109 protein-coding genes, 4 tRNA genes and 1 pseudogene (2 of these 114 only partly in view) are annotated in these 111,584 nt (G+C 60.9%); 74 read left to right on the forward strand and 40 right to left on the reverse strand.

The features are described 5' to 3' along the window. From J3P79_RS07675 to J3P79_RS07685, 3 genes are all read right to left on the reverse strand, one after another. Window positions 1-310 carry the 5' portion of a Smr/MutS family protein gene (locus J3P79_RS07675; protein ID WP_045156639.1) on the reverse strand. The gene continues 248 nt to the left of window position 1, outside the view, so 310 of the gene's 558 nt are visible here — the first part of the coding sequence; it begins with the start codon at window positions 308-310; the stop codon falls past the left edge of the window. 74 nt (window positions 311-384) lie between these two features. Next, window positions 385-705 carry a hypothetical protein gene (locus J3P79_RS07680; protein WP_264430738.1) on the reverse strand — a complete coding sequence of 107 codons (321 nt, stop codon included), beginning with the start codon at window positions 703-705 and terminating at the stop codon, window positions 385-387. A 129-nt stretch (window positions 706-834) separates the two neighbouring features. Then, complete coding sequence (locus tag J3P79_RS07685) at window positions 835-1,425, reverse strand: cysteine hydrolase family protein (protein ID WP_434609430.1); 591 nt, start codon at window positions 1,423-1,425, stop codon at window positions 835-837. A gap of 253 nt (window positions 1,426-1,678) precedes the next feature. Here J3P79_RS07685 and prmB point away from each other — a divergent pair, with 253 nt between their 5' ends. Beyond that, on the forward strand, window positions 1,679-2,587 hold the full coding sequence (gene prmB, locus J3P79_RS07690; protein ID WP_434609432.1) for a 50S ribosomal protein L3 N(5)-glutamine methyltransferase: 909 nt from the start codon (window positions 1,679-1,681) through the stop codon (window positions 2,585-2,587). A gap of 81 nt (window positions 2,588-2,668) precedes the next feature. Here the strand turns inward: prmB and J3P79_RS07695 are convergent, their stop codons facing one another. Then, window positions 2,669-3,466 carry a hypothetical protein gene (locus J3P79_RS07695; RefSeq protein ID WP_434609435.1) on the reverse strand — a complete coding sequence of 266 codons (798 nt, stop codon included), beginning with the start codon at window positions 3,464-3,466 and terminating at the stop codon, window positions 2,669-2,671. A 118-nt stretch (window positions 3,467-3,584) separates the two neighbouring features. Next, window positions 3,585-4,550: an alpha/beta hydrolase gene (locus J3P79_RS07700; RefSeq protein WP_434609438.1), complete on the reverse strand. Its 966-nt coding sequence runs from the start codon at window positions 4,548-4,550 to the stop codon at window positions 3,585-3,587. A 129-nt stretch (window positions 4,551-4,679) separates the two neighbouring features. On the opposite strand from J3P79_RS07700, the gene aroC reads away from it, so the two are divergent. The 5 genes from aroC to mtnC are packed head-to-tail and all read left to right on the forward strand — an operon-like array spanning window position 4,680 to window position 8,825. Continuing rightward, entirely contained in the window at window positions 4,680-5,771 is a 1,092-nt protein-coding gene (gene aroC / locus J3P79_RS07705) for a chorismate synthase (RefSeq protein WP_434609440.1), read from the forward strand. A 34-nt stretch (window positions 5,772-5,805) separates the two neighbouring features. Continuing rightward, on the forward strand, window positions 5,806-6,951 hold the full coding sequence (locus tag J3P79_RS07710; RefSeq protein WP_039594386.1) for an MFS transporter: 1,146 nt from the start codon (window positions 5,806-5,808) through the stop codon (window positions 6,949-6,951). Beyond that, window positions 6,948-7,568: a methylthioribulose 1-phosphate dehydratase gene (locus tag J3P79_RS07715; protein ID WP_039594387.1), complete on the forward strand. Its 621-nt coding sequence runs from the start codon at window positions 6,948-6,950 to the stop codon at window positions 7,566-7,568. Before J3P79_RS07710 ends, J3P79_RS07715 begins: the two co-directional genes overlap by 4 nt. Before the next feature lie 17 nt (window positions 7,569-7,585). Continuing rightward, window positions 7,586-8,131: a 1,2-dihydroxy-3-keto-5-methylthiopentene dioxygenase gene (locus J3P79_RS07720; protein ID WP_434609443.1), complete on the forward strand. Its 546-nt coding sequence runs from the start codon at window positions 7,586-7,588 to the stop codon at window positions 8,129-8,131. 4 nt (window positions 8,132-8,135) lie between these two features. Then, window positions 8,136-8,825 carry an acireductone synthase gene (gene mtnC, locus J3P79_RS07725; protein WP_434609445.1) on the forward strand — a complete coding sequence of 230 codons (690 nt, stop codon included), beginning with the start codon at window positions 8,136-8,138 and terminating at the stop codon, window positions 8,823-8,825. A gap of 63 nt (window positions 8,826-8,888) precedes the next feature. On the opposite strand, the gene J3P79_RS07730 is transcribed toward mtnC, so the two are convergent. Further along, window positions 8,889-9,167 (reverse strand): DUF3509 domain-containing protein, encoded by a 279-nt coding sequence (locus J3P79_RS07730; RefSeq protein ID WP_186637286.1) that lies wholly within the window; start codon window positions 9,165-9,167, stop codon window positions 8,889-8,891. A gap of 358 nt (window positions 9,168-9,525) precedes the next feature. Between J3P79_RS07730 and J3P79_RS07735 the strand changes: the two genes are divergently transcribed. The 4 genes from J3P79_RS07735 to J3P79_RS07750 all read left to right on the forward strand — a co-directional run bounded on the left by J3P79_RS07735 (window position 9,526) and on the right by J3P79_RS07750 (window position 12,833). After that, entirely contained in the window at window positions 9,526-11,352 is a 1,827-nt protein-coding gene (locus J3P79_RS07735; protein WP_434609448.1) for a long-chain-acyl-CoA synthetase, read from the forward strand. Window positions 11,353-11,448: 96 nt separating this feature from the next. After that, a complete protein-coding gene (locus J3P79_RS07740; protein WP_039594391.1) occupies window positions 11,449-11,967 on the forward strand; it encodes an ankyrin repeat domain-containing protein in 519 nt (172 codons plus the stop codon). A 72-nt stretch (window positions 11,968-12,039) separates the two neighbouring features. Further along, on the forward strand, window positions 12,040-12,570 hold the full coding sequence (locus tag J3P79_RS07745) for a hypothetical protein (protein WP_434609450.1): 531 nt from the start codon (window positions 12,040-12,042) through the stop codon (window positions 12,568-12,570). Between the two features lie 71 nt (window positions 12,571-12,641). Beyond that, window positions 12,642-12,833: a PLDc N-terminal domain-containing protein gene (locus tag J3P79_RS07750; protein ID WP_039594393.1), complete on the forward strand. Its 192-nt coding sequence runs from the start codon at window positions 12,642-12,644 to the stop codon at window positions 12,831-12,833. A gap of 74 nt (window positions 12,834-12,907) precedes the next feature. Here J3P79_RS07750 and J3P79_RS07755 read toward each other — a convergent pair whose 3' ends face one another. The 9 genes from J3P79_RS07755 to gcl all read right to left on the reverse strand — a co-directional run bounded on the left by J3P79_RS07755 (window position 12,908) and on the right by gcl (window position 23,638). Continuing rightward, on the reverse strand, window positions 12,908-14,107 hold the full coding sequence (locus tag J3P79_RS07755; protein ID WP_434609452.1) for an MFS transporter: 1,200 nt from the start codon (window positions 14,105-14,107) through the stop codon (window positions 12,908-12,910). A gap of 249 nt (window positions 14,108-14,356) precedes the next feature. Then, window positions 14,357-15,355, reverse strand: coding sequence for a sulfate ABC transporter substrate-binding protein (locus tag J3P79_RS07760; RefSeq protein WP_434609454.1), 999 nt, complete (start codon window positions 15,353-15,355; stop codon window positions 14,357-14,359). Between the two features lie 92 nt (window positions 15,356-15,447). Next, the gene (locus J3P79_RS07765; protein WP_434609456.1) at window positions 15,448-16,272 is read right to left on the reverse strand and encodes an ion transporter; all 825 of its coding nucleotides are present in this window, start codon (window positions 16,270-16,272) and stop codon (window positions 15,448-15,450) included. Between the two features lie 21 nt (window positions 16,273-16,293). Continuing rightward, window positions 16,294-17,208, reverse strand: a complete 915-nt coding sequence (locus J3P79_RS07770; protein ID WP_434609458.1) for an urea transporter — start codon at window positions 17,206-17,208, stop codon at window positions 16,294-16,296. A 61-nt stretch (window positions 17,209-17,269) separates the two neighbouring features. Next, complete coding sequence (gene pyk, locus J3P79_RS07775) at window positions 17,270-18,685, reverse strand: pyruvate kinase (protein WP_434609461.1); 1,416 nt, start codon at window positions 18,683-18,685, stop codon at window positions 17,270-17,272. Further along, complete coding sequence (locus J3P79_RS07780; protein ID WP_434609463.1) at window positions 18,675-19,955, reverse strand: glycerate kinase type-2 family protein; 1,281 nt, start codon at window positions 19,953-19,955, stop codon at window positions 18,675-18,677. The genes pyk and J3P79_RS07780 overlap by 11 nt, the downstream gene beginning before the upstream one ends. Window positions 19,956-20,101: 146 nt before the next feature. After that, window positions 20,102-20,992, reverse strand: a complete 891-nt coding sequence (locus tag J3P79_RS07785; protein ID WP_434609465.1) for a 2-hydroxy-3-oxopropionate reductase — start codon at window positions 20,990-20,992, stop codon at window positions 20,102-20,104. A gap of 42 nt (window positions 20,993-21,034) precedes the next feature. Beyond that, window positions 21,035-21,817 carry a hydroxypyruvate isomerase gene (hyi, locus tag J3P79_RS07790; RefSeq protein ID WP_434609467.1) on the reverse strand — a complete coding sequence of 261 codons (783 nt, stop codon included), beginning with the start codon at window positions 21,815-21,817 and terminating at the stop codon, window positions 21,035-21,037. A 45-nt stretch (window positions 21,818-21,862) separates the two neighbouring features. Beyond that, entirely contained in the window at window positions 21,863-23,638 is a 1,776-nt protein-coding gene (gene gcl / locus J3P79_RS07795; RefSeq protein ID WP_434609468.1) for a glyoxylate carboligase, read from the reverse strand. Between the two features lie 269 nt (window positions 23,639-23,907). Here gcl and J3P79_RS07800 point away from each other — a divergent pair, with 269 nt between their 5' ends. Continuing rightward, complete coding sequence (locus J3P79_RS07800; protein WP_434609470.1) at window positions 23,908-24,348, forward strand: GlcG/HbpS family heme-binding protein; 441 nt, start codon at window positions 23,908-23,910, stop codon at window positions 24,346-24,348. Between the two features lie 96 nt (window positions 24,349-24,444). Then, entirely contained in the window at window positions 24,445-25,515 is a 1,071-nt protein-coding gene (locus J3P79_RS07805) for an alpha/beta hydrolase (RefSeq protein WP_434609472.1), read from the forward strand. 23 nt (window positions 25,516-25,538) lie between these two features. On the opposite strand, the gene J3P79_RS07810 is transcribed toward J3P79_RS07805, so the two are convergent. Next, entirely contained in the window at window positions 25,539-26,144 is a 606-nt protein-coding gene (locus tag J3P79_RS07810) for a TetR/AcrR family transcriptional regulator (RefSeq protein WP_434609473.1), read from the reverse strand. Window positions 26,145-26,275: 131 nt separating this feature from the next. Here J3P79_RS07810 and J3P79_RS07815 point away from each other — a divergent pair, with 131 nt between their 5' ends. Together J3P79_RS07815 and J3P79_RS07820 are read left to right on the forward strand one after the other, a co-directional pair. Then, the gene (locus tag J3P79_RS07815) at window positions 26,276-27,190 is read left to right on the forward strand and encodes a DUF808 domain-containing protein (protein WP_434609475.1); all 915 of its coding nucleotides are present in this window, start codon (window positions 26,276-26,278) and stop codon (window positions 27,188-27,190) included. A 130-nt stretch (window positions 27,191-27,320) separates the two neighbouring features. Then, window positions 27,321-27,698 (forward strand): DUF805 domain-containing protein, encoded by a 378-nt coding sequence (locus J3P79_RS07820; protein WP_434609477.1) that lies wholly within the window; start codon window positions 27,321-27,323, stop codon window positions 27,696-27,698. Between the two features lie 81 nt (window positions 27,699-27,779). Here J3P79_RS07820 and J3P79_RS07825 read toward each other — a convergent pair whose 3' ends face one another. Continuing rightward, window positions 27,780-28,568: an MlaA family lipoprotein gene (locus J3P79_RS07825; protein ID WP_420766941.1), complete on the reverse strand. Its 789-nt coding sequence runs from the start codon at window positions 28,566-28,568 to the stop codon at window positions 27,780-27,782. Beyond that, window positions 28,561-29,859, reverse strand: coding sequence for a serine/threonine protein kinase (locus tag J3P79_RS07830; RefSeq protein ID WP_434609478.1), 1,299 nt, complete (start codon window positions 29,857-29,859; stop codon window positions 28,561-28,563). Before J3P79_RS07830 ends, J3P79_RS07825 begins: the two co-directional genes overlap by 8 nt. 427 nt (window positions 29,860-30,286) lie before the next feature. On the opposite strand from J3P79_RS07830, the gene J3P79_RS07835 reads away from it, so the two are divergent. From J3P79_RS07835 to J3P79_RS07845, 3 genes are all read left to right on the forward strand, one after another. After that, complete coding sequence (locus tag J3P79_RS07835) at window positions 30,287-31,141, forward strand: glycine betaine ABC transporter substrate-binding protein (RefSeq protein ID WP_045156623.1); 855 nt, start codon at window positions 30,287-30,289, stop codon at window positions 31,139-31,141. A 219-nt stretch (window positions 31,142-31,360) separates the two neighbouring features. After that, a complete protein-coding gene (locus tag J3P79_RS07840) occupies window positions 31,361-31,672 on the forward strand; it encodes a DUF485 domain-containing protein (protein ID WP_030138324.1) in 312 nt (103 codons plus the stop codon). Further along, window positions 31,669-33,327, forward strand: a complete 1,659-nt coding sequence (locus J3P79_RS07845) for a cation acetate symporter (protein WP_434609480.1) — start codon at window positions 31,669-31,671, stop codon at window positions 33,325-33,327. Before J3P79_RS07840 ends, J3P79_RS07845 begins: the two co-directional genes overlap by 4 nt. Before the next feature lie 279 nt (window positions 33,328-33,606). On the opposite strand, the gene gltA is transcribed toward J3P79_RS07845, so the two are convergent. Further along, window positions 33,607-34,896 carry a citrate synthase gene (gene gltA / locus J3P79_RS07850; protein WP_003172803.1) on the reverse strand — a complete coding sequence of 430 codons (1,290 nt, stop codon included), beginning with the start codon at window positions 34,894-34,896 and terminating at the stop codon, window positions 33,607-33,609. Between the two features lie 365 nt (window positions 34,897-35,261). Here gltA and sdhC point away from each other — a divergent pair, with 365 nt between their 5' ends. The 11 genes from sdhC to J3P79_RS07905 all read left to right on the forward strand — a co-directional run bounded on the left by sdhC (window position 35,262) and on the right by J3P79_RS07905 (window position 49,210). Then, the gene (gene sdhC, locus J3P79_RS07855; protein ID WP_024780620.1) at window positions 35,262-35,636 is read left to right on the forward strand and encodes a succinate dehydrogenase, cytochrome b556 subunit; all 375 of its coding nucleotides are present in this window, start codon (window positions 35,262-35,264) and stop codon (window positions 35,634-35,636) included. Next, on the forward strand, window positions 35,630-35,998 hold the full coding sequence (gene sdhD, locus J3P79_RS07860; RefSeq protein WP_003179222.1) for a succinate dehydrogenase, hydrophobic membrane anchor protein: 369 nt from the start codon (window positions 35,630-35,632) through the stop codon (window positions 35,996-35,998). The genes sdhC and sdhD overlap by 7 nt, the downstream gene beginning before the upstream one ends. Before the next feature lie 3 nt (window positions 35,999-36,001). Continuing rightward, complete coding sequence (sdhA, locus tag J3P79_RS07865) at window positions 36,002-37,774, forward strand: succinate dehydrogenase flavoprotein subunit (RefSeq protein ID WP_434609481.1); 1,773 nt, start codon at window positions 36,002-36,004, stop codon at window positions 37,772-37,774. 11 nt (window positions 37,775-37,785) lie between these two features. Beyond that, complete coding sequence (locus J3P79_RS07870; RefSeq protein ID WP_039594133.1) at window positions 37,786-38,490, forward strand: succinate dehydrogenase iron-sulfur subunit; 705 nt, start codon at window positions 37,786-37,788, stop codon at window positions 38,488-38,490. A gap of 262 nt (window positions 38,491-38,752) precedes the next feature. Then, entirely contained in the window at window positions 38,753-41,584 is a 2,832-nt protein-coding gene (locus J3P79_RS07875) for a 2-oxoglutarate dehydrogenase E1 component (protein WP_434609483.1), read from the forward strand. Window positions 41,585-41,628: 44 nt separating this feature from the next. Further along, window positions 41,629-42,852, forward strand: a complete 1,224-nt coding sequence (gene odhB, locus J3P79_RS07880; RefSeq protein WP_434609484.1) for a 2-oxoglutarate dehydrogenase complex dihydrolipoyllysine-residue succinyltransferase — start codon at window positions 41,629-41,631, stop codon at window positions 42,850-42,852. Between the two features lie 111 nt (window positions 42,853-42,963). Continuing rightward, window positions 42,964-44,400 (forward strand): dihydrolipoyl dehydrogenase, encoded by a 1,437-nt coding sequence (lpdA, locus tag J3P79_RS07885; protein ID WP_434609485.1) that lies wholly within the window; start codon window positions 42,964-42,966, stop codon window positions 44,398-44,400. A gap of 196 nt (window positions 44,401-44,596) precedes the next feature. Next, window positions 44,597-45,763, forward strand: coding sequence for an ADP-forming succinate--CoA ligase subunit beta (gene sucC, locus J3P79_RS07890; protein ID WP_003179235.1), 1,167 nt, complete (start codon window positions 44,597-44,599; stop codon window positions 45,761-45,763). Then, window positions 45,763-46,647, forward strand: coding sequence for a succinate--CoA ligase subunit alpha (gene sucD, locus J3P79_RS07895; protein ID WP_039594137.1), 885 nt, complete (start codon window positions 45,763-45,765; stop codon window positions 46,645-46,647). Before sucC ends, sucD begins: the two co-directional genes overlap by 1 nt. A 343-nt stretch (window positions 46,648-46,990) precedes the next feature. After that, on the forward strand, window positions 46,991-48,304 hold the full coding sequence (gene brnQ, locus J3P79_RS07900; protein WP_434609486.1) for a branched-chain amino acid transport system II carrier protein: 1,314 nt from the start codon (window positions 46,991-46,993) through the stop codon (window positions 48,302-48,304). A 168-nt stretch (window positions 48,305-48,472) separates the two neighbouring features. Continuing rightward, on the forward strand, window positions 48,473-49,210 hold the full coding sequence (locus J3P79_RS07905) for a DUF599 domain-containing protein (RefSeq protein ID WP_434609487.1): 738 nt from the start codon (window positions 48,473-48,475) through the stop codon (window positions 49,208-49,210). 78 nt (window positions 49,211-49,288) lie between these two features. Here the strand turns inward: J3P79_RS07905 and J3P79_RS07910 are convergent, their stop codons facing one another. Continuing rightward, window positions 49,289-49,540, reverse strand: coding sequence for a hypothetical protein (locus J3P79_RS07910; protein ID WP_434609488.1), 252 nt, complete (start codon window positions 49,538-49,540; stop codon window positions 49,289-49,291). A 158-nt stretch (window positions 49,541-49,698) separates the two neighbouring features. Here J3P79_RS07910 and J3P79_RS07915 point away from each other — a divergent pair, with 158 nt between their 5' ends. The 4 genes from J3P79_RS07915 (at window position 49,699) to J3P79_RS07930 (ending at window position 53,423) form a co-directional block, all read left to right on the forward strand. Next, window positions 49,699-50,175 carry a PaaI family thioesterase gene (locus tag J3P79_RS07915; RefSeq protein ID WP_434609490.1) on the forward strand — a complete coding sequence of 159 codons (477 nt, stop codon included), beginning with the start codon at window positions 49,699-49,701 and terminating at the stop codon, window positions 50,173-50,175. Next, the gene (locus tag J3P79_RS07920) at window positions 50,172-50,633 is read left to right on the forward strand and encodes a PaaI family thioesterase (protein ID WP_434609491.1); all 462 of its coding nucleotides are present in this window, start codon (window positions 50,172-50,174) and stop codon (window positions 50,631-50,633) included. The genes J3P79_RS07915 and J3P79_RS07920 overlap by 4 nt, the downstream gene beginning before the upstream one ends. Before the next feature lie 87 nt (window positions 50,634-50,720). Further along, on the forward strand, window positions 50,721-52,625 hold the full coding sequence (gene htpG / locus J3P79_RS07925; RefSeq protein ID WP_434609493.1) for a molecular chaperone HtpG: 1,905 nt from the start codon (window positions 50,721-50,723) through the stop codon (window positions 52,623-52,625). A gap of 69 nt (window positions 52,626-52,694) precedes the next feature. Next, window positions 52,695-53,423, forward strand: coding sequence for a dienelactone hydrolase family protein (locus J3P79_RS07930; protein WP_434609495.1), 729 nt, complete (start codon window positions 52,695-52,697; stop codon window positions 53,421-53,423). A 55-nt stretch (window positions 53,424-53,478) separates the two neighbouring features. Here J3P79_RS07930 and J3P79_RS07935 read toward each other — a convergent pair whose 3' ends face one another. Next, window positions 53,479-54,342 (reverse strand): pirin family protein, encoded by an 864-nt coding sequence (locus tag J3P79_RS07935; RefSeq protein ID WP_434609497.1) that lies wholly within the window; start codon window positions 54,340-54,342, stop codon window positions 53,479-53,481. Window positions 54,343-54,485: 143 nt separating this feature from the next. Between J3P79_RS07935 and J3P79_RS07940 the strand changes: the two genes are divergently transcribed. Both J3P79_RS07940 and J3P79_RS07945 read left to right on the forward strand, forming a co-directional pair. Continuing rightward, window positions 54,486-55,478, forward strand: coding sequence for an amidohydrolase family protein (locus J3P79_RS07940; RefSeq protein WP_434611393.1), 993 nt, complete (start codon window positions 54,486-54,488; stop codon window positions 55,476-55,478). 93 nt (window positions 55,479-55,571) lie between these two features. Next, window positions 55,572-56,036, forward strand: coding sequence for a DUF3859 domain-containing protein (locus tag J3P79_RS07945; RefSeq protein WP_434609498.1), 465 nt, complete (start codon window positions 55,572-55,574; stop codon window positions 56,034-56,036). A gap of 126 nt (window positions 56,037-56,162) precedes the next feature. Here the strand turns inward: J3P79_RS07945 and fabB are convergent, their stop codons facing one another. From fabB to J3P79_RS07970, 5 genes are all read right to left on the reverse strand, one after another. Beyond that, a complete protein-coding gene (gene fabB / locus J3P79_RS07950) occupies window positions 56,163-57,383 on the reverse strand; it encodes a beta-ketoacyl-ACP synthase I (protein ID WP_434609500.1) in 1,221 nt (406 codons plus the stop codon). Window positions 57,384-57,394: 11 nt separating this feature from the next. After that, complete coding sequence (fabA, locus tag J3P79_RS07955) at window positions 57,395-57,910, reverse strand: 3-hydroxyacyl-[acyl-carrier-protein] dehydratase FabA (RefSeq protein ID WP_030138344.1); 516 nt, start codon at window positions 57,908-57,910, stop codon at window positions 57,395-57,397. A gap of 250 nt (window positions 57,911-58,160) precedes the next feature. Then, the gene (locus tag J3P79_RS07960) at window positions 58,161-60,062 is read right to left on the reverse strand and encodes an ATP-binding protein (protein ID WP_434609501.1); all 1,902 of its coding nucleotides are present in this window, start codon (window positions 60,060-60,062) and stop codon (window positions 58,161-58,163) included. Then, entirely contained in the window at window positions 60,059-60,991 is a 933-nt protein-coding gene (locus J3P79_RS07965) for an ABC transporter substrate-binding protein (RefSeq protein WP_434609502.1), read from the reverse strand. The genes J3P79_RS07960 and J3P79_RS07965 overlap by 4 nt, the downstream gene beginning before the upstream one ends. Next, complete coding sequence (locus tag J3P79_RS07970; RefSeq protein WP_434609504.1) at window positions 60,992-63,115, reverse strand: TonB-dependent receptor plug domain-containing protein; 2,124 nt, start codon at window positions 63,113-63,115, stop codon at window positions 60,992-60,994. A gap of 200 nt (window positions 63,116-63,315) precedes the next feature. Between J3P79_RS07970 and J3P79_RS07975 the strand changes: the two genes are divergently transcribed. The 8 genes from J3P79_RS07975 to J3P79_RS08010 all read left to right on the forward strand — a co-directional run bounded on the left by J3P79_RS07975 (window position 63,316) and on the right by J3P79_RS08010 (window position 69,501). Then, a complete protein-coding gene (locus J3P79_RS07975; RefSeq protein ID WP_434609506.1) occupies window positions 63,316-64,341 on the forward strand; it encodes an NAD(P)H-dependent glycerol-3-phosphate dehydrogenase in 1,026 nt (341 codons plus the stop codon). Between the two features lie 30 nt (window positions 64,342-64,371). Continuing rightward, a complete protein-coding gene (locus J3P79_RS07980; RefSeq protein ID WP_434609508.1) occupies window positions 64,372-64,719 on the forward strand; it encodes a DUF4389 domain-containing protein in 348 nt (115 codons plus the stop codon). Then, a complete protein-coding gene (gene sixA, locus J3P79_RS07985) occupies window positions 64,716-65,210 on the forward strand; it encodes a phosphohistidine phosphatase SixA (protein WP_434609510.1) in 495 nt (164 codons plus the stop codon). The genes J3P79_RS07980 and sixA overlap by 4 nt, the downstream gene beginning before the upstream one ends. Before the next feature lie 10 nt (window positions 65,211-65,220). Then, window positions 65,221-65,664: a hotdog fold thioesterase gene (locus J3P79_RS07990; protein WP_334597095.1), complete on the forward strand. Its 444-nt coding sequence runs from the start codon at window positions 65,221-65,223 to the stop codon at window positions 65,662-65,664. Between the two features lie 148 nt (window positions 65,665-65,812). Beyond that, entirely contained in the window at window positions 65,813-66,607 is a 795-nt protein-coding gene (locus tag J3P79_RS07995) for an alpha/beta fold hydrolase (RefSeq protein ID WP_434609513.1), read from the forward strand. Continuing rightward, a complete protein-coding gene (locus J3P79_RS08000) occupies window positions 66,604-67,455 on the forward strand; it encodes an alpha/beta hydrolase (RefSeq protein ID WP_434609515.1) in 852 nt (283 codons plus the stop codon). Before J3P79_RS07995 ends, J3P79_RS08000 begins: the two co-directional genes overlap by 4 nt. Before the next feature lie 141 nt (window positions 67,456-67,596). Then, window positions 67,597-68,403, forward strand: coding sequence for a DUF4892 domain-containing protein (locus J3P79_RS08005; RefSeq protein ID WP_434611395.1), 807 nt, complete (start codon window positions 67,597-67,599; stop codon window positions 68,401-68,403). A 60-nt stretch (window positions 68,404-68,463) separates the two neighbouring features. Further along, window positions 68,464-69,501, forward strand: a complete 1,038-nt coding sequence (locus J3P79_RS08010; RefSeq protein WP_434609517.1) for an AI-2E family transporter — start codon at window positions 68,464-68,466, stop codon at window positions 69,499-69,501. 9 nt (window positions 69,502-69,510) lie between these two features. Here the strand turns inward: J3P79_RS08010 and J3P79_RS08015 are convergent, their stop codons facing one another. Together J3P79_RS08015 and J3P79_RS08020 are read right to left on the reverse strand one after the other, a co-directional pair. Further along, window positions 69,511-70,554, reverse strand: coding sequence for a HAMP domain-containing sensor histidine kinase (locus tag J3P79_RS08015; RefSeq protein ID WP_434609518.1), 1,044 nt, complete (start codon window positions 70,552-70,554; stop codon window positions 69,511-69,513). Continuing rightward, window positions 70,554-71,312 carry a response regulator gene (locus J3P79_RS08020; protein WP_434609520.1) on the reverse strand — a complete coding sequence of 253 codons (759 nt, stop codon included), beginning with the start codon at window positions 71,310-71,312 and terminating at the stop codon, window positions 70,554-70,556. Before J3P79_RS08020 ends, J3P79_RS08015 begins: the two co-directional genes overlap by 1 nt. Window positions 71,313-71,575: 263 nt before the next feature. Between J3P79_RS08020 and pyrF the strand changes: the two genes are divergently transcribed. Then, a complete protein-coding gene (gene pyrF / locus J3P79_RS08025; protein WP_162488982.1) occupies window positions 71,576-72,274 on the forward strand; it encodes an orotidine-5'-phosphate decarboxylase in 699 nt (232 codons plus the stop codon). Window positions 72,275-72,425: 151 nt separating this feature from the next. On the opposite strand, the gene J3P79_RS08030 is transcribed toward pyrF, so the two are convergent. After that, window positions 72,426-73,430: an NADP-dependent oxidoreductase gene (locus J3P79_RS08030; protein WP_434609522.1), complete on the reverse strand. Its 1,005-nt coding sequence runs from the start codon at window positions 73,428-73,430 to the stop codon at window positions 72,426-72,428. A 223-nt stretch (window positions 73,431-73,653) separates the two neighbouring features. Between J3P79_RS08030 and J3P79_RS08035 the strand changes: the two genes are divergently transcribed. The 4 genes and pseudogenes from J3P79_RS08035 to J3P79_RS08050 all read left to right on the forward strand — a co-directional run bounded on the left by J3P79_RS08035 (window position 73,654) and on the right by J3P79_RS08050 (window position 78,094). Beyond that, window positions 73,654-74,415, forward strand: coding sequence for an SDR family oxidoreductase (locus tag J3P79_RS08035; RefSeq protein ID WP_434609524.1), 762 nt, complete (start codon window positions 73,654-73,656; stop codon window positions 74,413-74,415). Between the two features lie 205 nt (window positions 74,416-74,620). Next, window positions 74,621-76,015 (forward strand): PLP-dependent aminotransferase family protein, encoded by a 1,395-nt coding sequence (locus J3P79_RS08040; RefSeq protein ID WP_434609527.1) that lies wholly within the window; start codon window positions 74,621-74,623, stop codon window positions 76,013-76,015. A 1,023-nt stretch (window positions 76,016-77,038) separates the two neighbouring features. Next, window positions 77,039-77,185 (forward strand): annotated as a pseudogene (locus J3P79_RS08045) (HAMP domain-containing protein); the annotation flags it as partial. Between the two features lie 204 nt (window positions 77,186-77,389). After that, window positions 77,390-78,094 (forward strand): methyl-accepting chemotaxis protein, encoded by a 705-nt coding sequence (locus tag J3P79_RS08050; protein ID WP_434611397.1) that lies wholly within the window; start codon window positions 77,390-77,392, stop codon window positions 78,092-78,094. A gap of 172 nt (window positions 78,095-78,266) precedes the next feature. Here the strand turns inward: J3P79_RS08050 and J3P79_RS08055 are convergent, their stop codons facing one another. Beyond that, window positions 78,267-79,025, reverse strand: a complete 759-nt coding sequence (locus J3P79_RS08055; RefSeq protein WP_434609530.1) for a hypothetical protein — start codon at window positions 79,023-79,025, stop codon at window positions 78,267-78,269. Window positions 79,026-79,396: 371 nt separating this feature from the next. Between J3P79_RS08055 and J3P79_RS08060 the strand changes: the two genes are divergently transcribed. The 4 genes from J3P79_RS08060 to J3P79_RS08075 all read left to right on the forward strand — a co-directional run bounded on the left by J3P79_RS08060 (window position 79,397) and on the right by J3P79_RS08075 (window position 79,809). Next, window positions 79,397-79,472 (forward strand) — tRNA-Glu (locus tag J3P79_RS08060). A 2-nt stretch (window positions 79,473-79,474) separates the two neighbouring features. Further along, window positions 79,475-79,550 (forward strand) — tRNA-Gly (locus tag J3P79_RS08065). A gap of 104 nt (window positions 79,551-79,654) precedes the next feature. Beyond that, a tRNA-Glu gene (locus tag J3P79_RS08070) sits at window positions 79,655-79,730 on the forward strand. Window positions 79,731-79,733: 3 nt separating this feature from the next. Continuing rightward, window positions 79,734-79,809, forward strand: a tRNA-Gly gene (locus J3P79_RS08075). Window positions 79,810-79,865: 56 nt separating this feature from the next. On the opposite strand, the gene J3P79_RS08080 is transcribed toward J3P79_RS08075, so the two are convergent. Then, complete coding sequence (locus tag J3P79_RS08080; protein ID WP_434609533.1) at window positions 79,866-80,726, reverse strand: helix-turn-helix domain-containing protein; 861 nt, start codon at window positions 80,724-80,726, stop codon at window positions 79,866-79,868. Window positions 80,727-81,025: 299 nt separating this feature from the next. On the opposite strand from J3P79_RS08080, the gene J3P79_RS08085 reads away from it, so the two are divergent. From J3P79_RS08085 to J3P79_RS08140, 12 genes are all read left to right on the forward strand, one after another. Continuing rightward, on the forward strand, window positions 81,026-81,217 hold the full coding sequence (locus J3P79_RS08085) for a Flp family type IVb pilin (RefSeq protein WP_434609535.1): 192 nt from the start codon (window positions 81,026-81,028) through the stop codon (window positions 81,215-81,217). 134 nt (window positions 81,218-81,351) lie between these two features. Further along, entirely contained in the window at window positions 81,352-81,543 is a 192-nt protein-coding gene (locus tag J3P79_RS08090) for a Flp family type IVb pilin (RefSeq protein ID WP_039594028.1), read from the forward strand. Between the two features lie 26 nt (window positions 81,544-81,569). Then, window positions 81,570-82,100 carry an A24 family peptidase gene (locus tag J3P79_RS08095; protein ID WP_434609538.1) on the forward strand — a complete coding sequence of 177 codons (531 nt, stop codon included), beginning with the start codon at window positions 81,570-81,572 and terminating at the stop codon, window positions 82,098-82,100. Window positions 82,101-82,102: 2 nt separating this feature from the next. Continuing rightward, window positions 82,103-83,431 carry an AAA family ATPase gene (locus J3P79_RS08100; RefSeq protein WP_434609541.1) on the forward strand — a complete coding sequence of 443 codons (1,329 nt, stop codon included), beginning with the start codon at window positions 82,103-82,105 and terminating at the stop codon, window positions 83,429-83,431. Window positions 83,432-83,446: 15 nt separating this feature from the next. Beyond that, on the forward strand, window positions 83,447-84,262 hold the full coding sequence (gene cpaB / locus J3P79_RS08105; protein WP_434609542.1) for a Flp pilus assembly protein CpaB: 816 nt from the start codon (window positions 83,447-83,449) through the stop codon (window positions 84,260-84,262). A 69-nt stretch (window positions 84,263-84,331) separates the two neighbouring features. Beyond that, complete coding sequence (locus J3P79_RS08110; RefSeq protein WP_434609544.1) at window positions 84,332-85,669, forward strand: TadE/TadG family type IV pilus assembly protein; 1,338 nt, start codon at window positions 84,332-84,334, stop codon at window positions 85,667-85,669. Between the two features lie 8 nt (window positions 85,670-85,677). Beyond that, the gene (locus J3P79_RS08115) at window positions 85,678-86,157 is read left to right on the forward strand and encodes a TadE/TadG family type IV pilus assembly protein (RefSeq protein WP_434609546.1); all 480 of its coding nucleotides are present in this window, start codon (window positions 85,678-85,680) and stop codon (window positions 86,155-86,157) included. After that, window positions 86,157-86,651, forward strand: coding sequence for a TadE family protein (locus tag J3P79_RS08120; protein WP_434609547.1), 495 nt, complete (start codon window positions 86,157-86,159; stop codon window positions 86,649-86,651). Before J3P79_RS08115 ends, J3P79_RS08120 begins: the two co-directional genes overlap by 1 nt. Continuing rightward, window positions 86,645-87,865, forward strand: a complete 1,221-nt coding sequence (locus J3P79_RS08125) for an AAA family ATPase (RefSeq protein ID WP_434609549.1) — start codon at window positions 86,645-86,647, stop codon at window positions 87,863-87,865. Before J3P79_RS08120 ends, J3P79_RS08125 begins: the two co-directional genes overlap by 7 nt. A 3-nt stretch (window positions 87,866-87,868) precedes the next feature. Beyond that, a complete protein-coding gene (locus J3P79_RS08130) occupies window positions 87,869-89,311 on the forward strand; it encodes a CpaF family protein (protein WP_434609551.1) in 1,443 nt (480 codons plus the stop codon). Next, window positions 89,308-90,294, forward strand: a complete 987-nt coding sequence (locus tag J3P79_RS08135) for a type II secretion system F family protein (RefSeq protein ID WP_434609552.1) — start codon at window positions 89,308-89,310, stop codon at window positions 90,292-90,294. Before J3P79_RS08130 ends, J3P79_RS08135 begins: the two co-directional genes overlap by 4 nt. 27 nt (window positions 90,295-90,321) lie before the next feature. Beyond that, window positions 90,322-91,287, forward strand: a complete 966-nt coding sequence (locus J3P79_RS08140) for a type II secretion system F family protein (RefSeq protein WP_434609554.1) — start codon at window positions 90,322-90,324, stop codon at window positions 91,285-91,287. 430 nt (window positions 91,288-91,717) lie between these two features. Here the strand turns inward: J3P79_RS08140 and J3P79_RS08145 are convergent, their stop codons facing one another. The 5 genes from J3P79_RS08145 to J3P79_RS08165 all read right to left on the reverse strand — a co-directional run bounded on the left by J3P79_RS08145 (window position 91,718) and on the right by J3P79_RS08165 (window position 97,306). Then, window positions 91,718-91,987 (reverse strand): DUF3613 domain-containing protein, encoded by a 270-nt coding sequence (locus J3P79_RS08145; protein ID WP_434609557.1) that lies wholly within the window; start codon window positions 91,985-91,987, stop codon window positions 91,718-91,720. 22 nt (window positions 91,988-92,009) lie between these two features. Then, on the reverse strand, window positions 92,010-92,723 hold the full coding sequence (locus J3P79_RS08150; protein ID WP_434609560.1) for a tetratricopeptide repeat protein: 714 nt from the start codon (window positions 92,721-92,723) through the stop codon (window positions 92,010-92,012). 47 nt (window positions 92,724-92,770) lie between these two features. Then, on the reverse strand, window positions 92,771-93,994 hold the full coding sequence (locus tag J3P79_RS08155; RefSeq protein WP_434609563.1) for a type II and III secretion system protein family protein: 1,224 nt from the start codon (window positions 93,992-93,994) through the stop codon (window positions 92,771-92,773). A gap of 378 nt (window positions 93,995-94,372) precedes the next feature. Next, window positions 94,373-94,780 (reverse strand): PA2817 family protein, encoded by a 408-nt coding sequence (locus tag J3P79_RS08160; protein ID WP_420766902.1) that lies wholly within the window; start codon window positions 94,778-94,780, stop codon window positions 94,373-94,375. Between the two features lie 78 nt (window positions 94,781-94,858). After that, complete coding sequence (locus tag J3P79_RS08165) at window positions 94,859-97,306, reverse strand: acyl-CoA dehydrogenase (RefSeq protein ID WP_434609564.1); 2,448 nt, start codon at window positions 97,304-97,306, stop codon at window positions 94,859-94,861. A 293-nt stretch (window positions 97,307-97,599) separates the two neighbouring features. Between J3P79_RS08165 and J3P79_RS08170 the strand changes: the two genes are divergently transcribed. The 3 genes from J3P79_RS08170 to J3P79_RS08180 all read left to right on the forward strand — a co-directional run bounded on the left by J3P79_RS08170 (window position 97,600) and on the right by J3P79_RS08180 (window position 100,065). Further along, window positions 97,600-98,223: a glutathione S-transferase family protein gene (locus J3P79_RS08170; RefSeq protein ID WP_434609565.1), complete on the forward strand. Its 624-nt coding sequence runs from the start codon at window positions 97,600-97,602 to the stop codon at window positions 98,221-98,223. Window positions 98,224-98,356: 133 nt separating this feature from the next. Then, the gene (locus J3P79_RS08175) at window positions 98,357-99,289 is read left to right on the forward strand and encodes an ABC transporter ATP-binding protein (protein ID WP_434609567.1); all 933 of its coding nucleotides are present in this window, start codon (window positions 98,357-98,359) and stop codon (window positions 99,287-99,289) included. After that, window positions 99,286-100,065: an ABC transporter permease gene (locus J3P79_RS08180; protein ID WP_434609568.1), complete on the forward strand. Its 780-nt coding sequence runs from the start codon at window positions 99,286-99,288 to the stop codon at window positions 100,063-100,065. The genes J3P79_RS08175 and J3P79_RS08180 overlap by 4 nt, the downstream gene beginning before the upstream one ends. A gap of 83 nt (window positions 100,066-100,148) precedes the next feature. Here the strand turns inward: J3P79_RS08180 and J3P79_RS08185 are convergent, their stop codons facing one another. After that, the gene (locus J3P79_RS08185) at window positions 100,149-100,664 is read right to left on the reverse strand and encodes a DUF2062 domain-containing protein (RefSeq protein ID WP_039594046.1); all 516 of its coding nucleotides are present in this window, start codon (window positions 100,662-100,664) and stop codon (window positions 100,149-100,151) included. Window positions 100,665-100,809: 145 nt separating this feature from the next. Here J3P79_RS08185 and J3P79_RS08190 point away from each other — a divergent pair, with 145 nt between their 5' ends. From J3P79_RS08190 to murB, 8 genes are all read left to right on the forward strand, one after another. Further along, entirely contained in the window at window positions 100,810-103,056 is a 2,247-nt protein-coding gene (locus J3P79_RS08190; protein ID WP_434609570.1) for a DNA internalization-related competence protein ComEC/Rec2, read from the forward strand. Window positions 103,057-103,152: 96 nt separating this feature from the next. Next, a complete protein-coding gene (locus tag J3P79_RS08195) occupies window positions 103,153-103,788 on the forward strand; it encodes a MotA/TolQ/ExbB proton channel family protein (protein WP_434611399.1) in 636 nt (211 codons plus the stop codon). After that, entirely contained in the window at window positions 103,785-104,213 is a 429-nt protein-coding gene (locus tag J3P79_RS08200; RefSeq protein WP_434609571.1) for an ExbD/TolR family protein, read from the forward strand. Before J3P79_RS08195 ends, J3P79_RS08200 begins: the two co-directional genes overlap by 4 nt. Further along, window positions 104,213-105,223 carry a tetraacyldisaccharide 4'-kinase gene (gene lpxK, locus J3P79_RS08205; RefSeq protein WP_434609573.1) on the forward strand — a complete coding sequence of 337 codons (1,011 nt, stop codon included), beginning with the start codon at window positions 104,213-104,215 and terminating at the stop codon, window positions 105,221-105,223. The genes J3P79_RS08200 and lpxK overlap by 1 nt, the downstream gene beginning before the upstream one ends. Window positions 105,224-105,247: 24 nt before the next feature. Beyond that, complete coding sequence (locus tag J3P79_RS08210) at window positions 105,248-105,433, forward strand: Trm112 family protein (RefSeq protein WP_003179363.1); 186 nt, start codon at window positions 105,248-105,250, stop codon at window positions 105,431-105,433. Continuing rightward, window positions 105,430-106,194 (forward strand): 3-deoxy-manno-octulosonate cytidylyltransferase, encoded by a 765-nt coding sequence (gene kdsB, locus J3P79_RS08215; RefSeq protein WP_434609574.1) that lies wholly within the window; start codon window positions 105,430-105,432, stop codon window positions 106,192-106,194. Before J3P79_RS08210 ends, kdsB begins: the two co-directional genes overlap by 4 nt. Continuing rightward, window positions 106,194-106,658, forward strand: a complete 465-nt coding sequence (locus J3P79_RS08220) for a low molecular weight protein-tyrosine-phosphatase (RefSeq protein ID WP_039594051.1) — start codon at window positions 106,194-106,196, stop codon at window positions 106,656-106,658. Before kdsB ends, J3P79_RS08220 begins: the two co-directional genes overlap by 1 nt. Then, window positions 106,655-107,674 (forward strand): UDP-N-acetylmuramate dehydrogenase, encoded by a 1,020-nt coding sequence (gene murB / locus J3P79_RS08225; RefSeq protein WP_434609577.1) that lies wholly within the window; start codon window positions 106,655-106,657, stop codon window positions 107,672-107,674. The genes J3P79_RS08220 and murB overlap by 4 nt, the downstream gene beginning before the upstream one ends. Here murB and J3P79_RS08230 read toward each other — a convergent pair. From J3P79_RS08230 to J3P79_RS08240, 3 genes are all read right to left on the reverse strand, one after another. Further along, window positions 107,661-108,785 carry an SEL1-like repeat protein gene (locus tag J3P79_RS08230; protein ID WP_434611401.1) on the reverse strand — a complete coding sequence of 375 codons (1,125 nt, stop codon included), beginning with the start codon at window positions 108,783-108,785 and terminating at the stop codon, window positions 107,661-107,663. The genes murB and J3P79_RS08230 overlap by 14 nt on opposite strands. Window positions 108,786-108,886: 101 nt before the next feature. After that, a complete protein-coding gene (locus J3P79_RS08235; protein WP_434609579.1) occupies window positions 108,887-110,140 on the reverse strand; it encodes an SEL1-like repeat protein in 1,254 nt (417 codons plus the stop codon). Continuing rightward, window positions 110,140-111,584, reverse strand: partial view of a phospholipase D-like domain-containing protein gene (locus J3P79_RS08240; protein WP_434609582.1) — the 3' portion only. Its footprint extends 367 nt past the window's final position; the window shows 1,445 of its 1,812 coding nt (coding positions 368-1,812); its start codon lies beyond the right edge, outside the window — the gene reads right to left on this strand; it ends in the stop codon at window positions 110,140-110,142. The genes J3P79_RS08235 and J3P79_RS08240 overlap by 1 nt, the downstream gene beginning before the upstream one ends.

The raw sequence follows: 111,584 nt of genomic DNA on the forward strand, positions 1-111,584 counted from the left end.
TTTCGACAGTCATGCCGTGCAGGTCGAGGCTGCCTTCGAAGGGAATCTGGCCGACCTTGAGCTTGCGCATCTGGCTTTCCTGGACACCGTCACGCGCCCACATCAACTCGTCTTCAGGGCCGACGTCGATGACGAACTGATCGGACAACCCGTCCACGGTGGTGGCGTCGGTGCGTACGGTGGCGGCTTGGCGCAGCTTGGCGATCTGTGCGCGATCGGCCTTGGGTTTGCCCGTTTCGGCGCGATCGTGTTTGATTGGTTTTACGCCCTGGATCGCACTTTTGAACAGGGAAAAGTCGTCGTCTTGCATGTCAGCCTCCGCGAAGACCGGCCAGTTTACCGAACTCCAGCGGGATAGGGCGCGACAAAACGTCGGATGGCGGATCAGTCGTGCTTTTTCATCAGGTGCGGAGCCATGGCCAGCTCCAGGGATTGGCGGGCGCGACGGCGGCAACGGCGCCAGAGCCAGACGCCCAGCAGCAGTACCAACAGGCCGATTGCCAGGATGATCGCCGAACCCAGCGGGGTGGCGTTCAGCTCGCCCAGCGCGGGCGGGCGGCCAAGCAGGCTGGCGGCACCGGCCATCGCCAGCAGCACACCCAGCGTTGCCAGCAGCGCCGCGATCCCCGCGCCGATACGAAATCGCCAGTTGCTCGGGCCTTTGGGCCGTAAGCGACGTGCGTCAAAACCATCGGATATCTTCATTCCGACCTTCCTCAATGGGTATCGGCCCTTCGACCGGAAGATGTTCGGGTTGTTCCTGACACTAGGTCAATTGGAGGAAATGAGAGGCTTTTGCGGATGAGCGGCGCAGCAAGCCGCTCACCGAAGCTGTCAGGTGAAGTCGCGGGTCAGGGCCAGCGTGGCGAAGTTGTCGGCCATGATCGCCATTTCGGTCTGGTGCACATGTTCGGCGCTGAGCACGCCGCCCTTGTGCGGCAGGTCGCGGGTGGCGCAGGCGTCTTCGACCAGGGTGCAACGGAAACCCAGGTTCTTGGCGGCGCGCACGGTGGTGCTGACGCTGGAATGGCTCATGAAACCGCAGACGATCAGGTCCAGGGGGCCGAGGTCTTCCAGGCGCTTCTTCAGGTCGGTGCCATGGAAAGCGCTGGGCAGCAGTTTTTCAACCACGGTTTCGTCGCCCAGGGGTTCAAGGCCCGGAATGAACTCGCCGCGCTCGCCCTGTGGATCGAACAGCCCGCCATGGGTGCCCAAGTGGCGCACATGCACGATTGGCCGCCCGGCGGACCGGGCTGCGCCGAGCAGTTGCCTGATGTTCGCGACTGCCGCATCCATGCCGCTCAGGGCCAGGGGGCCGGCAAGGTATTCTTTCTGGGCATCGATGATGATCAGCGTCGCTTGACTCAGGTTGGCCGCTGCGTAACCGCGGCCGCTGAGTTGAAACATCGTTTTTGGAACGGACATTCTGGGGCTCCTTCGAGTGGGGCTTTTGCGACATTCTCCTCTGGCGGAGCGGTTCTGTGAATCGCTTCCATCGCAAGTGCCGTCGTTGCTGGCCTACAGCCTTGTCAAGATCGACAGCTTGTTCAATGGGGCGCGCAGAAAACGGATGATTCCTACGTTTGAAACACTGTTTTCTTTAGGCTTCGGGTCGCGTTTGGGTAGGCACACGTTTGGCTGGTAGACTCGCCCGTCGATTTTTCTGGAGTTTGCCGTCGTGATCACTTCCCGCCTTCGTACCCTGCGCGACCATATCCGTTGGGCCGTCAGCCGTTTCCATGGGGAGGATCTGTTCTTTGGCCATGGTACCGACAACGCCTGGGACGAGGCGCGCCAACTGGTGTTGGGCGCATTGCATCTGCCGTGGGAAATTGCCGACAGCTACCTGGATTGCCGCCTCGAAGACGAGGAATTGGTGCACGTGCAGCGCCTGTTGCGTCGCCGCATCGCAGAGCGAATTCCAGCCGCGTACTTGCTGGGCGAGGCTTGGTTCTGCGGGATGTCGTTCATCGTCGACGAGCGGGTGCTCATTCCGCGTTCGCCCATCGGTGAGTTGATTGAAAAACACTTCGAGCCTTGGTTGGGCCAGGAGCCTGCGCGAATCCTCGACCTGTGCACGGGCTCCGGTTGCATCGGGATTGCCTGCGCCTATGAGTTTCCCGAGGCCGAGGTGGTGTTGGCCGACCTGTCGTTCGAGGCGCTGGAAGTCGCCAATCAGAATATCGAGCGCCACGGTGTGGATGAACGGGTGTTTACGGTCCAGGGCGATGGTTTCGATGGTTTGCCGGGGCAACGTTTCGACCTGATCGTGTCGAACCCGCCCTATGTCGATGCGGAGGATTTCGCCGACATGCCCCAGGAATACCAGCACGAGCCTGAGCTGGGCCTGGCCTGCGGCGACGATGGCTTGAACCTGGTGCGTCGGATGCTGGCCGAAGCGGCTGATCATCTGACGGACAAAGGATTGTTGATCGTCGAGGTAGGCAACAGCCAGGTGCATGTCGAGGCGCTGTACCCGGAAGTCGACTTCGCCTGGCTGGAGTTCGAGCGCGGTGGGCATGGTGTGTTCATGCTCAGCGCCGAGCAGTGCCGTGAGCACCAGGCGTTGTTTGCTTCGCGGGTGTGATCCGAGTGACCTGAAGGAACTGTCCTTGTGGCGAGGGGATAAATCCCCTCGCCACAGGGTTATGTGTCAAGCAGCCGGCAGTCAATGCCGCGTAGCAATCCAGATCAGCAATCCGGCCTGGAACATCGCAAACGCCACCAGGCAGGTGATCGTGAAGCGCAGGCCAGTGTCTTCACGCTTGAATTTATTGACCTTCTCTTCCTGCTTTTGCAGTTTGACTTCCTGCTCCGCCAGATTCTGCTCGGCCTGTTGCAGCATTTGCGCGGCTTCAAGGATCTCGACGAATTGCAGCTTCTCGGTGTTCCAGTCGCCCAGCAGGTCGCCGACCTGGGCTTGCTTGACGCTGCCCTTGAGGTGTTGGGCGTCGGCGTAGGCCACTTCGAAACCGTGGGCCTTGAGGAAGTGATCACGGCGCAGGCGGGTGTCTTCGTTCAGCGCGTCCTTGTTGTTCAGGTCGGTGCCTTCCACCCGATAGCTCGACCAGCGCTTCTTGGCCCAGGTGATCCCTTGGGCGGCGAGGAAGCGGCCGATGCCTCGGTTCAAGGGCTCGACTTGCAAGCTGTCCGGCGAAAAGAACAGGCGCTTCTCGACATGATCGGCCCAGACATCCAGATGATTCTGTTCCTTGCGCACCCGTTGCCCAGGCAAGCGGATGATCATGCGCAGCAAGCTGCGTTCCTTGCTGTGGCGTTCGGCATAGCTGAACTCGACAAACCGCAAGGGCCGCGCACCGGTAGCGCGGTCGGTCTTGAGCGGGGCCAGCCGGAGCATCTTGTGGTGTTCGGCCTCAACGTCCGCCCAAGGCAGCTCTGGCGCCGATGGGGCTGCTGGCGCGGCCGTTTCGGCGGCGGTGTCGGGAGAAGTCTGAGTTTCAGTCATAACGGCAAAAATCCTGTCCAGGCCGGCTTGTCGACAGCCGTTGCGCTGTCCGACACCGGTTTATCGGCCGTTTTTGCCAGGACTGGAGGGCAATTGGCCTGTATCGCGGCCGATCCGCTCAATGGGCAACGATCGAGCCGATAAAGCGCAGGATGTTCGTCCCGAGTTCCGCCGCCAGTGGCAGGTTCGGATCCTTGTAGGAGGCCAGTTGCCGCTTCACGTCGTTGGGTACGATACGCATCACATGATTCATGCCTCTGATCAACGCTAGCTCGGCGTCGGGTTTGGCCGCTTTCAGTTGCCGGGCATCGTCGACGCTGACCTGTATATCGTGGCTGCCCTGGATGATCAGGGCCGGCATCTTCAAGGCTGCGAAGGCTTGGGCCGGGTCCTGGCGGAACAGCGATATCAGGTAGGGCTGCACGCTTGGGCGAAAGATCACCTGCAATTGCGGGGGAACATTGGGGTCGGGGCGGCCGGCCTTGAGGCTGTCGAGCAACTCGTTGCTGCGCAGCATCAAGGGCGGAGGCAGGCGGGCGCTGAGTTGCTGGCGCAGGACCTGGTCGATCGGACGCGCGCTGCCGGCCACCGAGATGACCGCCGCCGCGTTGGCCTGGGGCGCGGCGAGGCTGGCAATCAGCGCGCCTTCGCTGTGGCCCAGCAGGATCAACGGGCCCAATCGTGGATCGGCGGCCAGCTTGTGGCTCCAGGCCACGGCATCGGCAACGTACGCTTCGACGCTCAGGTTGCGTTCGTCAGGTGTGGCCGCCAGGCTGGCGGCCACACCGCGCTTGTCGTAGCGCACGCTGGCGATGTTCTGCCGGGCGAGTACCCAGGCCAGGCGCTTGAGGCTGTCGTTGCGCCCGCCTTCGGGGTTGTTTCCGTCACGATCCGTAGGGCCTGAGCCAGAAATGATCAGGACAACGGGCACCGGCGTGTCGGATTTTGGCAGCAGCAGGGAGCCGAAAAGTTCACCGTTGCCCGTGTCGAGGCTGATGGGACGTTGCAGCACGGTGGCCTGGGCGAGGCTGCAGGCCAGGCCAGTGAAGAGGGTAAGGCTCAACACGAACAGTTTTAACATCATGACGCCATGAGTTGCGAAGGTGCCGGTTGGACTGGCGGGCACCGATAAGGTTCGAGGATGAACTACTCGGGGAGCCTGCGTATACTGGCGCCCATCTCGATCTCTCAGCGATTTCTCGGAGCACCCTGCATGTCCGGCAATACCTACGGCAAGCTGTTCACTGTCACCACCGCGGGCGAAAGCCATGGCCCGGCGTTGGTCGCCATTGTCGACGGCTGCCCGCCGGGCCTGGAGATTTCCCTGGACGACCTTCAGCGTGACCTGGACCGCCGCAAGCCCGGCACCAGTCGCCACACCACCCAGCGCCAGGAAGCCGATGAAGTCGAAATCCTCTCCGGCGTCTTCGAAGGGCGCACTACCGGCTGTGCCATTGGCCTGCTGATCCGCAACACCGACCAGAAGTCCAAGGACTACTCGGCCATCAAGGACCTGTTCCGCCCGGCTCACGCCGATTACACCTACCACCACAAATACGGCGAGCGCGACTACCGCGGCGGCGGACGCAGCTCGGCCCGGGAAACCGCGATGCGCGTGGCGGCCGGGGCGATCGCCAAGAAATACCTGGCGAGCCAGGGCATCGTCATCCGCGGCTACATGAGCCAACTGGGCCCGATCGAAATCCCGTTCAAGACCTGGGATTCGGTGGAGCAGAATGCCTTCTTCAGCCCCGACCCGGACAAAGTGCCGGAGCTGGAGGCCTATATGGACCAGTTGCGCCGTGACCAGGATTCGGTCGGCGCGAAGATCACCGTGGTCGCCGAAGGCGTGATGCCTGGCCTGGGCGAGCCGATCTTCGATCGCCTCGACGCCGAACTGGCCCACGCGCTGATGAGCATCAACGCGGTGAAGGGCGTGGAAATCGGCGCCGGTTTCGCCTGCGTCGCCCAACGCGGCACCGAGCATCGCGATGAGCTGACGCCACAAGGTTTCCTGAGCAACAACGCCGGCGGCATCCTCGGCGGCATCTCCTCGGGACAGCCGATCGTCGCCCACCTGGCGTTGAAACCGACGTCCAGCATCACCACGCCGGGCCGCTCCATCGATATTCATGGCAACCCGGTCGATGTCATCACCAAGGGCCGCCATGACCCGTGCGTGGGCATTCGCGCCACGCCGATCGCCGAAGCGATGATGGCGATCGTGCTGATGGATCATCTGTTGCGCCATCGCGGCCAGAACGCCGACGTCAAGGTCGGCACGCCGGTGCTGGGTCAGCTTTGATGGCTGGCCTGCCGACCGCCGTGGCCTGACGACCATGGCGGCGTTGCCGTACTGGCGGCTTTCCAGTTTCTACCTGTTCTATTTCGCCTTGCTCGGTTCGACTGCGCCGTTCCTGGCGCTGTACTTCGATCACCTGGGGTTCAACGCGGCACGCATCGGCGAGCTGGTGGCGATTCCCATGCTGATGCGCTGCGTGGCGCCGAACCTCTGGGGCTGGCTGGGGGACTACACCGGTCGGCGCCTGGCGATCGTGCGGTTCGGCGCGATCTGCACGCTGTTGAGCTTCTCGCTGATCTTCATTGACAAAAGCTACGCCTGGCTGGCGATGGTCATGGCGCTGCATGCGTTTTTCTGGCACGCGGTGCTGCCGCAGTTCGAAGTCATCACCCTGGCCCACTTGAGCGGGCAGGCATCGCGCTACAGCCAGATCCGCCTGTGGGGCTCCATTGGTTTCATCATCACGGTCGTTGTCCTTGGCCGCTTGTTCCAATGGCTGAGCCTGGACATCTACCCGGTGGCCCTGGCCTTGATCATGGGCGGCATCGTGCTGAGCAGTTTCTGGGTGCCCAACGCCCAGCCGGTGCAGGGGCCGCGGGTGGCCGGGGACGGTTTCCTGCGGCAATTGCGCAACCCGGGCGTACTGGCGTTTTATGCATGTGTCGGTCTGATGCAAATGAGCCATGGGCCGTATTACACCTTCCTGACGTTGCACCTGGAGCGCCTGGGCTATAGCCGTGGATTGATTGGCGTGCTCTGGGCCGTTGGCGTTGTGGCCGAGGTGTTGGTGTTCCTGTTCATGAGCCGGATCCTGGCGCGGTTTTCCGTGCGGCGGGTGCTCATGGTCAGTTTCCTGCTGGCGGCGCTGCGCTGGTTGCTGCTGGGCTCGCTGGCCGAGTTTCTCTGGGTACTGTTGTTTGCCCAGGTATTGCACGCTGCGACGTTCGGCAGTTTTCACGCCGCTGCCATCCATTTCGTGCAACGTAGTTTCGGCCCGCGCCAGCAAGGCCAGGGCCAGGCGCTGTACGCCGCCCTCGCCGGGACTGGCGGGGCGTTGGGCGCACTGTATTCCGGCTACAGCTGGAATGCCTTGGGCGCCGGTTGGACATTCAACATCGCCAGCCTCGCAGCCTTCGCTGCAGCCGTTATCATTGCCACACGCATGCAAGAGGACAGGCCATGAGCCTTACCCGTGAACAACTCGCCCAAGACATCATCGACGCCGGGCGTTTTTTGTACGGTCGCGGCTGGTCGCCGGCCACCAGCAGCAATTATTCGACCCGGTTATCCGCTGACCAAGCCTTGCTCACCGTATCGGGCAAGCACAAAGGGCAACTGGGCATCGATGATGTGCTGGCCACCGACCTGGACGGCAACAGCCTGGAGCCGGGCAAGAAACCGTCGGCCGAAACCTTGCTGCACACGCAGCTGTATCGCTGGCGCCCGCAGATCGGCGCGGTGCTGCACACCCATTCGGTCAACGCCACGGTGCTGTCGCGCCTGACCCGCGAAGCCTTCATCGACTTTGAAGACTACGAACTGCAAAAAGCCTTCAGCGGTGTCACGACTCATGAATCTCGCGTTCGCGTGCCGATTTTCGACAACGACCAGGACATCGCGCGCTTGGCCGCCAAGGTGCAACCCTGGCTGGAGGCGCATCCCGATTGCGTCGGCTACCTGATCCGCGGCCACGGCCTGTACACCTGGGGGCCGGGCATGAACGATGCGCTGCGCCAGATCGAAGCGTTTGAATTCCTGTTCGAGTGCGAGCTCAAGACCCGCGCACTCCTGAACCGATAATTGCTGGAGCCATTGCCATGAGCAGCCTGTCCGTCTACCACGTCTCGAGTCCCGAGATTCCGAACAAGGTACTGACCCACCTCGAAGACATCGCCTCGACCCTGGCCGAGAAAGGCGTGCGGTTCGACCGTTGGGAAGCCGCGACGAAAATCCAGCCCGGCGCCAGCCAGGATGAGGTGATCGCCGCCTACAAGACCCAGATCGACAAGCTGATGACCGAGCGCGGCTACGTGACGATCGATGTCATCAGCCTCAACAGCGACCATCCGCAGAAAGCCGAACTGCGGGCCAAGTTTCTTGATGAACATCGGCATGGCGAGGACGAGGTGCGATTTTTCGTCGCCGGTCGTGGGCTGTTTACCTTGCACATCGACGATTACGTCTACGCGGTCCTGTGCGAAAAGAACGACTTGATCTCGGTGCCCGCCGGCACGCCGCACTGGTTCGACATGGGCGAACACCCGCATTTTGTCGCTATTCGGCTGTTCAACAACCCGGAAGGCTGGGTCGCCAAGTTCACCGGCGACGACATCGCCAGCCGCTTCCCGCGCCTGGAGGACTGACTTCGTGACGATCAAAGCCATTCTCACCGACATCGAGGGCACCACCAGCGCGGTGAGTTTCGTCTTCGACGTGCTGTTTCCCTATGCCGCCGAGCACCTGCCGGACTTTATCCGGCACAACGCCGGACGCGCCGACGTGGCCGGACAACTGGAGGCGGTGCGTCGAGACAGCGGCGAGCGGGACGCTGACATCGAGCGGGTCGTCGCGATCCTGTTGGGCTGGATCGCCGAGGACCGCAAGGCCACGCCGCTCAAGGCGTTGCAGGGCATGGTCTGGGAGCAGGGCTACCAGGCCGGCCAATTGAAAGGTCACGTTTATCCGGATGCGGTGCACGCGCTGAAAGACTGGCACCAGCAAGGCTATCGGCTGTTTGTGTATTCCTCGGGCTCGATCCAGGCGCAAAAGCTGATTTTCGGTTGTTCCGTGGCAGGCGACTTGTCGCCGTTGTTCAGTGGCTATTTCGACACCACATCAGGGCCGAAGAGAGAAACGCAGTCGTACCAGCGGATCAGCGAGGCGATGGGCATTGCGCCGGGAGATATTCTGTTTCTGTCGGACATCGTCCAGGAACTGGATGCGGCCCGTGACGCCGGGATGGCCACCTGTGGCCTGGCGCGTGAAGGTGGCGAACTGCTCGGTCATGAAACCGTGGCAAGCTTTTCCGACATCGAGCCGTCGCGGTTCGGCGCCTGAACGACGGGCAAAAAAAATCAGGCCATGAAACCGAGGTTCCAGGCCTGATCCCAACACAGCGTGTCAGGCGCTGTGGTAGGTCGGTAGCGCGAAGCGATGCTGGCTCTGCAACATCGCCACCGGCGGCAATTCGCTGGCTTGTTCAGCCAGATCGCGGCGAATGGCACTGATGGCCCATGACAGTTGGTCCCCGGCGTGCAATTGCGCGTAGGAAATCGTGCGTTTGAACAGTTTGCCGTCGCTGTTGCGCAGGGTCAGCAAGATCCCGCCATCCGGGCGTGGCTGAGTGGTGACTTCGTAGTTGGAAAACAGCGATGCAAACTTCTCTTGAATCATATTCATCGTTCATTGCTCCATGGTGTGGCAAACCGTGGAGGGGGTGTTGCAGTGTCTGTGCCAGCATTTGAATAATTGAAAATCTTTTAAAAAACAACAAGTTATAAATACAGTGCTTTTTCGCTTTCGTGCAACTTGCATGAACGGTCATCGTGCATCCTGCATTTTGCGTGGTCGGGCGATTATTTTTGGAACCAAACCGTGTCCCCGCGCTCACGTTTCGCCTGTTCCTAAGACTGCGGATACAAAACATTGCAAAAACCGCATGTACAGCCTTGGAATCGCTGGCGTACTTTCGATCCAGCTTTCGCATAACCCCACATAAGAACCGCGACCCATAAGGTCGGCCGGGGAAGGATCACCCATGAGTCGTACACCCAGCGACGCCATTACCTGGGGCATGATGCTGCGCAAGTTGCCCGCCATCGCCAGCGCTGTTCCCCGCATTGTCAAAGGCATGAAACTGGCAAACGTCCAGGACCCCACCCAGCCCTGTGGCCTGGGCTGGTGCTTCGAGCAGGCCACGCAACGCAATCCCCAAGGTCCGGCGCTGCTGTGCGGCGATACGGTGCTCAGTTATGCACAGGTCAACGAGCAGGCCAACCGCATCGCCCATTACCTGTTGGCGCAGGGCGTCGCGAAGGGCGATTGCGTAGCGATCTTTATCGAGAACCGTCCACAGCTGCTGGTCACCGTGCTCGCGGTGGCGAAGGTCGGCGCAGTCAGTGCGATGATCAACACCTCGCAAACCGAGGATGCCCTGGTTCACAGCCTTGCACTGGTGACGCCTGTTGCAGTGGTGGTCGGGGATGAGCGGGTCGCTGTGTTCAACGATGTGCGCGGTCGGACCGGGCTGCCGGACGCTCGAACCTGGTGGGTGGCTGACGAGCAGCGCACCACGGCGCCGTGGGGATTTGTCGACCTGATTCACGCAAGCGAGCAATACCCAGGCGAGAACCCAGCCAACAGCCAGCAGGTATTTTTCAACGATCCGTGTTTCTACCTCTATACCTCCGGCACCACGGGGCTCCCGAAGGCGGGGGTGTTCCGCCACGGTCGCTGGATGCGCACGTCCACCAGTTTCGGCCTGATCGCCTTGGACATGCAGCCCGAAGACATCGTCTATTGCACGCTGCCGCTGTATCACGCCACCGGGTTATGCGTCTGCTGGGGCGCGGCGATCTGCGGAGCCTCGGGATTCGCGATCCGCCGCAAGTTCAGCGCCAGCCAGTTCTGGAGCGACGTGCGCCGATATCGAGCGACTACCCTGGGGTACGTCGGTGAGCTCTGCCGCTACCTGATCGACCAGCCCGCGAGCGTCACGGACCGGCAGCACTGCGTGACGAAGATGATCGGCAATGGCCTGCGCCCTGGCGCCTGGGCGGCGTTCAAGACACGTTTCGGCGTCAGGCACATCTGTGAGCTTTATGCGGCCAGCGACGGCAACATCGGCTTCACCAACATCTTCAACTTTGACAATACCGTCGGTTTTTCCCTGATGGCCTGGGCGTTGGTTCAGTACGACCACGACAGCGGGACCCCCTTGCGCAACCTGCAAGGACGCATGCAAAAAGTCCCCAAGGGTGAGCCGGGCCTGTTATTGGCGCGCATCGACGAGAAGGCGCCGCTGGATGGCTACACCGACCCGGCCAAGACCGAGAAAACCATCTACCGGGACGTCTTCGTCCCCGGCGACCGCTATTTCAATACCGGTGATCTGTTGCGCAACATTGGTTTCGGCCACGGACAGTTCGTCGATCGTCTCGGCGACACTTACCGCTGGAAAGGCGAAAACGTCTCCACCACGGAAGTCGAGAACGTGCTGCTGCAGCATCCGCAGATTGCCGAGGCGGTGGCCTATGGCGTTGAGATCAACGGCACGAATGGCCGCGCCGGCATGGCCGCGATTACCCCGGCCGAATCCCTGGCGACCCTGGACTTCAATGAACTGCTGCGGTTTCTGCAGTGCAAGCTGCCCGCCTATGCGGTGCCGCTGTTTCTGCGCATCAAAGTGAAGATGGACACCACCGGCACCTTCAAATACCAGAAGACCCGCCTCAAGGCCGAGGCTTTCGACCCGTGCCTGGCGGGTGACGAACCGATCTACGCCTGGCTGCCCGACAGCTCGACCTATGTGCGCGTGGACCGGCAATTGTCGATGGGGATCCAGGGCGGACACTTTCGCTATTGATTCTGGCTATGGCCGTTGGAGAGAAAAAAGGGATGACAGGCGCAGGGTCCCTCGGGAAACTAGCGGCTTTGCGATGAGCCAACTGGAGTTTCCCCCATGTCCGATACAAGCCGCCAGATGACCCCGGAAGAGGCAGCGGAATTTGCGGAGCAGGTATTCAACGTTGCCCGACAGGGCGACGCCGCGATGATGGCCGCGCTGTTGAGCAAAGGCTTGCCGCCGAACCTGCGCAACCACAAGGGCGATACCTTGCTGATGCTGGCCGCTTACCACGGGCATGTCGAGACGGTAAAAGTCTTGCTGGAGCACAAGGCCGATCCGGAAGTCCGCAATGACAACGGCCAGAGCCCGATCGCCGGTGCGGCGTTCAAGGGTGATCTGGCAGTGGTTTCAGCCTTGGTGGATGGCGGCGCGCAAGTGGAAGGTTCCTCGTTCGACGGTCGCACGGCACTGATGATGGCGGCGATGTTCAACCGGGTCGAAATCGTCGATTACCTGATCAGCAAAGGCGCCGATCCCAAGGCCAAGGATGCCAACGGCGTCTCGGCCCTGGATGCGGCCAGGACCATGGGCGCGGTGGATACCACGGCGCAGTTGGAGAAGTTGTTGGGCTGACCTCGCCAAAGGGAGTGGGGGATGCGCTATCCTTCGTCCCCGCAAAAAATACATCGCCACAGGAATAGCCCAATGAAAGCCGCACTCGTCGAACTCATCAGCAAAATCAGCTCCGGCTGCCTGGGTGAGGCGCAGATCGAGACGATTGCCGATGAGGCGGCCCAGGCCTACGCGGACCCAGTGGCTTTCCTGGCAGCCAATCCGGACATCAACTACGACGACACCTTCCCGATCCCGCTGGGGGAGTGGGTGGTGGTGGGCAGTCTGCCGGATACCGTGTTGTTCCAGGCAGATACCTATGTCGAGTTGTTCGAGCAGATCGTCGCGTCGTTCGGCCCCGGCGTCGCGTTCAACCTCAAGCCCAAGCAACTGGCGAAGACTGAAGCCCTGACCGCGCTCAACCGCATCCAGATCCAGATGAGCAGCCTGAACAAGGAAAATGGCGGCTATGTGCTGATGAACTTCAGCCAATTGCTGGACGATGAACTGCAAATGGTGCTGGTGTACGGCAATGACGTGCCGCGCGTACTGCAATTGTGCGCCGAGGTGGGCATCGCCGCGGCTCCGTCCCTTGAAGCGCTGAAGATCGCGGTCCACGCCTGATGCAATAAAACGGAACCCTTGCCCTGGCGCCGCTATCCTAAGGGGGCATATCACCATTCGGGAGCGACACCATGGGTTCCACTTTCAACGGCCTGGTAGGCCTGATTATCCTGGCGCTCGATATCTGGGCGATCATCAATGTGCTCAAGAGTGGCGCGGGAACCGGGGCGAAGGTCCTCTGGGTATTGCTGATCCTGCTGCTGCCGGTATTGGGCTTGATCATCTGGGCGATTGCCGGGCCGCGTGGCAACGTGCGGGTCTGACCGTTCCAATAACTCTCCCATAAAAAAATGCCCGACAGGCCGTGACCTGTCGGGCATTTTTTTGCGCGTCGGTATCAGGCCGTTGCCAGCGAGGTTTTCTGCGACGCACTCAAGAAGCGCAGCAATGCCAGCAGCGGGAAGGCGCTGCCGACGATTACCACCCACAGCCAGCCGCCGTGTTCATAGACAGCGCTGGCAATCGACGAGCCGAATGCGCCGCCGACGAAGATGCTGGTCATGTACAGCGCGTTCAATCGACTGCGGCTCTTGGCGTCGAGGGCGTAGATGGTGCGTTGGCCCAGGACCATGTTCATCTGTACGCAGAAATCCAGGACCACGCCGGTCACCGCCAGGCCAATCACGCTGTAGGCCGGATGAACGAAGGCCGGCAGAAAACTCAGGCTGGCGAACAGCATCGCCAGCAGCGAAGCGACCCGGGTATGACCGGCATCCGCCAGGCGACCGGCAATCGGCGCGGCGATGGCGCCGATGGCCCCGACCAGGGCGAACAGCGCGATTTCCGTCTGGGACAGACCATGGTTACGCGCCAATTCCAGCGGTACGGCGGTCCAGAACAGACTGAACGTGGCGAACATGCAGGCTTGGTAAAAGGCTCGCTGGCGCAACTGCGGCTGCTGGCGCAACAAGGTGCCGAGCGAGCCCAGCAGTTGGCCATAGGACGCGCTGTGGTCGGGCTGGCGCTTGGGCACGGTCAACGCGAGGACGATGCTGATGGCCGCCATCAGTGCGGCGGCGATGATGAACATCGCGCGCCAGCCGAAATGATCGGCGATGACGCTGGAGACCGGCCGAGCCAGGAGGATGCCGAGCAACAGGCCGCCCATGATCCCACCGACGACCCGTCCCCGGGATTCCTCAGGCGCCAGGTGCGCGGCCAGCGGAATCAGAACCTGCACCGAGACAGAACTGAAGCCCACCAGCAGCGAGACCATGAGGAACACGTTCGGTTGCTCGGTGAACGCCGCGCCCAGCAGGCTGGCTATCGCTACCAGTGTGGTGAGAATCATCAAGCGTCGGTTTTCCAGCAGGTCGCCCAACGGCACCAGGAAAAACAGGCCCAGGGCATAACCGATCTGCGTCAGCGACACGATCAGGCTGGCCATGGTGCTGCTCAGGCCGACGTCGGGTGCGATCAGTTCGATAATGGGTTGGGCGTAGTAGATGTTGGCAACGATCGCGCCGCAGCAGAAGGCGAACAGCAGGACCATGCCGCGGGTCAGGGTGACGCCGGGCGAGGAGGGATGGGCACTCATGGCAATCTCGTCGATCAATTGAAAGGATGACGTGAGGCTAAAGATTTGCAGGGCTCTGGAACAGGGCTTTGCGACTGATATCAGTCATGCCCGGGATTAATGATGGCGGTCAAACTCCTGTGGGAGCGAGCTTGCTCGCGATAGCGGCTGCATATTCAGCATCGTTGATGCAGACAGACCGTATCGCGAGCAAGCTCGCTCCCACAGGATGGGGCTTGGCTGACAGGCGGTGTTTATGTGAGTCGAGTCTTACTGCCCACTATAGATCTGATCGAAAACCCCACCGTCATTGAAGTGAGTCTTCTGCACGGTGCGCCAGTCGCCGAAGGTTTTCTCTACCGACAGGAAGTCGACTTTCGGGAAGCGGTCCGTGTACTTGGCCAGCACCGCGGGATCCCGTGGACGCAGGTAGTTGGCGGCGGCGATTTCCTGGCCTTCAGGCGACCACAGGTATTTGAGGTACGCCTCGGCGGCTTCGCGGGAGCCTTTCTTCTCGACCACCTTATCCACAACGCTCACCGGCGGCTCGGCTTCGGCGGACACGCTTGGGTAGACCACTTCGAACTGGTCGCGGCCAAACTCCCGGGCGATCATTTCCGCTTCGTTTTCAAACGTCACCAGCACGTCGCCGATCTGGTTGGTCATGAAGGTCGTCGTCGCGGCACGGCCACCGGTGTCCAGCACGGGGGCTTGCTTGAACAGCTTGCCGACGAAATCCTTGGCCTTGTTCTCATCGCCACCGTTCTTGAGCACGTAGCCCCACGCCGACAGGTAGGTGTAGCGGCCGTTACCGGAGGTTTTCGGGTTGGGCACGATCACCTGCACGCCATCCTCGAGCAGGTCGGGCCAATCCTTCAAGGCTTTCGGGTTGCCCTTGCGCACGATGAACACCGTGGCCGAGGTGAACGGCGCGCTATTGTTCGGCAGGCGGGTGACCCAGTTTTCCGGAACCAGCTTGCCGTTGTCCGCCAGCGCATTAATGTCGGTGGCCATGTTCATGGTGATGACATCCGCCGGCAGGCCGTCGATCACCGAACGCGCCTGCTTGCTGGAGCCGCCGAAGGACATTTGCACGGTGATGTTCTCGTTGTGCTCGGCTTGCCAGTGCTTCTGGAACGCGGCGTTGTAATCCTTGTAGAAATCGCGCATCACGTCATAGGAAACGTTCAGCAGGGTTGGGGCGGCGTTGGCCAGGCTGCCGAAAGTCAGGCCAGCGGCAAGAAGAGAGGCGCCAAAGAATTTCTTCACAGCGAATTCCTTTTTATTGGAAAGGGGGCGGGCGATAAGCCAGCACACTAGCGATAAGCTTATAAGCCTTCAAGCACTAAAAAGTGCTTTGCTTATTCCATTTTCGTGAACAGCGCATTGCCGCAGCGGGAGCAGAACGCGGCGCCATGTTCATGGTTGTTTTTGCTGCACACCGGGCAGTCATGCTGGAGCTGATCGCCGCGCATGGCGGTGGCGAGTTCAGCGGTGAAGATACCCGTCGGTACGGCGATGATCGAATAGCCGGTGATCATTACCAAGGACGAAATGACCTGTCCCAGCGGCGTCTTCGGCACGATGTCGCCGAAGCCCACGGTGGTCAGTGTCACGATAGCCCAATAGATCCCCTTGGGAATGCTGGTAAAGCCATGCTCGGGCCCTTCGATGACGTACATCAGCGTGCCGAACACGGTCACCAGCGTTGATACGCTGACCAGGAACACGATGATCTTCTGCTTGCTGCCCCGTAGCGCTGCCATCAGGTAGTTGGCTTGCTTGAGGTACGGGCTGAGCTTGAGCACACGGAAAATCCGCAACATGCGGATGATCCGAATGATCAGTAGGTATTGGCCATCGCTGTAGTACAGCGCCAGGATCCCCGGCACGATCGCCAGCAGATCCACCAGCCCATAGAAACTGAACGCGTAGCGCAGCGGTTTCGGCGAGCAATACAAGCGCAGGCCGTACTCGACCAGAAAGATAAAGGTGAAGCCCCACTCGATGTAAGCCAGCAGGGCCGCGTAGTTTTTGTGAACGCTGTCGATACTGTCGAGCATCACGATCACCAGGCTGGCGAGGATGATCAGCAGCAAGGTGCTGTCGAAGCGTCGGCCAGCCACGGTATCGGTCTGGAAAATGATGACGTAGAGGCGTTCACGCCAGTTGTTGCTGTTATCCATAACCTTCGCCTGAATCGATAGTCAGCGAAGCCTAGGGCGATTGCCCTGTAGAGTGCAAGGCGCGGTGTCGAGGATGGCCTGATGCCAGAGCCGCCCAGTCGCGTGAACCAGCCAGCAGGCGAGGATGAACGGCGCTGTCAGTGGAGCCAGGCCCAGGGCAGCGAAACCCGGCGTGAGCAAGAGTGCCAGCGTCACGCCTGCCAGTGGCCGCCAGGGCCCGCGGGTTTGTTGACCGAGGGCCAGGGCGACCAGCGCCGTGTTATAGCCGCCTAATCCGGACACGGCGAGACCGCTGTCATGTTGTAGCCAGGCGAACGCAGGGCCGACGGTGGCGCCGAACAGTGCCCAGCCGGCGGCGCGATGATCGGCGACCAGCAGGCCGATCGCGATCAGCGCTCCGGCCAATGGGTGGCCGATGAACATGACCTGGCCCAGTCCGCTCAAAGGGGCGGCCAGCAGATCGGGTAATGACATGTTGATCGGTACGGGCGACGGCGATGACGGCGGGAAACCCAGCAGCAACCAGCCCAGCCCCACGAAGGGCGCGGTGTAGGCCGGCAGGCAGCGGGGGCCGGTAGTTCGCTTGAGCCATTGCTGGGTAAGCATTGCGCTGAGGCCGCCGCCGGCAATGATCAGCGGGGGTAACAAGACCGACCAGGGCATTGCCAGGCTCAACAACAATCCCAGCAGGATGCCGTTGTAGCTGAAGAGGCCGGCTTGGCGATCTTCCTTGGCATAACCTCGTCGCTGCGCAGTCAACAATCCGGCTACTGCGCCCAGCAGCGCACCGCCGAGCAAGGCGGGCGCGGTCAGCAGGATTGCCAGTAGGCACAGCAAGCCGCACAGCGGATGGCGCTGGAGAAAAATCTGGCTGAAACCGTTGAGCAGGGCGGTGGCCCAGTCGGGGCAGCGGGTGTTGGAGGTGTGGTTAGGCATGATGGGTCAGGAATAAGAAAATACTGTGGCGAGAGAGCAAGCTCCCTCGCCACAGAAAAACTCAGATCAACGTCTCGATACGCAGGGAATTGGTCGACCCCGGCTGCCCGAACGGCACGCCCGCGGTGATCAGCAAAGTGTCGCCACGCTGGGCCATGCCTTGGGCCTGGGCGATTTCCAGGGCGGTGGAACAGACTTCATCCACTTGCTTCAAACGATCGTTGACCACCGAGTGCACCCCCCAGGCCACGGTCAGGCGGCGGGCGGCCTGCAGATTTGGCGTCAGGTTGAGAATCGGCACCGTCGGCCGTTCCCGCGCCGCGCGCAGGCTGGAACTGCCCGACTCGCTGTAGTTCACCAGCACCGCGACCGGCAGGATGTTGCTGATCCGGCGGATCGCGCAACTGATGGCGTCCGACACCGTGGCCTCGGCTTTCGGTCGGCTGACGTCCAGTTGTGCCTGGTAGTCCGGGCCGTTTTCAACTTGGCGAATGATCTTGCTCATCATCTGCACGGCTTCGAGGGGGTAATCGCCGGAAGCGGTTTCCGCCGACAGCATCACCGCATCGGCACCTTCGGCCACGGCGTTGGCGACGTCGGTGACTTCGGCGCGTGTGGGTGCCGGGGAGAACCGCATCGACTCGAGCATCTGCGTTGCCACCACCACCGGTTTACCGAGGGCGCGGCAGGTGCCGATGATGTTTTTCTGGATCTGAGGCACGCTCTCGGCCGGTACTTCGACGCCGAGATCACCGCGGGCAACCATGATGGCGTCGCTCAATCCGGCGATCTCGCGCAGTTGGGCGACGGCTGATGGTTTCTCGATCTTGGCCATCAGGAACGCCTTGTCGCCGATCAGTGCGCGGGCTTCGCGGATGTCCTCGGGACGCTGCACGAACGACAACGCGACCCAGTCCACGCCCAGCTCCAGGCCGAAGCTCAAGTCGCGACGATCCTTGGCGGTGAGTGGGCTCAGATCGAGGACGGCCTGGGGCACGTTCACGCCCTTGCGGTCCGACAGTTCGCCGCCGTTGAGCACCTCGGTGTCGATGGCGTCGTGGTGCCTGGCGATCACGCGCAGGCGCAACTTGCCGTCGTCCAGCAGCAGGTCCATGCCCGGTTCCAGCGCCGCGATGATTTCCGGGTGGGGAAGGTTGACCCGGCGCTGGTCGCCCGGTGTCGGGTCCAGGTCCAGGCGCAAGGCTTGGCCTCGTTGCAGCAGGACCTTGCCGTCGGCAAATTTTCCGACTCGCAGCTTCGGGCCCTGCAAGTCCATCAGGATGCCCAGCGGGTAATTGAGCTGCTGCTCGACTTGGCGGATCCACTGGTAGCGCTGGGCGTGGTCGGCGTGGTCGCCGTGGCTGAAGTTCAGGCGAAAGATATTCACACCTGCTTGCACCAGTTCGCGAATATCATCGATGCCGCGGGTAGCGGGGCCGAGGGTCGCGAGGATCTTGACCTTTTTATCAGGCGTCATTTTCAGGGTTCTCGAGGATCAGGATCGCGCGGAAGTCGTTGACGTTGGTACGGGTCGGTTCGGTGACGATCAACGCATCCAGCGCGGCGAAGTAGCCGTAGCCGTTGTTGTTGTCCAGCTCGTCGCTGGCACTGAGACCCAGCTCGGCGGCGCGGCGATAGCTGTCCGGGGTCATGATTGCGCCGGCGTTGTCTTCGGAACCGTCGATACCATCGGTGTCGCCGGCCAGCGCATAGATGCCGGGATAGCCCTTGAGGCTGTCGGTCAGGCTCAGTAGGAATTCGGCGTTGCGTCCGCCACGGCCATTGCCGCGCACGGTGACTGTGGTTTCGCCGCCAGAAAGGATCACGCACGGGGCGGCCAAGGGTTGGCCGTGCAGGGCGATTTGCCGGGCAATGCCGGCGTGGACTTTCGCCACCTCTCGGGATTCGCCTTCCAGGTCACCGAGGATCAATGGGCTGAAACCCGCCTGGCGTGCCTTCACGGCCGCAGCTTCCAAGGACTGCTGCGGGCGGGCGATCAATTGGAAATGGCTGCGGGCCAGGCTCGGGTCGCCGGGCTTGACGGTCTCCGACTCCGGGCTCTGCAGCCAGTTGCGTACGGAGGCGGGGATTTCAATGGCGTAGCGCTTGAGAATCGCCAGGGCCTCGGCTGAGGTGCTGGGGTCGGCGACGGTGGGGCCGGACGCGATGACCGTGGCGAGATCGCCGGGCACGTCGGAAATCGCATAGGTGTAGACCGTCGCCGGCCAGCAGGCCTTGCCCAGGCGTCCGCCCTTGATCGCCGAGAGGTGCTTGCGCACGCAATTCATCTCGCCGATGGTCGCACCGGATTTGAGCAAGGCTTTGTTGATCGATTGTTTGTCGGCCAGGGTAATGCCAGCGGCCGGCAAGGCCAGCAACGCCGAGCCCCCACCGGACAGCAGGAAGATCACGCGGTCGTCTTCGTTGAGGTTGCTGACCAGTTCGAACACGCGCCCGGCCACTTCCAGGCCCGCGGCGTCAGGCACCGGGTGAGCGGCTTCCACCACTTCGATTTTCTGGCAGGGCGCGCCATGGCCGTAGCGGGTCACCACCAGGCCGCTGACCTCGCCCTGCCAGCAACGCTCAACGACTTGCGCCATGGCCGCCGCAGCCTTGCCGGCGCCGATGACGATCACTCGACCGCTGCGGTCGCTGGGCAGGTACTGTTCGAGGACTTGCTGCGGATGCGCCGCGTCGATGGCTGTGGCAAACAGCTCGCGCAGCAATTGTTGCGGTTCGACCGACATGGCGGGCTCCCGATTTTTATTGTTGGAATTGACGCAGACCCTGTGGGAGAGAGCTTGCTCGCGATAGCGGTTTTACATTCAACAATGATGTTGGCTGGGCTACTGCTATCGCGAGCAAGCTCGCTCCCACAGGTAAAGGGCAGGGCTTATTTATCGCGAATCGAGAAATTGGCCATATGCTCCAGCCCCTTGATCAACGCCGAGTGATCCCAGTTGCTGCCACCGATGGCCGCGCACGTGCTGAACACTTGCTGGGCGTTGGCCGTGTTGGGCAGGTTGATGTTCAGTTCCTTGGCGCCTTGCAGGGCCAGGTTCAGGTCCTTCTGGTGCAGGCTGATGCGGAAACCCGGGTCGAAGGTGCCCTTGATCATGCGCTCGCCGTGGACTTCGAGGATCTTCGACGAGGCGAAACCGCCCATCAACGCTTCACGAACCTTGGCTGGGTCGGCACCGTTTTTCGAGGCGAACAGCAGCGCTTCGGCCACGGCCTGGATGTTCAGGGCGACGATGATCTGGTTCGCCACTTTAGCGGTCTGGCCGTCGCCGTTGGCACCGACCAGGGTGATGTTCTTGCCCATTGCCTGGAACAGCGGCAAGGCGCGCTCGAAGGCAGTGTTGTCGCCACCGACCATGATGCTCAGCGTCGCGGCCTTGGCGCCCACCTCGCCGCCGGACACCGGGGCGTCGAGGTACTGCGCGCCTTTTTCATTGATCTTGGCCGCGAAGGCCTTGGTGGCGGACGGCGAGATCGAACTCATGTCGATCACCACTTTGCCCTTGCCCACGCCGGCTGCGACGCCGTCGGCGCGGAACAGCACGTCGTCGACCTGTGGGGTATCCGGAACCATGATGATGATGAATTCGGCTTCCTGGGCGACTTCCTTCGGGTTGGCCAAAGCCACTGCGCCACCGGCTACCAGGTCGGCTGGAGCTGCGTCGTGGTGCTGGGTCAGGAACAGGCTGTGACCGGCTTTTTGCAGGTTCAGTGCCATTGGGTGGCCCATGATGCCGGTGCCGATGAATCCGATTTTAGCCATGAAAAAATCCTCTCTTATTAAAGTGCCCGCGGACGCTTGTCGTCAGATCGCGTTATGGGTTTTCAGCCAGCCCAGTCCCGCTTCGGTGGTGGTCAGCGGCTTGTATTCGCAGCCGACCCAACCCTGGTAGCCGATGCGGTCCAGGTGTTCGAACAAGAAGCGGTAGTTGATTTCGCCGGTGCCCGGCTCGTTGCGGCCCGGGTTGTCCGCCAGTTGCACGTGGTTGATCTCGCCCAGGTGCGCCGACAGGGTCCGGGCCAAGTCGCCTTCCATGATTTGCATGTGATAGATGTCGTATTGCAGGAACAGGTTGGCGCTGCCCACCTGCTCGCGGATCGACAGGGCCTGGGCGGTGTTGTTCAGGTAGAAGCCAGGGATGTCGCGGGTATTGATGGCTTCCATCACCAGTTTGATGCCTTCGCCTTGCAGCTTTTCGGCGGCGTACTTCAGGTTGGCGACGAAGGTTTTTTCCACCAGGGCCTCGTCGCACTTCTGCGGACGAATCCCGGCGAGGCAATTGACCTGGGTATTGCCCAGCACTTTTGCGTAGGCAATCGCCAAGTCGACCCCGGCGCGGAACTCCTCGACCCGATCCGGCAGGCAGGCAATGCCGCGCTCACCCTTGGCCCAGTCGCCGGCCGGCAGGTTGAACAGCACCTGGGTCAGGCCATTGGCGTCGAGCAGGGCGTTGATTTCGGCGGAGCTGTAATCGTAGGGGAACAGGTATTCGACTCCACTGAAACCGGCCTTGGCGGCCGCTTCGAAACGGGCGAGGAAATCCTGTTCAGTGAACAGCATGGACAGGTTGGCGGCGAAACGCGGCATGGTGGTCTCCTGTAAGTAATTGGCAGGCCCCTGTGGGAGCAAGCCTCAGTCCAGTAATGAGATGGCAGTGGGTGCATCGTTGCCCACCAGCGCCAGGTCTTCAAACTCATTGACGGCGTTGATCTCGGTGCCCATGGAAATATTGGTCACCCGTTCCAGGATGATCTCGACGATCACCGGCACCTTGAACTCTTCGATCATGTCCTGGGCCTTGCGCAGCGCCGGCTGGATGCCGGACGGTTCGAACACCCGCAGTGCCTTGCAACCCAGGCCTTCGGCCACCGCGATGTGGTCAACGCCATAGCCGTTGAGTTCCGGGGCGTTGAGGTTGTCGAACGACAACTGCACGCAGTAATCCATGTCGAAACCGCGCTGGGCCTGGCGGATCAGGCCCAGGTAGGAGTTATTCACCACGACGTGGATGTAGGGCAGCTTGAACTGCGCGCCCACCGCCAACTCTTCGATCATGAATTGGAAATCATAGTCGCCCGACAGCGCCACGACCTTGCGGCTCGGATCGGCCTTGACCACCCCAAGCGCGGCAGGAATCGTCCAGCCCAGGGGACCGGCCTGGCCGCAGTTGATCCAGTGGCGTGGCTTGTAGACGTGGAGAAACTGCGCCCCGGCGATCTGCGACAGGCCTATGGTGCTGACATAGCAGGTGTCCTTGCCGAATACCTGGTTCATTTCTTCGTAGACGCGCTGGGGCTTGACCGGCACGTTGTCGAAGTGGGTCTTGCGTTGCAGGCTGGCCTTGCGTTGCTGGCAATCGTGCAACCAGGCGCTGCGGTTCTTCAGCTTGCCGGCGGCTTGCCATTCGCGGGCGACTTCGATGAACACCGTCAGGGCCGAGGCAGCGTCGGAAACAATGCCCAGGTCCGGAGTGAACACGCGGCCGATCTGCGTCGGCTCGATGTCCACGTGAATGAACGTGCGGCCTTCGGTGTAGACGTCTACCGAACCGGTGTGACGGTTGGCCCAGCGATTGCCGACGCCCAGCACCACGTCGGACTTGAGCAATGTGGCGTTGCCGTAGCGGTGGGACGTTTGCAGGCCGACCATGCCGACCATCAGCGGGTGATCATCGGGAATGGTGCCCCAGCCCATCAAGGTCGGGATGACCGGGATGCCGGTCAGCTCGGCAAACTCTACCAGCAGGTCGCTGGCATCGGCGTTGATGATGCCGCCGCCGGCCACCAGCAACGGACGTTCAGCCTGATTGAGCATCGCCAAGGCTTTCTCGATCTGCACCCGGTTGGCTGCGGGTTTGGCCAAGGGCAGCGGTTGGTAGGCGTCGATGTCGAATTCGATCTCGGCCATCTGCACATCAAACGGTAAGTCGATCAGCACCGGGCCCGGACGGCCGGAGCGCATTTCAAAAAAGGCTTTCTGGAAGGCATACGGCACTTGGCCCGGCTCCAGGACGGTGGTAGCCCACTTGGTCACTGGCTTGACGATGCTGGTGATGTCCACCGCCTGGAAATCTTCCTTGTGCATACGGGCGCGGGGCGCTTGCCCGGTGATGCACAGGATCGGGATCGAATCGGCAGAAGCGCTGTAGAGCCCGGTGACCATGTCGGTACCGGCCGGCCCGGAAGTGCCGATGCACACACCGATATTGCCGGCCTTGGTCCGGGTGTAGCCCTCGGCCATGTGCGAGGCGCCTTCAACGTGCCGAGCGAGGACGTGATCGATGCCACCGACCTTTTGCAAGGCGGAGTACAGCGGGTTGATTGCAGCACCCGGGATGCCGAAGGCGGTGTCCACGCCTTCACGGCGCATCACCAGGACGGCGGCTTCGATTGCTCTCATTTTGCTCATTATTTTGTGCCTCTTTACGTTTTGTAATTGTATACAAGTGGCTGTGCGGCAGAGTGTATTCATGGCGAGCGCTGCTGGTCAATCCCTTTCCTCAAGCACCTGTTTCATTCGAAGGAAGTCCTGATTTGCTGCAGGCTACAGCAGTGATAGGTAATTTGTTCGAGTTTATGTATACAAAAATGTCATGTGTTGTGTTCTATTTGTCGGGCTGGTTTTTGCTTCAAGTTAAGCCACAAAGCTTTTCCCATAACCACAGAAGGACAGGACCCATGAGCGTTCTAACGTTGAAAATAGCCGTCAACCTGGCCGGACAAGCCCTTGCCGCAGGCCGTGAAGTCAGCGCCGCACCCTTGACCGTCGCGGTCCTGGACTGTGGCGGGCACCTGGTTGCCTTGCAGCGCGAAGATGGCGCCAGCCTGCTTCGCCCGCAGATCGCCATCGGCAAGGCCTGGGGTGCCATCGCCTTGGGCAAAGGCTCGCGGCTGCTCGCCCAGGACGCCCAACAGCGCCCGGCGTTCTTTGCCGCTTTGAATGGCCTGGGCCAAACCAACATCGTGCCGGCGCCGGGTGGGGTATTGATCAGGGATCAGGAGGGCAGGGTGTTGGGGGCGATTGGTGTCAGCGGCGATGTTTCGGATGTGGATGAGCAGGTGGCGGTGAGGGCGGTGGAGGCGGTGCAGTTGTGGGCGGATGCGGGGGTTACGTCTTGATATGAAAAAATGGAGGCATTCGCCAGGGCGGCGATGACGAAGCGGGGGCGCATCGATAAGCTGCCGCCCTCTCGTTTTGTATCAAGGAAGATTTGCGTGAATACGCTGTTTCGCATCATTTTGACCATGACAGTGGCCCTCTGTACCCCCCTTTTGAAAGCCGCAGAGGTGGATGTCGATGAGGTCGCCTATCAAGCGCTCAAACCAGTAGTCGCTGCACTGATGAATGCCGATGACGCCGAAGAGCTGATCGCAAGGGGCGAAAAGCTTGAGCAGCGCGACAGTTTGCAAGCCATCGCCGTTTATCTGGCGGCGGTCCGTGAGGATCCCAAACAAATGCTGGCGCCTTACAAGGTCGCCTCGCTGTTTGCTTACCGCGGTGATTACAAACTGTCAGAACGCTATTTGAAAGTGGCCGATGAGCGTGGCATGTGGTTCGGTCCGTTGATGGCCGATGACCGGAACTTGATCAATCTGCGCCAGACGTCCACATTCAAGCGAGTATTAGCCAACGCCCAGAACCGCTATGAACAAATCGCCGGCGACAAAGTAGGCGCGATTTCGGTACTCAATCCTTCTGGTATTTTGGCGTCTTCAGTATGCCGGCCAGTAGTGGTTCGGCTTCATGGATACGGCGGCAACGGTGAACTTGGCGAGGATTATCAGTCGCTGGCGGACACCGGCGCGATCCTCTTGGGCATCAACGGTACTGAAATGATCGACACTGTCGACAGCTTCCGTTGGATCGGTCCGGGTTTCGAAGGTACGCATCAAGCTGTTCAATCCGGATTGAAAAAGTTGGCCACGCAGCATTGCATTGACCGTAAGCATGTCTACTTGATGGGCTTCTCTCAAGGGTCTCTACACGCTGGGGCTTTGCTGGCGCAGCACCCGGATGATTATGCTGGCGCGCTTCTGATTTCGCCTGGGGGGTTGCAGTCGACCCCGACTACAAGCCAGGCCCAAGGGAAAAGAGTGGTTGTGATCCACGGCAAGATGGAGGCGGCCAGCAACCGGGAAATGAGCGCAGAGTTTCGCAAGCTGTTCAGTGAAGCTGGACACAACGAGGTCAGATCGGTCGAACATGAGGGGGGGCATCGTTATCCTGACGACTGGAGAACTTCGTTGCCCCAAGCGTTGCATTGGCTGATGGGGAGCGAGGCCTGACATTCACGCGACCGGAGGCTGCGTCAGTCCACCTCACACCCCTTCAAAACCAACCGAATAATCGTCTGCGCCGCAGCTTCGTAGTCCGCTTCATCGAGCTTGGCCTTGCCGGTCACGGCGCTGATCTGCCAGTCGAAGTCGGCATAGGTCTGGGTGGCGGCCCAGATGCTGAACATCAGATGGTTGGGATCGATCGGGGCGATCTGGCCGCGGTCGATCCAGGTCTGGATGCAGTTGATGTTGTGCCGGGCCTGGGCGTTGAGCTGTTCGACGAGATCGGCGCTCAGGTGCGGGGCGCCGTGCATGATTTCGCTGGCGAAGACTTTCGAGGCAAACGGTAGGTCGCGAGAGATGCGGATCTTGGAGCGGATGTAGTGGCTCAGCACTTCACCCGGCACGCCGTCGGCATTGAACGGTGTCGAAGCCTGGAGAATTGGTTCGATGATGCTTTCCAGCACCTCGCGATAGAGGTTTTCCTTGGATTTGAAGTAGTAATAGACGTTGGGTTTGGGCAAGCCCGCCTTGGCCGCGATGTCGCTGGTTTTGGTCGCGGCGAAGCCCTTGTCGGCAAATTCTTCGCTGGCGGCACGCAGGATGAGTTCTTTGTTGCGCTCGCGGATAGTGCTCATAAACCCTGGGGTTCCTTGCCGGTTCTGGCGGTGGCGCATGGTAGCACCGGCCTTGCGCGACGCTCAAGAATGCCCCAAGGACGCGCCGCTCGCGCTATGCTGCGCAGCATTATTGTTCAAGGAGCCCCTCCATGGCTGGAAGCAGTTTGCTGGTTTTGATCGATGACATCGCCACCGTACTCGACGATGTGGCGTTGATGACCAAGATGGCCGCCAAGAAAACCGCCGGCGTGCTCGGTGATGACCTGGCGCTCAATGCACAGCAGGTTTCAGGTGTGCGGGCCGAGCGGGAACTGCCGGTGGTGTGGGCGGTCGCCAAGGGTTCCTTTATCAACAAGCTGATCCTGGTGCCGTCGGCGCTGGCCATCAGTGCCTTCGTCCCGTGGCTGGTGACGCCGCTGTTGATGGTCGGCGGCGCCTATCTGTGTTTTGAAGGGTTCGAAAAGCTCGCCCATAAATTTCTTCACAGCAAGGCCGAAGACCAGGCTGAGCACGCGCACCTGGTCGAGGCGGTGGCCGATCCGGCGGTCGATCTGGTGGCTTTCGAAAAGGACAAGATCAAGGGCGCGGTGCGCACCGATTTCATCCTCTCGGCGGAAATCATCGCTATTACCCTCGGCACTGTCGCCGATGCGCCGCTGACCCAGCAGGTGATCGTGCTGTCGGGCATCGCCATTGTCATGACTGTGGGTGTGTATGGCCTGGTGGCGGGGATCGTCAAGCTCGATGACTTGGGCCTGTGGTTGACGCAGAAGCCCGGGCAGGCGGCCAAGAACATTGGCGGGGCGATCCTGCGCGCAGCGCCTTACATGATGAAAAGCCTGTCGGTGATCGGCACGGTGGCCATGTTCCTGGTGGGCGGCGGGATCCTCACCCATGGCGTGCCGGTGGTGCACCACTGGATCGAAGGCGTTGCGGCGAGTGCCGGTGGCGCCGGGTTCATCGTGCCGATGCTGCTCAATGCGGTGGCAGGCATCGTGGCGGGGGCGGTGGTGCTGGCGGGTGTGTTGGCGGTGGGCAAGGTCTGGAAGGCTCTTAGGGGCTGAAGCGTTGCTTTTTAAGACAATGCTTTCAGGCTTTTCCTACTTTTATCGATTGAGGGCTTCCATAAACTCCCCCGCGCTATTCGGCCGGTATTGGCTCGAATAAATTTTCCGCCAGCGAAGGGAGTATTTAATGAAATGGTATTGGCAAGTGATGCGGCAGTACGCAACGTTTAGAGGGCGTGCAAGCAGAGAAGAGTATTGGATGTTCTTCCTGTTGGAGCTCTGCTTGTGGTTGCTTTTCTTTGGGTTTGGTATCGCCACCGGATTGAATAAAGAGATTTATTTCCTATTGTTGTATCCGGTTTATTGCCTTCTGACCGTTTGCCCTCGATTGGCTGTTACGTGGCGGCGTTACCACGATATGAATAAAAGCGGGCTGAATATCTTCTGGGGAGCAGTGCCGGTGGTTGGTCCGTTCATCGTGCTCATCAGCTTGGCGGCAAGTGGTACGAAAGGCCCGAACAACTACGGCCTGGACCCGTTGGACCAGCCGGTAGCGGACAGTTAAATAAGGCTGGACGCTTAGACAGCGGCAATAAGAAAGGCCATTCGATGTTCATCGAATGGCCTTTCTTGTTAGGGCAGGCGCCTATTCGGCGATCTGCAACTTGCGCGACTCCGTATACACATAGCGCACCTTTTCATACTCGAACGGCGAGTTCAGCTGGCCGTAGCGGAAGCTGGTCTGGTAGCGCCTGTCCACCCCGCGCAGGAGCAGCAGCTCCGGGTGGTTGGAGCTGACTTCGGAGACGTTCAGGAAGTTGATTGCCGATTCCGCCGTGTAGTCCACCAGCAGGCCCGACGTGTCGCGCAAGTTCGAGGGGCCGAAGATCGGCAGCACGAAGTAGGCGCCGCCCGGTACGCCGTAGAAGCCCAGGGTCTGGCCGAAGTCTTCGCTCTGGCGCGGCAGGCCCATGGCGGTAGCCGGGTCCCACAAGCCGGCGATGCCAACGGTGGTGTTGAGCAACAGTCGCGCTGTGGTTTCCATCGAACGCTTGCCCTTGAATTGCAGCAGGCTGTTCATCAGGTTCGGCACGTCTCCCAGATTGTTGAAGAAGTTGCTTACACCGGTGCGCACGAAGCTTGGGGTGATGTAGCGATAGCCGTCGACCACGGGCAGGAACACCCATTGGTCAAAGCGGTAGTTGAAGTGGTAGACGCGGCGGTTCCAGGATTCCAGCGGGTCGTAGACGTTCAACGCGTTTAGGGTCGAACGTTCGAATTCGCGTTGGTCCAGGCCCGGGTTGAACTTGAGTTTGGTGAGCGGCTCCTTGAAGCCGTCCGAGTCCACCACTACGGGCGCGTCGGCCTTGCTGTTGTCGGCGTGGACCATGCCCGCGCTCATTAACGCGGCGATCAGCAGGAGATATTTAGCCACGGAAGAACTCCAGCATGGCGTCGCTGTTGACGCGGTAGTTAAGGTTGCCGCAATGGCCGCCCAATGGATAAACCGTCAGGCGATCACCAAAGGTCTTGCGCAGGAAGCCCAGGTCACCCGGGCCCAGGATCACATCGTCGGCGTTGTGCATGACTGCAATCTTGGAGCTGCCCTGCAGATAATCCTTCAGCGCGTACAGGCTGACCTGGTCGACCAATTGCAGCAGGCTGCCGCCGTCGGTGCGCGCGCGCCACATCGGGATTACTTGTTCGGTGAGGTAGCAGTCGAAATCGCATTGCAGCGCACGCTTGAGGAACGGTGTCAGGCTGGTGCTTTCGGTGATCGGGAACTTAGGAGGGATGATCAGGCCGCGGCGGTTGATCAGGTCAGAGGTGAAGGCGATGTCTGCCGCAGAGAAACGGAACGAGGTGCCGATCAGCATCGCCATCTGCTCGTTGCTCAGGTGCTGCTTGGACTGTTGGAAGTCATAGAGCAGGGCATCGTTGAGGTCGATGTAGCCTTTTTGCTGGAAGTAGCGGGTCAGCTTGTTCAGCACCAGTTCATAAAAAGTCGTGGTGCTATTGATGCCCTTGACCTCGGTCTGGACCAGTTTGTCCAGGTTGGTAATCGAGGTGTAGAGGTTCACCGGCGGGTTCAGTAGCAGCACCTTCTTGAAATTGAAGCTGCGGCGGGTTTCGTCCAGGTGGGCGACGAAGGCGGCGTCGAGGGCGCCGAGGCTGTAGCCGGTCAGGTAGTACTCGGTGACGGGCACTTTCGGATTCTGCGCGCGCACGGCCTGCATCACTCGGTACATGTCTTCGGCATCTTCCTTGGTGATGCCTGGTGTGGCGAAGCGCGAAGCGGCGCTCATGAAGTCGAAACTGGTGGGCGAAGACAGCTGCACCACGTGGTATCCGGCCTTGTAGTAGAGGCGCTTGAGGTACTCGTTGAGGGTGCTGTCGTAGCGCGCACCGGTGCCCGCGATCAGGAAGATCAGCGGTGCAGGTTTGTCTTGGGTGGCCATGCGGTAGGTGAGGCTTTTCACCGGCCAGAAATTGTCTGGCAGGATGAATTCGCGTTCCGGGCGCAGGGTCAGACTGTGGTCCGCCTGGTTGATGTCTTCGATCAGCGGCAGATCCGGACGCAGGTCCGGCGGCGTGGTGGCGATGGTCGCCTCGAACGGGTTGGTCAAGGGATAGCCATAGCTGGCGGCGTCAATATCTGCCGCCAGCGCGGACGCACTCAAGATAAGGCCGCCGAAGAGGGCAGCGAAGCGCAAGGAACGGAGCATGACTGGATCCCTTAGAGGAAGGTGCCGAATGAGGTTCGCAGCCTATGACCACCACAGCGAAGCCAAGTGCCATGACGGCTGCAAAACAAGCGCGAACGGGGCGCAATAGTAGCGGGACAATACACGTTGGGCCGTGGTGGCGGCTAGTGATCTCGCGGCTTGCCTGGCTCGTGCATGCAAGATTTGATCGAAATCCACGGTCGCGAACACCGGGAATGGCTTGCTGGCTTTCTGATGTCGTTTCTCGTTGCTTCGGCGTCGCAGACAGAGCAGGTTCCGAATCGGCGCAGGTTGATGATCAGTCGGTCAGTACTCCGCTGGCGTTCCGACCGGTTTGCAGGCGAGCGTGATGGGGGCGCTGTGCACCATAACAATACGTTGACGCCGCTCGGCATCCGTCGAGCGCAGCACTTTCGGGGAAGTAACGATGAAGATGCGACGAATCTTGGGCGCAGGTGCCGCACTGGTACTGGCGATCAGCTCCACCCTGGCAAGCGCCGAGACCAAAACCCTGAGCATTGGTTACGTTGACGGTTGGTCCGACAGCGTCGCGACCACCCACGTGGCCGCCGAAGTGATCAAGCAGAAACTCGGCTATGACGTGAAGCTGCAAGCCGTCGCGACCGGGATCATGTGGCAGGGTGTTGCCACCGGCAAGCTCGATGCGATGCTGTCGGCCTGGCTGCCAGTGACCCACGGCGATTACTGGACCAAGAACAAGGATCAGGTTGTCGACTATGGTCCCAACTTCAAGGACGCGAAAATTGGCTTGATCGTGCCGGAGTACGTCAAGGCCAAGTCTCTTGAAGACCTGAAGACCGACGACTCCTTCAAGAAACGCATCGTCGGCATCGACGCCGGTTCAGGCGTGATGCTCAAGACCGAACAGGCGATCAAGGATTACGACCTGACCGGTTATCAACTCAAGGCCAGCTCCGGGGCCGGCATGATTGCCGAGCTGACTCGGGCCGAGAAGAAGAACGAATCCATCGCCGTCACCGGTTGGGTGCCGCACTGGATGTTCGCTAAATGGAAACTGCGCTTCCTGGAAGACCCAAAAGGCGTCTATGGCGCGGCTGAGACTGTAAACAGCATCGGCAGCAAGGGCCTCGAAGCCAAGGCGCCGGAAGTGGTCGAGTTCCTGAAGAAGTTCCAGTGGGCGTCGAAAGACGAGATCGGCGAAGTCATGCTGGCGATCCAGGAAGGCGCCAAGCCGGACGCCGCGGCCAAGGATTGGGTGGCCAAGCATCCGGATCGTGTGAAGGAGTGGACCGGCAAGTAATCCGCCTGGTTTAGTTGTTCCGAAAAACCGCATGAGCGTCTGCCATGCGGTTTTTTTGCGCCTGTGATTCCTGAATTCTCCACAAAGGGAACTGCGAAAATGTGCGGAAAACCGGCAACACCGTCATGTCGTTCTAATACTAAGGTCGTCTGGAACCTCGCCTGGAGCCGCATAGAGTAGAGCTGTTCCAAATAAATCTGTGCTGCGAGGATAAAAACAATGAACGACAGCATTTACCTCTCGATTCAAAACAGCCCGCGCTTCAAGGAGCTGGTGAAGAAACGAGAAAAGTTCGCCTGGATTCTCTCGGCGATCATGCTTGGGCTGTATTCCGGCTTCATCCTTCTGATCGCCTACGGGCCGCATATTCTCGGGGCCAAAATGTCCCCCGGTTCCACCATCACTTGGGGTATCCCCATCGGGGTTGGCCTGATTCTCTCGGCCTTCGTCCTGACCGGCATCTACGTGCGACGTGCCAATGGCGAATTCGACGACCTGAACAATGCGATTCTCAAGGAGGCTCAGCAATGATCCGGCGTCTACTGGCTCTTCTGAGCATTGCAGCATTTGCACCGGGCGCCTGGGCGGCTGACGCCCTGACCGGTGCCGTGCAGAAACAACCCCTCAACGTTGCCGCTATCCTGATGTTCGTGGCGTTCGTTGGCGCGACCCTGTACATCACGTACTGGGCATCGAAGAAAAACAACTCGGCGTCCGACTACTATGCGGCCGGCGGCAAGATCACTGGCTTTCAGAACGGCCTGGCGATTGCCGGTGACTACATGTCGGCGGCGTCTTTCCTGGGGATTTCCGCGCTGGTATTCACCTCTGGCTACGATGGCTTGATCTACTCCATCGGCTTCCTGGTGGGCTGGCCGATCATCCTGTTCCTGATCGCCGAACGCCTGCGCAACCTGGGTAAATACACCTTTGCCGACGTGGCGTCCTACCGCCTCGGGCAAACCCAGATCCGCAGTCTGTCCGCCTCCGGCTCATTGGTGGTGGTGGCGTTCTACCTGATCGCGCAAATGGTCGGTGCCGGCAAGCTGATCCAGTTGCTGTTCGGCCTGGACTACCACGTTGCGGTCATCCTGGTCGGCATCCTGATGTGCCTCTATGTATTGTTCGGCGGCATGCTGGCTACCACCTGGGTGCAGATCATCAAGGCTGTGCTGTTGCTGTCGGGTGCGTCGTTCATGGCCCTGATGGTGATGAAGCACGTCAACTTCGATTTCAACATGCTGTTTGCCGAAGCGGTCAAGGTTCACCCTAAAGGCGAGGCGATCATGAGCCCTGGCGGCCTGGTGAAGGATCCGATCTCGGCCTTCTCCCTCGGCCTGGCGCTGATGTTCGGTACCGCGGGCCTGCCGCACATCCTGATGCGCTTCTTCACCGTGAGCGACGCCAAGGAAGCTCGCAAGAGCGTGCTGTATGCCACTGGCTTCATCGGCTACTTCTACATCCTGACCTTCATCATCGGCTTCGGCGCGATCCTGCTGGTCAGCACCAACCCGGCCTTCAAGGACGCGGCAGGTGCCTTGCTGGGTGGCAACAACATGGCGGCGGTGCACCTGGCCAACGCGGTTGGCGGCAGCATCTTCCTGGGCTTCATCTCGGCGGTGGCGTTCGCGACCATCCTGGCAGTCGTAGCAGGCCTGACCCTGGCCGGTGCCTCGGCGGTGTCCCATGACCTGTATGCCAGCGTGATCAAGAAAGGCAAGGCCAACGAGAAGGATGAGATTCGCGTCTCGAAAATCACCACAATCTGTCTGGCGGTGCTGGCGATCGGCCTGGGCATCCTGTTCGAGAAGCAGAACATCGCGTTCATGGTGGGCCTGGCGTTCTCCATCGCGGCGAGCTGCAACTTCCCGGTGCTGCTGCTTTCGATGTACTGGAAGAAGCTGACCACCCGTGGCGCCATGATCGGCGGCTGGCTGGGCCTGGTCAGTGCCGTGGGCCTGATGATCCTCGGCCCGACCATTTGGGTGCAGATCATGGGTCACGAGAAGGCAATCTTCCCGTACGAATACCCGGCGTTGTTCTCGATGGCCATTGCGTTCGTCGGCATCTGGTTCTTCTCCGTTACCGACAAGTCGGCTGAAGGTGCCAACGAGCGGGCGCTGTTCTTCCCGCAGTTCGTGCGTTCGCAGACTGGCCTGGGGGCGAGTGGGGCGGTTAGCCACTGATGTAGCGATAAGTGCTTGAAGAAATACCCCGGTCGAGAGGCTGGGGTATTTTTTTGTGTCGCGTTTCTGGAAGGCAGGCCTGGCGCCATCGCGAGCAAGCTCGCTCCCACACTGGAACGCGTTCATCCTGTGGGAGCGAGCTGGCTCGCGATGACGCCGGGTCTGCCAATGCAGTTTCTGGATCAGATATAAAGAGGCATAAACAAAACAGCCCCTGCTCTTATGTATAAGAAGCAGGGGCTGTTTCAGTGCAGCGTGGGACCTATCGCAAGGCGGGCCTTACTTGCGGTCTTCCAGCTTGGTGATGTCACGCGACTCGTAGCCGGTGTACAGCTGGCGCGGGCGGCCGATCTTGTACGGGCTGGAGAGCATTTCCTTCCAGTGGGAGATCCAGCCCACGGTCCGCGCCAGGGCGAAGATCACGGTGAACATGCTGGTTGGAATGCCGATCGCCTTGAGGATGATCCCCGAGTAGAAGTCGACGTTCGGGTACAGCGAGCGCTCGATGAAGTACGGGTCGGTCAGGGCGATCTCTTCCAGGCGCATGGCCAGTTCGAGTTGCGGATCGTTCTTGATCCCCAGTTCCTTGAGCACTTCGTCGCAGGTCTGCTTCATGACGGTGGCGCGCGGGTCGCGGTTCTTGTAGACCCGGTGACCGAAGCCCATCAGCTTGAACGGATCGTTCTTGTCCTTGGCCTTGGCGATGAACTTGTCGATGTTCGAGACATCGCCGATTTCATCGAGCATGGTCAACACTGCTTCGTTCGCACCGCCGTGGGCAGGGCCCCAGAGCGCGGCGATACCGGCGGCGATACAGGCGAACGGGTTGGCACCCGACGAGCCGGCCAGACGCACCGTGGACGTGGAGGCGTTCTGCTCGTGGTCGGCATGGAGGATGAAGATCCGGTCCATGGCCTTGGCGAGCACCGGGCTGATCGGTTTGATCTCGCACGGGGTGTTGAACATCATATGCAGGAAGTTCTCTGCATAGGTCAGGTCGTTGCGCGGGTACATCATGGGCTGGCCCATGGAGTACTTGTAGACCATGGCTGCCAGGGTCGGCATCTTCGCCACCAGGCGGATCGCGGAGATTTCGCGATGCTGGGGGTTATTGATGTCCAGGGAGTCGTGGTAGAAGGCCGAGAGGGCGCCGACAACGCCGCACATGACGGCCATCGGGTGGGCATCGCGACGGAAGCCGTTGAAGAAGGTCTTCAACTGTTCGTGAACCATGGTGTGGTTCTTTACGGTGCTGACGAACTGGGCCTTTTGCTCTGCGGTCGGCAGCTCGCCGTTGAGCAGCAGGTAGCAGGTTTCCAGGTAGTCCGATTTTTCAGCCAGTTGCTCGATCGGGTAGCCGCGGTGCAGCAGGATGCCGTTGTCGCCGTCGATATAGGTGATTTTCGACTCGCACGAGGCGGTCGACATGAAACCTGGGTCAAAGGTGAAACGGCCCGTGGCCGTCAGGCCCCGTACGTCGATTACATCGGGACCAACGGTGCCGGTTAAAATGGGCAGCTCGACGGGGGCTGCGCCCTCGATGATCAACTGCGCTTTTTTGTCAGCCATGTGGCCTCCTATTAATGCTTGGAATCATCAGACAGACCCCCCACGCAGGGCCCGCACCACTATAGTGAGATAAATCCGAATGTCAATTTGCCTAAAGTCTTGCTCCAGAAGGCTTTAACCGGACTTTTTCCGCGAAATTGCCTGCCGTTTACGCCTTTTGCGCTCTATGTGCAATGCGCTATTAGGGGAAGGTGAACGCGTTGTCATTAGTAGCCTAACTGTCTATACTCGGCCACCGACCGCCAGGGGCTTTTGGGCCTGCTTTCTTGGGGGTCGTCACTCCCTGGGTGGTGAGTACCTGACCAGTGCGCGCCCCAACAACTTTGCCCTGATTGTTAGGGGCTCTTCAGTGTGAAAAAAAAGCCGTGAAAAGCCAACGACCTGTAAACCTAGACCTAAGGACCATCAAACTCCCAGTCACTGCTTACACGTCCATTCTTCACCGTATCTCCGGTGTCATCCTCTTCGTCAGCCTGGCCATCATGCTTTATGCATTGGACAAGTCGCTCGATTCGGAAGAAGGCTTCGGTCAGGTGAAAGCGTGTCTGACCAGTCCGCTAGCCAAGCTAGTGATTTGGGGCATCCTGTCCGCCTTGCTGTATCACCTGGTTGCCGGTGTGCGCCACTTGATCATGGACATGGGCATCGGTGAGACGCTGGAAGGCGGCAAGCTGGGCTCGAAAATCGTTATCGCCGTTTCCGTGGTGGTAATCGTTCTGGCAGGAGTCTGGATATGGTAACCAACGTCACGAACCTTTCGCGTTCTGGCCTTTATGACTGGATGGCGCAGCGTGTGTCTGCGGTCGTTCTCGCGGCTTATTTCATCTTCCTGATCGGATATGTAGTCGCCAACCCCGGCCTGGGCTATGCCCAATGGCATGAACTGTTTGCAAACAACTGGATGCGTATCTTCAGTCTGCTGGCACTCGTCGCACTGGGCGCCCACGCCTGGGTCGGCATGTGGACCATCGCGACCGACTACCTGACGCAAATGGCGTTCGGCAAGTCGGCGACTGCCGTACGTTTCCTCTTCCAGGCAGTATGCGGCGTTGCGATGTTCGCTTACTTCGTCTGGGGTGTGCAGATTCTCTGGGGTATCTGATTCATGGCTAACATTCCAACGATTTCTTTCGACGCCATCATCATTGGTGGTGGCGGTGCCGGCATGCGCGCAGCGCTGCAACTGGCACAGGGCGGTCACAAGACTGCCGTGATCACCAAGGTTTTCCCGACACGTTCGCACACCGTTTCCGCCCAGGGTGGCATCACCTGCGCCATCGCTTCGGCCGACCCGAACGATGACTGGCGCTGGCACATGTACGATACCGTCAAGGGTTCCGACTACATCGGTGACCAGGACGCTATCGAATACATGTGTCAGGAAGGCCCGGCCGCGGTGTTCGAGTTGGACCACATGGGCATGCCATTCTCCCGTACCGAGCAAGGTCGCATCTACCAGCGTCCGTTCGGTGGCCAGTCCAAGGACTACGGCAAGGGCGGCCAGGCTGCGCGTACTTGCGCGGCGTCCGACCGTACCGGTCACGCCCTGCTGCACACCCTTTATCAGGGCAACCTGAAAGCCGGTACCACGTTCCTGAACGAGTACTACGCCGTTGACCTGGTGAAGAACCAGGACGGCGCGTTCGTCGGTGTGATCGCGATCTGCATCGAAACCGGCGAAACCACCTACATCCGCGCCAAGGCCACCGTACTGGCGACCGGCGGTGCGGGCCGTATCTACGCATCCACCACCAATGCCCTGATCAACACCGGTGACGGCGTCGGCATGGCCCTGCGTGCGGGCGTGCCGGTACAAGACATCGAAATGTGGCAGTTCCACCCGACCGGCATCGCCGGCGCCGGTGTACTGGTCACCGAAGGTTGCCGTGGTGAAGGCGGTTACCTGATCAACAAGCACGGCGAGCGTTTCATGGAACGTTATGCGCCGAACGCCAAGGACCTTGCCGGTCGTGACGTCGTGGCTCGTTCGATGGTTAAAGAGATCATCGCCGGCAACGGCTGTGGCCCGAATGGCGACCACGTGATGCTCAAGCTCGATCACCTTGGCGAGGAAGTGCTGCACAGCCGCCTGCCAGGTATCTGCGAACTGTCCAAGACCTTCGCTCACGTCGACCCAGTCGTCGCGCCGGTTCCAGTGGTTCCAACCTGCCACTATATGATGGGCGGCGTTGCCACCAACATTCATGGCCAGGCAATGACCCAGAACGCCGAAGGCGTGGACGAAATCATCCCTGGCCTGTTCGCGGTGGGTGAAGTGGCTTGCGTATCGGTCCACGGTGCCAACCGCCTGGGCGGCAACTCGCTGCTCGACCTGGTGGTCTTCGGTCGCGCCGCCGGCCTGCACCTGGAGAAAGCGCTGTCCGACGGTATCGAATACGACGATGCCACCGACGCCAACATCGAAACCGCCCTGGCGCGCCTGTCTGCTCTGAACGAGCGTACCGAAGGCGAAGACGTCGCCACCCTGCGTCGCGAGCTGCAAAGCTGCATGCAGAACTATTTCGGTGTGTTCCGTACCGGCGAATACATGCAGAAGGGTATTGCCCAGCTCGCACAATTGCGTGAACGAATCGCCAACGTGAAGATCAACGATAAGTCGCAGGCGTTCAACACTGCACGTATCGAAGCGCTGGAACTGCAGAACCTGCTGGAAGTGGCCGAAGCCACCGCCATCGCCGCAGAAGTGCGTAAAGAGTCCCGTGGGGCTCACGCCCGCGAAGACTTCGAAGACCGTGACGACGAAAACTGGCTGTGCCACACCTTGTACTTCCCGGGTGAAAAACGCGTCGCCAAGCGTGCCGTGAACTTCTCGCCGAAGACTGTTCCGACTTTCGAACCAAAAGTCCGGACTTATTAAGGGTGACCGCTATGTTGCAAGTCAGTGTTTATCGCTACAACCCTGATCAGGACGCTGCGCCGTTCATGCAGGACTTCCAGGTCGATACCGGTGGTAAAGACCTGATGGTGCTGGACGTGCTGGCCTTGATCAAAGAGCAGGACGAAGGTTTCTCCTATCGTCGCTCGTGCCGCGAGGGCGTTTGTGGCTCCGACGGCATGAACATCAACGGCAAGAACGGCCTGGCCTGCATCACGCCGCTGTCGGCCGTGGTCAAGGGCAACAAGCTGATCGTTCGCCCGCTGCCAGGTTTGCCGGTCATCCGTGACCTGGTCGTCGATATGAGCATCTTCTACAAGCAATACGAGAAGGTGAAGCCATTCCTGCAGAACGACACGCCGGCTCCGGCCATCGAGCGTCTGCAGTCCCCTGAAGAGCGTGAAAAGCTCGACGGTCTGTACGAGTGCATCCTGTGCGCTTGCTGCTCGACCTCGTGCCCATCCTTCTGGTGGAACCCGGACAAGTTCCTGGGCCCGGCCGCCCTGCTGCAAGCGTACCGCTTCCTGGCAGACAGCCGTGATACCAAGACGTCCGAGCGTCTGGCCGCACTGGATGATCCGTTCAGCGTATTCCGCTGCCGCGGGATCATGAACTGCGTCAACGTCTGCCCGAAAGGCCTGAACCCGACTAAGGCCATCGGTCACGTACGTAACATGCTGCTGCAAAACGGCGTGTGATTCAGCTGCTGTACCCGTAGAACCGCTGTACCCGTAGAGGCGAGGGCGTGGGCTTCAACCCACGTCCTGGCTATAACCAGAACAGTCGCTCACAAAGCGGCGGTTCTTATTTTGAAGAAATGAGACAAGCAGGGGCATCCGGGCTGGTACCCGGACTATCAGCGTGATCCTAAGTGGCTTGTTTTAGTCGCTGCACTCGGACTTCTGCAAGTTTGCTCGGTGTTTTCGCCGGTGGTGTTCCCCTAATCGAGGGTGACCAAGCATGCAAGAAAGCGTGATGCAGCGCATGTGGAACAGTGCCCACCTCTCCGGTGGTAACGCTGCCTATGTGGAAGAGCTCTACGAGCTCTACCTGCACGACCCTAACGCTGTGCCAGAAGAATGGCGCACCTACTTTCAGAAGTTGCCGGCTGACGGTAACTCTGCCACCGATGTTTCGCACTCGACGATTCGCGATCATTTCGTGCTGCTGGCAAAGAACCAGCGCCGCGCTCAACCGGTGTCTGCCGGCAGCGTGAGCTCCGAGCATGAAAAGAAGCAAGTTGAAGTACTGCGACTGATCCAGGCCTACCGGATGCGTGGCCACCAGGCAGCCCAGCTTGACCCGCTGGGGCTGTGGCAGCGTCCTGCACCTGCAGACCTGTCGATCACTCATTACGGCTTGACCAATGCCGATCTTGATACAACTTTCCGTGCCGGCGACCTGTTCATCGGCAAAGAGGAAGCGAGCCTACGCGAAATTCACGAAGCGTTGCAGCAGACATATTGCCGCACCATCGGCGCTGAATTTACGCACATCACCGACTCCGAGCAGCGCCAGTGGTTCCAGCAGCGTCTGGAAAGCGTTCGTGGCCGTCCGACCTACTCCGCCGACATCAAGAGCCACTTGCTCGAGCGCGTCACCGCCGGTGAAGGCCTGGAGAAATACCTGGGTACCAAATACCCGGGCACCAAGCGTTTCGGCCTGGAAGGCGGCGAAAGCCTGATTCCGATGCTCGACGAACTGATCCAGCGTTCCGGTTCCTACGGCACCAAGGAAGTCGTCATCGGCATGGCTCACCGTGGCCGCTTGAACGTACTGGTCAACACCTTCGGCAAGAACCCGCGCGAGCTGTTCGACGAGTTCGAAGGCAAGAAGAAGGTCGAGCTGGGCTCCGGTGACGTGAAGTACCACCAGGGCTTCTCGTCCAACGTGATGACCACCGGTGGCGAAGTCCACCTGGCCATGGCGTTCAACCCGTCCCACCTGGAAATCGTTTCCCCGGTAGTCGAGGGGTCCGTCCGTGCCCGCCAGGATCGTCGCAACGATCCGACCGGTGAGAAGGTGTTGCCGATCTCCATCCACGGTGACGCGGCATTCGCCGGTCAAGGCGTGGTCATGGAAACCTTCCAGATGTCGCAGACCCGCGGTTTCAAGACCGGCGGTACCGTGCACATCGTGATCAACAACCAGGTTGGTTTCACCATCAGCAACCCGCTTGACTCGCGTTCCACCGAGTACGCAACCGACGTCGCGAAGATGATCCAGGCGCCGATTCTCCATGTGAATGGCGATGACCCGGAAGCCGTGCTGTTCGTGACCCAGTTGGCCATCGACTACCGCATGCAGTACAAGCGCGACGTGGTGATCGACCTGGTTTGCTACCGTCGTCGCGGCCACAACGAGGCCGACGAGCCAAGCGGTACCCAACCGCTGATGTACCAGCAGATCGCCAAGCAGCGCACCACCCGTGAGCTGTATGCCGAGCGCCTGACCCAGGGCGGCGTTCTGGATGCTGCCCGCGTCCAGGAAAAAGTCGATGAATATCGCAACGCCCTGGACAATGGCCTGCACGTTGTAAAAAGCCTGGTCAAAGAGCCGAACAAAGAGCTCTTCGTGGACTGGCGTCCATACCTGGGCCACGCCTGGACCGCTCGCCACGACACGCGTTTCGATCTCAAGACCTTGCAGGAACTGTCCGCCAAGCTGCTGGAAATTCCAGAAGGCTTCGTGGTCCAGCGCCAGGTCGCGAAGATCTACGAAGACCGTCAGAAGATGCAAGCCGGCGGCCTGCCGATCAACTGGGGTTACGCCGAAACCATGGCGTACGCGACCCTGGCGTTCGAAGGTCACCCGATCCGCATCACCGGCCAGGACGTAGGCCGTGGCACTTTCTCGCACCGCCACGCGGCGCTGCACAACCAGAAAGACGCCAGCACCTACATCCCGCTGCAACACCTGTACAAAGGCCAGCCACGTTTCGACCTGTACGATTCGCTGTTGTCCGAGGAAGCCGTCCTGGCATTCGAATATGGCTACTCCACCACCGAGCCGAATGCGCTGGTGATCTGGGAAGCCCAGTTCGGCGACTTCGCCAACGGTGCGCAGGTGGTTGTCGACCAGTTCATCACCAGCGGCGAGCACAAGTGGGGTCGTCTCTGCGGCCTGACCATGTTGCTGCCACACGGTTATGAAGGGCAGGGACCGGAGCACTCGTCGGCACGTCTGGAACGCTACCTGCAGCTGTGCGCCGAGCACAACGTCCAGGTTTGTGTACCAACGACTCCCGCGCAGATCTACCACCTGCTGCGTCGCCAGGTCATCCGTCCGCTGCGCAAGCCGCTGATCGTGCTGACACCGAAGTCGCTGCTGCGTCACAAGCTGGCAATCTCCACGCTTGAAGACCTGGCCGAAGGCTCGTTCCAGACCGTCATTTCGGAAATCGATACCTTGGACGCGGCGAAGGTGACTCGCCTGATCCTGTGCAGCGGCAAGGTCTACTACGACCTGCTGGAGAAACGTCGTGCCGAAGGCCGCGAAGACATCGCCATCGTGCGTATCGAGCAGCTTTATCCGTTCCCGGAAGAGGACCTGATGGAGGCCATCGCGCCTTACACCAACCTCACCCACGTGGTGTGGTGTCAGGAAGAACCGATGAACCAAGGCGCGTGGTACAGCAGCCAGCATCACCTGCGTCGCAGCATTGGCAACCATAACAAGGCCCTGGGCCTTGAATATGCCGGTCGTGACGCTTCGGCTGCACCTGCTTGTGGTTATGCATCGATGCACGCCGAGCAGCAGGAAAAACTGCTGCAAGATGCCTTCACTGTTTAACGCCTTCGCGCTGACTGAAACCGAATTTTAAGGACCCACAGATAATGGCTATCGAAATCAAAGCCCCGTCATTCCCGGAATCGGTTGCCGATGGCACCGTTGCCACTTGGCACAAGAAACCAGGCGAGGCCGTCAAGCGTGACGACCTGATCGTCGACATCGAGACCGACAAGGTCGTGCTGGAAGTATTGGCCGAAGCTGACGGTGTGCTGGGCGCAATCGTTGCCGAAGAGGGCGCTACCGTTCTGTCGAACCAGGTCCTGGGCTCGATCGAAGAGGGCGGCGCTGCTGCTGCCGCACCAGCCGCCGCTGCCGCACCGGCTGCCGCTCAGGCCGCCGCGCCTGCTGCTTCGGGCGAAGACGACCCAGTCGCCGCTCCGGCTGCTCGCAAACTGGCTGAAGAGAACGGCATCAACATCGCTTCCGTTGCCGGCACCGGCAAGGGCGGTCGTGTGACCAAGGAAGACGTGGTGGCAGCCGTTGCCGCCAAGAAAGCCGCGCCAGCCGCAGCGCCTACCAAGCCAGCCGCGCCTGCCGCTTCCGCGCCAGTATTCGCAGCCGGTGACCGCGTTGAAAAACGCGTTCCGATGACCCGCCTGCGTGCCAAGGTTGCCGAGCGTCTGGTTGAAGCCCAGTCGAACATGGCGATGCTGACCACCTTCAACGAAGTCGACATGACCGAAGTCATGGCCCTGCGTTCGAAGTACAAGGATCTGTTCGAGAAGTCCCACAACGGCGTACGCCTGGGCTTCATGTCGTTCTTCGTCAAGGCTGCCACCGAAGCACTCAAACGCTTCCCGGCCGTCAACGCGTCGATCGACGGTTCGGACATCGTCTACCACGGCTACGCCGACATCGGTGTTGCTGTTTCCAGCGACCGTGGCCTGGTGGTTCCGGTACTGCGCAACGCCGAGCTGATGAGCCTGGCCGAAATCGAAGGCGGCATCGCCACCTTCGGCAAGAAGGCCCGTGACGGCAAGCTGTCGATCGAAGAGATGACCGGCGGTACGTTCACCATCACCAACGGTGGTACATTCGGTTCGATGATGTCGACCCCGATCGTCAATCCGCCACAAGCGGCTATCCTGGGCATGCACAACATCCTGCAGCGTCCGATGGCGATCAACGGTCAGGTCGTGATTCGTCCGATGATGTACCTGGCTCTGTCCTACGATCACCGCCTGATCGATGGCAAAGAGGCCGTGACGTTCCTGGTCACCATCAAGAACCTGCTTGAAGATCCGGCTCGTCTGCTGCTGGATATCTGATTTTCGCCGCGAGGGCCGGTCTGTCGACCGGCCTCTTGCTGAAACAACCGGTTTCGTCCCTCGACGGTCATCACAAGTGACCGTCCGGTTTGATTCGAGAAGGAATGACTCATGACTCAGAAATTCGACGTGGTAGTGATTGGTGCGGGCCCTGGCGGCTACGTAGCGGCCATCAAGGCTGCGCAACTGGGCCTCTCCACTGCCTGCATCGAGAAATACACCGATGGCGAGGGCAAGCTGGCCCTGGGCGGCACCTGCCTGAACGTCGGTTGCATTCCATCCAAGGCGCTGCTGGACAGTTCCTGGAAGTACAAGGAAGCGAAAGAAAGCTTTAACGTTCACGGTATCTCTACCGGTGAAGTGAAGATGGACGTCGCCGCGATGGTTGGCCGCAAGGCCGGCATCGTCAAGAACCTGACCAGCGGTGTTGCCACCCTGTTCAAGGCCAACGGCGTGACTTCGATTCAGGGCCACGGCAAGCTGCTGCTGGGCAAGAAAGTCGAAGTGACCAAGCCTGACGGCTCGGTTGAAGTGATCGAAGCCGAAAACGTCATCCTGGCGCCAGGTTCGCGTCCGATCGACATTCCTCCGGCGCCAGTCGACCAGAACGTGATCGTCGATTCCACCGGCGCGCTGGAATTCCAGACCGTGCCAAAACGCCTCGGCGTGATCGGCGCCGGCGTGATCGGCCTCGAGCTGGGTTCCGTATGGTCGCGCCTCGGCGCTGAAGTGACCGTGCTCGAAGCCCTCGATACCTTCCTGATGGCAGCCGATACCGCGGTGTCCAAGGAAGCGCTGAAAACCCTGACCAAGCAAGGCCTGGACATCAAGCTGGGTGCTCGCGTGACCGGCTCCAAGGTCAACGGCGAAGAAGTCGTGGTGAACTACACCGACACCAACGGCGAACAGACCATCACCTTCGACAAGTTGATCGTAGCCGTTGGTCGTCGTCCAGTGACCACCGATCTGCTGTCCGCCGATTGCGGCGTTGAAATCGACGAGCGCGGTTTCATCGCGGTCGATGACCATTGCGCAACCGCTGTACCGGGCGTCTTCGCCATCGGTGACGTGGTTCGCGGCATGATGCTGGCCCACAAGGCTTCGGAAGAAGGCATCATGGTCGTCGAGCGCATCAAGGGCCACAAGGCCCAGATGAACTACGACCTGATCCCTTCGGTTATCTACACCCACCCGGAAATCGCATGGGTTGGTAAAACCGAGCAGGCCTTGAAAGCCGAAGGCGTTGAAGTTAACGTCGGCACCTTCCCGTTCGCAGCCTCCGGCCGTGCCATGGCAGCCAACGATACCGGTGGTTTCGTGAAAGTCATCGCCGATGCCAAGACGGATCGCGTGTTGGGCGTTCACGTTATCGGCCCAAGCGCTGCCGAGCTGGTACAGCAAGGCGCGATCGGTATGGAATTCGGCACCAGCGCTGAAGACCTGGGCATGATGGTCTTCTCCCATCCGACCCTGTCCGAAGCCTTGCACGAAGCGGCCCTGGCCGTGAATGGCGGTGCCATCCACGTGGCCAACCGCAAGAAGCGTTAAGAGATAATAAGAAACCACGGCGGTTCGGCCCGTCGTGAGCCTTGCGCGCAAGACTCACCGCGGAATGTCCGCTGGACGCAGTCTTGCGTAGCTGCACCGGTTGACCGGAACGCTACGCAAGCAGCAGTCACAGGTGGTGCGGCACCACAACGGTGCAGCACCGAATGCGCAGTACCTAACGAAGACGGTAATAAGCATGAATCTTCACGAGTATCAGGGTAAGCAGCTGTTCGCTGAGTACGGCCTGCCAGTATCCACCGGCTACGCTGTAGACACCCCGGAAGCGGCAGCAGAAGCTTGCGACAAAATCGGCGGCAGCGAATGGGTTGTCAAAGCCCAGGTTCACGCCGGTGGTCGCGGTAAAGCGGGCGGCGTCAAGCTGGTTCGCAGCAAAGAAGACGCCAAAGCCTTCGCACAGCAGTGGCTGGGCAAGCGTCTGGTGACTTACCAGACCGACGCCAACGGTCAGCCAGTCACCAAGATCCTGGTTGAATCGTGCACTGATATCGCTAAAGAGCTGTACCTGGGCGCTGTCGTTGACCGTTCGAGCCGTCGCATCGTGTTCATGGCTTCCACCGAAGGTGGCGTGGACATCGAGAAAATCGCTCACGACACCCCTGAGAAAATCCTCAAGGCCACCATCGATCCACTGGTTGGCGCACAGCCATTCCAGGGTCGCGAGCTGGCATTCCAGCTGGGCCTGGAAGGCAAGCAGGTCACTCAGTTCGCCAAGATCTTCGTAGGCCTGGCCAAGCTGTTCCAGGACCACGACCTGGCGCTGCTGGAAGTGAACCCGCTGGTGATCAAGGCCGACGGCGACCTGCACTGCCTCGATGCCAAGATCAACATCGACGCCAACGCCATGTACCGTCAGCCTAAGCTGAAGACTTTCCACGATCCGTCGCAAGACGATCCGCGCGAAGCGCACGCTGCCAAGTTCGAACTGAACTACGTAGCCCTGGAAGGCAACATCGGCTGTATGGTCAACGGTGCCGGCCTGGCCATGGGTACCATGGACATCGTCAACCTGCATGGCGGCAAGCCAGCCAACTTCCTCGACGTGGGCGGTGGTGCTACCAAGGAACGTGTGACCGAAGCGTTCAAGATCATCCTGTCCGACACCAACGTCGCTGCAGTACTGGTCAACATCTTCGGCGGCATCGTTCGCTGCGACATGATTGCCGAAGGCATCATCGGCGCCGTGAAAGAAGTCGGCGTGAAAATCCCGGTTGTTGTTCGCCTCGAAGGCAACAACGCTGAGCTGGGCGCTAAAGTACTGGCAGAAAGCGGTTTGAACATCATCGCTGCTACCAGCCTGACCGACGCTGCTCAACAAGTCGTTAAAGCTGCGGAGGGCAAATAATGAGCGTCCTGATCAACAAAGACACCAAGGTTATCTGCCAGGGCATTACCGGTTCGCAAGGTAGTTTCCACACCCAGCAAGCCATCGAGTACGGCACCCAGATGGTCGGCGGCGTAACTCCGGGCAAGGGCGGCACCGAGCACCTGGGCCTGCCTGTCTTCAACACCGTGAAAGACGCTGTAGCTGCCACTGGCGCCACCGCCAGCGTGATCTACGTTCCGGCTCCTTTCTGCAAGGACTCCATCCTTGAAGCAGCGTTCGGCGGCATCAAGCTGATCGTCTGCATCACCGAAGGCATCCCGACCATCGACATGCTGGAAGCCAAGGTCAAGTGCGACGAGCTGGGTATCACCCTGATCGGCCCTAACTGCCCAGGCGTGATCACTCCAGGCGAATGCAAGATCGGCATCATGCCAGGTCACATTCACTTGCCAGGCAAGGTCGGTATCGTTTCCCGTTCCGGCACCCTGACCTACGAAGCCGTCAAGCAGACCACTGACGCCGGTTTCGGTCAGTCCACTTGCGTCGGCATCGGCGGTGACCCGATCCCAGGCTCCAACTTCATCGACATCCTGAAGCTGTTCCAGGAAGACCCGAAGACCGAAGCGATCGTCATGATCGGTGAGATCGGCGGTTCCGCTGAAGAAGAAGCCGCTGCCTACATCAAGGCAAACGTGACCAAGCCGGTTGTTTCCTACATCGCAGGTGTGACTGCTCCTCCGGGCAAGCGCATGGGCCATGCTGGCGCAATCATCTCGGGCGGCAAAGGCACTGCAGACGAGAAATTCGCTGCACTGCAAGACGCAGGCGTGAAAACCGTGCGTTCGCTGGCAGACATCGGCAAGGCCCTGGCCGAGCTGACTGGCTGGGAAATGAAGAAGTAAGCTTCGGCTGACTTTTTTGTTCCAGCAACAAAGGCCACCTTCGGGTGGCCTTTGTCGTTTCTGGCCCTGGGACATGCTGACCTGCCTTTGTGGCCCGCACCAACTACAGCGACCCGGAAAAATAGATATGTAAACGCGACACGGAAACGTCGTGTATCGGATAGTTTGCCCTGTAACAGTGCGTTTTCCGCTCAAATTCGTTAGTCTGGCGGCCAATTTTGCGACCGCAGCCCACAAGGTAGCGACGCGCTAAACGGGTCGATCCCATACGGATCGGCAGCATTTCCCTCACCCTTCAGGGAAATCCCTCTCTAAATTCCGATTCAGTAGTGTGGTTTCCTTAATGAAAGTGTTGAAAGGCCAGGACATCCTGGCGCTTGGTTTCATGACCTTTGCCCTGTTCGTCGGGGCCGGTAACATCATCTTCCCGCCTATCGTCGGTTTGCAATCCGGACCTCATGTCTGGATGGCGGCGTTGGGTTTCCTGGTCACTGCGGTCGGCTTGCCAGTCATTACTGTCGTTGCGCTGGCCAAGGTCGGTGGGGCGATGGACGCCTTGAGCAGCCCCATCGGCAAAATCGCCGGCGGGTTGCTGGCGGCGGTGTGCTATCTGGCTGTCGGTCCGCTGTTTGCCACGCCGCGTACCGCCACCGTGTCGTTCGAAGTCGGCCTGGCGCCGCTGACCGGCGAGAGTCCGCTGGCGCTGTTCCTCTATAGCGCGGTGTATTTCCTGCTGGTGTTCTTCATTTCGCTCTATCCGGGCCGTCTGCTGGATACCGTCGGACGCTTTCTCGCGCCATTGAAGATCATTGCCTTGGCCGTATTGGGCATCGCGGCGTTTGCCCTGCCGGCCGGTGATATCGGCGTGGCGACACCCGAGTACGTGGCGGCACCGTTCTCCCAGGGCTTTATCAATGGTTACCTGACTATGGATACCCTCGGCGCCCTGGTGTTTGGCATCGTCATCGTCAACGCCATCCGCTCCCGTGGCGTCGAATCGCCGGCCTTGATCACCCGTTACGCCATCATCGCCGGGCTGATTGCCGGGGTGGGCCTGGCACTGGTCTACGTCAGCCTGTTCCGCCTGGGCTCCGGGAGCCACGAAGTGGCGGCGGACGCGACCAACGGCGCCGCCGTGTTGCACGCCTATGTACAACATACCTTCGGCAGCCTGGGCAGCGGCTTCCTTGCGGTGCTGATTTCCCTGGCCTGCCTGGTGACGGCGGTCGGCCTGACCTGCGCCTGCGCCGAATACTTCAGCCGTGTCCTACCGCTGTCCTATAAGACCTTGGTGGTGATCCTGGCGGCGTTCTCGCTGCTGGTGTCCAACCTGGGCCTGACCAAGCTGATCGCTTTCTCGATTCCGGTCCTCACCGCGATCTACCCGCCGTGCATCGCCCTGGTGGCCCTGAGCTTCTGCAAGGATTTCTGGCATGAGCAAGGGCGCATCGTCGGCCCGGTGATGCTGGTGTCGTTCCTGTTCGGCCTGATCGATGCCCTCAAGGGCGCCGGGTTGGCGGATTGGATGCCGACGGAACTGGCCCACCTGCCGCTCAGTGAACAGGGCCTGGCCTGGCTGGTGCCTTCGGTCATGACCCTGGTGGTCGCGGTGGTGTGTGATCGGTTGCTGGGCAAGCGGAGCGAAGCGTTGGCGTAAGCGACAACAGGCAGATCCACCGGCAAGAACCGAAATGCCCCGTATCAGTCGATACGGGGCATTTTTTTATGGGTGCGGTGTCTTTTTTTCTCGTCTGGCGTCGAATGGAGCGTCCTGCGGTACGCAGACGCTGTTCCAGCTCCCGTTATCGTCAAGCAGGGAAATTGCATGTCATTCATCCAAGCCAACCTGATCCATCTTCTCGCTGCCGTGTGGTTCGTCATCTGCTGGGCCGGTTATACCCGCTACGCGTCCTGGAAAGCCCGCGACACGGCCTGCCTGGCCAGCGTGATGCACTTGTACCGTGAAGACTGGATGCGCCGCATGCTGCTGCGCGACAACCGCATCGCCGATGCCAGCGTGATCGGCAACCTGGAGCGCAACGCTTCGTTTTTCGCCTCCAGTACGCTGATTATCCTGGCCGGTATCCTGACGGTGCTGGGAGCATCCGATCGGGCGGTGTCGTTGCTGGCTGACTTGCCACTGGTCCAACAGGCCTCCCAAGGCATGGCGGAAGTCAAGCTGCTGTGCCTGGCATTGGTGTTCGTCTATGCGTTTTTCACGTTCAGCTGGTGCATGCGCCAGTACAACTTCGCTGCGGTGCTGGTGGGCTCGGCGCCGATGATTGGCGAGCGGCACGTGTCCGAGCTGGAGCGCAAGGCCTTCGCTTCGCGGGCAGCGAGAGTTATTTCCATGGCGGCCAACCAGTTCAACTTCGGCCTGCGTGCTTATTACTTTGGAATGACCATGTTGGCGTGGTTCGTCAGCCCCTGGTTATTCATGTTGATGAGTGCCGGCGTGGTCTTTGTGTTGTACCAGCGCGAATTCCATTCCGACGTGCTGGACGTCATGGTCTATACGCCTACCGAGGCACCAGCGCCTGAAACCGTCAAGGAAACCGTCTGACGGCGAGGCTGCTCTGACTGAATCGCAGGCAAAAGAAAACCCGCACCAGGCGGGTTTTCTTTTATCGCTAAAACCGTATCAGTTGGTTTTAGGTGCGGTAGCAGGGGCTTGTTCCTGCTGGGCGGCACTGTTCGATTCAGCCTGAGCTTTGGCAGCTTCGGCGTTTTCTTTCGCCGCGTCGTTCACTTTATCCTGTGCTTTGTTCATGTCTTGCTGAGCTTGCTCAGCGTGTTGGTTGGCATCTTGAGCTTTGTCCTCGGATTTTTTATCGCAGGCGGCGAGACCGAGGGAGGCGGCCAACATCAAGGCAATAGCAAAAGTCTTACGCATGGGGTGTTTCTCCTTATGGATATAACTACTGGCCTTTTGAGCGCGCACCCTCTGGTTAAGTTCCTCTTTTGCGCTAGATATATAACTTTGCAATCCAGCGGAACTTTATTGCACACAACTGTTGTCGAGCGCCTCCACACATCAGGGCATTAATGAATATGGCTGAAGATCCCGTTTTTGAGCGTGCGACCCGCTTCTTGTCGGCGCTCAGGCACTGTCATGTGCTGGGCATCAAACTGCACAGCGCCAGTCGCGAAGGGCTCACGCTGGAGCTGCCCTTTAGTCCGCATATTGTCGGCAATCCCCTGACGGGTATTGTCCATGGCGGAGCGCTGACTTCGCTGATGGATACTGCCTGCGGTATGTCGACCTTATGTGTACTGCCGCAATTCGAAGTCTGCCCGACATTGGACCTGCGCATCGACTACATGCACGCTGCCATGCCCAACAAGGCCATTTATGGCTTCGCCCAATGTTATCGGGTCACGCCGGATGTGATTTTCAGCCGAGGGTTTGCCTATCAAGACGATCCCGAGCAACCCATTGCCCACGTGGTGGGCACCTTCATGCGCCTGGGCGATAGCGCTCGGGGGATCAAGAGGAGTGGCCTGACGGCTGCCGCGCAAAAGCCATGACCAATATGACCGAAGAGCAACTGCGCCAAGCCTGCGAGCAAGGCGACTACGCGCTGCTGCTGGCGTCGATTCCCTACGCGCAGCTCATCGGCGTCGAATGCACGCGCCAGGGCGATGAGCTGCTGTTTCGCCTCCCGGCCAATAAGGACAACATTGGTAACCCTTTATTGCCCGCGATCCACGGTGGGGTCATCGCCGGTTTCATGGAGCTGTCGGCTGCGGTTCATTTGCTGATTGTCACTCGTGCCTCGGGTGTGCCGAAAATCATCGATTTTTCCCTGGATTACCTGCGCGCCGGGCAGTTTCGCGACACTTATGCCAAATGCCAGGTCTGGCGCCAGGGGCGGCGCGTGGCCAACGTGGCCATCACCGCCTGGCAGGAAACTGAAACCGAGCCCATTGCAACCGCCCGGGCCCATTTCAAGATCCCTGCGCCCTCCAGGCCGACCGGCCCTTGAAATCATCAGCGTTGCCCCCACCTTGTGAACATCCCGCCGCCAATCTCTGCGAGGCGGACACCACCATCCACTTGGAGTTTGATGACCATGAGCGTGGAAACTCAAAAGGAAACCCTGGGCTTCCAGACCGAGGTGAAGCAACTGCTGCACCTGATGATTCACTCGCTGTATTCGAATAAGGAAATTTTCCTTCGCGAGCTGATTTCGAACGCCTCCGACGCTGTCGACAAATTACGTTTCGAAGCGCTGTCCAAGCCAGAATTGCTGGAAGGCGGCGCAGAGCTGAAAATCCGTGTGAGCTTCGACAAGGACGCCAAGACCGTCACCCTCGAAGACAACGGCATCGGCATGAGCCGCGACGAGGTGATCACGCACCTGGGCACCATCGCCAAGTCCGGCACCGCCGATTTCATGAAGAACCTGTCCGGCGACCAGAAGAAAGATTCCCACCTGATCGGTCAGTTCGGCGTCGGTTTCTATTCGGCGTTCATCGTTGCCGACCAGGTCGAAGTGTTCAGCCGTCGTGCCGGCCTCGCCGCGAGTGAAGGCGTGCATTGGTCGTCCAAGGGCGAGGGCGAGTTTGAAGTCGCCACCATCGACAAGGCTGACCGCGGTACCCGCATCGTCCTGCACCTCAAGTCCGGCGAAGACGAGTTCGCCGACGGCTGGCGCCTGCGCAACATCATCAAGAAGTACTCCGACCACATCGCGCTGCCGATCGAGTTGCCGAAGGAAGTCACCGCTGCCGAAGGTGAAGAAAAACCTGAAGTGGAATGGGAAACCGTCAACCGCGCCAGTGCCCTGTGGACCCGTCCGCGCACCGAGGTGAAGGACGAGGAATACCAGGAGTTCTACAAGCACATCGCCCATGATTACGAAAACCCGCTGAGCTGGAGCCATAACAAGGTCGAAGGCAAGCTGGAATACAACTCGCTGCTGTACGTGCCGGCCCGCGCGCCGTTCGACCTGTACCAGCGCGAAGCACCACGCGGCCTGAAGTTGTACGTGCAGCGCGTGTTCGTGATGGACCAGGCCGAATCGTTCCTGCCGCTGTACCTGCGCTTCATCAAGGGTGTGGTGGATTCCAACGACCTGTCGCTGAACGTTTCGCGGGAAATCCTGCAGAAAGACCCGATCATCGATTCCATGAAGACAGCACTGACCAAGCGCGTGCTGGACATGTTGGAGAAACTGGCGAAGAACGAGCCCGAGCAGTACAAGAGCTTCTGGAAGAACTTTGGCCAGGTCATGAAGGAAGGCCCGGCCGAAGACTTCGCCAATAAGGAGAAGATCGCCGGCCTGCTGCGTTTTGCCTCGACCCAGGGCGAAGATGGCGAGCAAATCGTCAGCCTGGCCGACTACTTGGCTCGCGCCAAGGAAGGCCAGGACAAGATCTACTACCTGACCGGCGAAACTTATGCACAGGTCAAGAACAGCCCGCACTTGGAAGTCTTCCGCAAGAAAGGCATCGAAGTGCTGCTGCTCACCGATCGCATCGACGAGTGGCTGATGAGCTACCTCAACGAGTTCGACGGCAAGAGCTTCGTCGATGTGGCCCGTGGCGACCTGGATCTCGGTAACCTGGATTCGGAAGAAGACAAGAAAGCCGCCGAAGAAGTCGCCAAGAGCAAGGAAGGCCTGGTCGAGCGGATCAAGACTGCGTTGGGCGAAGCCGTCAGTGAAGTGCGGGTCTCGCATCGCTTGACCGATTCCCCGGCGATCCTAGCCATTGGCGAGCAGGACCTTGGCCTGCAAATGCGCCAGATCCTCGAAGCCAGCGGCCAGAAAGTCCCGGACTCCAAGCCGATCTTCGAATTCAACCCGGGCCACCCGTTGGTGGAGAAGCTCGACAACGAGCAGAACGAAGAGCGTTTCGGCGACTTGTCGCACATTCTCTTCGACCAGGCGGCCTTGGCGGCCGGCGACAGCTTGAAAGACCCGGCGGCCTATGTCCGTCGCCTGAACAAGCTGTTGGTTGAACTGTCAGCTTAATCAAGTTGAAGGAAAAACCCGCTTCGGCGGGTTTTTTCATTTCCATTGTTCCGCCAAGGGGAGTCAATCATGAGTCAGATTACGGTTCGTTCGGTGGTGTACCAGCTTGATGGCCAAACCTATGAAAGCCGCCTGGCCTTCGATACTAACCAGCAAGGCCCGCGTCCGGGGTTGCTGATGGCACCGAATTGGATGGGCGTAGGCGCGGGGGCCGAGGAAATTGCCCGGTCGGTGGCGGCGAACGGTTACGTGGTGCTGATTGCCGACTTGTATGGGCAGACGGTGCGCCCGACCAATGCCGACGAGGCCGGTGCGGCGATGATGCCGCTCAAGAATGACCGGGCCCTCTTGCGCAAGCGCATGCAGGCTGCGTTCGAGCAGTTGCAAAGCCAGGGCGAAGCGCAGGTCGACGTTTCAAACCTGGCTACGTTCGGCTTTTGTTTTGGCGGTTGCTGTTCCCTGGAACTGGCTCGCACCGGTGCACCGCTCAAGGCCGCGATTTCGTTCCACGGCACCCTGGATACGCCTGACCCGGACGACGCCCAAAACATCAAGGGCGCGGTGTTGGTCATGCACGGCGCCTCCGACCCGTTGGTGCCGAAAGAGCAACTTCCGGCCTTCGAAGATGAAATGAACGCGGCTGGGGTGGATTGGCAATTGCTGAGCTACGGTGGCGCTGTGCATTCCTTTACCGACCCGCAGGCCAATGTGCCGGGCAAGATGATGTACGACGCCAAGGTCGCCGGGCGTGCGTTCCGCTCGATGCACAATTTGCTCGATGAAGTGTTCAAGGGTTGATGGTCTTGCATAACCCCGTGGCGAGGGAGCAAGCTCCCTCGCCACGTTGCGTGTATCACCAGGGCAGTTCGATCCGCTCGTTTTCCCCCGGCACGGTTGGCCAATCCCCGGTCGCCCAGCGCCGGCGGGCTTCGTCTATCCGGGCCGGGTCGCTGGAAACGAAATTCCAGTTCATCCGCCGTGGCCCGTCCAGAGGGGCGCCGCCGAACAGCACGGCATGGCAATCGCTGTTGGCGAACAGCGTCATTTCCTCGCCGCTCGGCAATATCACCAAGGAGTGGGCTTCTACTGGCTCCCCATCCAATAGCGCCTCGCCGCTCAGCACATACAGGGCCCGCTCCGCATGCTCGGTGGGAATCAGCAGCGTCGTTGCGGTTTGCAGGTGAAGTTCGGCATACAACGTAGAGGACAGCACCGGCACCGGCGATTCCAGGCAAAAGCCTGACCCGGCGATCATGCGAATGCTGACGCCCAGGTTCTCGCTGACTGGAAGGCTGCTGGCCGGATGATGACTATAGTGCCCAGGGCCTTCTTCGTGGGATTTGGGTGAAGCCAGCCAGACTTGCAGCCCATGCATGACAAATCCGCGCTCCAGCAAGGCTTGCGGCGTGCGCTCGACATGGGCAATCGCGCTGCCGGCGGTCATCCAACTGACGTCTCCGGCGTTTACCACCTGATCGGAGCCAAGGCTGTCCTTGTGCTGGATCTGTCCTTCGAACAGGTAGGTGAGGGTGGACAGGCCGATATGCGGATGCTGGCGAATGTTCATGCCTTTACCTGCCGCGTAGGACGTCTGCAGCATGTGATCGAAAAACACGAAAGGCCCGACGCTGCGGCATTTGGCGGACGGTAAAGGTCGAAGAATCGGCTGGCCTTCCACATCTTCTGCACGGGGGCGAACGATCAGGGGAGCGGTCATGGTGGCTTCCAGGTTGAGCGACGAATGCGCAAAGCATAACCCGAGCTTGCAACGCACGGCAGCCAAGGCTGAACCCAGGCGGGACAGCGGGGGTCTATGCTGCTCATGGCCTTTGGAGAGACCCCGTGCCCTTGATCCGTTTGATGTTCGCCTGTTTGCTGGCCATTACCGGCACCGCCGCCGTGGCTCGCGAATATGCCTACAGTGATGCGCACCTGCATTACGTCGATTTCTTCCAGGAAAGCGCCGGCATGCCCAAGCTCCTCAAGGCAATGGCGGACAATCGCATCGAGCACGTCATGATTTCCGGCGTGCCGGTGGCGAAGAAATGGCACGAAGACGAGCCCAAGCGCCCGCGTTATTACGCCGGTGATGATGCGGATGCCTATTGGTACAGCGCCACCGATGTGATCGTTGCGGCGGCGGTATCCAAGCTCCCCGCCGAGCAACGCCAGCACTTCCATCCCTTCCTGTCGGGCTTCAACCCCAATGACAAGAACTCCGATGCGCATATCCAGCGCATGCTCGATCTCTATCCGGGGCTGTGGCAGGGCATCGGCGAAGTATTCACGCGTCATGACGACCTGACGGCCCTGACCTCCGGCGATACGCCGCGCGCCAACAACGAGGCCATGACGCGCATTTATCACTTGGCGGCGGAGAACGACCTGCCGGTGATGCTGCATTCCAACATCACTTCCAAGCGCGAAAGAAATCCGCTGTACCTGGCCGAAATTGAAGAGCCGCTGCGCAATCATCCACATACACGGTTCATCTGGGCCCATGCAGGCACGAGCATGGAGATTCACCGACACCAGACACAGTTGCCCTTCCTGCTGCCGACCCTGACGCGGATGCTTGAGTCTTATCCCAATCTGTTCATCGACCTGTCCTGGAGCATGCTCACGCCGTATTTGCTGGATGAGACCGGAAGGCCCCGGGATGAGTGGCTAAAACTGGTGGAGCGCTTCCCGGAGCGCTTCATGGTGGGGTCGGACGTGGTAGGACGATTCAACAAGTTGGGTAAGGAATTGCGCAGCTTCGATCCGTTCCTCGACGCCTTGCCGGAAGACGTGGCGAGGAAAGTGGCGCGGGATAACTTCCTGGCGGTGTTACCGCGCTCAGTTCCGCGTTGAGTCGGTTTTGGGGGGCTGTTTCAACATCGCTTTGTCATCAGCCTGTCACCCCCACGTCATACCCTCGCGCTCATCTCAATCAAGGAGCGCACCATGCACCTCACCCGTTCAAGCGCACTGCTCGCGCTGTTGTTGACCTGCGGCCTGGCCCAGGCGGAAGTTCGTGTCGAAGGCCCGGTGGAATACGGTGTCTTTGAAGGGCCCCAAGCCGAGTTGCAATCGGGCGAGCGGGTCCTGCGTCGCAGCAATGAGCAGATCCGTCAGACCGAAAGTGTTCCGGCCAAGCTGGGCACCAAGTTCGGCATGCGCTATCAGTTGGCGGGCAAGGTCGCGGATGACCAGCCGTTGACCCTGTTGTACTTCACCCCGGGTATTCGTACACCCGATGGTGTGCGCCACGACAAGTTCGAAGTCATTCAGAAATTGGTACCCGGTGCGCCTCAGGATGTCATGGCCTACGAATTCACCGAAAGCCACGAAGTGGTGCCGGGGGAGTGGCGGTTCATGGTGTTCCAAGGGGATCGGCTGCTGACGCAGCAGCGGTTTATGGTGCGCTGAATTCCACTGTAGACCTCATGTGGGAGCGAGCAAGCCCGCTCCCACAAAGAACCCAGGCATATTTGCCAGGCAAAAAAACGCCCCGAACCAGTCGGGGCGTTTTTGTGTGCGGCGTAGCGGCGGGGCTTACTTGCCCTGCCAGCGCTTCATCACCAGGGTGGCGTTGGTGCCTCCGAAGCCGAAGCTGTTGCTCATCACGGTATTGATGGTGGCGTTCTCGCGAGTCTGGGTCAGGATCGGCAGGTCGGCCACTTCCGGATCCAGCTCGTCGATGTTGGCCGAACCGGCCATGAAGTTGCCTTCCATCATCAGCATGCAGTAGATCGCTTCGTGAACGCCGGCGGCGCCCAGGGAGTGACCCGACAGGCTCTTGGTGGAGCTGATGGCCGGAGCCTTGTCACCGAACACCTCACGCACACCTTTCATTTCCGCAACGTCGCCGACCGGGGTCGAGGTGCCGTGGGTGTTCAGGTAGTCGATAGGTGTGTCGACGGTGGACATGGCCATCTGCATGCAGCGCACGGCACCTTCGCCGCTTGGCGCAACCATGTCGTAGCCGTCGGAAGTGGCGCCGTAGCCGACGATTTCCGCGTAGATCTTCGCGCCACGGGCCAGGGCGTGTTCCAGCTCCTCGACCACGACCATGCCGCCGCCGCCGGCAATGACGAAACCGTCACGGTCGGCGTCGTAGGCACGGGAAGCGGTTTGCGGTGTGTCGTTGCGTTTGCTGGAGAGGGCGCCCATCGCATCGAACAGGAACGACTGGCTCCAGTGCTCTTCTTCACCGCCGCCGGCGAAGACGATGTCCTGCTTGCCCATCTGGATCTGCTCGACAGCGTTGCCAATGCAGTGGGCACTGGTGGCGCAAGCGGAAGAGATCGAGTAGTTCAGGCCCTTGATCTTGAATGGCGTGGCCAGGCAGGCCGAAACGGTGCTGCCCATGGTCCGCGTGACGCGGTAAGGACCAACGCGCTTGACGCCTTTCTCGCGCAGGATGTCCAGGGCTTCCATCTGGTTCAGGGTCGACGCGCCGCCGGAACCGGCGATCAGACCGGTGCGCACGTTGGACACCTGTTCGTCGGTAAGGCCGGAGTCAGCGATGGCGTCTTTCATGGCCAGGTAGGCATAAGCCGCCGCGTGGCCGACGAAACGGTAGATCTTGCGATCGATCAGCTCTTCGAGGTTGAGGTCAATGGAGCCGGAAACCTGGCTACGCAGACCCATTTCGGCATATTCCGGGTTGTACCGGATGCCAGGGCGACTTGCACGCAGGTTAGCGGAGACGGTCTCTTTGTCATTGCCCAGGCACGAAACGATGCCCAGACCAGTGATAACGACGCGGCGCATGCGGATAACCCTTAGAAGTTGTCAGTGGAGGTGAAAACGCCGACCCGAAGGCCTTCGGCGGTGTAGATCTCGCGACCGTCGACAGCCACCGAACCATCGGCAATGGCCATGTTCAGCTTGCCCTTGAGGACGCGTTTGATATGAATGTTATAGGTGATCTTCTTCGCGGTCGGCAGGACCTGACCGAAGAATTTCACTTCGCCCGAACCCAGGGCGCGACCGCGACCCGGCAGGCCTTGCCAGCCGAGGAAGAAACCAACCAGCTGCCACATGGCGTCCAGGCCCAGGCAGCCCGGCATCACCGGATCACCTTCGAAGTGGCAGGCGAAGAACCACAGGTCCGGAGTGATATCCAGCTCGGCGACCAATTCACCTTTGCCGTACTTGCCACCCTCGTCGCTGATATGGGTGATGCGATCCACCATCAGCATGTTCGGGGCGGGCAGTTGCGCGTTACCTGGGCCGAACAGCTCACCGCGACTGCAGCGCAGCAGATCTTCCCGAGTAAAGGCGTTTTGTTTGGTCATGCGAGCTCCTCAATAGTCCCATGCGGCAGGGTGGGGCAAATCTTCCCGGCCGATCGAAGCGTTCATGCCTCGAGTCGGCAGCCTACTCATAGACTATTGCGTTGTAGTGAAAGTCACAGCACACGGGAAAATCAATGTACACCTGTGCACTGAAATAGTTATTCCTTCCCCGATCGAGGCGTGGCCGGGTGCTTAAGACTGCCGCACTTTCGACTTTCACGCCAGTCGCAGATGGTCCAAGGGACTGCATTTACCCCACCCAGCGTTGCAGAATCTGCTGCAAGTCAATTCGTTTGAAGGGTTTGGCCAGGTAATCGTTCATGCCGGCTGCCAGGCAGGCTTCGCGGTCACCCTGCAGGGCATTGGCGGTCAGGGCAATGATGGGCACCTCGGTGCAGCCGGGCAACTGACGGATCTGCCGGGTGGCTTCGTAACCATCGATCACCGGAAGCCGGCAGTCCATCAGGATCGCTTCGAAAATCAGGCTCTCGGCGCTGCGTACGGCCTGGGCGCCGTCGGTGGCGACGCTGACCTTGAAGCCGAGGCTGCGCAGCATCGCTTCGATCACCGTCTGGTTCACCGGATTGTCCTCCACCAACAAGACGTTACGGCCTTCTCCATCGCCGCTTCCTCCGGGCAGGCGCGGGGTCAGCGGTGCTGGGGCCTGGCGCGACAGGGCCAACGGAATTTCCAGGGTAAACACGGAGCCCTGGCCTTCCTGGCTCTGGGCTCGCAGGGTGCCGCCCATGCGTTCGGCCAGGGTGCGGGCGATGGGCAAGCCCAGGCCGGTGCCGCCGTAGCGTCTCGAAATCGAACTGTCTGCCTGCTGGAAGGCATCGAACATCCGCTCCAGGCTTTCGGCCGGGATGCCAATGCCGCTGTCGCGTACCGTGCAGGTGAACCACAGCAGTTCGTGATCCAGGGCTTGCCATTGGCACTGCACGGTAACGCGACCCTGGTCGGTGAATTTCAACGCATTGCCGATCAGGTTGACCAGGATCTGTCTGATCCGCGTCGGGTCGCCTTGTACCTGCAGCGGCTTCATGTCGTCGGGGACCAGCAGGTCCAGTCCCAGCTTGCGCTGCGCGGCGCTGTGCTGGAACGACTGGGCGCAGTTGCCCACCAGCTCGGCCAGGTTGAACGGGATATGTTCCAGCTCGAGTGCCGAGCGTTCGATGCGCGAGAAGTCGAGAATGTCGTTGATGACCTTCAACAGGTGCTCGGTGGATTCCGATGCCAGCGCGGTGTATTCGTGCTGCTCATCGGTCATGTGAGTGGTTTCCAGCAATTGCAGCATGCCCAGCACGCCATTCATGGGCGTGCGCAGCTCGTGGCTCATCATCGCCAGGAACTCCGATTTGGCGCTGTTGGCCTTTTCCGCTTCCTCCCGGGTCTTGATCAACTGGGCCATGGCTTGGTGCTGTTCGCGGCTTGCTTGTTCAAGACCCTCGGCCAGGTTGTTGATATGCCGCGAAAGGGCGCCCAGTTCGCCATCGTCGACAATCGGCAGCGGTGTGTTGTAGTCACCCTGCTGGATCGCCTTGACCGCATGGCCCATGTCATGAATCGGCTGCGACAGGCTCGCTGCCAGGCGGCGCGCCACCAGGAACGTGAAGAGCAGCGCAAACAGGGCCAGGACCGCGGCCTTGAGCAGGATCTCCTGCTGCCGTTGGCTGAAGGCGTCGTTGGACATGCCGACAATGACGCGACCCAGGTAATCCTCGCCGGGCGCCTCGGTGGACGGAGTGTTGCCCTGCAGGAAGTCATTGTTCAGGGTGATGCGCTGCAGGCGAACCGGGGCCTGGAACACTTCGACCTGCTGGGAATGATTGCGGGTTTGCGACGGTTGCTCGACATACACCAGGACCCGCTCGGTGCGGTCCTGGACTTCCAGGAAGCGCACGTGAGGGGTGGCGAGCGTGGCCGTCAGCAGGCTCTCCAGTACGTCGTTGTTACCCGAGATGACACCGTACTCCGCAGCCGGAGCCAACTGATTGGCGATCAGTTGCCCGGTGTGGTTGAGTTCCTGGCGCAAGTCCTGGATTCGCACGAAGGTAAAAAAGCTGATCAACAGCACCGTCAGCAGGAGTGCCGGGCCAAGGGCTACGAGCTGGGTGCGGGTATTGATATCCCAACGGCGACGCAAGGTCATGGACGGTGTTCTCCTTCTGCCAGCTGCGCAGCGACGGATTCGGCGTCAATCGGTTCGATCCCCAGCGAGCGGGCGACCTGTTGATTGCTCAAGACTTTGAAGCGGGGCGGGTACAGGCTGCGCGGCCAGGTGGAAGCGGGGCGGTCCAGCAGTTCGTCGAGTATCGCCAGCCAGTCTTCCTGGTCGCTGTAGGTACTGGCCAGGCTGCCGGCCTTGACGAAGGCGGCGCTCGGCCCTATCAGTGCGCGTTGCCGGGCGTAGCTGCTGAGCAGCAGGTTCTTCACGGTCTTGGGGTTATAAAGGTCGGGGTCGTCCAGGCCCAGCAAGACATCGCTCTGGCCCAGCAGGTTCTGCAGCGGGCGGCTGTCGTTGGTGTCGTCCCAGCGTTCGCTGACGATCTCCAGGCCCAGCGGCAGCGCGGCCTGCTGAAGGTCCTTGAGCAGGAACTCGCTGTGCCTGTCGTACAGCACGCCGACCCGTCGCACTTGCGGCAGGACTTGACGAACCAGGCGCAATTGCCGGCCCATCGGCGGATCGCTCCAGAGCAGGCTGAGGTGCCCGGGCGTCGCTTCGCCCAGGCGCTCGCGGGCTTGCTGGCGACTGATGCGCAGCACCAGGGTGGCCGGCCCCCGAGGCGTTTGCAGGCGCCAATCGAGGCTCTGCGGATCAAGCAGGACCAGGCGTACATCCTCAGGCAAGCGATCCGGCGCCGGCAGGGTGGCCAACGGAGCGAATCGCACGCGATCCTGGGGGCGCCGGGCCTGCAAGGCCTGGGTGAATGACTGCACGCCGGTGCTGTCCTGGGCGCCAGTCAACAGGATCTCAGCGGCACGGGCCTCGAGCGTGACCAGCAGGCAGGCAAATACCAGGCACGGCCACCACCACAGGCGGCCACGAAAGGGCGTTGTGCAAGATTGGCCCCGGGCCATCTAGAAGGACAACTCCGCGCTGAAATACACGACATGCCGGGAGTCGTAGCGGTTGTCGGCGAACGTGGTTGGCTGATCATCGAGGCGCTGTTGCAGGGTGCCTGCCAGTTCCAGGCTGGCCTTGCCCAGGGGAATGCGCCGGGCGAGGCGGGTATCGATCCGTTCGTAGCGGTAGCCATTGAGGGCGTCGGCGGCGTAATAGAAGATCGCGCTGTTCCAGCCCCGGCCCCAATCGCGCAGCCAGCCGGCCGAACCGCTGTTGCGGGCGGTCAGTTGTTCATCGAGGGGATTGCTGGCCAACGCATCGACATAGGCGTAGGTCAGGCGCAGCCGATCGGCCAGGGTCACCCGCCAGTCGAGTTGGGTCTCGGCGCCGCTGAATTGTGATTCGTTGCTGTTACTGGCGATGTACTGGTTGTTGCGCAACGGTTCACTGATCATGCCAGTGATCTCGTCATGGAACAGCTTCACGTCCACCGCCAGGCCCCAATCCAAGAAGTAACCGTTGTAACCCAGTTCCCGCGAGCGCATGTGTTCTTGGTCCAGGTTCCCCGGGCCGCGCGTGCGCACGAAATAACGCGCGCTGTCCTGGCCGAAGGCGGTGGGCCGCAGGTTGGTGACCTGATAGCTCCAATTGACGTTGTTCTCGAACATGTCCGGCGAGCGCACCGCCTCGGAGTAAACGGCCCGTAGGCCGTGTCGCGGGGTGATCAGGTAGTTGATCGCCATTCGTGGGGTCAGCGAGCTGCCCGTCAGGCGCGTGTCCTCGAACATCGCGCCCCCCTGCAGCAGCCAGTGTTCGCTGGCTCGCCATTCGATCTGGCCGAACAATCGGTAGGTGGTGTCGTCCAGGGTGCCGTTGAAGTAGGTCTCCGAGTCGGCCCGGTCGTAGCGATAATTCGCCCCGGTGACCAGCCGCAGGCTGTCGGACAGGCTCAGGGTGTCCTGGATCTCCAGGTCATAGCGCGACTCCCGGGCGCTCTGGTCGATGTCGCCGCACAGCGTCCGGGAAGCGCCGTTGCGCCATTGATCAAGCACTTGATTGGCCAGCGCCTGTTCCTCAACGGTGCCGGCGGGCGCCCCCGTGCCCAGGAAACTGGGAATGTTGCGCGCCAGTTTCTCGGCATAATTGGGGTTGAGCTGCCACAGGTCAGTCAACTGCGGGCTGAACGACACCTCGGCATCGCAGGCGCGCCAGGTCTGCTGGCGATCCCAATGTTGCATCGAGCCCTGTACGTAGAGGCTGTGATTGGGGGACAGGTCGAGGTTCCAGCGCAGCGAACCGGCGTAGTCCTTGGCACTGACGTCGGAGTTATCCCCAGCCGCGGTGATCCCGGCGAACACTGGGCGATAGGTGTAGGGCCGCTGATTGGTCCCCTCCTTGGCGTTCAATTGCCAATCGATGCTTTGGTATTCGTCCAGGGTTTGGCTGACTGACAGGTTGAAGCGGTTCAGCCGCCGGCTGTCGCGGTAGTCGGCGCCGTTGCGATCGCTGTCGAAGCCGTCGTCTTCCTGGCCGGACAGCGAAAGCCGCATGTCACCGTTTTCCCAGCCGCTGCCCTGGCTGGCGTACCAGTCGCTGATGCCGTTCTGGCCCCGGGTCATCTTGAAGCGGGTGCCGTGGCTGTCGGCGGGGACGCGGGTGATGATATTGACGACGGCCATCAGGGCGTTGGCGCCGTAGCTGACGGTGTTGGGCCCGCGAAAGACCTCGATCCGCTCGATGTCTTCCATGGCGACCGGTATATCGCTCCAGTCCACCGTCGCCAGGCCGGCGCGGTACACCGAACGACCGTCGATCAGCACTTGCATGCGCCGCGCTTCGCTGGCGCTGGTGCCGTGGTAGTTGACCGTGGCCTGGTTGCCACTGAGGTTGCCGACCATCATGCCTGGCACCAGGCGCAACAGTTCGCTGATGTCCCGGGCACCGCTGGCCTTGATCAGTTCGCTGTCGAGCACGGTCATGCTGCCCGGTACCGCCGCCGGCGACTGCTTCAGGCGCGTGGCGGTCAGAACCTGGGGAAGGGGCTGGTTGTCCACGAACAAGTCGTCGGCCACCACCGGCGGGCTGAAGATCAGCGCCAATAGCAATGATGAACCTGGACGGGAAGGGCCAACGGACACGGCACAGCCTTTGGAATGAAGAAGGATGGCGGGCATGTTAACCGAGCCGAACGACTTTTCCATTCACGTTGACAGCATTTTCCTAGGGATTGGTGGTCAGCTTCCTACAGCGATGGGTAATTGCGGACGGGGCTGGTCGCGCTCCGGCTGCTCCGTATAATGCCCGGCATTGCCACTTGGTATGGAAGAGCGGATTGCATATGACTGAACAGCGCCCGATTGCGGTCCTGGGAGGCGGGAGTTTCGGCACCGCCGTGGCTAACCTGCTGGCGGAGAATGGTCACGCGGTGCGCCAATGGATGCGTGACCCGGAGCAGGCCGAGGCCATCCGGGTCAACCGGGAGAATCCGCGTTACCTCAAAGGCATCAAGGTCCGGCCTGAAGTCGAACCGGTCACCGATTTGCAGGCGACACTTGAGGGGAGCGATCTGTTCTTCGTTGCCTTGCCCTCCAGCGCACTGCGCTCGGTGCTGGCCCCGCATGCCGAACGCTTGAGCGGCAAAATGCTGGTGAGCCTGACCAAAGGCATCGAGGCGCAGACCTTCAAACTGATGAGCGAGATCCTCGAAGAGATCGCCCCCAAGGCGCGAATCGGCGTGATCTCCGGGCCGAACCTGGCACGCGAAATTGCCGAACATGCCCTGACGGCCACCGTGGTGGCCAGTGAAGATGAAGCGTTGTGCCAGTGCGTCCAGGCCGCACTGCATGGCCGTACGTTCCGCGTCTATGCCAGCGCCGATCGTTTCGGCGTGGAACTGGGCGGTGCGCTGAAGAACGTCTACGCGATCATCGCCGGCATGGCGGTCGCGCTGGGCATGGGCGAGAACACCAAGAGCATGCTCATCACCCGGGCACTGGCGGAAATGACCCGTTTCGCCGTGAGCCAGGGCGCCAATCCGATGACCTTTCTCGGGCTGGCCGGGGTCGGCGACCTGATCGTCACCTGTTCCTCGCCCAAGAGCCGCAACTACCAAGTGGGGTTTGCCCTCGGCCAGGGCCTGAGCCTGGACGAGGCCGTGTCGCGCCTGGGGGAAGTGGCAGAAGGGGTCAACACCCTCAAGGTGCTCAAGGCCAAGTCCCAGGAAGCGGGGGTGTACATGCCGCTGGTCGCCGGGCTGCATGCGATCCTCTTCGAAGGGCGCACGCTGGAACAGGTGATTGAACTGTTGATGCGTGGCGAACCCAAGACTGACGTCGACTTTATTTCCACCAGTGGTTTCAACTGAGCCTCTTTTGACCGCAAGCAGGAGCGAACCATGAACGATCCGAAAGGGCAGCCCCAATACGAATCCATCCTGCTGCGCGTGCTGTGGATGGTGATTTACCTGCTGGTCTGGCAGGTGGCGCAATTCATCCTCGGCGCCGTGGTGCTGGTGCAGTTGATATACCGGTTGATCTACGGCGCACCGAGCGCCAGCCTGATGAATTTCGGCGACAGCCTGAGCCAGTTCCTTGCGCAGATCGGCCGCTTCGGTACCTTTCACAGTGACCAGAAGCCTTGGCCATTCGCCGACTGGCCGACCCCACGTACACCGGAAGGCGAAGCGCCCCACACCGTGGCGCCGGCTCCGCACCCGGCCCGGGACGAGGAGCCGAAGCTATGAAGCTGTGGGTATTGCGTCATGGCGAGGCCGAGCCCCACGGGGTCCGTCCCGATCCGCAGCGGGTGTTGACGATCCATGGTCGTGAGGAAGTGTTGCTCAGCGCCGGTCGGCTGATGGGTGAGCCCTTGCGGGCCATTTATGCCAGCCCTTATGTACGTGCTCAGCAGACCGCGCAATTGATGCGCGAGGCCCTCGGATTCGAGCCTGAATTGATCACCGTGGACTGGTTGACGCCGGAGACCCGACCGGCTGACGTATTGAAACACCTGGACGATCAGGACAATGTTCTGCTGGTCAGCCATAACCCGCTGGTGGGCAGCCTGCTGGGGTTCTTGCAGCACGGTCATTTGCAGCAACCGGAACAGGTTTCGACGGCTGGCCTGGCCGAGCTGGAAGGGGATCTACCGCTGGCCGGTGCGATGAAGCTCAAGAGCCTCAAGCATCCATCTACAAAGCGGTTGCCGGTCGAAAAAAACAAAAAAATCATATAGGAAGGCAACGATGAGTCTGTGGCGCACCACCCCGAATATCGAACAATTGAACGCCGCCGGTAAAAACACCATCAGCGAAGTGCTGGACATTCGTTTCGAGTCCTTCGACGACGAATCCCTGACCGCGAGCATGGTCGTCGACCACCGCACCCACCAGCCGTTCGGCCTGCTGCACGGCGGCGCTTCGGTGGTGCTGGCCGAGACAGTCGGTTCCATGGCTGCCTATCTGTGCGTGGATACCAGCAAATTCTATTGCGTGGGCCTGGAGATCAACGCCAACCACCTGCGTGGCGTGCGCAGCGGACGGGTCACGGCCACGGCCCGCTCGATTCACCTGGGCCGCACCACCCAGGTCTGGGACATCCGCCTGGTCAACGATGACGGCAAAGTCAACTGCGTATCGCGGCTGACCATGGCGGTGGTGCCGTTGGGTGAGCAGCCGCCAGTGCGTTAATGTCTGCCGGGCTGGAGCAGTCCGTTGTGGCGAGGGCAGGACTCCATATCCCAACCCCGGCGGTCATCATTCCTGTCAGTTACGGTCATTGCCGCACCATCGGGTTCTGCGGACAATCGGTCGCAGTTCTCGCAATGGATCGGCCAACATGTCGCAACAGGTGTTTTTCGCCCACGCCAATGGTTTCCCCTCGGCCACGTACGGCAAGCTGTTCGACGCGCTGGCGCCGCAGTACGAGGTCGCGCACCTCGAGTTGCATGGCCATGACCCTCGATTCCCGGTCGATGACAATTGGAACAACCTCGTGGATGAACTGATTCATCACTTGGAGCAGCAATCGGAGCCGGTCTGGGGCGTGGGGCATTCCCTCGGGGGAGTGCTGCACTTGCACGCAGCATTGCGTAGCCCCCATTTGTATCGGGGCGTCGTCATGCTCGACTCCCCCGTACTGACCCGCGCGGACCGTTGGATGATCCTGGCCGCCAAGCGCCTGGGCTTCATCGACCGTCTGACCCCAGCCGGGCGGACGCTGGGGCGGCGGGAGGAGTTCACCGATCTGGAGTCGGCGCGCCAGTACTTTGCCGGAAAGACGCTGTTTCGCGGTTTCGACCCGGAGTGCTTCGAGGCTTACCTGCAACATGGCTTGCAGCCTGTTGGTGATCGGTTGCGACTGCGCTTTGACCCGGCCACGGAAATCAGCATCTACCGTGGCGTACCACACACCAGCCCTGGTCGGGCGCGCAAACTTCAAGTTCCGCTGGCGGTGGTGCGGGGCCGGCAGAGTCGCGTGGTGATGCGCCATCACACCCGCTCGGTGGGACGCATGCCCTTGGGCGAATCCTTGACCATGCCCGGCGGCCACATGTTTCCTCTGGAATATCCACAGGACACGGCCAATCTGCTCAAGGACGTGCTGCAGCGCTGGCAAGGACGCAGCGCATGAGCGTCGTCGAAGAGGTTCGCCTGAGCCTGCCCCATATCGAGCTGGCGGCCCATCTGTTCGGGCCGGAAGATGGCCGGCCGGTGATTGCCTTGCATGGTTGGCTGGACAACGCCAACAGTTTCGCCCGGCTGGCGCCCCGCTTGCACGGCGTGCGGGTGATCGCCCTGGACATGGCCGGCCACGGTCACTCTGGGCACCGCCCGGCTGGCGCCGGCTACGCCTTGTGGGACTATGCCCACGATGTGCTGCAAGTCGCCGAGCAGTTGGGCTTGAAGCGTTTCGCGCTGCTGGGGCATTCCATGGGCGCCATTGTCTCGCTGGTATTGGCCGGTGCCTTGCCGGAGCGGATAACGCACCTGGGGTTGATCGATGGGGTGATTCCTCCTACGGGCAAAGGTGACAATGCGGCGGAGCGCATGGGCATGGCCCTGCAGGCGCAGCTGGATCTGCAGCAAAAACGCAAACCGGTCTACAAGACCCTCGACCGCGCCATCGAAGCTCGCATGAAGGGACTGGTGGCGGTCAGTCGCGAGGCCGCCGAGTTGTTGGCCCAGCGCGGCCTGATGCCGGTGCCCGGGGGTTATACCTGGCGCACCGACAATCGCCTGACGTTGCCATCCCCGCTGCGCCTGACCGATGAGCAGGCCATGGCTTTCGTGGCGCGGGTCGCTTGTCCCGCCCATCTGGTGGTCGCGGCCGAGGGCATGTTGGGGCAACACCGGGAATTGCTGGAGCGTCTACCCTTCAGTCATGAACAGCTGCCCGGCGGCCATCATCTGCACCTGAACGATGAGTCCGGGGCGGCGCTTGTAGCAGACTGTTTCAATCGGTTCTTCAGCGTTTCTTGACTTGCGGCGGGCAAGTGTCGAGGCTGGGCGGGTTGAAAGGGAGCCAACCATGACTGATACCTACCCACTCGCCTTGCTGCGCATTGACGGACGCCTTCGCGTCGCGCGGACCCAGGCGAAGCCGATCCAATGAAACTGTCCATTCATTCATTCGTCCTGCTGGCGCTGGCCGGTTTCGGCCCGCTATCGCTGGCTGCCGATGTACCCGGCAGCCAGGATCTGGAACGCGTGCCGCGCATGCCCGACGCGCAGATCGTCGATTATCGGCAAACCAGCGACCTGGAGCGTATCTACCCCATGGGTTCGATCCGCAAGATCAGCGGCCAGCTGCGTTTCGACGGCCAGGTGGACGCCCGTGGCAACGCCACCTCGGTGACTTATGAACTGCCGCCGGAACATACCGCCACGCAGGCATTTACGGCTGCCCGCGAAGCGTTGCAGAAACAGAGTGCCGAGCTGCTGTTCTGGTGCCAGGCCCGGGATTGTGGCGAAAGCAGCCTGTGGGCCAACGAGGTGTTCGGCAATGCCAAGCTCTATGGCGCCGATAATGGCCAGGCCTACCTGTTGCTGCGCCTGGCGCCGCCGGCGGACAACACGCTGATCGCGCTGTATGCCATCACCCGTGGCAACCGCAAGGCCTACCTCCATGTCGAGCAGTTCGAAGCGCGCGCGCCCCTTGGGGATGTGCTGCCGACCTCGGCGACGCTGTTGCGCCAGCTCAAGGACACCGGGGTACTGGACTTGCCGCGTCTTGCCGGCGAACCGGATGATACCTGGTCGCGCCTGCTGTCCCGGGCCTTGAACCTGGACACCGGCCTTCGGGTCAGCATCGCCGGCCCACACGCCGAGGCGTGGCGCCAGGCGCTGATCGAGCAGGGCGTCCGGGCGGCCAGGATGGAAGCAGCCAGCGCTGATTCGGCGGGCTTGCACCTTGAGCTGTTGCGATAAGCTGGCGGGATACGCGTTTGCCGCCGTTAGCTCGGCTTTGTTCATTCTTCGAGACCTCACATGCTCAATAACGATCGGCTGTTGGTGCAGATCCTGCTCCTGGTGTTGTTCGGCGCCAGCCTCTGGGTGATGGCGCCATTCTGGTCGGCGCTGTTCTGGGGCGCGGTGTTGGCTTTCGCCAGTTGGCCGCTGATGCGCCTGTTGACCCGTTGGGTCAACGGTCGTGAGTCCCTGGCGGCGGCCCTGCTGACGGTAGGCTGGATGATATTGGTGGCGGTGCCGCTGGTGTGGCTGGGGTTCAACCTCGCCGATCATGTGCGCGATGCCACGGCCTTCATCAGGGATGTGCAGGTCGATGGCCTGCCCGAAGCTCCAGACTGGCTGGCCGGAGTGCCGCTGGTGGGCGGGCGGCTGGTCACCCTCTGGAACGGCATCGACCAGCAGGGCGCGGCGATGATGGTCTCCATCAAGCCGTACCTGGGGCGTGTCGGCAATTGGTTGCTGGCGCGTAGCGCGCAGATTGGTGGTGGGATCCTCGAGCTGACACTGAGCATCGTGTTCGTGTTCTTCTTCTACCGGGATGGCCCGCGACTGGCAGCATTTGTCCAAGGGCTGCTGGAGCGGCTGATCGGTGACCGGGCCGGGTATTACGTCGAGCTGGTCGCCGGCACGGTGCAGCGAGTGGTCAATGGCGTGATCGGTACTGCCGCGGCCCAGGCCGTGCTGGCGCTGATCGGCTTCCTGATCGCCGGAGTGCCGGGTGCGCTGGTGCTGGGCATCGTCACCTTCCTCCTGAGCCTGATTCCAATGGGGCCCCCGCTGGTCTGGATCCCCGCCACGGCCTGGCTGGCGTGGAAGGGCGAGTATGGAATGGCGGTATTCCTCGGTATCTGGGGCACGTTCATCATCAGCGGCGTGGACAACGTGCTCAAGCCGTACCTGATCAGCCGCGGCGGAAACCTGCCGCTGGTGATCGTGCTGCTGGGGGTGTTTGGCGGATTGATTGCCTTCGGTTTCATCGGACTGTTCATCGGCCCGACCTTGCTGGCGGTGGCGTACAGCTTGCTGACGGATTGGAGCAAGAGCCAGGCGCGATAACGCAGCGGTTCAGGCCATGCGGGGCAAACGAATCACCGCAGTCAATCCGCCTCCGGGGGTTTGCTCCAGGCTCAATTGTCCGCCCAGGCGTTCGGCGGCCTCCCGGGCGATGGTCATGCCCAGGCCGACGCCACCGGAGTTGCGATTGCGCGAACCCTCCAGGCGAAAGAACGGCTCGAACACCGCTTCGCGCTGGTCTACAGCGATGCCGGGTCCATGGTCAATCACCCGGATCAGCAATTGGTGCTGCTGGTCTTCGAGGACAATCGATGCGTCGCCAGCGTAGCGCAGGGCATTGTCGATCAGGTTATTGATGCAGGAACGCAGCGCCATTGGCTGCACCTGCAAGGGTGCGCAGCTGCCGCTGGCGTGGACATTGGCGCCTTGGTCCTGGGCGTTTTCGCTCAATGACTCCACCAGGGCCTGCACGTCCATCCATTGCAATGCCTCGCTGGTGCGTTGCTCATGCAGATAGGTCAGCGTGGCATCGAGCATGGCGATCATATCGTCGAGGTCTTGGCGCATCTGATCCTGCAACCGGCTGTCGTTGATCTGCTCCAGGCGCAGCTTGAGCCGCGCAAGCGGGGTGCGCAGGTCATGGGAGACCGCGCCAAGCATGCGTGAGCGCTGCTGCACCTGTTCACGGATCCGTTGTTGCATCAGGTTGAACGTGTGGGCAGCTTGGCGGGCCTCTCGCGGACCCGTTTCCTCGAGTGGCGGGCTATCGAGGTCCTCGCTCAGCCGTTCGGCGGCATCGCTCAGGCGTTGGATCGGCCGGGTCAGGAGCTTGGCGCCGTACCAGGCCGCAACGATCAAGCACACAAACTGAAATGTCAGCGGCACCACAGGTCCGCCGAACCAGGGGCGTGGGCCCGGTGGCGGGCCGGAGCGCGCGGAACCTCCGGCTTGATGGGAGAATTCCGGTGGCGGCCCGGGAGGTGGCGGCTTGTCGTAATGAAAGAACCAGGCAAAGGCCAACAGGTGCGCCAGCACGATCGCCACCAGCAGCACGCCGAACAGGCGGCCGAACAAGGAATCGACGCGCAGGCGCATCAACCGATATCCCGCGCATCGAACAGGTAGCCTTCACCGCGCACGGTCTTGATCAGCTGTGGGGCCTTGGGGTCGTCACCCAGTTTCTGGCGCAAGCGCGAGACCAGCAGGTCGATACTGCGGTCAAACGCCTCGATCGAGCGACCGCGGGCGGCGTCCAGCAGTTGTTCACGACTGAGCACTCGGCGCGGGCGTTCGATGAACACCCACAGCAGACGGAATTCGGCGTTGGATAGAGGCACCACCAATCCATTGGCAGAGACCAACTGGCGCAGCACGCTATGGAGTCGCCAGTTATCGAAACGGATATTGGCCCGCTGCTCGCTGCGGTCATCGCGCACGCGGCGCAGGATGGTCTGGATTCGCGCCACCAGCTCCCTCGGCTCGAAGGGTTTGGCCATGTAGTCATCTGCGCCCAGTTCCAGGCCGATGATGCGGTCGGTGGGCTCGCAGCGGGCTGTCAGCATCAGGATTGGAATGTCCGACTCGGCCCGCAACCAGCGGCACAGTTGCAAGCCGTCTTCTCCTGGCAACATCAGGTCCAGGACGACCACATCGAAATGTTCGGCCTGCATTACCTGGCGCATGGCCACGCCATCGGTCACGCCACTGGCGCGGATGTTGAAGCGGGCCAGGTAACCGATCAGCAGTTCGCGGAGCGGTACGTCGTCATCGACGATCAGCGCGCGGGTGCTCCAACGCTTATCGTCGTCGGACGCTTTCTGGTCGCCAGCATTTGCAACAGGGGTGTTGTGCATGAGTGCGTCATCTGCCAGTTGGGCTGCCAACCGCATAGAAGGCGGCGAGGGCGTGGTTTGAGCATAAGCCTCGGGCGGTGAGCCGTGAAGCGGTTGCGGCGGCGCAGGGTAGCGTCCCGTCGTGTTGCGCGCGTGTCATGAATGTATCGGCCTTGACACAAATGGCGGAAAGGAGGATCGACGATTTACCGATCATCGGGTCCCGCAAGGGCGCTGGTTCCGCTACAATGCGCGCCGATTTCGACTTGCCTGAGAGCCCGATCATGTCCGCCTGCCAGACGCCTATCATCGTCGCCCTGGATTTCCCTACCCGTGACGCCGCCCTGAAGCTGGCCGACCAGTTGGACCCCAAGCTTTGCCGGGTCAAGGTCGGCAAGGAGCTGTTCACCAGCTGCGCGTCGGAAATCGTAGGGACCTTGCGTGACAAGGGATTCGAGGTTTTCCTCGACCTGAAATTCCATGACATTCCCAACACTACCGCCATGGCCGTCAAGGCTGCTGCGGAGATGGGCGTGTGGATGGTCAATGTGCATTGCTCCGGTGGCCTGCGCATGATGGCCGCCTGTCGTGAAGTGCTGGACCAGCGCAGTGGCCCGAAGCCGCTGCTGATCGGCGTGACCGTGCTGACCAGCATGGAGCGTGAGGACTTGGCGGGGATCGGCCTGGACATCGAGCCCCAGGAACAAGTGCTGCGCCTGGCGGCGCTGGCGCAAAAGGCCGGGATGGATGGTCTGGTCTGCTCGGCGCTGGAAGCCGGCGCCCTGAAAGCGGCCCACCCGTCGCTGCAATTGGTAACACCGGGGATTCGCCCGGCCGGCAGCGCGCAGGATGACCAGCGGCGCATCCTGACCCCGCGCCAGGCCTTGGACGCAGGTTCCGATTACCTGGTGATCGGTCGTCCGATCAGCCAGGCCGCCGATCCGGCCAAGGCGCTGGCGGCGGTCGTGGCCGAACTGGCCTGATTAAACACAGCGGGCCCCCTGTGGGGGCGAGCTTGCTCGCGACAGCGGTATTTCAGTCAACTCAACTGTGACTGATGAACCGCCATCGCGAGCAAGCTCGCTCCCACAGTCGTTTTACGTCAGGGCTTGAGTATCGGATCCGTGTTTCGCGTCAGACCTTCAACACCAACTTCCCGAAATTCTCCCCACTGAACAATTTGGTCAGTGTCTCGGGGAAGGTTTCCAGCCCTTCGACAATGTCTTCCTTGCTCTTGAGCTGCCCCTTGGCCATCCAGCCGGCCATCTCCTGCCCGGCGGCGGCGAACTGCGAGGCATAATCCATGACCACGAAACCTTCCATTCGCGCACGGTTGACCAACAGCGACAGGTAGTTCGCCGGGCCTTTTACTGCTTCCTTGTTGTTGTATTGACTGATGGCGCCGCAGATCACCACGCGGGCCTTGAGGTTCAGGCGGCTGAGCACGGCATCGAGAATATCGCCGCCGACGTTATCGAAATACACATCCACGCCTTTGGGGCACTCGCGCTTGAGGCCGGCGTGGACGTCTTCGTTCTTGTAGTCGATGGCACCGTCGAAGCCCAGCTCATCGACCAGGAACCTGCACTTGTCGGCACCGCCGGCAATGCCGACGACACGGCAGCCTTTGATCTTGGCAATCTGCCCGGCGATGCTGCCAACCGCGCCGGCGGCGCCGGAAAGCACAACGGTTTCACCGGCCTTCGGCGCGCCGACATCCAATAGGGCGAAATAAGCGGTCATGCCAGTCATGCCCAGCGCGGACAAATAACGTGGCAGTGGCGCCAGTTTCGGATCGACCTTATAGAAACCTCGCGGTTCGCCGAGGAAGTAATCCTGCACGCCCAGGGCGCCGTTGACGTAATCGCCCACCGCAAATCCCGGGTTATTCGATGCAACCACCTGGCCGACCCCCAATGCCCGCATGACTTCGCCGATGCCCACCGGTGGGATATAGGACTTGCCCTCGTTCATCCAGCCGCGCATGGCCGGGTCCAGGGACAGATACTCATTCTTGACCAATATCTGGCCCGCTGCCGGTTCGCCAACCGGGACTTGCTGATAAGTGAACGTCTCGCGGGTCGCGGCGCCCACCGGGCGTTTGGCGAGCAGGAATTGGCGGTTGGTCTGGGCGGTCATGACAGGCACTCAAGATGAATGGAGCTTTGTTGATAGACCCTTGATGCGTTCACCGCAAGGTTTGCCTATCCAGCGAATGCGGGTTGATCCAAAACAGTGATGATGCCGTGGGTGGTGTTATCACTGGCGCTCATGCAGAGCCAACCGGCGATTGGATAGTGCTGCCGTGCCGTTGCGGTCGGTGGCTAAATCGCAGCGTCAGTAATTCTTCGAGGCAGTGATCATGAGCATGACGTTTTCCGGACAGGTTGCCGTGGTGACGGGCGGCGCGGCGGGCATTGGCCGCGCCACGGCACAGGCGTTCGCGGCACAGCACCTCAAAGTGGTCGTCGCCGACCTGGACGTTGCGGGCGGCGAGGGCACGGTGCAGTTGATTCGCGAGGCGGGTGGCGAGGCTGTGTTCGTGCGTTGCGACGTGACGTTGGAAAGCGATGTGCGAAATCTCATGGACGAAGTCATCGCCGCGTACGGTCGCCTCGATTACGCGTTCAACAACGCTGGCATCGAGATCGAGAAGGGCAAGCTGGCCGACGGTACGCTGGATGAGTTCGACGCGATCATGGGCGTCAACGTCAAAGGTGTCTGGTTGTGCATGAAATACCAACTGCCATTGCTGCTGGCCCAGGGTGGCGGTGCCATCGTCAACACGGCCTCCGTGGCAGGGCTCGGGGCGGCGCCGAAGATGAGTATCTACGCGGCTTCCAAACATGCCGTTATCGGTTTGACCAAGTCGGCGGCGATTGAATATGCCAAGAAGAAAATCCGTGTGAATGCGGTATGCCCGGCGGTGATCGGCACTGATATGTTCCGTCGGGCCTATGAGGCGGATCCGAAAAAAGGCGAATACGCCAACGCGATGCATCCGGTGGGGCGAGTCGGCAAAGTCGAGGAAATCGCCAGCGCCGTGTTGTATTTGTGCAGCGATGGCGCGGCATTTACAACGGGGCATTCGTTGGCGGTGGATGGCGGGGCTACGGCAATCTAGCCAGAGTTGCCGTCACGTTATCAGGACAAAACCCGCACTGGTTGCGGGTTTTCTTTTGAGAGCGAAGGTTCCCTTGAGGGCTCCGCCAATGTATTTCAAAGAATGAGAATGAGGCGTTTTTGCGCCTTTCTCTTACATCCTCCCACATCGACCTGTGCTTAACTGTTTGTGCAAATAAAACAAACGCTTAGGAGCTAGGTTACTCATGGAGTTGAGAATCGACCGGCAGGCCCTGGTGCCCGTCGTGCAGCAAATTGTCGATGCGTTGGCCGGCTGGATTCGACAGGACGCGGTGGAACCGGGGACTCGCCTGCCATCGATCAGGCAGCTGGCACGGGATAATCTATTAAGCCAGGCCAGTGTCCATGAGGCCTGCCAGCGGCTGGTCGCCCAAGGTTTGTTGGCGTCACGTCATGGCTCTAGTTTTTTTGTTGCCCGGGCCGCTTGCGTCGCCGGGGGCTCGGAGCTCGTCGGGTCGCAAGACGGAATGCCGGGCCAGGAGGCCCCCGTGGACCCTGCGCGTCACGTTTTGAAGTTGGGCTGCGGTGGGCTCCCCGAGAGTTGGCGCGAAAGTGATGACCTGGGTTATGCGATCCGTCAGGTCACGCGGACCGACATGGCCGGGCTGTTCAACTACAGCACGCCACTGGGATTACCAGCCCTGCGCGAGCAACTCGCCAAGCGGTTGAAGCAGCTTGATATCGACGCCGATGAAAATCGCATCCTGACGACCCAGGGCGCCACTCACGCGCTCGACCTGATTGTGCGGACACTTTTGCGGCCCGGGTGCTGCGTGGTAGTGGAGAGCCCCGGCTATTCGAACCTGTTCAACCTGCTCAGGCTGCATAAGATAGACATGATCGAGTTACCCAGGACACCGCGTGGCCCGGATGTCGACGCCCTCCAGCGTCTGCTGGCGACTCATAGGCCCAGCGCTATTTTCATCAACAGTGCCTGCCACAACCCGACCGGCAGCAGCCTGGTACCGTCCGTGGCCCAGCGGCTGCTGCAACTGGCCAGCGAGCACGCCATGTTGGTCGTCGAAGACGATGTCTATGCCGATTTCCAGGGCTCAACGCGGGCCCGATTGGCGGCACTCGATACCGATGTGATCTATCTGGGCAGTTTTTCGAAGACCTTGAGCAGCTCTCTACGCGTCGGCTTCATAGTGGCCGAGCCGTCCGTTATTGCGCGCCTGGGCGAGATCAAGGAGATCACCTGTATGGGGGCGTCGCGATTCGCCGAGTCGGTGCTGGCTACCCTCCTGGTCAACGGCGCCTATCGCAAGCTGGTCCAGCGCCAGCGCCAGCGGCTCAATGCCGACATGGCGGTGGCGTTGCAACTGCTGGAAGATGCCGATTGGAAAGTGTTTGGCAAACCGGCGGGTGGCCTTTTCATCTGGGCGCGTCCGCCGTCGTGTGACTATGCTCAGGTGCAGCGTCTGGCCGGGCGGTGCGGCATTCAGTTGTCCTCTCGCACGGCGTTCAGCCCTTCGGGGGCCGAGACGGATTGGCTGCGGGTCAACGTCGCCTATGCGCGGGATCCCAGGGCGTTGGCATTTTTCCGAGCCACGGCCCTGGATCGACCTCAAGTGTCCTGAAAACGACGCGCCTGTAGCTTTTTGCCATTATTCCGACGCCAGCATCTTGTGTTGCGGGGTGTCTCGTTGCGAATCTGCAAATCAACACACATCGGCAGAGGATTGGGCGCAATGATTTCGGCCGTGCAAGGACGTTTTGCCAACCTGGGTATGGCAAAGAAATTGGGTATCGGGTTTGTCCTGGTGCTGATGCTCACCGCAGTTGTGGCGGCCATTGGCGTCTGGTCCCTGCAAACCATCAGCCATCGGTTCGCGGGCTTGAAGCAGATGTCGTCCCTCAACAGCGAGTTGCTCAAGGTCCGGCTGCTGGAGCAGGACTTTGCCTTGCGCTCCGACCCCAAGACCGCCGATGCCCTGCGCCAGGGCGTCGATGGATTGGTAGCCCTGGCGAATGAACTCAAGGCGCGGTCTGCCAGCAATGTACCGGTGATGGATGATGTCCAGCAGGCTTTGGCGGCTTATCGCAAGGCGTTCGACGAGTTCGTCGGGCTGAGTCAAAGCAAGGACCTCGCATTGGAGATGGCCAGTTGGTCGGTTTCCAGCGTCGCCAATAACCTGGATGTCTTGCAGGCGGGGCTGGCCGATGACGGCGCCTATACCCTGAAGGACTCCGGGGGCAAGGAGGGTGCGGAATTCATCGAGCAGGCCAACCAGGTCAGCGAAGTGTCGCGACTCATGTTGCAGTCGATGAACGAGGCGCGTGTTCGGCTGGACCAAAGCCGCAAAGGCAGTGATGAAGCCGCTGGGCAAGGCAATATCGAACAGGCCGAGCAGGCCATGAAGCTGGCTGAAGAACTCAAGGGGGCGGTCAAGGATCCTGGCTATCAGACGGTGCTCAACGAAGTCGCCGGGCACATCGCCGGGTTCAACCAGCAACTGGCGGAATACACCGGCCTGCTGGCCAAGGAAAAGATCGTCTACCAGCAATTGCACGAACGCGCCGATCAGGTGGTGGCGCGGGTCGACCAGGCGTTCAGCGCCGAAGACAGCGCCATGCACGCGGAACTGAAGAAAAACTCGCTGATGATCATCGGCTCGTCGGCCTTGGCCCTGCTGGTGGGGTTGGTTGCGGCCTGGGTGATCACCCGGTTGATTGTCACCCCGCTACGCAGCGTGATTCGTGTCGCCCAGCAGATAGCCGCTGGTGACCTGAGCGCCAAGGTCGAGGTGACGCGCCGGGACGAAATTGGCCAGTTGATGTTGGCAATGCAGCAGATGGGGGCCGGGTTGAGCGGTATCGTCAGTGGCCTGCAGTCCGGAATCGAACAGTTGGCCAGCTCTGCCCAGTCACTGTCATCCGTCACTGAACAGACCAACCTGGAAGTCAGCAGCCAGAAAGAGGAAACCGAGCAGGTCGCTACGGCGATGAACCAGATGACCGCCACCGTGCACGATGTAGCCCGCAACGCGGAGGAGGCGGCGCAAGCGGCGCAGACGGCGGATGACAAGGTTGAAAGCGGCCAGCAGGTGGTGCGCCAGAGCATGGTGCGTATCGAGCAATTGGCTGACTCGGCGACGATGACCAGCACCAGCATCGAAAGCCTGAGCGCCGAGATACAAAACATCGGCACCGTGCTGAGCGTGATCAAGAGCGTTGCCGAGCAAACCAACCTGCTGGCCCTCAACGCCGCCATCGAAGCGGCCCGGGCCGGTGAGCAGGGCAGGGGGTTCGCGGTCGTGGCCGACGAGGTGCGGGCCCTGGCCAGGCGTACGCAACAGTCCACCGAGGAAATCGAGCGCCTGGTCGGTGCGCTGCGTTCAGCTGCACAGGCCTCCGTGCAGCAAATCCAGAGCAGTGGCGAACTGGTGAAAATGGCGGTCAGCGACGCATTGCAGACTGAAAGCGCTCTGGGCAGCATCGCGGCGGCAGTGTCATTGATCCAGCAAATGAACCAACAGATCGCCGCGGCCGCCGAGCAACAGAGCTCCGTGGCCGAAGAAATCAACCGCAGCGTCACCAGCATCCGGGCGAGCGCCGATCAATCGTCCATTGCGATGCAAGGCAACGCCGCTTCAAGTATCGAGCTGGCGCAGCTTGGGGTTGAGTTGAAAGCAATGGTGGGGCATTTCAAATTGTGAATTGGCGGTGGGCTGCCATCGCTATTGCGAGCAGCCCACTCCACTCAGCATCTTTTACCGACTGTCACACCGCCTTCGCAGGCAGACTCGCTCCCACAGGAGTAAAACGGCGTGGCACCCGGATCAGCTATCAAGGCGTGGGTAACCCGGCATGGGTGGCGGGGCCCAACGATCAGTCGTAAACCTTCTTCTTCTTCCACTCATCGTTGGCCTCGTCTTCCTTCAACCCTTCGGTCAACTGGTTCACCTCACCCTCCACAGGCTGAGTGCTGGCCAGGACCTGGGCGTTGGCCCGAGCCAGGAGCTTCTCCAGATAAGCCAACTGTTCGGCATAGACCTGCGGTTCCTGCTGCTTGCGCAAATACTGGACACCGCGCTCGAACGCCAGGCGAGCCTGCCCCGGCTGCTCCTGCTGCAAGGCCTGCTGGCCGAGGTTGTTGAAGAACTCGATGTGCAGCAGCACCAGGATGTGCCGCACCTCACGGACCCAGCGCTTGGCCTCGTTGGGCGGGAGGAACCCGTCCTGGGCGGCACGAGTGATCTGGCCGTGCAGGGCCTCGAGCAGGAACCGCACATCCTTGGCCTTCGCTTCGGTCTGGATCGGCGCCGGCGGGTTGTTCACCGGAATCGACTCACCCTGGGCGGCCAACGCCGTCAGTTCGTCCAGTCGAGCCTTGACCTGAGTGTTGGACTTGTCGAGATTGAGCAGGCGCTGGCAGACATTCAGCTCAAGACGCGTGATCAAGAGCTTCAGGGCCGGATTCATCAACTGGCCGGGGAACGTTTCGGTGAGCTCGCCACAACGACGCAAGCGATCGTTTAGCTCAACCTTGGTACGGACCTTTTCCAGCTTGTTGTTTTCCACCACATGGTTCATGTAGCCAATGGCGATCAACAGTGCGATCCCGGCTACGACGAGCAGGGTGATCATGAGTGGTGTCACCGGTAAGACCTCTTTAATAGGGTACGCATGTCATGAGTGTAGTGGCTTGGCTTTTAAGCGCATAGGCCCGAACGACGCGATTAGACGGGCGTCGTGCTGTTTATGACGCTTGTAGCAGGGTAGATGCACATTGCCACTATTTGCCTGGCGCGACTATAACGCCTGGACGGGCGACAGAATATAGGCGCCAGAGACCGGACGAAGAAAATCTGCGAAGCCGCCCCAAAGCGGGCGAAGTCATTGATTTAAATAAATTTATATTCGGGGGTTGACGACCCTCCAATCCATCCATAGAATGCGCGCCACTTACAGCGTAAAGCACTCAGCCAAACGCGATAAGCAGTGAATGTTGTACGTGTGTCCCCTTCGTCTAGTGGCCTAGGACACCGCCCTTTCACGGCGGTAACAGGGGTTCGAGTCCCCTAGGGGACGCCAATGCGGGAATAGCTCAGTTGGTAGAGCACGACCTTGCCAAGGTCGGGGTCGCGAGTTCGAGTCTCGTTTCCCGCTCCAATTTAAACAGCGTTGCTTTCGGGCGAGGCTGAGTGAAGCCAGAGCCGACATCTTCGGATGCGGATTTGGGCACTGAAATACACACCATGTATTTCAGTTAGTGTGTCCCCTTCGTCTAGTGGCCTAGGACACCGCCCTTTCACGGCGGTAACAGGGGTTCGAGTCCCCTAGGGGACGCCATTTGCGGGAATAGCTCAGTTGGTAGAGCACGACCTTGCCAAGGTCGGGGTCGCGAGTTCGAGTCTCGTTTCCCGCTCCAAATTCAAAAAAACGCCGCTCATTTGAGCGGCGTTTTTTTATGCGCGTAAAAAGCTCCTATCCCTCCAGACTGTGCACCAGGTTTTCCAGCGCCTCTTCGTCGGGAGGCGGCGGTGCAGCGCTTGAGCAGCGCATCTGGTACGCGAGACGGTATTCACTGGGGGTGCAATTGGCGTACTGCTTGAAGGCGCGGGCGAAATACGACGGATCCTTGAAGCCGGCCTCGTAGCCGATGCTGGTGATGGGCATCTGGCTGTTGTCGAGCAGTTCCTTGGCAAAGCTCATGCGCTTGTTCAGCACGTAGTCGGTGAAGCCCAGGCCGTTGGCCTCCTTGAACACGCGGCTGAAGCGAAACGTGGTCATGCCGCAGCGCTTGGCGAGGTCGCGCTGGTCGATGCTGTCGCGAAAATGTTGGTCGATGTACAGCATGATGTGACTGAGGGCTTGGTGTTTCTGGTGCCCGGAGGTCAGGCGAATGCTGTCCGGCAACGTCGGGGAGTGGTCGATCTGCGAGGTCGAGCCTCGGCCGCCGGATTGGCGGCGCAGCTCGCACAGTTGCGTAACGGCGGTCAGGTAACGCTTGCGCTCGGCGTTTGTCAGTGGAAGTACCATGTATTCCCAGACGCTCGAACGCATGGCCCAGACGGCCAGTTCCTCGGAGTGTTGCACCGTGAACATGGTGATTGGGATGGCCGGGACCGTGCGCTTGATCTCCAGCAACCGCCTCAAGCCCTGGGTGTCCGGGCGATCGAAGTGGATGCAGATCATGTCGGCCTGCACACCGGTTGGCAGCAGCGCGTTTTTTGCCAAGGCGCAGTCGCACGCTTGCTCGAACTGGCTGACGAGTTCCTTTGTGGAACGGTCGTGAGTCAGATCGAACCACAACAGCTTTGGCTTTCCAGTCAGATTTGGCGCCATAGGACGACTACTCGGTGGTTCTTCCTGCCCGTTAGCTAGCAGTATTGCCAATGTGCTATCAGTTTGCCGAATTAATTTTCATAAGCCCCTCATCCTTTGGTGCCGCGTTACTCGGGCGCCATTGCTCACGTCGCGAAAACAGCGGCGATCGCCCGCCGGACAATTTCACGTCCAGCGCAAAAAAATCCTAGCGATGTGCAAAATCCTCCTAACGACAATACCGGCCTGCTGACTAGGGTTGCATCAGGCAGTTCGTAATGTTCTGCCTCTTTGAAAACAACCCCGATGAGGTGTGCTAAATGACTCTTCAAATTATCAAGGCTTCGGTAATGAAGTTCGCCAAAGATGAAGATGGCCTGACCATTGTGGAATACGCCGTTGCCGGTGGGTTGATCACGGTGGCCGTGGCCGCGATGTTCGTTTTGCTGGGCGGCGCCGTGAACACCCGTATTACCGCGCTCTGCGCCGCGGTCAAGGGCGCTGCCTGCTGAAAGCCAGCCCCCGCATCGCAATGGGGCGAAGCCCATCGAAATGTGTCTGATAAAGGTTCGAAGTGTCGGCTTGATGAACTTCGAGTTGTTCTTTATCGACCGATTTTCGTAACCGTTCAAGTGAGGTAAACAACATGAAAGTTCAACAGATCAAAACTTCGATAGTTAAGTTTATCGATGATGAAGATGGCCTGACCATTGTGGAATATGCCGTTGCCGGTGGGCTGATCACGGTGGCCGTTGCCGCCATGTTCGTCCTGTTGGGTGGTGCCGTGAACGATCGAATCACCGCGCTTTGTGCCGCAGTCAAAGGCGCTGCCTGCTAACTCCAACCGCCCTATGGAGACGCATCATGTCCATGGAATTGCTGGTAACGACGGTACTGCTGCTAGGACTGCTGGGCGTGGCGGTGGTGAGCGATCTGCTTCGCCACCGCATCCCCAACAAGCTGGTCCTGCTGGGCCTTGCCCTGGGATTGGCCAGCCAGGTGTTTACCGGCGGGATCGGCGGGCTGGGCGACAGCCTGTTGGGCATCTTGATCTGTTTCGCGTTGTTCTTGCCCATGTATGCCGTAGGCGGCATGGCCGCTGGCGATGTCAAGTTGATGACCATGGTGGGCAGTTTCCTACCTTTTCATTACGCACTGTGGGCGGCGCTGTTCAGCCTGATCGCCGGCGGTGTGTGCGGTTTCCTGATTGTCCTGGCCCGCGGCCAACTGTTGCAGACCCTTGAGCGCTACTGGTTGAGCGTCCGCGCCCAGGCCTATCTCGCGCCAACGGCGGACGAGGCGGCCGGCAAACCGTTTCCCTACTCGATTGCAATCCTGATCGGCACTTTGAACAGCGTTTACTGGCAACTGGTTGCCGGCGGCTGGGGAGTCTAGTCATGCACGTCATCAACGATAGCGATGCCTACCCCAGTGAGCGCGAAGCGGTGCAGCGCCTGGCGCCGCAGCCCAGTTCGATCCGCGACACCGGCCTGACCGACAGCTTCCTTGGCGAACTGGTGTGCAAACACCTGCATGACGCCGGTGTGCTCGACATGACGCGGCTGGTGGAGCGCCTGGCCCTGACCGGCGCGGTGCTGGAGGAAGTCCTGGCGTTCCTGCGCAAGGACGGTCGCGTCGAAGTGCTCGGCCAGTTGGGCCAGACTGGCGGGCAAACGCTGCGTTATGGCCTGACCGAACGCGGCCGCAGTTCCGCCCGCGATGCCCTGGCCCGCAGCGGCTACATCGGCGCGGCGCCGTTCCCGGTCAGCACCTATCGCTCGCTGATCAAGATCCAGACCATTCACCACGGTCGCATCACTGCCAAGGACATGAACCAGGCCCTGGCCGGCATGGTGCTCAGCCAAGGCATGCTCGATCAACTGGGCGTGGCGCTGAATTCCGGGCGGGCGATCATGATCTACGGCCCGGCCGGCACCGGCAAAACCTATGTGAGCAGCCGTTTGATCCGGTTGTTCGCCGAGGCCATCTGGGTGCCCCACGCCATCGTCATCAACGAGTCGGTGATCGAGATCTACGACCCGCAGGTGCACCAGCGCCTGGACGACAACAGCCAGACGAACAACCTGATGCTCAACGAAGGCATCGATCGTCGGCTGTTGTGCTGCAAGCGTCCGATCGTCATCACCGGCGGCGAGTTGAACATGGAACAGCTGGACGTGCGCTACGACCCGTTCACCCGGCAATACCAGGCTGCCCTGCAACTGAAGGCCAGCAACGGACTGTTCATCATCGACGACATGGGCCGCCAGCGCATGGCCCCGGCCGAGCTGCTGAACCGCTGGATTGTGCCGATGGAAGAAAAACGCGACTTCATCAACCTGGGCGGCGGCCGTCACTGCGAGCTGCCCTTCGACCTGGTGCTGGTGTTTTCCACCAACCTCAACCCCTTGGAGCTGGCGGACGAAGCCTTCCTGCGGCGCATCGGCTACAAGGTGCAGTTCGGCTATCTCAAGCCGGACGAATACGAGCGCATCTGGCGCCAGGAATGCGAGCGCCTGGGCATCGCCCACGACCCGCTGCTGGTGCGCTATGTCCTGCAACGGCTGTATGGGAGCGAAGGCATGCCGCTGGTGCCTTGCCATCCCCGTGACCTGTTGAACATGGCGCTCGACCGCCAGCGTTACCTCGGCGGTTCCGGGCCCCTGTTGCCGCAAGAGCTGGAATGGGCCTGGCACAACTACTTCGTTCAGCTCGACTTCCTTTGATCTGGAGATACCGACATGAGCTCTCGTACGCTTCCGCTGATAGGCGTTTCCCTGGTAATGGGCCTTGGTGCCGCATGGATGGCTGACTCCTGGCTGAGCGCGCGACTCAACGCGTCCCCCGACGATCACCTGCGAAGCGTGGTGGTCGCGACGGTGGAAATTCCCTTCGGGCAAATGGTCGAGGCCCAGCAGGTCACGACCGTGCGCATGCCGATGGACACCATTCCGGACGATGCTTTCGACAGCAGCGACAAGGCCGTAGGCAAGATCGCCACCTTCGACATCCTGCGCGGCGACATCGTGCGTGGTGCCCGTTTGAGTGAACACCTGGGCGGCAGCACCCTGGCCTCGCTGATCGCGCCGGACAAACGGGCGATATCGGTGCGCGTGGATGATGTGGTCGGTGTCGGCGGGTTCCTGTTGCCCGGCAACCGGGTCGATGTGCTGGCGACCAAGACCACCAGCGCCGGCAGCAACAGCGCGACGTCGCGGACCCTCCTGGAGAATTTGCGGGTGCTGGCAGTGGACCAGACCGCTGGTACGGACAAGACGCAACCGGTGGTGGTGCGGGCCGTGACCTTGGAGATGTCCGCCAGCGAGGCGGAACTGCTGGTCACCGCGCAGACCGAAGGCAAGCTGCAACTGGCCTTGCGCAATCCCCTGAACCTGGAGAAAAAAGCCGTGGCCGTCGCGCCGCCAGCCCCTGCGCCGGTAATGGCGATGGCTGCCGCGCCGGTGCCAAGGCCAGCGGTGCAGCGCAGTGCCAAGCCGCAGGGCGGGGCGATCACGCTGATCCGTGGCGTTGAAAGCAGTGTGATCAATGTCCGCTGAATGACCGACCCGTGCCAGGCCCCCCAGGGCAGGGCGATACCGATCCTCAACGTTGTAAATGAGGGCTCGATGATGAACGCCAGTATCCGGCAGCCGTTGACGCTGCCTCGACGCCAGGGAGGGGCGGTAAGTGTTTTGATGGTGATCGCATTGGCGGCGATCGGCATGATGGCGGCCCTCGCGCTGGACGGCGGGCACATGCTGCTGAACAAGACGCGGCTGCAAAACGCCGTGGATGCCGCGGCCCTCGGTGGCGCCAAGACCCTGAGCCAGGTATCTGGCGGCATGAACATGGCCAGCACGACTCGGGCGGCGGCCTTGGACACCTTGAGCAAAAACGCCAACGCCGTGGGTAACGCCGAACTGGCCACCGCCGTCGGTGGCAACCCCGGTGCCTTTGCGGCGGTGGAGTTGTCCAGCAGCGTCTACGGCCCGTTCTCTTACCCAGGCCCGTCGGACGCCAAGTATGTGCGGGTCTCCGTTCCCAGCTATCAACTCAACGGTTTCTTCTGGAGCTTTGTCCAGTCCATGGGCGACGGCAGCCTGGGCGGCAAGGCCGTGGCGGCGATTGCCACCGCAGGGCCCAGTCCCACTGCGCCTTGCGACCTCGCGCCGTTGATGGTCTGTGGCGACGCCAGCCAGTACGACCCAGACGCCGGTAACTTCTGGAGCTATCACTTTGGTGACCTGGTGGTGCTGAAGACGGCGGCGGGCAACACCTCACCCATCGGGCCGGGCAATTTCCAATTGCTTGATTTCGGCTCCGGTGGCAGCACCGTCCGTCAGGACCTGGCAGGCGGTGGCTCGGTCTGCCGCGCCGTGGGTGACACCGTCCAGACGTCGCCGGGCAATACCGTCGGCCCGGCGTCCCAAGGCTTGAACACGCGCTTTGGCATCTATAACGGCCCGGTCAGTGCCTCCGACTATCCCCCGGATTTGGTCACCACCTCCAGTTCGCCAGCGATGACCTACAACGACACGCTCGCCCAGGCGCAGTACAAGGGCCAGGTGGTCACGTCGAGCGGCGGGGATTTGTCTGCCGGCGGCGAGGCGATTCCCGACTACAACGACTGGCGGACCCAAGTCTCTGCCTGCGTGGCTGGCAGCGGCAGCGGCTGCGAGAGCAACGGCGTCTTCGAGCGCCGGATGTTGAAAATCGTGGTGGGCAATTGCACCGGCAAACAGGGCGGCTCGACGTCCATTCCGGTGCTGGGGTTCGGCTGCTACTTCGTTTTGCAACCGATGAATGGCGGCGGCACCCAGGCGCAGATATTCGGCCAGTTCGCCTACGAATGCGAAGGCGACAACGTCCCGGGGCCGACCCCGAGCAGCGACGCCGGCCCGCAGATCATCCAGCTCTACAAAACCTATATCAACGGCAGCGGCACGCCGAGCACCGACTCGTAGGAGGCGTCATGAGACAGGCCCCTTTCCAATCACCCCGCGCCCAGCAAGGCGTAGCGCTGGTGGAGTTCACCCTGGTGTTGCCGGTATTGCTGTTGCTGTTGCTGGCCTTCGGCGAGTTCGGCCGCATGCTTTACCAATACAACGTGCTGTTGCAGGCCAGCCGCGATGCCGATCGCTTCGTGGCCGGCCAGGCGTGGAACGCCACCCTCGGCACCGTTTCCCTCAACAGCACGCTGGAGGCCCAGACGAAGAATGTCGCGGTGTATGGCGTGCCCAATGCCACCGGCACCGCGGTGGTGTCGGGATTGACCACGGACCATGTGCAAGTCGTCGCCGAAGGCATCGACCATGTGCGCGTCACCATCACGTTTACCTTCTGCCCGGTGATTGGCGCGGGCAGCTGTAGCGGATCGATTCCCGGTTTCTTCGGCAGCGCCATTTCCTTGGGTATCCCGCTGGTCGCGACCACCGTCATGAGGGCGTTGTGATGAACCGCAAGCAGATGACCGGTACTTACATCGTCGAATTCGCGTTCGTGGGCCTGCTGGTGTTCACCCTGTTGTTCGGTGTGCTGGAGATGGGGCGGCTGTACTTCACCGTCAACGCGCTGGATGAAGCGGCGCGACGCGGCGCGCGCCTGGCGGCGGTGTGCAACATCAGCGACCCGGTGATCCTGCGCCGGGCCATCTTCAACGCCGCGACGGATTCCGGCGCCAGTCAACTGATCGGCAGCCTCACCACCGCGAACCTGGCGCTGACCTATCTGGACGTCAACGGGGCCGTGGTCGCGAACCCCGCCGATACGTCCGGTGCCGGCGGGTTTCGGGCGATCCGCTACGTGCGGTTGAGCGTCCAGGATTTCGTTTTCAACCTGTTCATCCCCGGGCTGGGCGTGCCCATCACCTTGCCTGCCTTCAGGGCAACCTTGCCGCGGGAAAGCCTGGGGCGCCATATCGATTCAGGGGAGATCACACCATGCTGAACACTCGGGAAAACCCGCTGACGAGCGCCACCGGCAAGGCCGGGTTGCGGATACTGATCAGCAGCCGCGACGCCGCTTCGCTGCGCGACCTGCAATGCGTCTGTCAACGCATGCCGTGCTTGGAAGTGAGCACGCGCCTGGTCAGCAACGGTCATGTCGATCCGCTCTATGGCCTGGACCGCATGCCTGACCTGCTGTTGTTGCGGGTCAGCCATTTGTGGCGTGAAGAATTGTCGGCCCTGTTGCAGCGTCCGGCCCATGAGCGCCCGGCGATGCTGGTGTGCGGCCTGTTGGGTGAACAGGAGGGCATGCGCCTGGCGATGCAGGCCGGCGCCCGCGATGTGTTGCCGGAGCCGTTCGCCGATACGGAACTGGTGGCTGCGTTGAACCGCCTGGTGGCGGAGGTCCGCCTGGGCAGCGGTAACGAAGGCAAGCTGATCGCGGTGATCGGCGCCAAGGGCGGCTCCGGTGGAACCCTGGTGGCGTGCAACCTCGCCCAACAACTCAGCGCCCGGGCCGGCAATACGCTGTTGTTGGACATGGACCTGCAATTTGGCAGCGTGACCCATTACCTGGACGTGGCGCAGTCCCACAGCCACCTGGATGTGCTGCAACAGGTCGAGGACATGGACGGCGTTGCGCTGCGGGGTTTCTGCAGCCACTTCAGCCCGACCTTGCACGTGCTGGGCGGCAGGGCCGGCGAGCTGTGCCTGCCCCAGGACGCCCAGCCGGAACAGCTCGATACCCTGTTGCAATTGGCCCGCTCCAGCTATGACTGGGTGGTGGTGGACCTGCCGCGGCAGATCGATCATCTCACCGGCTCCGTGTTGGAGCAGGTGGACCGGGTCTACGTCGTGCTGCAGCAAAGCGTCAGCCATCTGCGTGACGCCAGTGCACTGGTGCGGGTTCTTCGCGAAGACCTGGGTGTGCGTGGCGACCAGTTGCAGATCGTGGTCAACCGCTACGACAAGAACGCCGCCGTCAGCCTCAAGGACATCGGCGAGGCGCTGCGTTGCCCGAACCTTTCGAAATTACCCAATGACTTCAACCTGGTCAGCCAGAGTCAGAACACTGGCGTGCCGTTGGGGCTGCATGCGCCGAAGGCGGCCATTACCGTTGCCTTGCGCGATCTGACCGAAGACCTGGTCGGTCACCAGATGGCCACAGACAAAGGCCTGCTCAAACGCGCCTTCAACCGTTTCTTCGGGGGATGACCCATGATCAGTGATTTTCGCAACCGCCTGCGCAAACAGCCCGGCAAACCCGCTGTCTCGATGGTCGCCCCGCACGGTGACAATCCGCCAGACCCGACCGAAGGCTTGATGGCCTGGGAGCACGCGATTCCCGATGTGCCCTACGAAACCCGCAGCCAGGTCACCCCGGTGGAAGCCGAGTGGCGGGAAAAGATCTACCAGCAGTTGCTCAAGGTCATGGACCTGTCCTTGCTCGATGCCCTCGAACAGGCCGAGGCCACGCGGCAGATCCGCGACATCTGCCAGCGCCTGCTTGAAGAACACTCGGCCCCCGTGAGTACGGTCAGTCGGCAGTTGATCATCAAGCAGATCACCGACGAAGTGCTGGGGTTGGGGCCGCTGGAACCGCTGCTGGCCGACCACAGCGTGTCCGACATCCTGGTCAACGGTTTTGCCTCGGTCTATGTCGAGCGCTTCGGCAAGTTGCAGCGCACCGACGTGCGCTTTCGCGATGACCAGCACCTGCTGAACATCATCGACCGCATCGTTTCCAGCCTCGGGCGCCGCATTGATGAATCCTCCCCATTGGTGGACGCCCGGCTCAAGGACGGTTCGCGGGTCAACGCGATCATTCCGCCGCTGGCGATCGATGGCCCAAGCATGTCGATCCGGCGCTTTGCCGTGGACTTGCTCAACACCGATAGCCTGATCCAGGTAGGCACCATGACGCCGGCCATTGCCTTGCTGCTCAAGGCCATCGTTCGCGGGCGCCTGAACGTGTTGATTTCCGGCGGCACCGGCAGCGGCAAGACCACCATGCTCAATGTGTTGTCGAGCTTCATCCCGCACAACGAACGCATCGTCACCATCGAGGACTCCGCCGAACTGCAATTGCAACAGCCTCACGTGGTGCGCCTGGAAACCCGGCCTTCGAACATCGAGGGACGCGGCGAGGTGAGCCAGCGTGAACTGGTGCGCAACAGCCTGCGGATGCGCCCGGATCGCATCGTCATCGGCGAAGTGCGTGGCGCCGAAGCGATGGACATGCTCACGGCCATGAACACTGGCCACGACGGTTCCCTCACGACGATTCACGCCAACACCGCCCGGGATGCGTTGGGTCGCGTCGAAAATATGGTGTCGATGACCGGGGCGACATTTCCCATCAAGGCCATGCGTCAACAAATTGCCTCGGCCATCGATGTGGTGATCCAGCTGGAGCGTCAAGAAGACGGCAAGCGTCGCGTCACCAGCATGCAAGAGATCAACGGTATGGAAGGTGAGGTCATCACCATGACCGAGATTTTCTCTTTTGCGCGCCATGGCATCGGCGAGCACGGGGAGGTCCTCGGTGAATACAAGCCCAGCGGCATGATCCCGGCCTTTCGCGAGGTACTGGCCAAACGCGGCATCGAGCTGCCTCTGAGCCTGTTCCGACCCGAGTGGATGGAGGGCCGGCAGCCATGAAAGGGATCCCGGGCGAATTCATCCTGATGTTCCTTGGCATGGTCTTCATCGCCGTGTTCCTGCTGTCCCAAGGCGTGGTGGTGCCGGTGTTTGGCGAGGCCGGGAAAATGCGCAAGCGCATTCGCGGTCGCTTGCACGTCCTGGAGAAAGCCAACCACTTGCCCAACATGCAGACGGTCCTGCGGCAGAAATACCTGACGCGCCTGTCTCCCCTGGAAGCCCGGCTGGAACAGCTGCCGTTCATGGCGCACCTGACACAGTTGATCGAGCAGGCCGGCCATGAATACCGCGCCTATCGAGTGATGTTGCTCGGCCTGGCCATGGGTGCGGCGGCGGGTGCCTTGGTGCTGATGGTCTGGCCGATCTGGTGGGTGGCGCTGCTGGTGGCGTTTGCCGTGACCTGGCTGCCGCTGTTCAAAATCATGCGTGACCGCAACAAGCGTTTCGCCGCGTTCGAGGAAGGCTTGCCCGACGCGCTGGACGCCATGTGCCGGGCCTTGCGCGCCGGACATCCGTTCAATGAAACCCTGCGCCTGGTCGCCGAGGAGCATAAGGGCCCGGTGGCCCAGGAGTTCGGCATGACGTTCTCCGACATCAACTACGGCAACGACGTGCGCAGGGCCATGCTCGGCTTGCTGGAGCGCATGCCGAGCATGACCGTGATGATGCTGGTCACCTCGATCCTTATCCACCGCGAGACCGGCGGCAACCTCACCGAAGTGCTGGAGCGCCTGAGTCGCTTGATCCGCGGGCGTTTCCGTTTCCAGCGCAAGATCAGGACGCTGTCGGCCGAAGGGCGGATGTCAGCCTGGGTGCTGGTGGCGATTCCTTTCGTGCTGGCAGTCGCCATTGTAGTCACCAGCCCTAGCTACCTGCCGGTGCTGCTCAATGATCCGATAGGCCACAAGCTGATCATCGGTGCGTTCGTCGCCATGTTGATCGGGATCTACTGGATTAAAAAAATCATCCGGATCCAGGTTTGAGCGCTGTCGCGCCCAGAGGTAACAGTCATGGACTATATGCTTGGGTTGTTCAGTCGATTTACCGGTAGCGAAGAACTGGCGCGCTTGTTGTTCGTCACGGTGATCGGCGTGAGTGCGGTGTTGGCGGCGGGTGCCGTCCTGTTGCTGATGCTGGGTCTGCAAGACCCGGTGCAGCGCCGCCTGGCGCTGATCAAACGCGGTTACGCCGACGGCGCGGCGGGAAAAGAGGCACCGGGCAACCTGCAGCTATTGCTGGAGCGCGTCGGCCAGCGTTTTGCCCCGGCCGAGGCAGCCCAGGCTTCAGCTACCCAGATGCTGTTGACGCATGCCGGCTATCGGTCTGCCTCGGCCGTGCAGATGTATTGGGCCGTGCGCCTGATGTTGCCGCTGATGCTGGTGGGGGTTGCGTTATTGCTGCTGCCGCTGGTCAAGGTGTCATTGGCCATCGGCCTGTTGGGCATCGCGCTCATGGCCGGTATTGGCTGGCTGCTGCCGGCGCTGTATGTCGGCAAGCGCAAACAGGCACGGCAAACCCGGTTGCGCGGCGCGTTTCCGGATGCGTTGGACCTGATGGTGGTTTGCGTCGAGTCGGGACTGGCCCTGCCCACGACGATCGAGCGGGTCGCTGAAGAAATGTCGGTCAGCCAAGTCGAACTGGCCGAGGAACTGGCCTTGGTCAACGCGCAGATCCGCGCGGGCATCACCAGCACCGAAGCCCTCAGGCAACTGGCCGTGCGTACCGGCCTGGACGATATCCAGGGCCTGGTCAGCCTGTTGGCGCAAAGCATCCGCTTTGGCACCAGCGTGGCCGATACCCTGCGCATCTACGCCGACGAGTTTCGCGACCGGCGTACCCAGGCAGCCGAAGAAATGGGCGCCAAGATCGGCACCAAGCTGATCTTCCCGCTGATCTTCTGCCTGTGGCCAAGCTTCTTCCTGGTCGCCATCGGCCCCGCCATGATCGGCGTGTTCAGGGCTTTCGGGAATATGTAGTAGGGCCAGTTAGCGAGGCCATTGTGGGAGCGAGCTTGCTCGCGATAGCGGTGCAACAGCCAACGAAGGTGTTGGATGTGAATCCGCTATCGCGAGCAAGCTCGTTCCTGCACGTTTTTGTGTTGTTCCGTTACTTCATGTTCCGCCAGAGATCCAGTGTCGGAGCGTGCCTGCTCGCGAAAGCGGTGTGACAGGCAGTACAAGTGTTGGGCATGAGTCAGCAATCGCGAGCAACCCACTGGCGCTGTGTGGCCCGGCGGGCCAGGTCAGTCTGGCACTGCACCCGTGGCGAGGGACCTTGGTCCCGCTGGACGCGCAGCGTCCCCGGCTTGTTCAGTCAATACCCACAAACCAAAAGATCGCAGCCTCCGGCGATTCCTACATCGAGCGTAGGGTTGCCGGAGGCTGCGATCTTTTAGTCTTGAACGCTTCATTCACTCTTGCTGACATCTCCCCCCATGTCCTGGTCAAAGAACATCGGGATCGGGTAGGTGAAGCTGTTGAGCCAACGCTGCATGGCCAGATCGCGCTCGGCAGCCGATACGGTTTGCAGGTGGGTAGAAGCAACGACGCCACGAATCTGCAACTGCATCCAGCTTTCGGTGCCTTGTTGCGCCGGTGAAGACGGGCCTGGCTCGATGGCCCAGGCGCTGGTGGACAAGCAAGCCATGCATACGATCATCAGTTGTCTGGTTTTCATTTCCTGGACTCCTCGTAACGCGCTACTTGACCGCGCCGGTTGAGGCATCGACGACCTCGGTAGAGCGGTTCGATGGTGAGGTCACTGCGTTATCGGCCGAACCCCTGATTTTTTCCGCGCGGGCTTGGGCATCAGCGATCTGCTGGGGGCTCAACCTGGCCATGTTGGCGAGCTCGGCGGCCTGCTTCCAATTGTCCTGGTAAATCAGCAGGGTCACCATGTTGAACGCCGCCAGCGTGTCCGACTGGCGAAGCTCCATGGCGGTCATGAACTCGAAGCGGGCTTGTGGGATCCGGCGTTGGTTGAGGTAGACGACCCCCAGGTCATTGCGAATCTTTCCTTCGGTAGGGGCCATTTTCGCCGCGCGTTCGAGGTGTTCCGTTGCGCTGGCGTTGTCATGCCTGGCGGCGGCCAACTGGCCCAGGCCATGTTCGGCATCGGCGGCCAGGCAAGTCCCGAGCAAGCTTTTGTACAACGGCTCCGCGTCGCTGCGTCCCATCAGCCGCAGGACGCGAGCCTTGCGCAGGCGGACCTGGACCAAGTCTTCGGGCAGCCCTTCAAGATTTGCGAGGCTGGCATACAGACGCCCCTCGTTGGCCATGTCATCGGCCAGGTTGAGGGCCAGTTCCTGGTCCGAACCGGGCTTGGCGCATTGGGCCGGGCTTGAGGCCACGGTACCGTTGCTGGCACAACCGGCGAGCATCAAGGACGCCGCTACCGCGATCATTGCTTTCATGGCATGCCCCCTGGGAGCCGGTTGGTTTGCGCACTTCAAGTAAGCGCTCATTGGGACAACCCGCTGCGGTTGTCGAACTCGCCGTTTTCCAGGAAATACATGCGATAGAAGTTCGGGTCGTAGTTGCGCAGCTGTTCACCGGGCAGCGTCGGCAGTTGCGCATCGGCGGCCAATGGTTGGACCAGGTGCGGCGTGACGATCATCAGCAGCTCCCGCTCTTCACGGTTGATGGCGTTGTCACGAAAGAACGCGCCGAGAATCGGCACATCGCCCAACCCAGGGAATTTGTTCACCTGCGAGCTGTTGCGGGTGCTGATCAAACCGCTGATGACAAAGCTCTCGCCATCGGCCAGGGCGATGCTGGTGTCGGTGCGGCGCACGGTCAGCGCCGGCACCAGGGTCCCGGCAATGTTGACCGCGTTGGTGAAGTCCAGCTCGCTGACTTCAGGCGCCACTTTCAGCGCAATACGGTTTTTACCGATGACGGTGGGGGTCAAGGTCAGGCGGATGCCGAATTCCTTGTACTCAATGGAGACGTTATCGCTCCCCGCGCTGGGTACCGGAATCGGCACCTCGCCACCGGCCAGGAAGCTCGCGCTTTGCCCGCTCAGCGCCACCAGGCTGGGCCGTGCCAGGGTGTAGGCGAAACCGCTGCCCTCCAAGGCGTTGATCATCAACAACGTCTTGCCAGTGGCAAACGACAAATTGAACATGTCGTTATTGGCAGGCAGCGAGGGCCGGACGATACCGCCGATGGTGGGCAAGGTCCTTGGCGAGCCGAACAGGAAGTTGCCACGGGTGCCGAAAATCGAGGTCGAGGCTTCCTTGAGCTTGGTGCGGCTGACTTCGACGAAACGGATGTCGGTCTGCACCTGGGCGAGCAGCATGGGGTCCTCGGACGGCACGCTCGCGGCGCTGGTCAACGCAGCGGTGGCTCGGCCGGTGACGAAGATCATGCTCTGGCGCGGGATCTTCGAGCAGGCGGTCCAGACCATCAGGCTCGTGGCGCCGGGCATGAGGCCGGTAAGGATGAAGGCATCGTTGCCGCTGGGCTGCACGTCGGCGACTTTGGGGTCGCCCACCGCAAGCTTCGTGACAGGGGCCAGAATACGCAGTTCGCTCTGCAGACCTTGCCCGACCTCGAAAGTGGCGGGCAAATTTTCAAGCTGCGAACAACTGTCCACCGCAGCATGCGCGGCGTCCAGGCCAAGGCCCATCCAGAACAGGCAATGAATGAAGCGTCTTACGGTGGGCGGGGTGCAATGAGTCATGAAGTGATCCTCGATAGAGAGGCCATCCCTAGGCAATCAATTGCCGCGGATCACTTAAGGGGCCCGGGCTGCCCCTTTGTCTCTGACTTGTTGCTCTGATCAGGTGCGGTCAGGAGCGACGAAAGGTCACCCCGAGTTCTGCTGTTGTGACAGTAGTTCACCCATGGCAAAGCGCCACGTCAAAAATGGCATTTCCGTCTGAAATCTGACGGAAGGAGAACGCCGGAGAAAATCGCGTCAATAAAACGTCTTCAAGGGGGATTTATAAGGACGGTGAAATTGACGCTGAGGTAGATCGGGTGGATTTAGCCGTTTCGTAACCAAGAAAAAGCCCGCAGGGTTTAAAACCGTGCGGGCCTATGTATTGCTATTTGCGGGTCAGTGCTTGCTGTCCTGATCCGACATCGCCAGCAGCTGTTTTTCCTGGTTCCAATCGAAAGGTTCGTCGTTTTGCTCAGCTTCGAAACGACGTTCTTCCAAGGCCTGGTACAGGTTGATTTCTTCGTCGGGCATGTAGTGCAGGCAATCGCCGCCGAAGTACCACAGCAGGTCACGCGGGACCAGGTGGGCGATCTGTGGATAACGGACGATCACCTGGCACAGGAGGTCCTGGCCCAGGTACTGGCTTTCGATCGGATCGACCGGCAACTGCGCGCGCAAATCATCAAAGCGCTCCAGGAACAGCGCATGGCTTTCTTCGGGAACCTGTTCGGCCTCACCCACGGCGACCAGGATGCTGCGCAAGTGGTCAAGCAAGACGAGGTGATCGGCAACGACGTTGGACACGAGATAAGTCCTCAAGAGCAAAACGGGCGCAGGAGTATAAAGTGCCTGCGCCCTCTTTTACATGCTAGTCCGTCCGGATCACCTGACTTTGTCCTCGGCGAGTGTCAGCTGTTCCTTATCAAAATCATCGACATCGATGACTTTACGCCTTGCCGCTTCGGCTGCGCGCAGGGTCTGGGCCTCACCGGCTTGTAGCACGCCCGCTTCCAACGCTGCGTCGATAAGGTGCTCTCCGGGTGCCGGGTCGAGTTGACCCTGTTTCATCGCCACGTGCAATTTCTTGTGAAGCGGATGGGCAGCGGCCAGCAGGTCGGCGGCATGTTGCAGTGCGCCTACCGGATCGTCCTGCGACTGCGGGCGATAGCAACCTTGAAGCAGTTCTTCCAGGGTCGGATCGCCCTTGGCCCGACCAATAACGGCGGCGACTTCGGCGTCCAATTTGTCGCTCGGCCCTTTGTGACGGCGGCCGAAAGGGAACACCACCACACGCAACAGGCAGCCCAGCACGCGGTTCGGAAAATTGTTCAGCAGTTCGTCCAAGGCCCGCTCCGACTGGCCCAGGCTTTCTTCCATGGCCCACTGGAACAGTGGCGCCATGTAGTCCGGCGAATCGAGGTCGTGGTAGCGCTTGAGTGCAGCCGAGGCCAGGTAAAGGTTGCTCAACACATCACCCAGGCGCGCAGACAAACGTTCGCGGCGCTTGAGCTCACCGCCCAGCAACATCATGCTCAAATCCGCCAGCAGGGCAAATGCCGCCGCTTGCCGGTTGAGGGCGCGGAAGTAGCCTTGGCTCAGGGCGTTGCCCGGCACGTTGTCGAAATGCCCGAGGCCCAGGTTCAAGACCAGCGTGCTCGCGGCGTTGCTGATGGCAAACCCGATGTGCTTGAGCAGCAATCCGTCAAATTCGATCAGTGCCTGGTCTCTGTCCTCGCGGGTGGCGAGGGCCATTTCCTTGAGCACGAAGGGATGGCAGCGGATGGCGCCCTGGCCGAAGATCATCAAATTGCGCGACAGGATATTCGCGCCTTCGACGGTGATGAAGATCGGCGCGCCTTGCCAACTGCGCCCCAGGTAATTGTTCGGGCCCATGATGATGCCTTTGCCGCCGTGCACATCCATGGCGTGGCTGATGCATTCGCGGCCACGTTCGGTCAGGTGGTACTTGAGGATCGCCGACAGCACCGAAGGTTTTTCGCCGAGGTCCACCGCGTTGGCCGTCAGCATGCGCGCGGCGTCCATCAGCCAGGCGTTACCGCCGATGCGCGCCATGGCTTCCTGGATGCCTTCGAAGGCTGACAACGGCACGTTGAATTGTTCACGCACCTGGGTGTACTGGCCGGTGACCAGGCTGGTGAACTTCGCCGCGCCGGTACCGACCGCGGGCAGGGAAATCGAGCGTCCGACCGACAGGCAGCTCATCAGCATCATCCAGCCCTTGCCGAGCATGGCCTGGCCGCCGATGAGGAAGTCCAGAGGGATGAAGACATCCTTGCCCCAGTTCGGTCCGTTCATGAAGGCAGCGCCGAGGGGCAGGTGGCGACGGCCGATATGTACACCGGGCGTATCCGTGGGGATCAGCGCGAGACTGATCCCCAGGTCCTCTTCGTCGCCCAGCAAGTGGTCCGGGTCATAAGCCTTGAAGGCCAGGCCGAGGAGGGTGGCGACCGGGCCGAGGGTGATGTAGCGCTTTTCCCAGTTCAAGCGCAGGCCGAGGGTTTCCTCGCCTTGCCATTCGCCTTTGCAGATGATCCCGGTGTCGGGCATCGCCCCGGCGTCGGAACCGGCCAATGGACCGGTCAGCGCGAAACAGGGGATGTCGTCGCCCCGGGCCAGTCGCGGCAGGTAATGGTTGCGTTGTTCGTCGGTGCCGTAATGCAGCAGCAGTTCCGCCGGGCCCAGGGAGTTGGGGACCATGACGGTGGAAGCCAGGTCGCCGCTGCGGGTCGCGAGCTTCATGGCTACCTGGGAATGGGCATAGGCGGAGAAACCTTTGCCGCCGTATTCCTTGGGAATGATAAGGGCGAAGAAACCATGCGCCTTGATGTGTTCCCAGGCTTCGGGCGGCAGGTCCATGGCCTGGCCGATCTGCCAGTCGCTGACCATCGCACAGAGGGCTTCGGTCGGGCCGTCGAGGAACGCCTGCTCTTCTTCGGTCAGTCGAACCTTGGGGTAAGCCAGCAGCGTGTCCCAGTCCGGCCGACCGCTGAACAGTTCGCCATCCCACCACACCGTGCCCGCGTCGATGGCATCTCGCTCGGTCTGGGACATGGGCGGCAAGGTTTTCTGGAACCAGTCGAACATCGGCGCGCTGAAATGCCTGCGGCGCAGGTCTGGCAGCAGCAGCGGAGTGGCGACGGCGGCGAGCAGCAGCCAGAGAACGAGCATCAGCCATCCGGGCGCATGGCTGGCGATGCCCATCACCACCAGATAGATCGCGACGATGCCCAGCGCCGGCAGCGGGGCGGTGCGACGATGCGCCAGCCAGGCTACCCCGACGACCAGAACCAGTATCCACAACAACAGCATAAGTGATCCTCCGTGAACCAAGGCAAAACCGACCTTCAGAGCTTAGACGGCCCCTGCAAAACCGGCAGTAGGCGCGACGTGATTGATTTCGTGGGAAACCCCCGACGTATCGCGCCAGTCTGGTTGGCAACAGCCGTGGGAAATCGTTCGTCACCAAAGTGAGAAAACGCCATTGTTTGGCGCAAATGCCTTGTCGGCTCAGGGTGATTGCCGGCGCGCATTCGCGCGATGATTTGAGCCATTGCTGATCCGGCGTATGCTGCTGCGGCATTTATCCAACGAGGAAAGCGGTGATGCTGAAGATCTGGGGCCGGAAGAATTCATCGAACGTGCGCAAGGCGTTGTGGTGTGCCGAAGAGTTGGGATTGGCCTACGAGGCCATTGATGCGGGGGGCGCGTTCGGTGTGGTGGATACGCCCGAATACCGCGCGAAGAATCCCAACGGCCGGGTTCCGATGATAGAAGACGATGGCTTCGTACTCTGGGAGTCGAACACCATCGTTCGATACCTGGTGGCGCGCCATGCCCCGGGTTCGGCCTGGTATCCCACTGATGTACAGGCCCGGGCCGAGGCAGATAAGTGGATGGATTGGACGACATCGAGTTTCGCCACACCTTTTCGCACGGTGTTCTGGGGCGTCTTGCGCACCCCGGCCGAGCAGCAGGATTGGGGTGCTATCAAGGCCGCGATCCAGGAATGCGATGATTTATTGGCCATGGTGGAACAGACCCTGGGCGAACAGCCTTACCTTAGCGGTGATGAAATTGGCATGGGCGATATTCCCCTGGGCAGTTTCATTTATGCCTGGTTCGAGATGCCCATCGAGCGCGCCGCGTTGCCCAATGTGCAAGCCTGGTATGCACGGCTCCAGCAGCGCCCGGCCTATCGCAAAGCCGTCATGACCGCGTTGACTTGATAGTTACTATCGACACGCTTCACTGTACTTGCACGGCGACGCCACGCACCATTGCTTTCGTGCGCCATGGTTGTATTGCTCGCCGTGCGCCCTTATCTAGTGTTCTTTCCCCCTTCTTGGTGCGTAATCCAATATGAGTTCCGCTCTGTCCATACGGCAGTTAACCAAAACCTACGGCAACGGTTTCCAGGCCCTGAGTGGTATCGATCTGGATGTTGCCGAAGGTGATTTCTTCGCCCTGCTTGGCCCTAACGGCGCCGGCAAATCCACCACCATCGGCATTCTTTCCACACTGGTGAACAAGACCAGCGGCACGGTCAATGTCTTCGGCCACGACCTGGACCGCGAGCCCGCCGCGCTCAAGCGCTGCATCGGCGTGGTGCCCCAGGAGTTCAATTTCAACCAGTTCGAAAAAACGTTCGACATCGTCGTGACCCAGGCCGGCTACTACGGCATCCCGCCGAAGATTGCCAATGAGCGCGCCGAACAGTACCTGACCCAATTGGGCCTGTGGGACAAGCGCGACGTGCCGTCCCGTTCATTGTCCGGTGGCATGAAGCGTCGCTTGATGATCGCTCGCGCACTGGTACACGAACCGCGACTGTTGATTCTCGACGAACCGACGGCGGGCGTGGACATCGAGCTGCGCCGTTCGATGTGGACCTTTCTGACCGAGCTGAACCAGAAAGGCATCACCATTATCCTCACCACCCATTACCTGGAAGAGGCCGAGCAGCTGTGCCGCAACATCGGCATCATCGACCACGGCACCATCGTCGAGAACACCAGCATGCGGCAGCTGCTGAGCCAGTTGCATGTGGAAACCTTCCTGCTGGATCTCAAGCATGACCTGAGCGTCACCCCACAGCTTGTAGGCTATCCGGCCCGGCTGCTGGACGGCCACACCCTGGAAGTCCAGGTCGACAAATCCGTCGGCATCACCGGCCTGTTCACCCAACTGGCCCTTCAGAACATCGAAGTGCTGAGCCTGCGCAACAAGACCAATCGCCTTGAGGAGTTGTTCGTGTCCCTGGTGGAGAAAAACCTGGCGAAGGTGGCCGTATGAGTTCCGAATTGCGCCCCAACCTCATCGCTCTCAATACCATTGTCTACCGCGAAGTCCGACGCTTCATGCGGATCTGGCCGCAGACCTTGCTGCCCCCGGCCATTACCATGGTTCTGTACTTCGTGATCTTCGGTAACCTGATCGGCCGGCAGATCGGCGACATGGGCGGCTTTACGTACATGGACTACATCGTGCCGGGCCTGATCATGATGTCGGTGATCACCAACTCCTATGGCAACGTCGTGTCGAGTTTCTTCGGCAGCAAGTTCCAGCGCTCGATAGAAGAACTGATGGTTTCGCCGGTTTCGCCCCATACCATCCTGATCGGCTTCACCTTGGGAGGGGTGTTGCGAGGGCTCGCGGTGGGGTTGATCGTGACGCTGCTGTCGTTGTTCTTCACTGATCTCCAGGTGCATCACTTGGGGGTAACGATCCTGGTGGTGGTGCTGACGGCCACGATTTTTTCACTGCTGGGTTTCATCAATGCCGTGTTTGCGCGCAACTTCGATGATATCTCCATCATCCCCACGTTCGTGCTGACGCCGCTGACCTATCTGGGCGGGGTTTTCTATTCGATTTCCTTGCTGCCTCCGTTCTGGCAGACCGTGTCGCTGGCCAACCCGGTGTTGCATATGGTCAACGCGTTTCGCTATGGGATCCTTGGGGTTTCGGACATTCGCATCAGTATCGCGATTACCTTCATGGTGGTGGCGACGGTGGCGCTTTATGTGGGATGCGCGCGATTGTTGGTGAGTGGGCGGGGTATGCGGACCTGAGGTCGTCCTGGGTTGTCGTTATCCTGCGGGTATATGAAAAACCGTTTCTTCGATAATCGAAGAAACGGTTTTTTCATTAGCACTCACATTCGACTCCGCTTGCGTCGCCGCCACTGCCTCGCCACCCACCATCGCCAATACGCCATGGTCACAAAGTAAGCCAGCACTCCCAGCACCAGCCCAGTCACCACCGAACCCAGCAAAAACGGCTGCCACAACGTCGACAACTGATTGGTGATCCATTCCCAGGTCAGCTCGTCCGGCAGCGTCCGGGCCGGCACGTCCATCAGCCAGGCACCGGTTTGATAAGTACAGAAGAACACCGCCGGCATGGTGATGGGATTGGTCAGCCAGACCAGGCTCACGGCAATCGGGATGTTGCCGCGGACTGTGACGGCCAGCGCCGCCGCCAGCAGCATTTGCAGGGGAATCGGCAAGAAAGCGGCAAACAGACCGACGGCCATCGCCCGAGCCACGGAATGGCGATTGAGATGCCAAAGGTTGGGGTCGTGCAGCAGGGTGCCGAGAAAGCGTAAGGATTTGTGTTCCCGAATGCTCGCTGGGTCAGGCATGTAGCGTTTGAATAGGCGCCGGGGCATAAGGACTTCTCGGTCGGATCACAGCAGTCAGGCCGCAAGTATGTCCGGATTCTACGGCTGACAGATTCAGACTTTGTGACAATTGATAACGCGCAGGGTGCCCTGGAACGTCTAAGCCTGAGAGGGAACTCTCAAGGATGGGCTTATGCGCACGGCAATGATCGCGCTTGCACTGGGGCTGCTGGCTCCGATTTTCCTACCGGTGTTGCCACCGTTCTGGCTGATTGCAGCCATGTCTTTAGCGGCCTTGCTGGCGTTACCGACGCGTGCGTACCCGGCAGGCTTTTTTTTCATTGGGCTGGCCTGGGCCTGTTTTTCGGCACAGCTTGCGTTGGACGATCGGTTGTCCGTCGCGCTGGAAGGGGAAACCCGCTGGGTCGAGGGCCGTGTCGTCGGGTTGCCGCAACACAGCGATGGCGTGGTGCGTTTCGAGCTTGCGGATGCGCATTCCCGGCGTACGCGCTTGCCGACGTCGATGCGCCTGGCCTGGTATGGCGGGCCGCTGGTCAACAGTGGCGAAACATGGCGCCTGGCGGTGAAGCTCAAGCGCCCCGCGGGGCTGCTCAATCCCCATGGCTTCGACTATGAGGCCTGGCTGTTGAGCAGGGGCATCGGCGCGACCGGCACCGTAAAGGATGGATCGCTGCTGCAGCCGGCCCAGGGTGCCTGGCGTGATGGGGTGCGCCAGGCGTTGGCGAACGTCGACGCCCAGGGTCGTTCCGGTGCGCTGTTGGCGCTGGTCCTAGGCGACGGCGCCGGGCTGAGCCGCGAAGATTGGCAGGTGCTGCAAGACACCGGCACTGTCCATTTATTGGTGATTTCCGGGCAACACATCGGCCTGCTCGCCGGACTGGTCTACCTGCTGGTGGCCGGCGCGGCGCGTTATGGCGTTTGGCCGGCGCGTTTACCGTGGTTGCCCTGGGCGTGTGCGCTGGCCTTTGCCGCAGCCCTGGGCTACGGCTTGCTCGCCGGCTTCGAGGTGCCGGTGCGAAGGGCCTGCGCAATGATCGGCCTGGTGCTGCTATGGCGCTTGCGCTTTCGCCAGGCGCAACCGTGGTGGGCCTGGCTGGCGGCGTTCGTGGGCGTGCTGGTGCTGGATCCGCTGGCGAGCCTGCGGCCAGGGTTCTGGTTGTCGTTCGCCGCAGTGGCGATATTGATGTTCACGTTCGGCGGTCGCCTCGGTCCCTGGCGTTGGTGGCAGACCTGGACTCGTGCCCAGTGGTTGATCGCCCTGGGGCTGTGTCCGCTGTTGCTGATCCTGGGACTGCCGGTCAGTCTCAGCGGTCCGTTGATCAACTTGCTGGCGGTGCCTTGGATCAGCCTGCTGGTGCTGCCCTCGGCCCTGCTTGGCACGGCGTTGCTGCCGATACCCTTCGTCGGTGAAAGCCTGCTCTGGATCGCCGGTGGGCTGCTCGATCTGCTGTTCAAGGGGCTGGCCCTGGCTGCCGGGCAGGTGCCGGCCTGGGTGCCTCTCGCCGTACCGCTGTGGGCGTGGTGCATTGCGGCGTCCGGCGCGCTGCTGTTGTTGCTGCCCAAGGGCGTGCCGCTACGCCTCCTCGGATGGCCGATGTTGTTGCTGATCGTTTTTCCTCCAAGGGAAGAAGTGCCCACGGGCCAAGCCGAGATCTGGCAATTGGACGTCGGCCAGGGGCTGGCGATACTGGTGCGCACCCATCGGCATACCTTGCTGTACGACGCAGGCCCGCGCTTTGGCGAGGCGGATGCCGGCGAGCGCGTGGTCGTGCCGACCTTGCATAAGCTTGGCGTGCAAAAGATCGACCTGATGTTACTCAGCCACGCCGACGCCGATCACGCCGGTGGCGCCCAGGCCGTGCGCAACGGATTACCAACGACCCGGGTCATCAGCGGTGATCCGCAAGGGCTGCACGGCGATTTGCAGGCGGGTCCGTGCAATAGCGGCGAAAGTTGGACCTGGGACGGGGTCAGGTTCGAGCTCTGGCGCTGGGCTTCGGCCATTGAAAGCAACCAGAAATCCTGTGTCCTGCTGGTCGTGGCTGGCGACGAGCGACTGTTGTTGACCGGCGACATCGATACCCACGCCGAGCGCGCTTTGCTCGAAGGTCCCTTGGCGGGGCCAATCCAGTGGCTGGCGGCACCGCACCATGGCAGCCGCAGCTCATCTTCGATGGCGCTGCTGGCGCGGCTCAAGCCTCATTCAGTGTTGATCTCCAGGGGACGAAGCAACGCTTTCGGCCATCCGCACCCGTGGGTGATGGAGCGGTACCGCAGGTTGGGCCTGTCGATCCTCGACAGTGCCGAGCAGGGCGCCATTCGTCTGCAACTGGGTGCCTTCGTGCCGGCGCGTACCGAGGCAGGCGTTCGGCGCTACTGGCGTGAACGGCGGGCCGCCGGGGCCTCGACAGAACATTGACCCAGCTCATCGGACATGACCCTGTTGTCGGCGGCGCGGGTCTGCACCGGGCGTCTGTATGATAAAGTGGCGCACTTTTTCGAGGGGGCTGTCACTGTGTGGGAATTGGTCAAATCCGGCGGCTGGATGATGTTGCCGATCATTCTGAGTTCCATCGCGGCACTGGGTATCGTTGCCGAACGCCTGTGGACCTTGCGGGCCAGTCGCGTGACTCCGGAGCATTTGCTCGGGCAGGTCTGGGTCTGGATCAAGGACAAGCAACTGAACAAGGACAAGCTCAAGGAGCTGCGCGCCAGTTCGCCGCTGGGTGAAATCCTTGCCGCAGGCCTGGCCAACTCCAAGCATGGTCGCGAGATCATGAAGGAATGTATCGAAGAGGCGGCGGCCCGGGTCATCCATGAACTGGAGCGCTACCTCAATGCCCTGGGCACCATCGCTGCCATGGCTCCGTTGCTGGGTTTGTTGGGCACGGTATTGGGCATGATCGATATTTTCAGTGCGTTTACCGGTATCGGCATGACCACCAACGCATCGGTGCTGGCCAGCGGTATTTCCAAAGCCTTGATTACCACCGCAGCCGGTTTGATGGTGGGTATCCCCTCGGTGTTTTTCCATCGCTTCCTGCAACGCCGCGTCGATGAACTGGTGGTGGGCATGGAGCAGGAAGCCATCAAGCTGGTCGAGGTGGTGCAAGGTGATCGTGACGTGGACCTGGCCGGGGGCAAGAAGTGAAATTCCGCCGCAAACCACGGGAAAACATCGAGATCAATCTCGCGTCGCTGATCGACGTGGTCTTCATCCTGCTGCTGTTTTTCGTCGTGACCACCACTTTCACCCGGGAAACCCAGCTCAAGGTCGAACTGCCACAGGCCGTCAGTGGCTCGCCGGCCGAAGACCAGCAATTGAAAAACCTTGAGGTCACCATCAGCGCCGAAGGGACGTTCTCGGTGAACAACCAGTTGCTGCCCAAAAGTGACCTGGCGAGCCTGATCGAGGCCCTGCAGAAAGAGTCCGGGGGCGACACCAACCTGCCGCTGTCCATCAGCGCCGACGGCAAGACGCCTCATCAATCGGTCATCACCGCCATGGACGCGGCCGGCAAGCTCGGTTTCAGCCATTTGCGCATGACCACGGTCGAGGCGGCTCCCGCACCCTGATGGCCATATCCGATCGATTGCTTGCCGCCTGGTATGAAGGGCATCGCGCCCTTGCGCTACTGCGGCCACTTGAATGGCTGTACCGACGCGTCGTGGTCGGCAAGCGCGAGCGATTTCTGGCAGGCGAGGGAGATATCTACCAGCCGCCCGTGCCGCTGGTCGTGGTTGGTAATATCACCGTTGGCGGTACTGGCAAGACGCCGTTGATCCTGTGGATGATCGAACATTGCCAGCGCAGCGGCCTTCGGGTCGGCGTGGTCAGCCGGGGTTATGGGGCCAAGCCTCCGCAGTTGCCTTGGCGAGTCGAGGCCAGCCAGGGCGCCGACGTCGCGGGTGACGAGCCGCTGCTGATCGTCCAGCGCACCGGGGTGCCGTTGATGATCGATCCCGATCGCAGCCGCGCCGTCCAGACCTTGTTGGAAATCGAGCCGCTGGACCTGATCCTGTCCGACGACGGCATGCAGCATTATCGCTTGGCGCGGGACCTTGAACTGGTGCTGATCGACAATGCCCGTGGCCTGGGCAACAGGCGTTGCCTGCCCGCCGGCCCGTTGCGCGAGCCAGTCGAGCGTCTTCAATCGGTCGACGCCGTGCTGTTCAACGGCGCCGCCGCTGATCGCCAGGACGGCTTTGCCTTCGAGTTGCGGCCCACCGCCCTGGTCAACCTGGCCAGCGGCGAACGGTGCCCCCTCGATCACTTTCCACCCGGCCAGGCCTTGCACGCCGTGGCCGGCATCGGCAATCCACAGCGTTTCTTCAAGACCCTTGAAACGCTACACTGGCGGCCAATACCGCACGGGTTTGCCGATCACGCCGAATACAGTGCCCAGGCCTTGAGCTTCACGCCGTCCCTGCCGGTGGTCATGACGGAAAAGGACGCGGTCAAATGCCGTGCCTTCGCCGCGCCCGACTGGTGGTACCTGGCAGTGGATGCAGCTCCTTCGCCGGCCTTCTCGGCCTGGTTCGATACGCAGCTGATGCGCCTGTTGCCGGATCGACTCTTGCCTTAAACGTTTTATCCAGGGGATTTTTTCATGGACACCAAACTGCTCGATATCCTGGCTTGCCCGGTCTGCAAAGGCCCGCTCAAGCTCAGCGCCGACAAGACGGAGCTGATCAGCAAGGGCGCCGGCCTGGCCTATCCGATTCGCGACGGCATCCCGGTGATGCTCGAGAGCGAAGCCCGTACGCTGACCACCGATGAGCGCCTGGATAAATGACTACGGCGTTTACTGTTGTTATTCCGTCGCGCTTCGCCTCGACGCGCTTGCCCGGCAAACCGCTGCTGTTGATCGCCGGCAAGCCGATGATCCAGCACGTCTGGGAGCAGGCCAGCAAAAGCAGTGCCCAGCGCGTGGTGGTCGCGACGGACGACGCGCGCATCGAGGAGGCCTGCAAGGGCTTTGGCGCCGAGGTGGTGATGACTCGCGAGGACCACAACTCCGGCACCGATCGCCTGGCGGAAGTGGCTGCGAAACTCGGCCTGGCGCCCGATGCAATCGTGGTCAACGTGCAGGGCGACGAGCCGTTGATTCCCCCAAGTGTCATCGATCAAGTCGCCGCGAACCTCGCGGCCCACCCCGAGGCACGCATGGCCACCTTGGCCGAGCCGATCGAGGATGTGCAGGCGCTGTTCAATCCCAACGTGGTCAAGGTGGTCAGCGACCTCAATGGCCTTGCGCTGACCTTTAGCCGCGCCACCTTGCCTTGGGCACGGGAAGCCTTTGCCCAGAATCGCGACGTGCTGCCCGCAGACGTGCCGTTCCGCCGTCATATCGGCATCTATGCCTACCGCGCCGGCTTCCTCCAGGACTTCGTCGCCTGGGGGCCATGCTGGCTGGAAAACACAGAAGCCCTGGAGCAACTGCGAGCGTTGTGGCATGGCGTGCGAATCCACGTGGCCGACGCCCTGATCGCTCCGCCTACCGGCGTCGACACCCCGGAAGACCTCGAGCGCGTTCGTCGCCTGCTGGAGGCTTGATGCGGGTTCTGTTCGTCTGTCTCGGCAATATCTGCCGCTCGCCCACTGCTGAAGGCATCTTGCGCCACAAGTTGCGCGAGGCCGGGCTGGAGGGGCAGGTGGAAGTCGCTTCCGCCGGCACCGGCGACTGGCACGTCGGCAAGGCGCCGGACAAACGCAGCCAGGCCGCGGCGCTGCGGCGTGGCTATGACTTGTCCGCCCAGCGGGCCCGGCAGGTATCCCGCGCCGATTTCGCCGCTTATGACTTGATCCTGGCGATGGACAGCACCAACCTGCGCAATCTCAAGCTCCTGCAACCGGCCAATGCCCGGGCGGAGCTGGACCTTTTCCTGCGTCGTTACGAGGCCGAACTCGATGACGTGCCCGACCCGTACTACGACGGCGAGCAAGGTTTCGAACAAGTGCTGGACCTGATCGAGCGCGCCACGGATCGTCTGGTGATCGAGTTGAAGGGGCGGCTATGACCTTGCAAGTCCAGGCGGACATCAGCCTCAAGCCGTTCAACAGCTTCGGGGTGGATGTCAGCGCCCGTTTGTTCGCCGAGGCCCACAGCGATGCGGATGTTCGTGAAGCCTTGGCCTATGCCGCCGGCCATGACGTGCCGCTGCTGGTGATCGGTGGCGGCAGCAACCTGTTATTGACCGGCGACATCGACGCACTGGTGTTGCGCATGGCCAGTCGGGGGATCCGGCTGCTCAGCGATGAAGGCGAGCGGGTGGTGATCGAGGCCGAGGCCGGCGAGCCGTGGCATCCTTTTGTCCAGCACACGCTGGCGCAGGGTTGGGCGGGCCTGGAAAACCTCAGCCTGATTCCCGGCACGGTGGGTGCGGCGCCGATGCAGAACATCGGTGCCTACGGCGTGGAAATAAAAGATGTCTTCGCCGGCCTCACCGCGCTGGATCGCTACACCGGCGAGCTGCGGGATTTCACCCTCGACGAATGTGCTTTCGCCTACCGCGACAGCCTGTTCAAACAGCAGGCGGATCGCTGGCTGATCCTGCGGGTGCGTTTCGCCCTCAGCCGTATCGCGCATCTGCACCTGGAGTACGGCCCGGTGCGCCATCGCTTGACCGAACAAGGCATCGACCAGGCAACGCCCAGTGATGTCAGCCGCGCTATTTGCAGTATCCGCAGCGAAAAACTCCCAGACCCGTCCGTGCTGGGCAACGCCGGCAGCTTCTTCAAGAACCCGTTGGTGCCGGCCGCTCACGTGGCGCATCTCAAGGATCAGTACCCGGACCTGGTGGCTTATCCACAGCCTGGCGGCCAAATGAAAATCGCCGCCGGCTGGTTGATCGAACGGGCCGGCTGGAAAGGTTTTCGCGAAGGCGACGCCGGGGTGCATAAGTTGCAGGCGCTGGTGCTGGTCAATTACGGCAATGCCACCGGGCTGGAGCTGCTGGACCTGGCTCGGCGGATCCAGAAGGACATTGCCGAACGGTTTCAGGTTGATTTGGAAATGGAGCCTAATCGGTATTGAGGGAGCAGATCGGCCCTCCGGTTTTGCATCTGCGACTCATGAACAGCTCGGCGAGGTCAGCGGCCTTGATGTAGGCGGGGGAGCCCGGCGTGGTTCTGCCGGTGGCGGGGTCGAGGCCCTTGGCCTCGGCCAGCTCGCGGATCAGCGCCTCGCTGGGTTTTTGCGGTGGGACGTTGGCCAGGCGGGCTTCGAGCCATTGCAGCTTGCCGTCCCACTCGGGCAGTTCGGCGGGTGGCAAGGGAAGGATTTCGTTGATTTCGGGAACGGTGGGGTTGGCGTAGGAGTAGTTCGCCAGGATTCGCCAGATAGTTTTGTAGCGTTCGGCGCGTTCGAGGTCTTCTTGTTGGCCGAGGTAGTACATCTCATTAGTGTTGGAAGGGGTGCGAAATGCCTCCCATAGACGGCCCGCCGCGCTTTCGTCACCTGCGGCAACGCCTAACTGCAAAACTTCCAACGCTTCATCATATTTGCCCTCATCTTGCAGGTAGATCGACTCCATGGAGGCTGCCCTTCCTTGGCCTTGTTTGGCGGCACAGCGGCGCATCTGCCGGGCGACGTCCGGCGCAATGTCGCTGGGTGCCAACTTGTCGCCAACAAGATATTGAGCCTGGGCGTTGCCCTCATCGGCTGCTTTACGGAAGTAACGTAAAGACATGTCAGCATCCTCATGCAGGCCCGCGGAGCCCTGTTGCAGAAAAATCCCGACGAAGTAGTAACCGGTCGCCACGCCTGCTTCGATTAACTGTTGGCTCATACGCAAGTGTTGGGCGCCACTCAGCTCGAAACGACCGCGCATAGCACCGTTCTGCAAATTGATATTGGCCTTGTAATGACCATTCTCGGCGGCGATGCGATACAGCCGTTCAATCTCGGCATCAACGGTTTTGTCCTGCTTGAGCTGGTTGTTCTTTTGCAACCAACGGGCGTATTGAAACAAGACATCACTTTTAGCGGACGGCGCGGGGATCGTTTCGTGTTGGCAGGTAAAGGCCAGCTTGGCCTTGATCTCGGTTAGAGGTTTCACGGAAAGGTCCCTCTTCGGGAAATTAAAAGTGCCACCGGTACCGCAAGCGGCCAACAACAGGCAGGGCAGCAGGAGGAACAGGCGCATCAGTCCAGAACCTTCAGCACGGCTTTGTCGTACTGAAGTTCGATTCAGACCAGTAGGCTGATGCCGTCCACGTGTCATCCCCATAAACAGCAGTCGATAGCTCATCCGTAAAATATCCAGCCAACCTTTTCTGGACCGACTGTCACCCGGTCAGGGAGCAGAAAACGGTACTCACGGTGACGCACATTCAGCGTCGGCAGGGTCTGCCCCTCTTCGAAGCGGCGGATGACGGCGTACCCGGCGGCGATCCAGTAGCCGGTTTGCGGGCAGGCCTGGCCGCTTTGGCAGGTTGTCGAGGGTTGCTCGGCCCTGATGAAGGCGGGTGAATCGGGCGTGGGTTTGCCGGTGGCGGGTTCGAGACTTTTGGCCTCGGCCAGCTCGCGGATCAGCGCCTCGCTGGGTTTTTGCGGTGGGACGTTGGCCAGGCGGGCTTCGAGCCATTGGAGCTTGCCGTCCCATTCGGGCAGTTCGGCGGGTGGCAGGGGGAGGATGTCATTGATCTCGGGGACGGTGGGGTTGGCGTATGAGTAGTTGCCCAGCACTTTGCCTATTTGCTTATAGCGCTCGACGCGTTCGAGGTCTTGTTGCTGGTCGAGATAATGCAATTGATCATCCGGCTCAGGAGCACGAAAGCCGTACTCTAAAAAAGATGCAGCGGTTTCATCACCAGCAGCCATTCCTAATTGGAATGCCTCAATCGCTTCTTGGTATCGCCCCTTTCCTTGAAGATTGATACCAAGAGCGACGGCGGCCTTGCCATGACCCTGTTCGGCCGCGCAACGGCGCATCTGCCGGGCAATGTCCGGCGCAATGTCGCTGGGTGCCAGCTTATCGCCAACAAGATACTGAGCTTGGGCGTTACCCTGATCGGCTGCCTTACGGAAGTAACGCAACGACATCTCGGGGTCCTGATGCAGACCCGCCGAGCCCTGCTGCAGGAAAATCCCGACGAAGTAGTAACCCGTCGCCACTCCTGCATCGATTAATTGTTGGCTCATACGCAAATGCTGGGCGCCCCTGAGCTCGAAACGACCGCGCATGGCGCCGTTCTGCAGGTTGATGTTGGCTTTGAAATGGCCGTTCTCTGAGGCGATGCGGTAGAGCCGTTCAATCTCTAAATCAGCGGTTTTGTCCTGCTTGAGCTGGTTGTTCTTTTGCAACCAGCGCGCGTACTGAAACAGCACATCGCTCTCGGCGGAGGGGGCTGGGATCGTTTCGTGTTTGCAGGTGAAGGCCAGCTTGGCCTCGATCTCGGTTAAAGGCTTCACGGAAGGGTCCTTCTTGGGAAAATTAAACGTGCCACTGGTGCCGCAAGCAGCCAGTAAAAGGCAGGACAGGAGGAGGAATCGACGCATCAGTCGAGGTCCTTCAGCACGGCTTTGTCGTAATAAAACTCGACAAGTGACGCCTCGGGCACTCCATTTTGTTTATCAGCCTGGCGGTCTTTGTTCTTGTTGATAATTTTCTGCCATGCAATGAACGCCTCCCCCGCATCATCCTGCGCCCCCCTCTCACCCGTATGCAGATCCCACAACCGCCGCCGCAACGCCTGGGTCACGCTCATCCACTCGTGGGCAATGTTCAGCTCGCTGTCCACCTGCATGCTGCGGGTGTTGATGTTGGCCGAACCATGGGTGGTGAATACGTCGTTGATGATCATCAGCTTGGAGTGGATGTACACCGGCATCCAGGGTTTGCCCGCCGGTGAATCGGGGGCGACCAGCGAGCAGATGTGAACCTTCAGGCCGGGTATTTCCTCGGGCAGGATGTTGCTGTCCTCGATCTTTTTTTTCTTGTAATCAAGCTGGGCCTGCCATAGAGCCTGTTCCAGTTGGCCGATACGATCATTCGGGTCGGCGCGGGGCATGGGCGGGAACTCCCTTTCCATTTTTTGAATACGCCGCAGTTTGGTAACGCCTGGGATGGTGTTGGCGCGCCCGAGGCTTTCGAGCATGCGCTGGGTGTTCACGGTGCCGGCGCCGATGCCGTCGTCGGTGGCGTTGGTGATCACGAACAGGTGCAGCGCACCGTGCAGGCCGGGATCGCGCCCGCCCTGGGTCTGGGTGGCGGCGACCGACTTGATGAACTCGGCCAGCGGTGGCCAGCGGAAATATTGGTTTTCGATGTAGATGAACTGCGTCGCGTTGTTGACGGCTTGCATGTAGAGCTGCTCGATATCGCGCTTACCCTCCTGTGGTTGGGTGCGCAGGATCTGGGCGATCTGCGGCATGCCGTGGGTGCGCAACTGTGGTCCCACCTTCATGGATTGGCGCGAGGCGAGCAGGTCTTCGCCGGTTTCCTTGCGCCAGGCAGCGGCAAAGTTGTGGTGCAGGTGTTCCAGGATCGGCCCGCTGAGCTGGCAGGAAATGTCCTGGCGCGGCGTATCGCCGCGTGGGCCGCGGTTGGGGGCGGGTTTGCTGTCCTGGCTTCGGTTCAGTGCCGAATGTTTGTCCGTGTCCCAGTACTCGTCGAGCATGTTGTGGCCCATGATGAAACCGACCGCGCAGTCCGGTAACTCATAGTCGACCAGCACGCTTTTCTGGTGGTGGGTGGCCGTCCACCTCAGCGTTTGGCGCATCTTGGTGCTGATTTCGCTGTCGAGGCTCGCGTATTTCACCCAATGGGCGATCTCACCCCTTTCATCGAGGTTGAAGCCGCGACTGACAAACACCGGCAGTCCGCTGGCGATGCGTTGCGCGGCCTTGTCGTCGGCGACCGCGCACGTCGCAAACCATTGGCGATCGAAGGCGTACTGCTCTTCGGTGGTGCGTTGCATCACCCGGTCCATGAGGCGGATCG

The sequence above is a fragment of the Pseudomonas sp. R1-7 genome, assembly GCF_051132105.1.
Classification (GTDB): domain Bacteria; phylum Pseudomonadota; class Gammaproteobacteria; order Pseudomonadales; family Pseudomonadaceae; genus Aquipseudomonas.

Excerpts from the sequence above, each read along its gene's own strand:
- J3P79_RS08020 (WP_434609520.1), bottom strand. The coding sequence starts at position 71,312 with ATGCACAACACCCCTGTTGCAAATGCTGGCGACCAGAAAGCGTCCGAC.
- J3P79_RS07905 (WP_434609487.1), top strand. The coding sequence starts at position 48,473 with ATGTCATTCATCCAAGCCAACCTGATCCATCTTCTCGCTGCCGTGTGG.
- J3P79_RS07780 (WP_434609463.1), bottom strand. The coding sequence starts at position 19,955 with ATGTCGGTCGAACCGCAACAATTGCTGCGCGAGCTGTTTGCCACAGCC.
- J3P79_RS07695 (WP_434609435.1), bottom strand. The coding sequence starts at position 3,466 with ATGACTGAAACTCAGACTTCTCCCGACACCGCCGCCGAAACGGCCGCG.
- J3P79_RS08050 (WP_434611397.1), top strand. The coding sequence starts at position 77,390 with ATGACCGCCACCGTGCACGATGTAGCCCGCAACGCGGAGGAGGCGGCG.
- J3P79_RS08085 (WP_434609535.1), top strand. The coding sequence starts at position 81,026 with ATGACTCTTCAAATTATCAAGGCTTCGGTAATGAAGTTCGCCAAAGAT.
- lpxK (WP_434609573.1), top strand. The coding sequence starts at position 104,213 with ATGGCCATATCCGATCGATTGCTTGCCGCCTGGTATGAAGGGCATCGC.
- J3P79_RS07735 (WP_434609448.1), top strand. The coding sequence starts at position 9,526 with ATGAGTCGTACACCCAGCGACGCCATTACCTGGGGCATGATGCTGCGC.
- J3P79_RS07910 (WP_434609488.1), bottom strand. The coding sequence starts at position 49,540 with ATGCGTAAGACTTTTGCTATTGCCTTGATGTTGGCCGCCTCCCTCGGT.
- J3P79_RS07750 (WP_039594393.1), top strand. The coding sequence starts at position 12,642 with ATGGGTTCCACTTTCAACGGCCTGGTAGGCCTGATTATCCTGGCGCTC.
- J3P79_RS08030 (WP_434609522.1), bottom strand. The coding sequence starts at position 73,430 with ATGACCGCCCAGACCAACCGCCAATTCCTGCTCGCCAAACGCCCGGTG.
- pyrF (WP_162488982.1), top strand. The coding sequence starts at position 71,576 with ATGTCCGCCTGCCAGACGCCTATCATCGTCGCCCTGGATTTCCCTACC.
- J3P79_RS07680 (WP_264430738.1), bottom strand. The coding sequence starts at position 705 with ATGAAGATATCCGATGGTTTTGACGCACGTCGCTTACGGCCCAAAGGC.
- J3P79_RS07870 (WP_039594133.1), top strand. The coding sequence starts at position 37,786 with ATGTTGCAAGTCAGTGTTTATCGCTACAACCCTGATCAGGACGCTGCG.
- J3P79_RS08235 (WP_434609579.1), bottom strand. The coding sequence starts at position 110,140 with ATGCGTCGATTCCTCCTCCTGTCCTGCCTTTTACTGGCTGCTTGCGGC.
- J3P79_RS08080 (WP_434609533.1), bottom strand. The coding sequence starts at position 80,726 with ATGGCGCCAAATCTGACTGGAAAGCCAAAGCTGTTGTGGTTCGATCTG.
- gcl (WP_434609468.1), bottom strand. The coding sequence starts at position 23,638 with ATGAGCAAAATGAGAGCAATCGAAGCCGCCGTCCTGGTGATGCGCCGT.
- sucD (WP_039594137.1), top strand. The coding sequence starts at position 45,763 with ATGAGCGTCCTGATCAACAAAGACACCAAGGTTATCTGCCAGGGCATT.
- J3P79_RS07770 (WP_434609458.1), bottom strand. The coding sequence starts at position 17,208 with ATGCCTAACCACACCTCCAACACCCGCTGCCCCGACTGGGCCACCGCC.
- fabB (WP_434609500.1), bottom strand. The coding sequence starts at position 57,383 with ATGCGCCGCGTCGTTATCACTGGTCTGGGCATCGTTTCGTGCCTGGGC.
- J3P79_RS08010 (WP_434609517.1), top strand. The coding sequence starts at position 68,464 with ATGCTCAATAACGATCGGCTGTTGGTGCAGATCCTGCTCCTGGTGTTG.
- brnQ (WP_434609486.1), top strand. The coding sequence starts at position 46,991 with ATGAAAGTGTTGAAAGGCCAGGACATCCTGGCGCTTGGTTTCATGACC.
- J3P79_RS07730 (WP_186637286.1), bottom strand. The coding sequence starts at position 9,167 with ATGAATATGATTCAAGAGAAGTTTGCATCGCTGTTTTCCAACTACGAA.
- J3P79_RS08220 (WP_039594051.1), top strand. The coding sequence starts at position 106,194 with ATGCGGGTTCTGTTCGTCTGTCTCGGCAATATCTGCCGCTCGCCCACT.
- J3P79_RS08190 (WP_434609570.1), top strand. The coding sequence starts at position 100,810 with ATGCGCACGGCAATGATCGCGCTTGCACTGGGGCTGCTGGCTCCGATT.
- J3P79_RS08125 (WP_434609549.1), top strand. The coding sequence starts at position 86,645 with ATGCTGAACACTCGGGAAAACCCGCTGACGAGCGCCACCGGCAAGGCC.
- fabA (WP_030138344.1), bottom strand. The coding sequence starts at position 57,910 with ATGACCAAACAAAACGCCTTTACTCGGGAAGATCTGCTGCGCTGCAGT.
- J3P79_RS07785 (WP_434609465.1), bottom strand. The coding sequence starts at position 20,992 with ATGGCTAAAATCGGATTCATCGGCACCGGCATCATGGGCCACCCAATG.
- pyk (WP_434609461.1), bottom strand. The coding sequence starts at position 18,685 with ATGACGCCTGATAAAAAGGTCAAGATCCTCGCGACCCTCGGCCCCGCT.
- J3P79_RS07815 (WP_434609475.1), top strand. The coding sequence starts at position 26,276 with ATGGCTGGAAGCAGTTTGCTGGTTTTGATCGATGACATCGCCACCGTA.
- J3P79_RS07710 (WP_039594386.1), top strand. The coding sequence starts at position 5,806 with ATGGCGGCGTTGCCGTACTGGCGGCTTTCCAGTTTCTACCTGTTCTAT.
- J3P79_RS08100 (WP_434609541.1), top strand. The coding sequence starts at position 82,103 with ATGCACGTCATCAACGATAGCGATGCCTACCCCAGTGAGCGCGAAGCG.
- sdhA (WP_434609481.1), top strand. The coding sequence starts at position 36,002 with ATGGCTAACATTCCAACGATTTCTTTCGACGCCATCATCATTGGTGGT.
- J3P79_RS07835 (WP_045156623.1), top strand. The coding sequence starts at position 30,287 with ATGAAGATGCGACGAATCTTGGGCGCAGGTGCCGCACTGGTACTGGCG.
- J3P79_RS08110 (WP_434609544.1), top strand. The coding sequence starts at position 84,332 with ATGATGAACGCCAGTATCCGGCAGCCGTTGACGCTGCCTCGACGCCAG.
- J3P79_RS08150 (WP_434609560.1), bottom strand. The coding sequence starts at position 92,723 with ATGAAAGCAATGATCGCGGTAGCGGCGTCCTTGATGCTCGCCGGTTGT.
- hyi (WP_434609467.1), bottom strand. The coding sequence starts at position 21,817 with ATGCCGCGTTTCGCCGCCAACCTGTCCATGCTGTTCACTGAACAGGAT.
- J3P79_RS08000 (WP_434609515.1), top strand. The coding sequence starts at position 66,604 with ATGAGCGTCGTCGAAGAGGTTCGCCTGAGCCTGCCCCATATCGAGCTG.
- J3P79_RS07935 (WP_434609497.1), bottom strand. The coding sequence starts at position 54,342 with ATGACCGCTCCCCTGATCGTTCGCCCCCGTGCAGAAGATGTGGAAGGC.
- odhB (WP_434609484.1), top strand. The coding sequence starts at position 41,629 with ATGGCTATCGAAATCAAAGCCCCGTCATTCCCGGAATCGGTTGCCGAT.
- J3P79_RS07810 (WP_434609473.1), bottom strand. The coding sequence starts at position 26,144 with ATGAGCACTATCCGCGAGCGCAACAAAGAACTCATCCTGCGTGCCGCC.
- J3P79_RS07965 (WP_434609502.1), bottom strand. The coding sequence starts at position 60,991 with ATGGCCCGGGGCCAATCTTGCACAACGCCCTTTCGTGGCCGCCTGTGG.
- J3P79_RS07990 (WP_334597095.1), top strand. The coding sequence starts at position 65,221 with ATGAGTCTGTGGCGCACCACCCCGAATATCGAACAATTGAACGCCGCC.
- lpdA (WP_434609485.1), top strand. The coding sequence starts at position 42,964 with ATGACTCAGAAATTCGACGTGGTAGTGATTGGTGCGGGCCCTGGCGGC.
- J3P79_RS07765 (WP_434609456.1), bottom strand. The coding sequence starts at position 16,272 with ATGGATAACAGCAACAACTGGCGTGAACGCCTCTACGTCATCATTTTC.
- J3P79_RS08145 (WP_434609557.1), bottom strand. The coding sequence starts at position 91,987 with ATGAAAACCAGACAACTGATGATCGTATGCATGGCTTGCTTGTCCACC.
- J3P79_RS07995 (WP_434609513.1), top strand. The coding sequence starts at position 65,813 with ATGTCGCAACAGGTGTTTTTCGCCCACGCCAATGGTTTCCCCTCGGCC.
- J3P79_RS07745 (WP_434609450.1), top strand. The coding sequence starts at position 12,040 with ATGAAAGCCGCACTCGTCGAACTCATCAGCAAAATCAGCTCCGGCTGC.
- aroC (WP_434609440.1), top strand. The coding sequence starts at position 4,680 with ATGTCCGGCAATACCTACGGCAAGCTGTTCACTGTCACCACCGCGGGC.
- J3P79_RS07820 (WP_434609477.1), top strand. The coding sequence starts at position 27,321 with ATGAAATGGTATTGGCAAGTGATGCGGCAGTACGCAACGTTTAGAGGG.
- J3P79_RS08210 (WP_003179363.1), top strand. The coding sequence starts at position 105,248 with ATGGACACCAAACTGCTCGATATCCTGGCTTGCCCGGTCTGCAAAGGC.
- J3P79_RS07845 (WP_434609480.1), top strand. The coding sequence starts at position 31,669 with ATGATCCGGCGTCTACTGGCTCTTCTGAGCATTGCAGCATTTGCACCG.
- J3P79_RS07830 (WP_434609478.1), bottom strand. The coding sequence starts at position 29,859 with ATGCTCCGTTCCTTGCGCTTCGCTGCCCTCTTCGGCGGCCTTATCTTG.
- gltA (WP_003172803.1), bottom strand. The coding sequence starts at position 34,896 with ATGGCTGACAAAAAAGCGCAGTTGATCATCGAGGGCGCAGCCCCCGTC.
- J3P79_RS08180 (WP_434609568.1), top strand. The coding sequence starts at position 99,286 with ATGAGTTCCGAATTGCGCCCCAACCTCATCGCTCTCAATACCATTGTC.
- J3P79_RS08140 (WP_434609554.1), top strand. The coding sequence starts at position 90,322 with ATGGACTATATGCTTGGGTTGTTCAGTCGATTTACCGGTAGCGAAGAA.
- J3P79_RS07720 (WP_434609443.1), top strand. The coding sequence starts at position 7,586 with ATGAGCAGCCTGTCCGTCTACCACGTCTCGAGTCCCGAGATTCCGAAC.
- J3P79_RS08035 (WP_434609524.1), top strand. The coding sequence starts at position 73,654 with ATGAGCATGACGTTTTCCGGACAGGTTGCCGTGGTGACGGGCGGCGCG.
- J3P79_RS07915 (WP_434609490.1), top strand. The coding sequence starts at position 49,699 with ATGGCTGAAGATCCCGTTTTTGAGCGTGCGACCCGCTTCTTGTCGGCG.
- J3P79_RS07715 (WP_039594387.1), top strand. The coding sequence starts at position 6,948 with ATGAGCCTTACCCGTGAACAACTCGCCCAAGACATCATCGACGCCGGG.
- J3P79_RS08040 (WP_434609527.1), top strand. The coding sequence starts at position 74,621 with ATGGAGTTGAGAATCGACCGGCAGGCCCTGGTGCCCGTCGTGCAGCAA.
- J3P79_RS08155 (WP_434609563.1), bottom strand. The coding sequence starts at position 93,994 with ATGACTCATTGCACCCCGCCCACCGTAAGACGCTTCATTCATTGCCTG.
- murB (WP_434609577.1), top strand. The coding sequence starts at position 106,655 with ATGACCTTGCAAGTCCAGGCGGACATCAGCCTCAAGCCGTTCAACAGC.
- J3P79_RS08090 (WP_039594028.1), top strand. The coding sequence starts at position 81,352 with ATGAAAGTTCAACAGATCAAAACTTCGATAGTTAAGTTTATCGATGAT.
- J3P79_RS07930 (WP_434609495.1), top strand. The coding sequence starts at position 52,695 with ATGAGTCAGATTACGGTTCGTTCGGTGGTGTACCAGCTTGATGGCCAA.
- J3P79_RS07800 (WP_434609470.1), top strand. The coding sequence starts at position 23,908 with ATGAGCGTTCTAACGTTGAAAATAGCCGTCAACCTGGCCGGACAAGCC.
- J3P79_RS07980 (WP_434609508.1), top strand. The coding sequence starts at position 64,372 with ATGAACGATCCGAAAGGGCAGCCCCAATACGAATCCATCCTGCTGCGC.
- J3P79_RS08165 (WP_434609564.1), bottom strand. The coding sequence starts at position 97,306 with ATGCTGTTGTTGTGGATACTGGTTCTGGTCGTCGGGGTAGCCTGGCTG.
- J3P79_RS08185 (WP_039594046.1), bottom strand. The coding sequence starts at position 100,664 with ATGCCCCGGCGCCTATTCAAACGCTACATGCCTGACCCAGCGAGCATT.
- J3P79_RS07740 (WP_039594391.1), top strand. The coding sequence starts at position 11,449 with ATGTCCGATACAAGCCGCCAGATGACCCCGGAAGAGGCAGCGGAATTT.
- J3P79_RS08170 (WP_434609565.1), top strand. The coding sequence starts at position 97,600 with ATGCTGAAGATCTGGGGCCGGAAGAATTCATCGAACGTGCGCAAGGCG.
- J3P79_RS08120 (WP_434609547.1), top strand. The coding sequence starts at position 86,157 with ATGAACCGCAAGCAGATGACCGGTACTTACATCGTCGAATTCGCGTTC.
- cpaB (WP_434609542.1), top strand. The coding sequence starts at position 83,447 with ATGAGCTCTCGTACGCTTCCGCTGATAGGCGTTTCCCTGGTAATGGGC.
- J3P79_RS07920 (WP_434609491.1), top strand. The coding sequence starts at position 50,172 with ATGACCAATATGACCGAAGAGCAACTGCGCCAAGCCTGCGAGCAAGGC.
- sdhD (WP_003179222.1), top strand. The coding sequence starts at position 35,630 with ATGGTAACCAACGTCACGAACCTTTCGCGTTCTGGCCTTTATGACTGG.
- J3P79_RS08055 (WP_434609530.1), bottom strand. The coding sequence starts at position 79,025 with ATGATCACCCTGCTCGTCGTAGCCGGGATCGCACTGTTGATCGCCATT.
- J3P79_RS07685 (WP_434609430.1), bottom strand. The coding sequence starts at position 1,425 with ATGTCCGTTCCAAAAACGATGTTTCAACTCAGCGGCCGCGGTTACGCA.
- J3P79_RS08175 (WP_434609567.1), top strand. The coding sequence starts at position 98,357 with ATGAGTTCCGCTCTGTCCATACGGCAGTTAACCAAAACCTACGGCAAC.
- J3P79_RS08135 (WP_434609552.1), top strand. The coding sequence starts at position 89,308 with ATGAAAGGGATCCCGGGCGAATTCATCCTGATGTTCCTTGGCATGGTC.
- J3P79_RS08095 (WP_434609538.1), top strand. The coding sequence starts at position 81,570 with ATGTCCATGGAATTGCTGGTAACGACGGTACTGCTGCTAGGACTGCTG.
- J3P79_RS07960 (WP_434609501.1), bottom strand. The coding sequence starts at position 60,062 with ATGACCTTGCGTCGCCGTTGGGATATCAATACCCGCACCCAGCTCGTA.
- J3P79_RS08015 (WP_434609518.1), bottom strand. The coding sequence starts at position 70,554 with ATGCGCCTGCGCGTCGATTCCTTGTTCGGCCGCCTGTTCGGCGTGCTG.
- J3P79_RS07755 (WP_434609452.1), bottom strand. The coding sequence starts at position 14,107 with ATGAGTGCCCATCCCTCCTCGCCCGGCGTCACCCTGACCCGCGGCATG.
- J3P79_RS07945 (WP_434609498.1), top strand. The coding sequence starts at position 55,572 with ATGCACCTCACCCGTTCAAGCGCACTGCTCGCGCTGTTGTTGACCTGC.
- sucC (WP_003179235.1), top strand. The coding sequence starts at position 44,597 with ATGAATCTTCACGAGTATCAGGGTAAGCAGCTGTTCGCTGAGTACGGC.
- J3P79_RS07840 (WP_030138324.1), top strand. The coding sequence starts at position 31,361 with ATGAACGACAGCATTTACCTCTCGATTCAAAACAGCCCGCGCTTCAAG.
- J3P79_RS08130 (WP_434609551.1), top strand. The coding sequence starts at position 87,869 with ATGATCAGTGATTTTCGCAACCGCCTGCGCAAACAGCCCGGCAAACCC.
- J3P79_RS07975 (WP_434609506.1), top strand. The coding sequence starts at position 63,316 with ATGACTGAACAGCGCCCGATTGCGGTCCTGGGAGGCGGGAGTTTCGGC.
- kdsB (WP_434609574.1), top strand. The coding sequence starts at position 105,430 with ATGACTACGGCGTTTACTGTTGTTATTCCGTCGCGCTTCGCCTCGACG.
- J3P79_RS07875 (WP_434609483.1), top strand. The coding sequence starts at position 38,753 with ATGCAAGAAAGCGTGATGCAGCGCATGTGGAACAGTGCCCACCTCTCC.
- J3P79_RS07940 (WP_434611393.1), top strand. The coding sequence starts at position 54,486 with ATGTTCGCCTGTTTGCTGGCCATTACCGGCACCGCCGCCGTGGCTCGC.
- J3P79_RS08115 (WP_434609546.1), top strand. The coding sequence starts at position 85,678 with ATGAGACAGGCCCCTTTCCAATCACCCCGCGCCCAGCAAGGCGTAGCG.
- sixA (WP_434609510.1), top strand. The coding sequence starts at position 64,716 with ATGAAGCTGTGGGTATTGCGTCATGGCGAGGCCGAGCCCCACGGGGTC.
- J3P79_RS07700 (WP_434609438.1), bottom strand. The coding sequence starts at position 4,550 with ATGATGTTAAAACTGTTCGTGTTGAGCCTTACCCTCTTCACTGGCCTG.
- htpG (WP_434609493.1), top strand. The coding sequence starts at position 50,721 with ATGAGCGTGGAAACTCAAAAGGAAACCCTGGGCTTCCAGACCGAGGTG.
- J3P79_RS08230 (WP_434611401.1), bottom strand. The coding sequence starts at position 108,785 with ATGCGCCTGTTCCTCCTGCTGCCCTGCCTGTTGTTGGCCGCTTGCGGT.